Origin of the sequence: Mycobacterium sp. (genome assembly GCF_035633495.1) — a bacterium.
In the GTDB taxonomy this organism is placed as follows: Bacteria; Actinomycetota; Actinomycetes; order Mycobacteriales; family Mycobacteriaceae; genus Mycobacterium.
On sequence record NZ_DASQEU010000150.1, the window covers coordinates 1 to 96,243 of the forward strand.

The 96,243-nt window shown below is 67.0% G+C and carries 83 protein-coding genes, 3 tRNA genes and 4 pseudogenes; 48 read left to right on the plus strand and 42 right to left on the minus strand.

The annotated features are described in order from the left end of the window. The 5 genes and pseudogenes from VET27_RS22255 to VET27_RS22275 all read left to right on the plus strand — a co-directional run. Positions 1-112, plus strand: a pseudogene (locus tag VET27_RS22255) (integrase core domain-containing protein); the annotation flags it as partial. A gap of 121 nt (positions 113-233) precedes the next feature. After that, on the plus strand, positions 234-1,316 hold the full coding sequence (locus tag VET27_RS22260; RefSeq protein WP_526521782.1) for a DUF1214 domain-containing protein: 1,083 nt from the start codon (positions 234-236) through the stop codon (positions 1,314-1,316). 283 nt (positions 1,317-1,599) lie between these two features. Then, positions 1,600-3,159 (plus strand): DUF1254 domain-containing protein, encoded by a 1,560-nt coding sequence (locus tag VET27_RS22265; protein ID WP_526521783.1) that lies wholly within the window; start codon positions 1,600-1,602, stop codon positions 3,157-3,159. Between the two features lie 279 nt (positions 3,160-3,438). Beyond that, positions 3,439-3,825 (plus strand): annotated as a pseudogene (locus VET27_RS22270) (DUF1254 domain-containing protein); the annotation flags it as partial. 783 nt (positions 3,826-4,608) lie between these two features. Then, complete coding sequence (locus tag VET27_RS22275; protein WP_526521853.1) at positions 4,609-5,352, plus strand: helix-turn-helix domain-containing protein; 744 nt, start codon at positions 4,609-4,611, stop codon at positions 5,350-5,352. Here VET27_RS22275 and VET27_RS22280 read toward each other — a convergent pair. The 3 genes from VET27_RS22280 to VET27_RS22290 are packed head-to-tail and all read right to left on the minus strand — an operon-like array spanning position 5,349 to position 10,121. Beyond that, positions 5,349-6,725: an MFS transporter gene (locus VET27_RS22280; RefSeq protein WP_526521784.1), complete on the minus strand. Its 1,377-nt coding sequence runs from the start codon at positions 6,723-6,725 to the stop codon at positions 5,349-5,351. The genes VET27_RS22275 and VET27_RS22280 overlap by 4 nt on opposite strands. After that, positions 6,722-7,831: an FAD-dependent oxidoreductase gene (locus tag VET27_RS22285; RefSeq protein WP_526521785.1), complete on the minus strand. Its 1,110-nt coding sequence runs from the start codon at positions 7,829-7,831 to the stop codon at positions 6,722-6,724. The genes VET27_RS22280 and VET27_RS22285 overlap by 4 nt, the downstream gene beginning before the upstream one ends. Before the next feature lie 58 nt (positions 7,832-7,889). Then, on the minus strand, positions 7,890-10,121 hold the full coding sequence (locus tag VET27_RS22290) for a S9 family peptidase (protein ID WP_526521854.1): 2,232 nt from the start codon (positions 10,119-10,121) through the stop codon (positions 7,890-7,892). A 147-nt stretch (positions 10,122-10,268) separates the two neighbouring features. On the opposite strand from VET27_RS22290, the gene VET27_RS22295 reads away from it, so the two are divergent. Next, positions 10,269-11,510 carry an MFS transporter gene (locus VET27_RS22295; protein ID WP_526521786.1) on the plus strand — a complete coding sequence of 414 codons (1,242 nt, stop codon included), beginning with the start codon at positions 10,269-10,271 and terminating at the stop codon, positions 11,508-11,510. 241 nt (positions 11,511-11,751) lie between these two features. Here the strand turns inward: VET27_RS22295 and VET27_RS22300 are convergent, their stop codons facing one another. Then, positions 11,752-13,047 carry a cytochrome P450 gene (locus tag VET27_RS22300; RefSeq protein ID WP_526521855.1) on the minus strand — a complete coding sequence of 432 codons (1,296 nt, stop codon included), beginning with the start codon at positions 13,045-13,047 and terminating at the stop codon, positions 11,752-11,754. Here VET27_RS22300 and VET27_RS22305 point away from each other — a divergent pair. Then, on the plus strand, positions 12,953-13,183 hold the full coding sequence (locus tag VET27_RS22305) for a hypothetical protein (protein WP_526521859.1): 231 nt from the start codon (positions 12,953-12,955) through the stop codon (positions 13,181-13,183). The two genes, VET27_RS22300 and VET27_RS22305, sit on opposite strands and share 95 nt — an antisense overlap. Positions 13,184-13,839: 656 nt before the next feature. Here the strand turns inward: VET27_RS22305 and VET27_RS22310 are convergent. Further along, positions 13,840-14,934: a helix-turn-helix transcriptional regulator gene (locus VET27_RS22310; RefSeq protein ID WP_526521787.1), complete on the minus strand. Its 1,095-nt coding sequence runs from the start codon at positions 14,932-14,934 to the stop codon at positions 13,840-13,842. A gap of 222 nt (positions 14,935-15,156) precedes the next feature. Here VET27_RS22310 and VET27_RS22315 point away from each other — a divergent pair, with 222 nt between their 5' ends. Together VET27_RS22315 and VET27_RS22320 are read left to right on the plus strand one after the other, a co-directional pair. After that, positions 15,157-16,593: an FAD-dependent oxidoreductase gene (locus VET27_RS22315; RefSeq protein ID WP_526521788.1), complete on the plus strand. Its 1,437-nt coding sequence runs from the start codon at positions 15,157-15,159 to the stop codon at positions 16,591-16,593. A 105-nt stretch (positions 16,594-16,698) separates the two neighbouring features. Continuing rightward, positions 16,699-17,082 (plus strand): annotated as a pseudogene (locus VET27_RS22320) (alpha/beta fold hydrolase); the annotation flags it as partial. Positions 17,083-17,174: 92 nt separating this feature from the next. Here VET27_RS22320 and dnaB read toward each other — a convergent pair. From dnaB to VET27_RS22365, 9 genes are all read right to left on the minus strand, one after another. Next, positions 17,175-18,572 carry a replicative DNA helicase gene (dnaB, locus tag VET27_RS22325; protein ID WP_526521789.1) on the minus strand — a complete coding sequence of 466 codons (1,398 nt, stop codon included), beginning with the start codon at positions 18,570-18,572 and terminating at the stop codon, positions 17,175-17,177. A gap of 495 nt (positions 18,573-19,067) precedes the next feature. Then, on the minus strand, positions 19,068-19,520 hold the full coding sequence (gene rplI / locus VET27_RS22330) for a 50S ribosomal protein L9 (RefSeq protein ID WP_526521790.1): 453 nt from the start codon (positions 19,518-19,520) through the stop codon (positions 19,068-19,070). Between the two features lie 22 nt (positions 19,521-19,542). Beyond that, the gene (gene rpsR, locus VET27_RS22335; RefSeq protein WP_140689895.1) at positions 19,543-19,809 is read right to left on the minus strand and encodes a 30S ribosomal protein S18; all 267 of its coding nucleotides are present in this window, start codon (positions 19,807-19,809) and stop codon (positions 19,543-19,545) included. Between the two features lie 36 nt (positions 19,810-19,845). Next, on the minus strand, positions 19,846-20,358 hold the full coding sequence (gene ssb / locus VET27_RS22340; protein ID WP_526521791.1) for a single-stranded DNA-binding protein: 513 nt from the start codon (positions 20,356-20,358) through the stop codon (positions 19,846-19,848). A gap of 76 nt (positions 20,359-20,434) precedes the next feature. Continuing rightward, the gene (gene rpsF, locus VET27_RS22345; protein WP_140689897.1) at positions 20,435-20,725 is read right to left on the minus strand and encodes a 30S ribosomal protein S6; all 291 of its coding nucleotides are present in this window, start codon (positions 20,723-20,725) and stop codon (positions 20,435-20,437) included. 144 nt (positions 20,726-20,869) lie between these two features. Continuing rightward, positions 20,870-21,343: an SRPBCC family protein gene (locus VET27_RS22350; protein WP_526521792.1), complete on the minus strand. Its 474-nt coding sequence runs from the start codon at positions 21,341-21,343 to the stop codon at positions 20,870-20,872. Continuing rightward, positions 21,340-22,968 carry a glycosyltransferase family 87 protein gene (locus VET27_RS22355; RefSeq protein ID WP_526521793.1) on the minus strand — a complete coding sequence of 543 codons (1,629 nt, stop codon included), beginning with the start codon at positions 22,966-22,968 and terminating at the stop codon, positions 21,340-21,342. The genes VET27_RS22350 and VET27_RS22355 overlap by 4 nt, the downstream gene beginning before the upstream one ends. Continuing rightward, positions 22,965-25,316, minus strand: a complete 2,352-nt coding sequence (locus VET27_RS22360) for a transglycosylase domain-containing protein (protein WP_526521856.1) — start codon at positions 25,314-25,316, stop codon at positions 22,965-22,967. Before VET27_RS22360 ends, VET27_RS22355 begins: the two co-directional genes overlap by 4 nt. Before the next feature lie 115 nt (positions 25,317-25,431). After that, positions 25,432-25,854: a DUF5318 domain-containing protein gene (locus tag VET27_RS22365; protein WP_140689900.1), complete on the minus strand. Its 423-nt coding sequence runs from the start codon at positions 25,852-25,854 to the stop codon at positions 25,432-25,434. Between the two features lie 123 nt (positions 25,855-25,977). Here VET27_RS22365 and VET27_RS22370 point away from each other — a divergent pair, with 123 nt between their 5' ends. The 10 genes from VET27_RS22370 to VET27_RS22415 all read left to right on the plus strand — a co-directional run bounded on the left by VET27_RS22370 (position 25,978) and on the right by VET27_RS22415 (position 36,557). Then, positions 25,978-26,862 carry a DUF1707 domain-containing protein gene (locus VET27_RS22370; protein ID WP_526521794.1) on the plus strand — a complete coding sequence of 295 codons (885 nt, stop codon included), beginning with the start codon at positions 25,978-25,980 and terminating at the stop codon, positions 26,860-26,862. Between the two features lie 121 nt (positions 26,863-26,983). After that, positions 26,984-27,547, plus strand: coding sequence for a PadR family transcriptional regulator (locus VET27_RS22375; protein WP_526521795.1), 564 nt, complete (start codon positions 26,984-26,986; stop codon positions 27,545-27,547). 54 nt (positions 27,548-27,601) lie between these two features. After that, positions 27,602-28,684 carry an inositol-3-phosphate synthase gene (locus VET27_RS22380; RefSeq protein ID WP_526521796.1) on the plus strand — a complete coding sequence of 361 codons (1,083 nt, stop codon included), beginning with the start codon at positions 27,602-27,604 and terminating at the stop codon, positions 28,682-28,684. Positions 28,685-28,765: 81 nt separating this feature from the next. Beyond that, positions 28,766-29,659 carry an Rv0045c family esterase gene (locus tag VET27_RS22385; RefSeq protein ID WP_526521797.1) on the plus strand — a complete coding sequence of 298 codons (894 nt, stop codon included), beginning with the start codon at positions 28,766-28,768 and terminating at the stop codon, positions 29,657-29,659. A gap of 112 nt (positions 29,660-29,771) precedes the next feature. Beyond that, positions 29,772-31,844, plus strand: a complete 2,073-nt coding sequence (locus tag VET27_RS22390) for a PhoX family protein (protein WP_526521798.1) — start codon at positions 29,772-29,774, stop codon at positions 31,842-31,844. A gap of 21 nt (positions 31,845-31,865) precedes the next feature. Further along, positions 31,866-32,675, plus strand: coding sequence for an LLM class F420-dependent oxidoreductase (locus tag VET27_RS22395; protein WP_526521799.1), 810 nt, complete (start codon positions 31,866-31,868; stop codon positions 32,673-32,675). 56 nt (positions 32,676-32,731) lie between these two features. Continuing rightward, the gene (locus tag VET27_RS22400) at positions 32,732-33,406 is read left to right on the plus strand and encodes a GntR family transcriptional regulator (protein WP_526521800.1); all 675 of its coding nucleotides are present in this window, start codon (positions 32,732-32,734) and stop codon (positions 33,404-33,406) included. 63 nt (positions 33,407-33,469) lie between these two features. Beyond that, complete coding sequence (locus tag VET27_RS22405) at positions 33,470-35,236, plus strand: ABC transporter substrate-binding protein/permease (protein ID WP_526521857.1); 1,767 nt, start codon at positions 33,470-33,472, stop codon at positions 35,234-35,236. Continuing rightward, complete coding sequence (locus tag VET27_RS22410) at positions 35,233-35,979, plus strand: amino acid ABC transporter ATP-binding protein (RefSeq protein WP_526521801.1); 747 nt, start codon at positions 35,233-35,235, stop codon at positions 35,977-35,979. The genes VET27_RS22405 and VET27_RS22410 overlap by 4 nt, the downstream gene beginning before the upstream one ends. Before the next feature lie 116 nt (positions 35,980-36,095). Next, positions 36,096-36,557 (plus strand): MarR family winged helix-turn-helix transcriptional regulator, encoded by a 462-nt coding sequence (locus VET27_RS22415; RefSeq protein WP_526521802.1) that lies wholly within the window; start codon positions 36,096-36,098, stop codon positions 36,555-36,557. 11 nt (positions 36,558-36,568) lie between these two features. On the opposite strand, the gene ggh is transcribed toward VET27_RS22415, so the two are convergent. Then, positions 36,569-37,909, minus strand: a complete 1,341-nt coding sequence (gene ggh, locus VET27_RS22420) for a glucosylglycerate hydrolase (RefSeq protein WP_526521803.1) — start codon at positions 37,907-37,909, stop codon at positions 36,569-36,571. Between the two features lie 54 nt (positions 37,910-37,963). Here ggh and VET27_RS22425 point away from each other — a divergent pair, with 54 nt between their 5' ends. Both VET27_RS22425 and VET27_RS22430 read left to right on the plus strand, forming a co-directional pair. Next, a complete protein-coding gene (locus tag VET27_RS22425; RefSeq protein WP_526521804.1) occupies positions 37,964-38,629 on the plus strand; it encodes an SDR family oxidoreductase in 666 nt (221 codons plus the stop codon). A gap of 2 nt (positions 38,630-38,631) precedes the next feature. Next, positions 38,632-40,383, plus strand: a complete 1,752-nt coding sequence (locus VET27_RS22430; protein ID WP_526521805.1) for an amidase — start codon at positions 38,632-38,634, stop codon at positions 40,381-40,383. On the opposite strand, the gene leuS is transcribed toward VET27_RS22430, so the two are convergent. Then, the gene (gene leuS, locus VET27_RS22435) at positions 40,380-43,235 is read right to left on the minus strand and encodes a leucine--tRNA ligase (protein WP_526521806.1); all 2,856 of its coding nucleotides are present in this window, start codon (positions 43,233-43,235) and stop codon (positions 40,380-40,382) included. The genes VET27_RS22430 and leuS overlap by 4 nt on opposite strands. A 221-nt stretch (positions 43,236-43,456) precedes the next feature. Here leuS and VET27_RS22440 point away from each other — a divergent pair, with 221 nt between their 5' ends. Further along, positions 43,457-44,401, plus strand: a complete 945-nt coding sequence (locus VET27_RS22440) for an LpqN/LpqT family lipoprotein (protein WP_526521807.1) — start codon at positions 43,457-43,459, stop codon at positions 44,399-44,401. A gap of 42 nt (positions 44,402-44,443) precedes the next feature. Then, on the plus strand, positions 44,444-44,791 hold the full coding sequence (locus VET27_RS22445; protein ID WP_526521808.1) for a hypothetical protein: 348 nt from the start codon (positions 44,444-44,446) through the stop codon (positions 44,789-44,791). 45 nt (positions 44,792-44,836) lie between these two features. Here the strand turns inward: VET27_RS22445 and VET27_RS22450 are convergent, their stop codons facing one another. Further along, a complete protein-coding gene (locus VET27_RS22450) occupies positions 44,837-45,442 on the minus strand; it encodes a YqgE/AlgH family protein (protein WP_526521809.1) in 606 nt (201 codons plus the stop codon). Positions 45,443-45,576: 134 nt separating this feature from the next. On the opposite strand from VET27_RS22450, the gene VET27_RS22455 reads away from it, so the two are divergent. Then, a complete protein-coding gene (locus VET27_RS22455) occupies positions 45,577-46,860 on the plus strand; it encodes an MFS transporter (protein ID WP_526521810.1) in 1,284 nt (427 codons plus the stop codon). A gap of 9 nt (positions 46,861-46,869) precedes the next feature. Continuing rightward, positions 46,870-47,643 carry a TIGR03084 family metal-binding protein gene (locus VET27_RS22460; protein ID WP_526521811.1) on the plus strand — a complete coding sequence of 258 codons (774 nt, stop codon included), beginning with the start codon at positions 46,870-46,872 and terminating at the stop codon, positions 47,641-47,643. A gap of 40 nt (positions 47,644-47,683) precedes the next feature. Here VET27_RS22460 and VET27_RS22465 read toward each other — a convergent pair whose 3' ends face one another. After that, positions 47,684-48,190: a pullulanase gene (locus VET27_RS22465; protein ID WP_526521812.1), complete on the minus strand. Its 507-nt coding sequence runs from the start codon at positions 48,188-48,190 to the stop codon at positions 47,684-47,686. Positions 48,191-48,207: 17 nt separating this feature from the next. Further along, on the minus strand, positions 48,208-49,662 hold the full coding sequence (locus tag VET27_RS22470) for a CCA tRNA nucleotidyltransferase (RefSeq protein WP_526521813.1): 1,455 nt from the start codon (positions 49,660-49,662) through the stop codon (positions 48,208-48,210). A 110-nt stretch (positions 49,663-49,772) separates the two neighbouring features. On the opposite strand from VET27_RS22470, the gene VET27_RS22475 reads away from it, so the two are divergent. The 4 genes from VET27_RS22475 to sigM all read left to right on the plus strand — a co-directional run bounded on the left by VET27_RS22475 (position 49,773) and on the right by sigM (position 57,294). Then, entirely contained in the window at positions 49,773-50,564 is a 792-nt protein-coding gene (locus VET27_RS22475) for an NUDIX hydrolase (protein ID WP_526521814.1), read from the plus strand. Next, on the plus strand, positions 50,561-52,951 hold the full coding sequence (locus VET27_RS22480; protein WP_526521815.1) for a DUF6049 family protein: 2,391 nt from the start codon (positions 50,561-50,563) through the stop codon (positions 52,949-52,951). The genes VET27_RS22475 and VET27_RS22480 overlap by 4 nt, the downstream gene beginning before the upstream one ends. Before the next feature lie 5 nt (positions 52,952-52,956). Further along, positions 52,957-56,568 carry a murein biosynthesis integral membrane protein MurJ gene (murJ, locus tag VET27_RS22485; RefSeq protein ID WP_526521858.1) on the plus strand — a complete coding sequence of 1,204 codons (3,612 nt, stop codon included), beginning with the start codon at positions 52,957-52,959 and terminating at the stop codon, positions 56,566-56,568. 141 nt (positions 56,569-56,709) lie between these two features. After that, positions 56,710-57,294 carry an RNA polymerase sigma factor SigM gene (gene sigM / locus VET27_RS22490; protein WP_526521816.1) on the plus strand — a complete coding sequence of 195 codons (585 nt, stop codon included), beginning with the start codon at positions 56,710-56,712 and terminating at the stop codon, positions 57,292-57,294. A 3-nt stretch (positions 57,295-57,297) separates the two neighbouring features. Here the strand turns inward: sigM and VET27_RS22495 are convergent, their stop codons facing one another. Continuing rightward, a complete protein-coding gene (locus VET27_RS22495) occupies positions 57,298-57,609 on the minus strand; it encodes a hypothetical protein (RefSeq protein ID WP_526521817.1) in 312 nt (103 codons plus the stop codon). A gap of 130 nt (positions 57,610-57,739) precedes the next feature. On the opposite strand from VET27_RS22495, the gene VET27_RS22500 reads away from it, so the two are divergent. Further along, complete coding sequence (locus tag VET27_RS22500) at positions 57,740-58,144, plus strand: RsmA family anti-sigma factor (protein ID WP_526521818.1); 405 nt, start codon at positions 57,740-57,742, stop codon at positions 58,142-58,144. Here VET27_RS22500 and VET27_RS22505 read toward each other — a convergent pair. The 3 genes and pseudogenes from VET27_RS22505 to VET27_RS22515 form a co-directional block, all read right to left on the minus strand. After that, positions 58,139-59,470 carry a nuclease/transposase family protein gene (locus tag VET27_RS22505; RefSeq protein WP_526521819.1) on the minus strand — a complete coding sequence of 444 codons (1,332 nt, stop codon included), beginning with the start codon at positions 59,468-59,470 and terminating at the stop codon, positions 58,139-58,141. The genes VET27_RS22500 and VET27_RS22505 overlap by 6 nt on opposite strands. Beyond that, the gene (locus VET27_RS22510) at positions 59,458-59,772 is read right to left on the minus strand and encodes a hypothetical protein (RefSeq protein ID WP_526521820.1); all 315 of its coding nucleotides are present in this window, start codon (positions 59,770-59,772) and stop codon (positions 59,458-59,460) included. Before VET27_RS22510 ends, VET27_RS22505 begins: the two co-directional genes overlap by 13 nt. Beyond that, positions 59,765-60,363: pseudogene (locus tag VET27_RS22515) on the minus strand (IS607 family transposase). The gene VET27_RS22510 and the pseudogene VET27_RS22515 overlap by 8 nt, the downstream one beginning before the upstream one ends. Positions 60,364-60,428: 65 nt before the next feature. Between VET27_RS22515 and VET27_RS22520 the strand changes: the two are divergent. From VET27_RS22520 to VET27_RS22535, 4 genes are all read left to right on the plus strand, one after another. Further along, on the plus strand, positions 60,429-60,665 hold the full coding sequence (locus VET27_RS22520) for an RsmA family anti-sigma factor (protein WP_526521821.1): 237 nt from the start codon (positions 60,429-60,431) through the stop codon (positions 60,663-60,665). A 70-nt stretch (positions 60,666-60,735) separates the two neighbouring features. Then, positions 60,736-61,707, plus strand: coding sequence for a thioredoxin-disulfide reductase (trxB, locus tag VET27_RS22525; RefSeq protein ID WP_526521822.1), 972 nt, complete (start codon positions 60,736-60,738; stop codon positions 61,705-61,707). A gap of 15 nt (positions 61,708-61,722) precedes the next feature. Next, positions 61,723-62,058: a thioredoxin gene (gene trxA / locus VET27_RS22530; protein ID WP_526521823.1), complete on the plus strand. Its 336-nt coding sequence runs from the start codon at positions 61,723-61,725 to the stop codon at positions 62,056-62,058. A gap of 85 nt (positions 62,059-62,143) precedes the next feature. Next, positions 62,144-63,343 (plus strand): N-acetylmuramoyl-L-alanine amidase, encoded by a 1,200-nt coding sequence (locus tag VET27_RS22535; protein WP_526521824.1) that lies wholly within the window; start codon positions 62,144-62,146, stop codon positions 63,341-63,343. A gap of 5 nt (positions 63,344-63,348) precedes the next feature. Here the strand turns inward: VET27_RS22535 and VET27_RS22540 are convergent, their stop codons facing one another. The 9 genes from VET27_RS22540 to rpmH all read right to left on the minus strand — a co-directional run bounded on the left by VET27_RS22540 (position 63,349) and on the right by rpmH (position 69,657). Further along, a complete protein-coding gene (locus VET27_RS22540; protein ID WP_526521825.1) occupies positions 63,349-64,098 on the minus strand; it encodes an acetyltransferase in 750 nt (249 codons plus the stop codon). Positions 64,099-64,316: 218 nt separating this feature from the next. After that, entirely contained in the window at positions 64,317-65,303 is a 987-nt protein-coding gene (locus VET27_RS22545) for a ParB/RepB/Spo0J family partition protein (RefSeq protein ID WP_526521826.1), read from the minus strand. Beyond that, on the minus strand, positions 65,300-66,295 hold the full coding sequence (locus VET27_RS22550) for a ParA family protein (RefSeq protein WP_526521827.1): 996 nt from the start codon (positions 66,293-66,295) through the stop codon (positions 65,300-65,302). The genes VET27_RS22545 and VET27_RS22550 overlap by 4 nt, the downstream gene beginning before the upstream one ends. Then, complete coding sequence (gene rsmG / locus VET27_RS22555) at positions 66,292-67,050, minus strand: 16S rRNA (guanine(527)-N(7))-methyltransferase RsmG (protein ID WP_526521828.1); 759 nt, start codon at positions 67,048-67,050, stop codon at positions 66,292-66,294. Before rsmG ends, VET27_RS22550 begins: the two co-directional genes overlap by 4 nt. A 54-nt stretch (positions 67,051-67,104) precedes the next feature. Continuing rightward, positions 67,105-67,632, minus strand: coding sequence for a Jag family protein (locus tag VET27_RS22560; protein WP_526521829.1), 528 nt, complete (start codon positions 67,630-67,632; stop codon positions 67,105-67,107). A gap of 69 nt (positions 67,633-67,701) precedes the next feature. Continuing rightward, positions 67,702-68,853 carry a membrane protein insertase YidC gene (gene yidC, locus VET27_RS22565; RefSeq protein ID WP_526521830.1) on the minus strand — a complete coding sequence of 384 codons (1,152 nt, stop codon included), beginning with the start codon at positions 68,851-68,853 and terminating at the stop codon, positions 67,702-67,704. Beyond that, complete coding sequence (gene yidD / locus VET27_RS22570) at positions 68,846-69,136, minus strand: membrane protein insertion efficiency factor YidD (protein ID WP_526521831.1); 291 nt, start codon at positions 69,134-69,136, stop codon at positions 68,846-68,848. The genes yidC and yidD overlap by 8 nt, the downstream gene beginning before the upstream one ends. Further along, on the minus strand, positions 69,133-69,492 hold the full coding sequence (rnpA, locus tag VET27_RS22575) for a ribonuclease P protein component (protein ID WP_526521832.1): 360 nt from the start codon (positions 69,490-69,492) through the stop codon (positions 69,133-69,135). Before rnpA ends, yidD begins: the two co-directional genes overlap by 4 nt. 21 nt (positions 69,493-69,513) lie before the next feature. Continuing rightward, the gene (gene rpmH / locus VET27_RS22580; RefSeq protein WP_149479713.1) at positions 69,514-69,657 is read right to left on the minus strand and encodes a 50S ribosomal protein L34; all 144 of its coding nucleotides are present in this window, start codon (positions 69,655-69,657) and stop codon (positions 69,514-69,516) included. A gap of 559 nt (positions 69,658-70,216) precedes the next feature. On the opposite strand from rpmH, the gene dnaA reads away from it, so the two are divergent. The 10 genes from dnaA to VET27_RS22630 all read left to right on the plus strand — a co-directional run bounded on the left by dnaA (position 70,217) and on the right by VET27_RS22630 (position 82,738). Then, positions 70,217-71,695, plus strand: a complete 1,479-nt coding sequence (gene dnaA / locus VET27_RS22585; protein ID WP_526521833.1) for a chromosomal replication initiator protein DnaA — start codon at positions 70,217-70,219, stop codon at positions 71,693-71,695. Between the two features lie 547 nt (positions 71,696-72,242). Then, complete coding sequence (dnaN, locus tag VET27_RS22590; RefSeq protein ID WP_526521834.1) at positions 72,243-73,445, plus strand: DNA polymerase III subunit beta; 1,203 nt, start codon at positions 72,243-72,245, stop codon at positions 73,443-73,445. A gap of 29 nt (positions 73,446-73,474) precedes the next feature. Beyond that, positions 73,475-74,368, plus strand: coding sequence for a phosphogluconate dehydrogenase (NAD(+)-dependent, decarboxylating) (gene gnd / locus VET27_RS22595; RefSeq protein ID WP_526521835.1), 894 nt, complete (start codon positions 73,475-73,477; stop codon positions 74,366-74,368). After that, complete coding sequence (gene recF / locus VET27_RS22600; protein WP_526521836.1) at positions 74,369-75,529, plus strand: DNA replication/repair protein RecF; 1,161 nt, start codon at positions 74,369-74,371, stop codon at positions 75,527-75,529. It begins immediately after the preceding gene. Then, positions 75,526-76,092 carry a DUF721 family protein gene (locus VET27_RS22605; protein WP_526521837.1) on the plus strand — a complete coding sequence of 189 codons (567 nt, stop codon included), beginning with the start codon at positions 75,526-75,528 and terminating at the stop codon, positions 76,090-76,092. Before recF ends, VET27_RS22605 begins: the two co-directional genes overlap by 4 nt. A gap of 229 nt (positions 76,093-76,321) precedes the next feature. After that, positions 76,322-78,355, plus strand: a complete 2,034-nt coding sequence (gyrB, locus tag VET27_RS22610; RefSeq protein ID WP_526521838.1) for a DNA topoisomerase (ATP-hydrolyzing) subunit B — start codon at positions 76,322-76,324, stop codon at positions 78,353-78,355. Between the two features lie 45 nt (positions 78,356-78,400). Next, the gene (gyrA, locus tag VET27_RS22615) at positions 78,401-81,487 is read left to right on the plus strand and encodes an intein-containing DNA gyrase subunit A (protein ID WP_526521839.1); all 3,087 of its coding nucleotides are present in this window, start codon (positions 78,401-78,403) and stop codon (positions 81,485-81,487) included. A 10-nt stretch (positions 81,488-81,497) separates the two neighbouring features. Further along, positions 81,498-82,385: a DUF3566 domain-containing protein gene (locus VET27_RS22620; RefSeq protein ID WP_526521840.1), complete on the plus strand. Its 888-nt coding sequence runs from the start codon at positions 81,498-81,500 to the stop codon at positions 82,383-82,385. Between the two features lie 64 nt (positions 82,386-82,449). Then, positions 82,450-82,523, plus strand: a tRNA-Ile gene (locus VET27_RS22625). Between the two features lie 142 nt (positions 82,524-82,665). Beyond that, a tRNA-Ala gene (locus VET27_RS22630) sits at positions 82,666-82,738 on the plus strand. Positions 82,739-82,765: 27 nt separating this feature from the next. Here the strand turns inward: VET27_RS22630 and cwsA are convergent. Further along, complete coding sequence (gene cwsA, locus VET27_RS22635) at positions 82,766-83,203, minus strand: cell wall synthesis protein CwsA (RefSeq protein ID WP_526521841.1); 438 nt, start codon at positions 83,201-83,203, stop codon at positions 82,766-82,768. Between the two features lie 88 nt (positions 83,204-83,291). On the opposite strand from cwsA, the gene VET27_RS22640 reads away from it, so the two are divergent. After that, the gene (locus VET27_RS22640) at positions 83,292-83,837 is read left to right on the plus strand and encodes a peptidylprolyl isomerase (RefSeq protein WP_526521842.1); all 546 of its coding nucleotides are present in this window, start codon (positions 83,292-83,294) and stop codon (positions 83,835-83,837) included. 58 nt (positions 83,838-83,895) lie between these two features. On the opposite strand, the gene VET27_RS22645 is transcribed toward VET27_RS22640, so the two are convergent. Further along, positions 83,896-84,315, minus strand: coding sequence for a PH domain-containing protein (locus VET27_RS22645; protein WP_526521843.1), 420 nt, complete (start codon positions 84,313-84,315; stop codon positions 83,896-83,898). Between the two features lie 155 nt (positions 84,316-84,470). Beyond that, on the minus strand, positions 84,471-84,755 hold the full coding sequence (crgA, locus tag VET27_RS22650) for a cell division protein CrgA (RefSeq protein WP_526521844.1): 285 nt from the start codon (positions 84,753-84,755) through the stop codon (positions 84,471-84,473). 101 nt (positions 84,756-84,856) lie between these two features. Here crgA and VET27_RS22655 point away from each other — a divergent pair, with 101 nt between their 5' ends. Together VET27_RS22655 and VET27_RS22660 are read left to right on the plus strand one after the other, a co-directional pair. Further along, a complete protein-coding gene (locus VET27_RS22655) occupies positions 84,857-85,606 on the plus strand; it encodes a DUF881 domain-containing protein (protein ID WP_526521845.1) in 750 nt (249 codons plus the stop codon). Between the two features lie 38 nt (positions 85,607-85,644). After that, entirely contained in the window at positions 85,645-86,319 is a 675-nt protein-coding gene (locus tag VET27_RS22660) for an aminodeoxychorismate/anthranilate synthase component II (RefSeq protein WP_526521846.1), read from the plus strand. On the opposite strand, the gene pknB is transcribed toward VET27_RS22660, so the two are convergent. From pknB to VET27_RS22695, 7 genes are all read right to left on the minus strand, one after another. Further along, the gene (gene pknB, locus VET27_RS22665) at positions 86,297-88,198 is read right to left on the minus strand and encodes a Stk1 family PASTA domain-containing Ser/Thr kinase (protein WP_526521847.1); all 1,902 of its coding nucleotides are present in this window, start codon (positions 88,196-88,198) and stop codon (positions 86,297-86,299) included. The two genes, VET27_RS22660 and pknB, sit on opposite strands and share 23 nt — an antisense overlap. After that, a complete protein-coding gene (locus tag VET27_RS22670) occupies positions 88,195-89,439 on the minus strand; it encodes a protein kinase domain-containing protein (RefSeq protein ID WP_526521848.1) in 1,245 nt (414 codons plus the stop codon). The genes pknB and VET27_RS22670 overlap by 4 nt, the downstream gene beginning before the upstream one ends. Next, positions 89,436-90,914 carry a D,D-transpeptidase PbpA gene (pbpA, locus tag VET27_RS22675; protein ID WP_526521849.1) on the minus strand — a complete coding sequence of 493 codons (1,479 nt, stop codon included), beginning with the start codon at positions 90,912-90,914 and terminating at the stop codon, positions 89,436-89,438. Before pbpA ends, VET27_RS22670 begins: the two co-directional genes overlap by 4 nt. Then, positions 90,911-92,326, minus strand: a complete 1,416-nt coding sequence (gene rodA / locus VET27_RS22680; RefSeq protein WP_526521850.1) for a peptidoglycan glycosyltransferase RodA — start codon at positions 92,324-92,326, stop codon at positions 90,911-90,913. The genes pbpA and rodA overlap by 4 nt, the downstream gene beginning before the upstream one ends. Next, the gene (locus VET27_RS22685; protein WP_526521851.1) at positions 92,323-93,801 is read right to left on the minus strand and encodes a PP2C family protein-serine/threonine phosphatase; all 1,479 of its coding nucleotides are present in this window, start codon (positions 93,799-93,801) and stop codon (positions 92,323-92,325) included. Before VET27_RS22685 ends, rodA begins: the two co-directional genes overlap by 4 nt. Then, positions 93,798-94,268: an FHA domain-containing protein FhaB/FipA gene (locus tag VET27_RS22690; protein ID WP_293244553.1), complete on the minus strand. Its 471-nt coding sequence runs from the start codon at positions 94,266-94,268 to the stop codon at positions 93,798-93,800. The genes VET27_RS22685 and VET27_RS22690 overlap by 4 nt, the downstream gene beginning before the upstream one ends. Positions 94,269-94,449: 181 nt before the next feature. After that, positions 94,450-95,919, minus strand: a complete 1,470-nt coding sequence (locus tag VET27_RS22695) for an FHA domain-containing protein (RefSeq protein WP_526521852.1) — start codon at positions 95,917-95,919, stop codon at positions 94,450-94,452. A 237-nt stretch (positions 95,920-96,156) separates the two neighbouring features. Here VET27_RS22695 and VET27_RS22700 point away from each other — a divergent pair. Continuing rightward, positions 96,157-96,239: transfer RNA gene (locus VET27_RS22700), tRNA-Leu, on the plus strand. Positions 96,240-96,243 lie beyond the last annotated feature (4 nt).

Consider the following 96,243-nt stretch of genomic DNA (forward strand, 5'->3'; position numbering starts at 1 on the left):
CGTCGAATCGTTTAACTCCCGCATCCGCGACGAGTGTCTGAACATCAACAGCTTCTGGTCACTGGCGCACGCCCGGGTGGTCATCGGCGACTGGAAGCACGACTACAACCACCTCTGCTAGACAATTGGAGACGAACGATGGTGTGGACGGCGCAGGGCCGGGCGGACGAACGTGCCTGCGTCCGACTCGCGGTGACACCATGCGTGGGACGCCACCAAGGGAAGGTCGAGCAGTGACACATGAAGCGAAGGATCGCGATCGGGCTATCGGAGCACATGACGGACGAACCGCCGAGGAGGTGATCGCGTCGATCGACTCGTCGGGGTGGGCCGTCGACCCTGTCGTACACGGGATGACCGCGATGGACTACGAACGCGGTGAGGCCGAGCTGCTGATGTCAGCGTTCCAGCAGCGGGCAGGCGGCGTCAACCAGTTGTTCCATTTTCCGGGACTGACCCGGTTCGGTGACAACTGGGTCGTCTCGGTGAACAACGACACCGTGTACTCGGTCGCGGTCGTCGACGCACGAGCCGGCTTCAGTGTCGAGGTACCGGACATGGGTGAGCGGTTCGTCTCGCTGCACATCCAGGACTTCAACCACACATTCGTCGACTACTCGTGGACGTCCGGGACCCACCGCTACGACGCGGGCGACGTCGACACCGACTATGTGCTGGCCGGGCTTCGCATCGCGACGAACGGCACCGATGAGGACGAAGCGTTCATCCGAGAGTACCTGCAACCGCAGGCGGCGATCCTGGCCGCATCGGCGATCCCGTTCGAGTCGCACCTCGACCCCGCCGCGACGCACCGTGTACGCGAGGCGCTCGTGCCGCAGTACGAGCGCCTGACCGACACGTTCGACACGGTCAAGTACGACATCCGAGCGGTGAGCGACTGGGAGAAGTGGACGTACGCGGTGGCCGGTACGTTCGGGCTCAGCCCCGAGGACACCGCGATGTATCCGACGTTCGCGCCGCCTGGGACCCGCGGCGAGGTCACCTACCGTGCCTCGTTCGACGCGGTTCCGGCACAGGCGTTCTTCTCGCTGACCGTGTATGGCGCCGACCGCTTCCTCATGTCTGCCGACCACAACATCGTCTCGTCGAATCGCCCCGACTTTCTCACCCGGCCTGACGGCGGCTTCGACGTTGTCTTTGGTGGTGCGCACGCTCGCGAGCTCGCGGCGAGCGAGGGAGCGAACTACCTGTACACCCCGCAGGACGGCTGGAACGGCATCTTGCGGGCCTACCGACCCGACGTCGACAGGATGCGAGACTACCGGGTGCCCGAGCTCGAACCCGTCGACCAGTGAACATCCACTGCGCGGGTCGCTCCGATGGAGTGGACACGGTGTGGCTTGACGGTCCGCGGCCGAAGGCTGCGGGCCAGGAATGCTCGTGCACCTGAGCACATCGAAGAAGAGTAGGACCTCGGTTGTCATGCGGTCTGGCCGTCGCCTCACGCCTCGGTGGCGGTGGTGAGCGCGTGTCGCGGATCGTCGGGAACCCTGCCCTGCCCTCATGCCTTTTGTAGGTGCGTCAGGTGAACCCCTGACTCGGACCCGGGTGGTGCCTCTCCCCACTAGTCTCTCGATCATGGGTAGTCACGATCACGGGCAGATTCCGAGCAGCATCACCACACCCGATGTGGTCGAGTCCAAGATCGGTCGCCTCGACTTCACGGACGGGTACCCCACCGACGAGACGGCCACGAGGCTGCGGGACGAGTTGAATTACCTGCACGGTGTGCAGGCGTTCATGAGCTCGATCCAGGGCGTGTCGCTGTGGGCGCTCCGCAAGGGCTTCGCCGACGTGGGCGTCGCGGACAACGACTTCATCCTGTTCTCCGAGTTGATGGATTCGGAGTCGTTGTTCCTCACCGCGAACGCTGACACGGTGTACTTCTGGGGCAACGTGAACCTGGCCGACGGCCCGATGGTGCTGGACATCCCGCCGAGTGTCCTCGGCGTGATCGACGACTTCTGGTTCCGGTGGGTCGGCGACTTCGGTGCGCCCGGCCCCGACCGCGGCCAGGGAGGTCGCTACCTCCTCGTGCCACAGGCGTACGACGGCCCGCTGCCCGAGGGTGGGTACTTCGTGTACCGGTCGCGCACCGACCTCGTGACCGTGGCGGGGCGAGCGTTCCTCGTCGATGGCGACCCTGCTCCGGCCGTCGCGAACATCCGCGAGCACCTCAAGCTGTACCCGTACGCACCGGGCGGCTTCGGGAGCAGCATCGGCCAGTACCTCCAGGGCAACGGTCCCCTCGGACCGCACGCCACACCACAGACGCCCCGGTTCGTCGAAGGAACCGGCCTGCGCATGAACACCATCGCGCCGAACGACTTCGGCCACTTCGAGATGCTCGACGATCTCGTCCAGCACGAGCCGGCCGAGGCGCTGGAGCCAGAGCTCGCCGGGCTGTTCGCCGCGATCGGCATCCGCAAGGGCGAGCCATTCGCTCCCGATGCACGCCTGCGCGCCATCCTCGAGGAGGCCGTCGCCACGGGCAACGCGGCGTCTCGCACGGTGGGCGTGGGTGCACATCCTGACGACCGGTGGCGGTACTACGACGAACCGAGCGCCTGGTGGAACATGCTGTTCGAAGGCGGCTTCGAGTTCCTCGACCCGCCACCGAACATCACCGCCGACGGCACCGTCGAGCCGTATCCCAGCCTGCACACCCGCCGGCTGAACGCCCGTACGTCCATGCACTACGTGGCCACCCTCATCACGCCGGCCATGTGCATGCGCCTGGCGAACATCGGCTCGCAGTACCTCGCGGCCAACGTCGACTGCGACGGCGAGCCGCTCGACGGCGCCGAGGCCTACCGGATGGTCCTGCCCGCCGGCATCCCCGCCGCGGCGTTCTGGTCGACCACCGTCTACGACAACCAGACCCGGTCGATGCTGCGCACCCCACAGCGCTTTCCCCGCGCCGGCAGCCAGGACTACCCGACACCCGCGGCCACCGCCGACCCGGACGGCTCGACGACCATCTACTTCGGTCCGCGGCGACCCGACGGCGTCGCCGAGGGCAACTGGGTGCAGACCGACCCCGACAAGGGTTGGTTCCAGCTCCTGCGGCTGTACTCGCCGTTGCCGTCGTTCTTCGACAAGACCTGGCGACCCGGCGAGATCGAGCCCCTCAACTGAACAGAACACTCGAACGCGAGCAAGGACCAACGACGTCCAGACCAACGAAAGCAGGCGACTCCTTCGATGGCAGCGAACCCGAACGACTACGAGAACACCACGAGGACTGTCCGGACCGGGATCGGTGAGCTGGATTACGTCGGCGGGTACCCGACCGAGGACACAGTCCGCCGGGCCTATGACCAGCTCGATCTGCAGCGGGCCACGCAGGTGTACCTGGAGTTCATGCCGTTCATGTCGCAGCAGGCGATCTTCGACAGCCACGAGCGCGAGAGCGGGATGCGCGACAACCGCGATGTCGGCGTGTTCGACTACCAGGCGCAGGGCAAGGTCAACTCGGTCGGGCTCACCTACAACACCGAGAGCATCTACTGCTCGGCGTGCGTGAACGTCGAGGACGGCCCGGTCGTGGTCGAAACGCCCCCCAGCATCCTGGGCGTGATCGACGACGGGTGGATGCGCTACGTCACCGACGTCGGCAACGTCGGGCCCGACCAGGGCCAGGGCGGGTCGTTCCTGCTGGTGCATGACGACTACCGGGGTGAGCTCCCGGGGGGCCACTTCGTGTTCCGAACCGCGACCTACAAGAACTGGGTCATGGCCCGCGCCTTCGTCGCCGACACGGGCGAGGGTGAGAGCGCACTGAACTGGTACCGCGAGCACTTCCGCGTCTACCCGTTGGCCGCCGGCCCCGACCCCGACGCCACCTACGTGCCGTTCTCCCAGCAGCACCTGCGCACGACCCATGTTCGTGATGTCGGCTTCTACGAGCGACTCGCCGAGATCGTCCAGTACGAGCCCGCTGGTGCGTTCACCCCGTACCAGCTCGGCGTGCTGAAGGCGATCGGCATCGAGCAGGGACGACCGTTCGAGCCGGACGAGCGGATGCGAGCCCTGCTGGACGAGGGCATCGAGATCGGCGACGCGATCGCGAAGGCGAACGCCTACGCCTGTCGGCTCGAAGGGGTCCGTGCCTACCCGGACCGCACCTACGAGCACCTGTTCCTCGGAGGCCGCCACGACTTCATGTCCGGCGATGCCCTGACCCGCCAAGCTCGCCGCCCGAGTACGAATGCTCTCGACCGGCCACGGACGCAAGAACGACGATGCCGACGCCGTCAGCGTGGCGATCGCCGCGCGCACAGCACCCAGGTTGAACTCCGCGGCCGCCGACGGGACCATCACTGCGCTCCGCGCGATCGTCGAGCACCGCGACGACCTGGTCAAGACCCGCACCCAAACCGTCAACCGCCTCCACGTCGTGCTCACCCACCTCACCCCAGCCGTCTAGGCGGTCGACGGCGGCGAGAAGCTCGGTGCGAAGTAGGTTGCCCTGGCCGCGCAGATTCCGCTCGCGCCCGGGCATGCTCACCAGCTTCGCAGACGGCGTTCTCGGCGCTCGACGGCGTATCGACAACCCCGTCCGTCCCGCACGGTCACGTCCGCCCGATGTGGGCCACACTGGAACACGTGGCATGGAGTACCCGTGAGATCGCCGAGCTTGCAGGCACCAGCCTGCGGGCGGTGCGGCACTATCACCAGGTCGGCCTGCTGGCCGAGCCTGAACGTCGCAGCAACAACTACAAGCAGTACGGCGTCGCCCACCTCGTTCGGCTGGTGCGGATCAAACGACTCACCGATCTTGGCTTCACACTCCCCCAGATCACCGCCATGGGCGACACCGACGATCATCCGGAAGAGGCGCTCAAGGCCCTGGACATCGAGCTCGCGGCCACCATCGAACGGTTACAGCGTGCGCGTGTCGAATTGGCGATGATTTTGGAGACCTCGGCGCGGACCGACCTCCCGCCGGAGTTCGTCGCTCCGGACGCAGTGGCCAACTTGTCCGACGCCGACCGATCCCTGGTCGTCGTGCTCACCCGCGTACTGGGACCGCAGGGCCTGCAGACCTATGCCGAGCTTCTGGAGAACAGTCCCGTCGAGCCCGCGGTGGCCATCTTCGACGACCTACCGGCCGACACCGATGAGACGACTCGGCAGGACATCGCCGAACGACTTGTCCCCTACATCCGGGCGATCAACGCGGCACACCCCGGTCTGGCCGAATCGCGAACGGATGCCCCTGGCGGGGCCCGCTTCGCCGAAGCGACCATCGCAGAAGCGATGTCGGAGCTATACAACTCGGCGCAACTCGACATCCTTCGCCGGGCGCAGAAGATCGTGCACGGTTAGCCAGGCGTGGCGGGTCGGCGTGTCAGCAGGATCGCAGGCACCGCAGCGAGGACGAAGAGCACTCCCGCCATCGCGACGTAGAGGTACACGCCGGTCGCGGTGCTGACCGGGGCACCGCCGGCAGAGGTGCCGGGAATCTGGGTCGCCTTGAGCACCTCGCCCCCGGCGAAGCTGAAGACGACCGAGCCGAGGGCCATCATGACCGACACCAGACCGGCGATCGTGCCCTGCCGCTCGGGCGCTTCGATGCTGGTCGCCAGGTTGTAGCCGGAGGCCCCGATCGCGCCGGCCAGCATCGCGAAGGTCGCCACTATCCCGACAGTGATGCCGCCGAGGAGGGGCAACGCGAAACCGAACCGGCCCGCGATCCAGCCGGCGCACACGCCGCCGATGACGATGCCGACGTTGGGCGCGGCGAGCAGCACCGCGACCGCCTCGCCCTTGCCCAGCCCGTAACCGAGCCCTAGCTCGGGGGGCACCTGCGCGACGATGCTCGTCAGTTGCAGCATGCTCCGGAAGGAGCCGGCTGCCAGGACCAAAGCCAGCAGCGTCAGCAGGATCGGACGGCGCAACGCCCGGATGTCGATGATGGGTTCGTCGACCCGCAGCGCGAGGTACGCCCACCCGGCCAGTGCGGAGGCACCGGTGAACAGCAGCGTGATGCCGCAGGACAGCCATCCGAGGTCTCTCCCGAGGCTGACGTAGGCGAGCACCGCGCCCAGGCCGCCGCCGAGCAGAAACGCCCCGCCCACGTCGATCCTCCCCGTGCTGCGGATCGGCGACTCCGGGATGACGGCACGCACGCAGAGCGCGGCCACCGCGGCGAGCAGCGCCGCTGCGACGAACACGCTTCGGTAGCCGAACGCGTCGATGACCGGTTTCAGCAGGAACGGCTCGACGATTCCGACGATCGACGAGCCGGAGGTTACGAGCCCGACCATGGCCATCGCCACGACGGGGGTGCAGATCTGGAGGACGAGGGCCACGGTGAGGAAGACCGCGGCGAAGGCGGCGCCCTGCAGGAAGCGGCCCACCAGGAAGATCCAGAGGTTGGGGGCGGCTAGGCAGACCAGCGCTCCGGTGCATGCGAGGAGCAGCGTGACGACGAGGATCCGGCGCTTGCCGAAGACGTCGGAACTCTTCGCGAGCAGCGGCGACCAGATGGCCCCGGCGAGCATCGCGCTGGTACTCAGCCACGCGGCCTGGTCGGTGTCGAAATGCTCCAGCAATTGGGGTAGGACCATCATGGGCGAGCCGATGGTCAAGTCGGCCAGGACGTTGGCGAGGATGAGGACGGCCGTCCAGAGGATGAGCCGCGCACTCCAGCGGTGCTCGCGGGCGACGGCGGCCGGCGTTTCCAGCGTGTCGGTCATGCGCGCAGCGCCTCGTTGCGGGCGGCGATGGCGGCCCAGGTGGCCGGCAGCATGCGGTCGCGACCGTTCTCGACACGCCCCTGGGCGAAGGTGACGTAGGGGCGCTGTCGGGCCTCGTATCGGGCGAACGCAGCGGTGTGGGCGGCCGCGTCGTGAGAGCCGCACCGTTCGAGTTCCTCGGCGAGGAAGCGGGCGCCGGTGAGCGCGAGTGAGGTGCCCCGGCCCGACAGGAAGGCAGGGCTGTACCCGGCATCCCCGACGAGGACGACGCGACCGCGGTGCCAGGAGGGCAGGTGGATCTGGCTTGCGGAGGTGAAGTAGAAACGCGGATCGGCGCGGGCCGCATCGAGCAGTTCCGGGATCCGCCACGATTGGTAGCTTGCGAAGGCGTCGATCAGGATCTTCTTCTGGGCGTCCAGGTCGTGATGGTCGTAATCGATTGGTTCCGAGCGGAACTCGAAGACCGCAACGGCCTTGCCGCCGTACCGGAAGACCCCTGCCATCCGCCCGGGCACGTTGTAGATCGAGTTGAAGCCCTCGAATCGAGCCTCACCGGGGTGCTCGGCCAGGGCGAAGTAGACACCGAGGTGCCGGAGGAACTTCCGCTCGGGTCCGAACACCAGTGTGCGGACCGCGGAGTGCAGGCCGTCGGCGCCGACCACCAGGTGGTAACGCCCGGTGCGGCCCGATGCGAAACGTACGTCGGCGCCAGCGCCGACGTCGGTCAGCGTCTCGATCGAGTCGCCGAAGCGGATCAACGCGGTGTCCGGGAGCGCGTCGGCGAGGATTCCGACGAGGTCCTCGCGGAGGAGCTCGACGTCGTCGTCGGAGTCGTTGATCTCCGCCATCGGGATCCGGGCCACCGGCTCGCCTCGGCCATCGACGAACTGGGTGAGCTCGGACATCCGGACCCGTTGCTGCTGGATCTTCGCCAGCAGTCCCATCCTGTCCACGGCCTCGATCGCATCACCGCGGACGTCGATGGGTGTGCCGGTGAACCGGAGGTGGCCGGCGTACTCGACGACGGTGACGTCGTGGCCTCGAGTGCCGAGCTCGAGTGCGCAGGCGAGCCCGGCGATGCCGGCCCCCGAGACGAGGATGTTCATGTGTGCGCTCCTGGTGTCGCTGAGGTGGGTGTGCGATGGGAGCGGCCGCTTCCGCGGGTCAACCCCCGAGCGCGGGCATTGGCAACGGTGCAAGCCGGTAGCTGGGCGGTTCGGTGCCGTGCAGGTGCCGGACGAAGTAGCTCCAGGTACGACGGAGGAAGTAATGCTGGCGGCCGACCAGGGCGTGTTCGGCTCCCGGGATGATGACCATGTCGAAGTCTTTGTCCGCCTTGATGAGTGCATCGACGAGGCGCATCGTCTGATGGGTATGCGCGTTGTCGTCCAGCTCCCCATGGATGAGCAGTAACTTCCCCTCCAGATTCGCGGCCAGGGGCACGTTCGAGATCGCTCGCTTCCCCTCCTCGCTGACGTCACCGTGGTAGTGCTCGGCCCACATGGTCAGGTTCACCCCGTTGTCGTGGTTGCCCGACACCGCCACGGCGACCCGGTAGAACTCGGGATACATCAGCACGGCGCGGGCGGCGGCGAACCCGCCGGCGGATTGACCGGTGATCCCGACCCGCCCGGTATCGAGCCAGGGATACCGGTAGCCCAGTTCGCGGATCGCGGCGATGTGGTCGTCCAGTGCCCCGGCGTTGCCCAGGTCACCGTAGGAGTGGTCGTGAAAGGCCTTGCTACGCCCGGCGGTACCGCGCCCGTCGACGGCCACCACGGCGAAGCCAAGCGCCGCATACGCTTCCGGCTCGCCGTAGTGCATCTCGTCGAACGACGGACCGGCCCGGTAGTTCTGCGGCCCGGGATAGATGTGTTCTATCACCGGATAACGCCGCTGCGGATCGAAACCGTGCGGTCGCCACAGCAGACCGTAGATCGGAGTCTTGCCGTCGGCGGCGGTCGCACGGAACCGCTCGGGTGGACTCCAGCCCAACTCCTCCAGCGCGGCGACGCCGGGAGATTCCAGCTCGACCAGAACCTGCCCGTCGCGATCGAGCACCTTGGATTGAGACGGTTGGCTCGACGTCGATGCCCGGTCGACGAGGTAGCCGCCCTCGGGTGGACTCACCGCGTCGTGGTCGAGGCCGTCGTCGGTCAGTCGGGTGAACCCGGAGCCGTCGAGACCGATCCGGCAGATCTGGCGGACGTACGGGTCGCGCTCCACGAGCCCACCGGCGACGAACCACACCTGCCGACGGTCTTCATCGACCCACAGCACGTTGCGTACCAGCCACTGCCCCATGGTGACCTGCGTGACCTGCTGTCCGTCCGCCGAGTAGAGGTAGAGGTGTCCCCACCCGTCGCGCTGCGACCACCAAAGGATCTCGCCGGAGTCCAGCACCCGCACCATCGGCGGGTCACCCAGTTGCGGAGTGGGGTCGACGCGGGTCTCGCCGGTCTCGCTGAGCAACGTGGTGGTCGCGCCGGTGGCCGGATCGAGGCGCCTCAGCTCCAGCGTTCGAGCATCGCGGGACTGGTGCAGGAAGTGAACGGCCTCACCGGACTTGCCCGACCACCACGCGTACACGATGGCGGTCGGGTGCGTGATCGTCGTCGGCTCATCCTGCTGGCGGACTATCGCGCGGTCACGGACATCCAGGATGGTCCAAGACATCGTCGCCTGCGCTTCTTCGCCGGGCATCGGGTAGCGAGTGCGGTGCTCCACCGGGCGGCCGCCATCGCGGGGAGAGGATTCGACGAGAACCAGTTCGGGGAGGTCACGTTGGTCGATGCGCTGCACCAGGAGTCGGGTCGAGTCCGGTGACCATGAGACGTGGAACAGCGGTGGCAGACCGAGCAGTCGCATCAGGGCCCGCATACCGCTGGCATCGGGCAGTCCGCCGTAGTCGAAATCCGGCTCGGCGTCGTCGGTGAGCGCGAACTCCTCTCCACAGTCACGCCCCTCGACCCATTCCCCGAGTCGCTTCGCTCCTGCCCTCCGAACCCAGATGTTGCCGTTCCGGCGGAACGCCACCCACGACTTGTCCGGGGACACCACCTCGCCGAACCGGTCCGGTTCGTCGTCGTCGACCCGGACGCACGTGCCTGCGCCATCCGACCACTCCCACCGCGACTTGAATGCGCTGAATCGCAGGGTATCTCCGATATCAAGGGCGCTGATCGGCAAATCTGCGGCACTCACGGCATGGCCTGATGCGACGGACAGCGCGGCGGCCAAACGGTCGTGGTCGAACGCGTCGCGGCGGCTACCGTCGTCAGGATTCGCGACGACGAAGCGACTCCCCGCCTGGTACCAAAACCGGCGACCCTCCGAAAGCCATTTTGGTTGTAACGAACCCCCGGGCACCCGTTGCGCACGGTACGGGGCGAGCATTTGCTCGGCACGCGCATAGTCGGCGTCCGTCAGGTGAAATTCGGTCTGAGTCGTGTCATTGAGCGTCACCACTTGATGGAACACCGTGACCCAGCGGCATAGTCAAGTGCTTGACTGCGCCGCAGCGTCACGGTTTCTGCTGGTGACATGCCGCCCGTTGCCCTCGCCTACCTGGGCTCCCACTTCTTGAGCCTGCTCGGGAACGGACTCGCCGCCGTTGCCCTGCCGCTGATCGTGTTGCAGAACACGGGCAGTCCGTTGAGTGTCGGAGCGGTCTCGGCTGCGACCGCCGTTCCGGCGCTCGTCGTCGGGCTGTGCGCCGGCATCGTGCTCGACCGGGTCAATCGCCGCACCTGCTCCATGCTTGCCGATGTCGTGTCGGCTGGCGCGATCGCCGCCATCCCGCTGGTCGACCTGATCGTGGGTTTGAACATGTGGTGGTTCATCGCGCTCGCGATCTTCGGCGCGTTCGGTGACGTACCGGGGATGACCGCGCGCCAGGTACTACTCCCGGCGGTGGCCCGGCATACCGGCATGCCGCTGGAGCGGCTGGTGAACCTGCGTCAGTCGACGACGTCGATGGCGCTCGTGATCGGCCCCGCGGCCGCGGGCACGTTGCTCTCGATGTTCGACGGCAGCACCGTCCTGTTCGCCACCGCGGCGACCTCGGCTGCCGCCTCGTTGCTCACCGTCGGGCTGCCGCGTCGTCTCGGTGGCGTCGACCCCGACTCCGCGCAACGCGACTCGCTGTGGACGCAGCTGACGGCCGGAGCAACGGTGCTACGCCACAGCCGGGTCCTCACGGGCACGATGGCTCTGACGGTGGGCGTGGTAGTCGTGCTCGGCGGCCTGCAGGGCCTGGTGTTTCCACTGTACTTCAGTACGATGTCGCGACCAGACTTGCTCGGATTCGTCTTGACCGCGTTGGCTGTCGGAATGCTCTGCGGGACAGGCATCTTCGCCGCCATCTCCGCGCAGCTCTCGCGACGGATCTGGATGACCTCCGCCCTAATCGGGACGACGGTGGGCTTCTCGTTGATCGCATCGCTGGCCTCGCCGGCGGTGGTGTTCGCAGGCGCGGCCCTCTGCGGCGGGGCCAACGCCGTGCTGGGAGCGGTACTGGGCGTGTTGCAGGCCGAACGGGTACCGGATGAGGTCCGCGGTCGCGTCCTGAGCATGCAGAACGCCTGCCTGCAGGTCGCCGCCCCCGCCGGTATCGGCCTCACGGGAGTCGTCGCCGAGTACGGATCGCCTATCGCAGCGGGACTGGCCGTCGTGGCGATCTGGCTCGCGGTGGCGACCGTCCTCGTGCTGTCGCGGGCATTGACCGACCTCGAGCCCACGGGCGAAACCGCGGGGCAGCCTCTCGAGGCAACAGGTCACCACTAGCTAGAACGGCCCCGACACAGGATCAGGGTGAGCACCTCGGCCGCTCCAGCGGGGTTCGTTTGGAGCACCCCAGAACGGCGCCCATCGCCCGGCCATCGAGACGTGGTGCCATTTGTGCATGCCGGCATTTGTAACGACAAATGGGTCTAGTCGGACAACACAGCCCGCTTTGTCAATCTTCGTTGCATTTCGACAGTGTCGACGCATAATCGGCACGTTCGATTGCTCGGCCAAACCGACCTTAGACATAGGTGCGGGCCTGCACTCGCGCGCGGATCGGTGCGGCGGCGACGGTCGTGAACGGCGTGGCGATCGGGAAGTCGTCGTCCAGGGAGTGTATTTCGATCCGCCGGATGACGGTGGCCAACGCCAGGGTGGCTTCCAGCATGGCGAAGTGATCGCCGATGCACGATCGCGGGCCGCCGCCGAACGGTAGGTATTGCCAGCGGTCGCGGTCTTTGGAGTTCTCGGGACTGAACCGGTCGGGATCGAACGTCAGCGGGCTGTCCCATAAAGCGGGATCCCTTTGTACCGCCATGATCCCGAACAGAAGCATCGTGCCGGCTTCGACTCGGTAACCGTCGATCTCGACGTCCCGCATCGCCATCCGAGCCCCGGTGGCGCCGGGTGGACACAGCCGCAGAGTTTCGTGCAGAACCTGGACCGTGTAGCTCAGGTGTGGGATGTCATCGGGCGTGAGTTCGTGATCACCCAGTGCAGCGATTTCGGCGACGACCCGGTCCTGCAACTGAGGATGGCGGCCCAGTGCCCACAACGCGTAGGACAGCGTGGTCGCGGTGGTGTCGTGGCCCGCGATCAAGAAGACAATCAGTTCGTCGCAGATCTCGCTGTCCGACAGCGACTGTCCTGTTTCGGGATCGGTGGCGGCCATCAGTGCCCTCACCAACGGAGCGTCGCGGGCAGGATCATCGCGGCAGGCGCGCAGAATCTCTGCCGCGAGCTGACGCAGGGTGCGGCTAGCTGCACGGGCGCGGCGACGCGCGGGCGTCGGCAACCAGGTCGGGGCGCGCACTGGTCGCAATGCGCGGTCGGCGATGTATTTCAGCGCGACCTGAATCGGCTCGGCCACCGCATCGGCGCGCTCATCGAGGTCCAGTCCAAGCACTGATCGGCCCAACGCGCGCAGGGTCAGCCGCCGGCACTCCGCGTCGACGTCGATTTGGATTCCATCGGGCCAGCTGGCGGCAACCATCTTCGCGGCTTGGGACATGTGGCCACCGAACTGGCGCACATGCTGTTTGGTGAAGACTGGCTGCAGCGCGCGGCGGCGGGGTAGCCACTCGTCATGTGTGAGGTCAAACAGGTTGCCCCCGAGCAGGTGGCGCATCTCATGATGAACGATGGTCTTCTCCACGAAGTTGTCCTTGCGGCCCAATACGTCGCGGATGCCCTGAGGCGAGGCCGCCAGCACGATTGGTGGCATGAGCCACCTGGGGCCGAAACTGAATCGTGTTACCGGCCCGCCCGCATCACGCAACTTATCGATGCCCGTGTGTAAAGACCTGACAGCGCGCACCCTCTGCCAATACGGCAGCGGATTCTTCGGCGCCAGCGGCAGTACCGCAACGCCGGATCTCTCGACCATCTCGACCATGTCAACTCCTAAGCAGCAAGCCTTGACGACGAATTTACCTACAGGCCTTGTTATTTGACTCTTGGATTTCAGTTATCGACTTCGCGGACAGCTGTTGTCGTTGGCGGGGCTAGCTGGTGTCCCCCGACGGAACCGTTGACCTTCCAACAATCCCCATCCCAAACGGACACACCACCGGCGACAGCCTTATCGAGAAGCCCAGGGAACAACTCGCCCAAGATCTGCCAACACCGGGCCAGTAGGACATGGGCCTTCCTGCCCTGGGGAACACCCCGCCGGTTCAACGGATCAGCGGGCACCACATTCCGTTCGGCTACAGTCACAGCTCCGTAGAGGTCGGCCAACACTCTGGCAGCCAACACCCCGCCCATGTTTGGGCCTACAACGACAGCATGTTCACCGAGTTTCGGCGTCGCTGAGTTCACCATGTCGTAAATAGACCAGTACAGAGCGGTCAGAAGCCTCATCCGAACGGTTGATCTTGCACTGAAACTGGAGTCGGCAACAATCTCACACGGTTGCTTTAGCAGAGTGGTGTACGCAACCCCAACCCGCGCGTCGAACGGGTGACGTACCGCTCGCGGGACGAGTCCGGTCACTGCCACTCGATCCAGGATGGCTGCAGGGCAAATGGGAGATCGGGCGAGGGCCTCTGGTCGGTGGCGTGCGGGACAGTGAACCGCCATGGCAATTGGCGCGCCTCGGGGTGGCGTACTACGGGATAATTCCCAGCAGCAAACGCACCAGTTCGGCTTGCCGGTGCGTGTCGGTCTTGTTGAAGATGTGGTGGAGGTGAGTCTTGATCGTGGCCATCGATAAGGCGAGATCTGCAGCGATTGGTTTCAGACCGTCACCGCGCAGCATGCGTAGCGCTACGTCGGCTTCTCCGCTGGTTAAGCCAAAGAGCCGGTTTAGCAACACCTTTGGTGGCTCGGTTTCCTGTTCGGGGTCGATGATCATCACCAGAGCCCTCCCTGCAGAGGGGTCTTCGGTTGTTGCGACCGGCAATACGTGAATGACGTAGGGACGTTTCCCCGACGCGCGGCTACACGCGAACGAGTCACCACTGCGAGAACCGTTTCGCTGTTCCACACAAGCGCGAGTGATACTGCCCTGCAACTCTTCGTTGGTGGATGTGCGGGTGGCCTCCACGCGGTCGGAGCGCATACACAGCCCATCACCGGCAGTCAGAATCTTCTCGGCCGCGGAGTTCAACTGCACAACAGTTCGTGCCGTCCCGACGATGACGATGCCGTGTCGGATGGCGTCGACTACCGCCGTGATATCACCAGCGCTTTTGCGTGACTCGACGAGATGGCGTTGGGTGCGAAGCGCTTGTTCCAGATGGGGAATCAGCGCGCCCATAAACTTCACGCGCTCGGCGGTATCGAAGGGTGCGCGGCCTTTCGGCGCCGGGGCGATAAAGCTCGTGGGTGTCGAACCCACTGTCAGTCGCATGAACAATCCGTCGGTCAGCTCGAACGGACGCATGAAATCAGTCTCGAACTCTGAATGGGTTTTGAGCGCAATGAGTGCCTGGCCGCCGTGGATCAGACCGCCAGGGCTCTTCTCGACGGCATCGATTACGTAGTCGATCGTGTGGAAGTGCTCAATGTAAGACTTGCTCACCTCCGAAGGGACGGTGGCGCTCATCATGGAGCGGTTTGTTCCGGCACCGATATACATTGCGCAGCCGGTTGCGCCGAGGATGCGACTGATGTCGGCCAGAGCCGTCGCCCAATTCTCTGGACTGAGCGACGACGCGTAGATCTCAGAAACGACACGCGAAAACTCATCGATCGTGACCATTACCGGCTCTTGTCGTCCGCTGCCTCCACCATGACACCCACCCGCCCCTGTGAGGTTGTTAGAGGACATTAGTCCAATACCATCCGTTTGGTTGATGCTCCGACCCGTCTAGTATTGGATTTTTGACGGCATGGTCGACGCAATGACGTGCAGCCTCAATGCCGCGGGCAGATCGGGCGCTGGCGGCTTCTCCTCAGATACAGATGCCGAGCGAGCGCCGCGATGGTGACCATCGCCGAGCACGCGGTGGTACTCGGCGGAAGCATGGGCGGGCTGCTGGCCGCCAGAGTGCTTGCCGACTTCTACCGAACGGTGACAGTCGTCGAACGAGACACATTGACTGACGAACCCGCCAACCGGCGCGGCGTACCGCAAGGCCGGCATGTCCATGCGCTGCTGCCGCGCGGTGCTCAGATCGTGGACGAGTTCTTTCCCGGAATCCTCAATGAGTTGGTCGCCGACGGCGCCCCGGTTTGGGATGACGGGGAATTCTCAAAGTTCTACTTGTCCTATGGCGGCCACGAAGTGGTCCGGTCCGGCAAGTTCCCCGGCGATCACAAAGCAGTAGCGATGTACATGGCGAGCAGGCCGTTCCTGGAATGCCATGTCCGACGGCGCCTGCAAGCGGTTGACAACGTCACGATCCTCGGCGGAAAGGACGTGGCCGAGTTGACATCGACGGCGGATCGCACTCGCGTTACCGGGGTGCGGGTGGTCGGCCGCGACGGCGGCCCCGAGCAGGAGTTGACGGCCGATCTGGTCGTGGACGCCATGGGTCGGGCCGCGCACACCCCGGCGTTTCTGGAGAGCCTCGGGTATGGGCGACCCTTTGAGGACCACATCGTCATGCACACCACCTACGTCAGCCAACTGCTGCGGATCCCGCCGGGCACCCTGAAGGAAATGCTGACTCTCATCAGCCCTGCCCCCGGCCGACCAACCGGGATGTTTCTCACTGGCTATGAGAACGACGGGTGGATCTTCACGGTCTTCGGGATGGTGGGGCACGAACCGCCCCGCGATTTGGCGGGAATGTTGGCGTTCGCCCAGGAGTACACCCCAGCGCACCTGCTTGCGGCAGTGCGGGCCGGCGAACCAATCGGACCGTCGGTGCAACACCGAATGCCGTCCAGCCAGTGGCGCCGCTACGACAAGATGCGGCGATTCCCGGACGGCCTGCTGGTTTGCGGCGATGCGATATGCAGCTTCAACCCCATCTACGGGCAAGGAATGTCGGTCGCCGCATTGGACGCGGTGGCCCTGCGGGACTGTTTGCGTCGTGGCGTGACCGACCTGCCGCGGCGATACTTTCGCGCCGCGGCGAAAGCGATTCGTGTGGCGTGGCAGATGGGGGCGGGTTCTGACCTGGCTTTCCCGGACGCCGAAGGGCGCCGGAGGGCGTCGATGCGCGTCACCAACCGGCTTGCGGACTGGGTACTGACCGCTGCTGAGTCCGATGCGGTGGTCGCTGGCCAGTTCTTCAAGGTCACCGGCCTCGTCGACCCCCCTGCCCGCCTGCTCAACCCCTTGTTTACTTACCGGGTCGCGACCGTCAACCGGCGTCGCCGGCAACGTGATTCGCGACCTTGTCAACGTCAGTCTGAAGCGGCTGGGCGAGCTGACAATCGGATTCCGCTACCAGACGGATTGCCGAAATGATGCACACGAGTCGGGGCCACGCGCCCGCCGCTCCCGCAGTAGCGATCGCCCGATGACCCGCCAAACGACTCTGTCTCACCGATGCGCCGTGCCGGGATGTCGGCCATGACTGTGGTTCTGGTGCACGGCAATCCGGAGACTGAAGCAATTTGGCGCCCGCTCGTCGAGGCGCTGGGGCGCGACGACGTCGTATGTGTGTCGCCGCCGGGATTCGGTGCCCCGCTGCCCGACGGCTTCCGGGCGACCTACCTGGGCTACCGCGACTGGCTTGAGGGCGAGCTGGAGGGTTTCGACGAACCGGTCGACGTAATCCGGGCACGACTGGGGCGGCGGCCACGTGGTGAACGTGGTGATGCATCGGCTTTAGCTGGTGCGCAGCTGGGTCAGTGACGTCGTCGGATTGTTCGACCCGATTACGTCTGGCATGACCTGGCCCAGGTGTGGCAGACGCCGGACGACGGCGAGAAACTGGTGGACGAATTGCTTGGGCGGCACGAAGATCTGCAGATCTGCAGTTCATCTGCAGTCGGTCGTGAGATTCTGCAGCGAGTCGTGAGAACCTACAAGCAGCAGCAGCTGACTCAGTGCGCCATGTTCGTGAATCGCGACAAATGCAGTTGGTGCGCAACGGTAATGGTCTTGGTCGGTCCCGCACGGTGCTTAGCGATGATCAGGTCGGCTTCACCGCCCCGCGGGTCGTCACGCTCGAAGGCATCGGGCCGGTGCAAAAGGATGACCATATCCGCATCTTGCTCTATCGAACCCGACTCGCGAAGGTCGGACAGCATCGGCTTCTTGTCGGTGCGCTGTTCCGGACCGCGATTCAGCTGGCTCATCGCCACGACGGGAACCTCGAGCTCTTTGGCCAAGAGCTTGATCTGCCTCGAGAACTCGGACACTTCCTGCTGGCGGGACTCGACCTTCTTGCCCGAGGTCATTAGCTGCAGGTAGTCGACGACGATCAGCCGAACGTCGGCCTTCTGGTGCAGACGTCGAGCCTTCGCGCGAATCTCCATCATCGTCAGGTTCGGCGAATCGTCGATGTAGAGCGGCGCCTCGCTGATCTCACTCATCCGCCGCGCCAGACGCGTCCAGTCGTCGTCGCTCATCCGCCCGGACCGCATGTCGGCGAGCTTGATTTTCGCCTCGGCCGACAGCAGACGCATGACGATCTCGGACTTGCTCATCTCCAGCGAGAAGATCACGCTCGACATCCGGTGCTTGATTGAGCACGACCGCAAAAAATCCAAACCTAGGGTCGATTTCCCGACGCCAGGCCTGGCCGCCACGACGATCATCTGGCCCGGATGCAGACCGTTGGTCACCTCGTCGAGCTCGACGAAGCCCGTCGGTACGCCACGTGCGATGCCACCCTGCGACGCGATCGCATCGATCTCGTCCATCGTCGGCTGCAGCAGCTGCTCGAGAACGACGAAGTCCTCGGTGGTCCGCCTCTCGGTGACGTCGTAGATCTCGGCCTGGGCGCGGTCCACGACCTCGGCGACGTCCGCGCCGTCGGCGCCCGCGTACCCGTACTGCACGACGCGCGTGCCGGCCTCCACGAGGCGACGCAGGAGCGACTTCTCGGCGACGATGCCCGCGTAGTAGCCGGCGTTTGCCGCCGTCGGCACGGTCGAGATCAGGGTGTGCAGATACGGCGCCCCGCCGATGCGCTTGAGCAGACCGCGGCGGTCGAGCTCGGCGGAGACGGTGATGGCGTCCGCGGGCTCGCCGCGCCCGTACAGGTCGAGGATCGCGTCGTAGACGCTCTGGTGCGCCGGCCGGTAGAAGTCGCCGGGCCGCAACCGCTCGAGCACGTCGGCGATGGCGTCCTTCGAGAGCAGCATCCCGCCGAGCACGGACTGTTCGGCGGCCATGTCCTGCGGAGGCTGGCGGCCGTACTCCTCGGCTGGCGGACCGTCCTGGTCGGAACGACCTCCGGAATGACCCGGCCTGCCCAGGTCATCGACGACAGCCACGAAGCGTCCCACCTCCCCTTCACATCTCTCGACCAAAGTCGAACATGCGTTCGGCGTCTACTCCGCGACTGTAAATCAGCCCCCCGACGACCCGCGGCCTCGATGGCGCCGGATACATCTGCGACGGCTCACGCTAGACGTTGCTGGGAGGAGCGCAAGCGCGCCCTGTTAGTGAACTCGTGGATGGCGTGTGGATAGGCGGGGTCGGCCATGTTGAACCGTTGGGGACAACCTGTGCACAACTGCGCGACTATTTTGCATCTACGCAGATAAGAGCATCACAAAGGAGGTGGGGATCTGTGGATGCGAATTCGTTCGGCGTGTCGCCCGGGGTTGCCGTCTCGGGCGTGTTGTGTTGCGCCTGCGGGCCAGTCAGGTTAACAGCTGGTTAGCTTCGCTGTGTCGCGATCATCAATCAATGTTCGCCAGGAAACACAGCAACGCCCGGGTGAAGATCGATCATGGCTTCACCCGGGCGTATTGACGCTGTCGTTATTACTCGGCGACTACATTCAGCGACATCGCGACGCTCACGTCGGGGTGCAGGTGCACCGCCACGGCGTACGTCCCGGTCGCCTTGATGTGGGCCTTGGGCAGGTAGACGGTCCTCTTGTCGAGGTTCGGTCCGCCGGCCTTCTTGATGGCCGCCACGACGTCGGCGGGCGACACCGAGCCGAACAGCTTGCCGGCTCCAGCGGTGCGCACCGGCAATGCCACCGGGCCCAGCGTCTCGAGGGCGGACTTCAGTTCCTTGGCGTGGTCCAGGTCGCGGACGGTCTTGGTCTCGCGGGCCCGGCGGATCTCCTCGGCCTGGCGCTCGGCGCCACGCGACGCCACGATCGCCATGCCGCGGGGCAGCAGGAAGTTACGGCCGTAGCCGTCCTTCACCTCGACGGTGTCGCCGGCCGAACCCAGGTGGTCGACCTCAGCGGTCAGAATCAGTTTCATGTGAGTGTCTTTCCGTTCCGGTCTAGCGCGTCGCCGCGCTGAACGGCAGCAGAGCCACCTCGCGAGCGTTCTTGACCGCGATCGCGATGTCGCGCTGGTGCTGCACGCAGTTGCCGGTCACCCGGCGGGCACGGATCTTGCCGCGCTCGCTGATGTAGGTCCGCAGCAACGCGGTGTCCTTGTAGTCGATGATCTGGTTCTTGCCCTTCTTCGAGCAGAACGAACACTTGCGGGTCTTGATCGGCTTCTCAGGAGCCGGACGCCTCTTCGTGGAGGAGGACTTGGCCATGTCTGTCTCTTTCTCAGTGCTTGGAAATCAGTTGAATCAGAAGGGAGGTTCTTCGTCGGCGCCGCTGAACGAGCCCGATGCCGGGGCACTGCCCCACGGGTCGTCCTTCGGGCCGTCATTGGCGGGGGGACGGGAACCGCCGCCACCGCCTCCGCCGAACCCACCTCCGCCGCCGCCACTGCGGCTGGCCTTGTTGACCTTGGCCGTCGCGTACTTCAACGACGGGCCGATCTCGTCGACCTCGAGCTCGAAGACGGTGCGCTTCTCGCCCTCACGGGTTTCGTAGGACCGCTGCTTGAGGCGACCGGTCACGATCACCCGCGAACCGCGGGTGAGGCTCTCGGCCACGTTCTCGGCAGCCTCACGCCAGATGCTGCACCGCATGAAGAGCGGGTCGCCGTCCTTCCACTCATTGGTCTGACGGTCCATCATCCGAGGCGTGGACGCCACCGTGAAGTTGGCGACGGCGGCCCCGGACGGCGTGAAGCGCAGTTCGGGGTCGGCGGTCAGGTTTCCGACGATGGTGAGGTTGGTGTCACCAGCAGCCACGGGTCCTCCTGTAGTGGACGGTGTAGGTCGCAAGCGAGCCTACGGAAGCGCTCCGACGTGCACGGCCTGTTGGGGCCTAGTGCTTGTCGGTCCGCATCACCTTGGTCCGCAGGACGGACTCGTTGAGGCTGAGCTGGCGATCCAGCTCGGACACCGTGGCCGGTTCGGCCTTCACGTCGATGACGGCGTAGATGCCCTCGGGGTGCTTGAGGATCTCGTACGCCAACCGGCGACGGCCCCAGATGTCGATCTTCTCGACCGTGCCACCGTCCTTGCGGATGACGTTAAGGAACGTCTCCAGCGACGGAGCTACTGTCCGCTCATCGAGCGTGGGGTCGAGGATGACCATGATTTCGTATGGACGCATGTGGAACCCATCACCTCCTATGGTCGTGTGCGGCCACGGCGAGTCCGTGGCAGGAGGGTCGCCTGCGTCGGCAACCCGGCAAGGTTACAGCAGGACCGCCTGAGCAGCGAAATCGTGGGGCGGCCGGCAACCGACGCGCGTCGGTCAGCCGCCCTCCGCGGTGCGCTTGATGGCCGCCAGGGTCACCGGGATGCCTTCCTTGGCCGCCCGCGTCCGGATGACGATCTGCTCGTCCGCGTGCTCGCCGAACCGTCCGTGAAAGCCGCGAATGCCGTCGGGCAGGAAGGCCCACGATTCGGTGAGCCGCGTGGCACCTTCTGGGTCCTCGAGGGGCTGAAGGGTGAATCCCCAACGCACCCAACCTTCGTTGACCACCCATGAGAACTCGCGACCGGGTTTGGCGGCCACGACGCGGCTTCGCGTCTCCCACGTCCGTTGCCCGTCGTCGTTGCGACCGGTGAAGTACGCACCTACCGTCGGTCCGTCGCCCTCGTCCCACCAACACGCGCGGCACTGCGGGCTCCACTCACCCATCCGGGTGACGTCGGCGACCAGCGCATAGAGCCGGTCGGCGTCGAGGTCCACCACGACGGAGTCGCTGAACTCGGGATCGGTCATGTCCGCATCAGCTCCTGCTCGGGTTCTACGGTTGGCTCCGGCAATGGTGGCCGCAAACGAGTGGGCAGCCACCTCGGCTGCGCGTCGGGCGCGTGCTCGAACACCCCACCCGATGGATCGTCAACGCGTCCGCCATGGCGGACCAGGTCCAGCTCGGGACGGTAGATCTGGCGAATCACCAAGGCGCACAACGTCATCACCGCGATGTCACGCAGCAGCACCATCGCGGTGAACCACTCCTGCGGCAGGCCCATCTTCTGCTCACCAAACAGGTACAGCATCCGAGGCACCCATACGAGTGCGTCAATCGTCATCCATGCCAACAAGATTCGACGTTGCGGCAATGCGAGCACCGCCAGCGGCACCAGCCACAGCGAATACTGCGGACTCCACACCTTGTTGGTCAGCAGGAAGGCCGCGACGACGAGGAACGCCAGCTGCGCCAGCCGCGGACGCTGCTTGGCCGTCAGCCCGACATAGGCGATGCCGCAGAGGCACGCCGCGAACAGCACCGCCGTCACCGCATTCGTCACCGACGGCGGCTCCCAGAAGCCCAGGTTCGGGTCGAAGCCCCGCCAGCCGGTGAACGACTTCACGACGTTGTAGATCGAGTCCATGTCATCGCCACGCCGGGTGTTGAGCCGGAAGAACTCCGACCACCCCCGCGGGAACAGCACCATGATCGGCAGGTTGACCACCAACCACGTCACCACCGCGGTGGCGGCCGTCTTACCCACCTCACGCATCCGGCCGGTGCGCAGCCCGAGGATGACCATCGGCACGAGCAACAGCAGCGGATAGAGCTTGAGCGCCACCCCGATGCCGATCAGGGCACCGGCCAACGCTGGTCTTCGGTGGGCCCACGCCAGCATCGCGCCCGCCGCGCACGCCGTCGCCAGCGCGTCGAAGTTGGTGAAGATCTGGAAGATCACCAACGGTGAGGCCGCGACGAGTGCCGCGTCCCACACCCGTCGGCCCGCCAAGCGCACCGTCGCCCACACGGTCGCCAGCCACGCCAGCGCCAAGCCGAACGCGGCGATGTTGAAGAACATCACGACTTCGGCCACGACCGGCATCGAGACCAGCTTCGTCAACGCCGTGTACGTCTTCGCCAACGCCATCGACACGTACTGGTAGAGCCCCGTCAGAACCGGATACTCCATGTACCGAACGGCCGGGGTGCCGTCGTACTGCTTTGCCGGTGCACCCGTGGCGTCCTTCTCGATCCAGTACGACTTGTACGGAAACTTGCCCTGGCTCAGCAGTTCTGCGGTGTACAGCGGAACGGTGTCCGAGTAGCAGAGCTCGTAGTACGCACGCTGGTTCTCCCACACCGCGACCCGCTGATCGGCGGTGCCGGTACCCGTCGACTGAAGGCACGCCGCCTTCGTCGAATACCCCAGCGCGAGAAAGACGAGCGCGATCATGAGCATCACGCGCAGCGGCGTCATGAAGCGTGCCCTACCGATCAGCGCATGCCTGCCGACCGGGCCGCCGATCGCACCCGCCAGCGCCGCGCCGATGGTGTCCGTCCGGCTGGGCAGGTCGCGGTCGTCGTCGCTGCGCAGATCATCGGCCAGCGGCTCGGGGGACACCGTCGACGGACTCGGCTCCTGGCCGGTCACGGCGGAGGCGGCGGCGCAGTGATCGTCGGGGTTGGGGATGCCGCCGGATCACCGGGTGGTGGTGGCGGACCCGGAGGCGGCGCGGTGATCGTGGTGGGCGGGCCGAACGGGATCGTGATGCCCGGGCCCAACTCGATCGTCGGCTGAATCACCGTCTCGGAGGGCGGCGGCGGCGGAGGCGGCGGTGGGGGCGGCGGAGGTGCGACGGGCGGGCCCGCATAACCGCCGATTTCCGTCGGCTTCGGGAACGACTCGTTGTCGGTGCCCTCGAGTGCGCCGTCCATCGTGGCCTTCCAGATGTCCGACGGGATGCCCGACCCGTAGACCGATCCGCCCGACTTGTTCTCCAGCGGCTTGGTGCCTTCGGTGGTGCCGACCCAGACCGCCGTCGACAGCGACGGCGTGTAGCCGACCATCCAGGCGTCCCGGTTGGCGTCGGTGTCACCGAGCTGGTTGGTCCCGGTCTTGGCCGCGGACTGTCGGCCGCCGGCAAGGTTGTGGCCCCTGGAATAGCCGGCGATGGGCCGCATCGCGGAGGTGACGTTGTCGGCGACGGCCTTGTCGATCTTCTGCTCGCCGGGGTCGTCCTGCTGGGACGCATCGAAGAGCACCTGACCGTCGGAACGCACGACCTTCTGGATGAAGTGCGGCCGGTGGTAGACGCCCGAGTTCGCGAGCGTGGCGTAGGCCGAGGCCATGTCGATCACGCGAGACTGGTACTGGCCCAACACGATGCCGTTGTTCGGCGGTCCGCCCTGGCCGTCCTCGGACAGGGTGTGCTCGACGCCGGGGAAGCTCTCGGCAACGCCTGCCGTGTGCGCGGCGTCGGCGACGTCCTGCGGGCCGTTCTTCAGCTTCAGCATCAGCCGGTAGTAGCTGGTGTTCAGCGACTGTTTGAGCGCCTCGGCGATGTTGCACGTGCCGCAACCCTCACCCTCGACGTTGGTGATCTTGACGCCGTTCACCTCGACCGGCGAACTGTCCAGCTGATAGCCGAGCCCTATGCCCTGCTGCAGCGCGGCGAGGAGGGCAAAGACCTTGAACGACGATCCCGTCGGCAGGCCGGCCTGCGCGAAGTCGAAGCCGTTGGCGTCCGAACCGCCGTAGTACGCCCTCACCCCGCCGGTCTTCGGATCGATGGAGGCGACCGCGGTCCGCATGTCCGGGTCCTGGCCCTCCATGTACTCGGCCACCGCGTCCTGGGCGGCCTTCTGCGCCTTCGGGTCGATCGTCGTGGTGACCTGCAGGCCCTCGGTGTTCAACGTCTGTTCGTCGATGTTGAACAGGTCCATCAGTTCCTTGGTGACCCGCCGTTCGATCAGCCCGTTGGGTCCGGTGGTCTGATTCTGCGCACTGGCCTGGTCGGGTGAAACCGTCGGGGGAAACACCTGCGCGGCGCGGTCGCTGGGTGACAGAGCGCCCATCGTCACCATGCCGTCGAGCACCCAGTTCCACCGCTCCGCCGAGCCCTCGGGGTCGACGGCCGGATCCAGCGCGGACGGCTGCTGGATCAACGCCGCGAGCAGCGCGCCCTCGGCGACGTTGAGCTGCTCCACGGGCTTGCCGAAGTACGCCTGGGACGCCGCGGCGATGCCGTACGCGCCGCGACCGAAGTAGATGATGTTGAGGTACGACTCCAACACCTGGTCCTTGGACCACTCGCCGGACATCTTGGTCGAGATGACGAGCTCCTTGGCTTTTCGGACCAGACCACCCACGCCCGAGCGCGCGTCGCCGACGAGCGCGTTCTTGACGTACTGCTGCGTGATCGTCGATCCGCCCTGCAGATCGCCGCCGAAGATGTTGTTCTTGAACGCGCGCAGGAAGCCGGTGAAGGAGAACCCGGGGTTGGTGTAGAAGTCACGGTCTTCGGCCGCCATCACCGCGTTGCGCACCTGCACCGGAATCTGTTCGATGTCGACGTCGACCCGGTTGCCCTCTGGCGGCACGATCTTTGCGATTTCGCTGCCGTCGCTGGCGAGGATCGTCGACACCTGGTTGGTTCGGATGTCTCCGGGCTTCGGGATGTCGACGATCACGTAGGCCATCGCGAAGGTCACGATCGGCAGCAGGATGGCGAGCGCTAGCGCGACGAGCGATCCCCGGCGCACCCACTTCCAGTTGACGTGGAACTGGCGGCCCGGTCCCTTGCCCCCGGGTGGCCCGCCACCAGTGGGAGGTCCCGGCGGCGGCGGCTTCGGCGGTGGGGTGCCGTCCAGTGCAGCCTTGACGACGTCGATCGGGTCGCGGTACTGCGGCGGCGGTGCGCCGGTAACCGGCGGCAGGATCGTCGTCCTGCGGTCGTCGGCCGGAAAGGCCTCGCGCGACGCGCCGCGGGTCTGCGGGATCGCCCGCGTCGGGCCGTCCGACGGCGAGGGAGCCGAATGTCTCGGGGGCACGCCCGTACCGCCGGCCGAGGACCCCTTGCGGACGTCGTCGGCCGACTGTTCGTGTCGCCCTTCGCTATTCACTGGCCGTGCGCGCTCCAGAGCGCGCTGTCCGGGTGCCGCGCGCCTTCGGGGGACGTGGTGCGCCGAGCACGTATGACTTGACCAGGTGATTCCAACTGCACGTTCGGCATACCTCCACCACGTGCACCGCGAATTCGTCGAACTTGGCCGCCAGCATCACCAACTCCTCCGTGGTGCGGGCTGATCCGGACACGGCGCCGAGGTGATCGCCGAACACCCACGACACCAGCGTCAGCTGTTCCTTGCGACATATCGGACACATCACCTGACTGGTCTTGCCGTGAAATTTGGCGGCGCGCAGCAGATACGGATTGGCGTCACAGACCTCGGTGACACCGGTGCGTCCCGAGTACACCTCGGCCAGCAGGGACCGTCGCTTGAGCGCGTAGTCCACCACCTGTCGCTGCAATCGCACGGTGACCAGAGTACGTCGGCCCTGCCTCGGCGCAGCTTCGACTGTGCCCCTCTCCGGTCACGACCCGGCCCGGTTTGGCATCTGGTCTGCACCGATGGCACGCCAACTCCTACGATCTTGTCCGTGGCAGGAAGCTCTGGGCGACAGACGGCAAGTACACGGGCCAAGGACAGCGACCGCAACAACACGTGCCAGGTACTCGACAGCGCGCTCAGCGACGGACAACTGTCGATGGAGGAGCACCGCTCACGGGTGGCCGCGGCGACGACGGCATCCACCCTGGGCGACCTGCAACACCTGGTGGACGACCTTCAGACCGAGAACGCCCCGGTCCAGATGCCCGACCTGAGGAAGCCCTCGCGCCTGGCCAACGCCTCGGGGACCGTGGGCGGTGGGTGGGGCATGCGCGCCGCGGTCGCCGGCGTGCTGGTGGTGCTCGGCATCGCCATCGGCTGGGGGCTGTACGGCAACACGAGTTCGCCGCTGAGCTTCACCTCCGATCCCGGCGCCAAGTCCGACGGCATCCCCGCGAAGGTGCTGACCCCACCGAAGCAGCTGCAGTCACTGGGCGGGCTGAACGGCCTGCTCGAGCAAATGCGCCAGCGCTTCGGCGACACCATGGGATACCGCCTCACCATCTACCCGGAGTACGCCGTGCTGACCCGACCCGATCCCTCCGACGACCGGCGCACGCTGAGCTACACCTACCGCGGCGGATTCGACGACCCGTCGACGTCGACCAAGGGCAACGACGACGTGGTGGTCGACTTGGCCGCGTTCAACGTCGAGACCGCCGTCGGCATTCTGCGGGGCGCCGCCGAAACGGTCGGTCTTCAACAAAAGGACGTCGGCGCCGACAGCACCTACCTGAATATCGACCCGAGCCGTGATCCGCTGACCCCCGGCGCACTCGTGCTGCGAGCCAGCGTGTCCAGCGACTTCGGAAGCGGTGCGGTGACGTTCGCGGGCGACGGCACCATCAAGCGCATCGACAGCGCCGTCAGCTGACCTGCGGAGATCCTCCTGATTGGAGCGTTCTGCGCCACCGATGTAGCGTTGCATATATCGGTGCGATACAATACTGCGAGGTGTCGAAGCGTCGTAGCGACTGCGCAAAGGAGGTGATTCGGTGTTGGAGCTCGCCATTCTGGGACTTCTCCTCGAATCGCCCATGCACGGTTACGAGCTACGCAAGAGACTGACGGGCCTACTGGGAGCCTTTCGCGCGTTCTCATACGGTTCGCTGTATCCGGCGCTGCGCCGGATGCAGGCCGACGGACTCATCGTCGAGGAAGCCGCACCGGTGGGAACCGTCAAGGTTCGCCGGGCGCGACGCGTCTACGTGCTCACCGTCGCAGGCAAGAAGCGCTTCACGGAGCTCGTCGCCGACACCGGACCGCAGAACTACACCGACGACGGATTCGGCGTGCACCTGGCGTTCTTCAACCGCACCCCGGCCGAGGCCAGGATGCGCATTCTGGAAGGTCGCCGTCGTCAGGTGGAGGAACGCCGAGAGGGCCTGCGTGAAGCCATCGCGCGCGCCACCAACTCGCTCGACCGCTACACCCGCCAGCTACACCAACTCGGTCTCGAGTCCAGCGAGCGCGAAGTCAAGTGGCTCAACGATCTGATCGCGGCTGAACGCGTGGCCGCTCCAGGGCGCTCTGAACAGAACCCAGAGCAGCAGCCCTAAACCGTCCGCAGTGCAGTTACCAAAGTTTTTGGTAGGAGAAGGAGAACACGTCCCATGTCCGAAAACCCGTCGAATGAAGTCCGGGTCGCGATCGTCGGCGTCGGCAACTGCGCCTCCTCCTTGGTGCAGGGTGTGCAGTACTACCTCGACGCCGACGAGAACTCGACCGTCCCCGGCCTGATGCACGTCAAGTTCGGCAAGTATCACGTGCGCGACGTGAAGTTCGTCGCCGCGTTCGACGTGGACGCCAAGAAGGTCGGCTTCGACCTGTCCGAAGCGATCTTCGCGTCGGAGAACAACACCATCAAGATCGCCGACGTGCCGCCGGTGAACGTCACCGTGCAGCGCGGACCGACGCTGGACGGCATCGGCAAGTACTACTCCGAGACCATCGAGGTGTCCGACACCGAAGCCGTCGACGTCGTCAAGACGCTCAAGGACGCCAAGGTCGACGTGATGGTGTCCTACCTGCCCGTCGGTTCCGAAGAGGCCGACAAGTTCTACGCGCAGTGCGCCATCGATGCGGGTGTGGCGTTCGTCAACGCGCTGCCCGTCTTCATCGCCAGCGACCCGTTGTGGGCCAAGAAGTTCGAAGACGCCGGCGTGCCGATCGTCGGCGACGACATCAAGAGCCAGGTCGGCGCCACCATCACCCACCGCGTGATGGCCAAGCTGTTCGAGGACCGCGGCGTGCAGCTCGACCGCACCATGCAGCTCAACGTCGGCGGCAACATGGACTTTCTCAACATGCTCGAGCGTTCGCGCCTGGAGTCCAAGAAGATCTCCAAGACCCAAGCCGTCACCTCCAACCTGCAGCGTGAGTTCAACGCCAAGGACGTCCACATCGGCCCGTCCGATCACGTTGGCTGGCTCGACGACCGCAAGTGGGCCTACGTCCGCCTCGAGGGCCGCGCCTTCGGCGACGTGCCGCTGAACCTCGAGTACAAGCTCGAGGTGTGGGATTCGCCGAACTCCGCTGGCGTCATCATCGACGCGGTGCGTGCCGCGAAGATCGCCCTGGACCGTGGCATCGGCGGCCCGGTCGAGGCCGCGTCGGCGTACCTGATGAAGAGCCCGCCCAAGCAGATGGCCGACGACATCGCGCGCGCCGAGCTGGAAACCTTCATCGAGGGTTAACCCCGTCTCGGGATTTGTGCACCCGCGACCGCGGTGAGCGCGGGTACGGGTGCACGAATCGCGGTGGGTAAGGTCCGATTCGTGGTCAACGACGACGCACTGCCAGGCCTGGACGAGTTCGCCCTGCTGCCCGAGAACGCCGAACAGATCGGCGCGACGGGTCCGCTACCGCCCGTCGAGCGCGTCGAGTCCGGCCCCATCAGCGCCCTGCGATGGGGATCCGAGCCGCCCCAGCTCGTCTTCCTGCACGGCGGTGGCCAGAACGCCCACACCTGGGACACCGTCATCCTCGGACTCGGCCTGCCCGCACTGGCGATCGACCTGCCGGGTCACGGTCGCAGCGCGTGGCGCGAGGACGGTGACTACGGGCCCAAGCTCAACGCCGAGACTCTGCGGCCGATCCTGCGCGACTGGGCGCCCACGCCACGCCTGGTGATCGGCATGTCACTCGGCGGGCTGACCGCACTGCGCATCGCCGCCACCGAGCCGGCACTCGTTCCCGAGCTGGTGCTCGTCGACGTCACGCCATCGGCACCCGAGCGGCACGAGCAGATGACGCAGGCGCAGATGGGCACCGTCGCCCTGGTCCGCGGTGACCGCACCTTCCCCGGCTTCGCGGCCATGCTCGACGTGACCGTGGCTGCTGCGCCGCACCGCGACCGGAACTCGTTGCGCCGCGGCGTCTTCCACAACAGCAAGCAGCTCGACGACGGCACCTGGACGTGGCGCTACGACTCGTTCCGCAAGGGCGAGGGCTTCGAGGGACTGTGGGACGACGTGCCCTCGATCGCGATGCCGACCACGCTGGTGCGCGGGGCCAACTCCCACTTCGTCAACGACGAGGACGCCGAGGCGTTCGCCACGGGCGCCCCCGGCTTTCAGCGCACCCACGTAGTCGCCGACGCCGGCCACTCCGTGCAGGGCGATCAGCCCGCTGCGTTGGTCGCCCTGCTGCGAGGAGTCCTGGCGGGTTGACTGCGTAAGACTCCGTTCACCTCGTGCTTGACAGCTGATCACCAGGATTCCGTAGGTTTGCCACGATCTGGCCACAGCCCGGCCGGATAGTCGCTGGAAGGATCCACCCTGCATGGCTCTTCTGCCATTGAACCTGTTCGTGTCCCATGACGGCCGGTCGTCGCGGCAGCGCGTGACATGCCGCTACAAGTGCGCCGGCGCGTGCTCACATCCCGCCCCGAACACCAGCGGCAACGAGTACTTCGGCGACGTGGTCCGACAGGCGATGTCCCGACGCGCGGCCCTACGCGCTGGCGCCGTGACCGTACTGGCGGTAGGTGCAGGATCCGCCCTCGCCGCCTGCTCCCGTAACGAATCATCCAATGCCGCAACGACCTCCGCGGATGCCAAGCCGGTCACCGCGCCTGGGATGAACTTCGCCGCGATCGCGCCGAACACCGAGGACGTCGTTGTCATCCCCGACGGATACCAGCAGTCGGTGGTCATCAGCTGGGGTGACCCCGTGCTTCCCGGCGCGCCGGCATTCGACGTGAAGAATCAGACCGCCGAGGCGCAACGCGGACAGTTCGGGTTCAACAACGACTTCGCCGGACTGCTGCCGATCGAGGGCACCCCCGGTCACTTCCTGCTGGTCGTCAATCACGAGTACACGACCGAACAGTTCATGCACCCCGGTTACGACGCCGACCAACCGACCCGGCAGCAGTTCGACATCGCCGTCGCCGCGCACGGATTGACCGTCGTCGAGGTCGAACGCACGCCAGACGGGCTCAAGCCGGTGATGGGTCGCTACAACCGCCGGATCACCGCCGACACACCGTTCGCCCTCACCGGCCCCGGCGCAGGCACCGACTTCGTCAAGACGGCTGCCGACCCCACCGGTCGCACGGTGGCAGGGACGTTCGCCAACTGTGCGGGCGGAGTCACGCCGTGGGGCACGGTGCTCTCCGGCGAGGAGAACTTCAACGGCTACTTCGGCGCCACCGAGGGTGCCCCCGGCCCCAGCCCGGTCATCAGCGATCAGTTCAAGCGCTACGGCATCAAACCCGAAGCCTCGGAACGCAAGTGGGAGACCTTCGACCTGCGCTTCGACGTAGCCAAGACACCCAACGAGGTCAACCGATTCGGCTACGTCGTGGAGCTCAACCCGTGGGACCCCGCATCGACGCCGGTGAAGCACACGGCGATGGGCCGGCTCAAGCACGAGGGCGCCACCATCTTCGTCACCGACGACGGCACGGTGGTCTCGTACACCGGTGACGACGAACGCTTCGACTACATGTACAAGTTCTTGTCCAGCAGGAAGATTCAACCGGGTCGCGACGCGGCGGCGATGGCGAACAACCTCACCGTGCTCGACGAGGGCACGCTCTACGTCGCCAAGCTCACCAGCGACATCCCGGCAGGCGAGATCGACGGCTCGGGCAAGCTGCCCGCCGCTGGGGCGTTCGCGGGCAGCGGCACATGGCTTCCGCTGCTGCGATCGGGCCCCAACGGCACGGGTGAGTCCCTCGTCGCGGGCATGACCCCGCAGGAGGTGGCCGTGTTCACGCGATTCGCCGCGGACAAGGCCGGCGCCACCAAGATGGACCGGCCGGAGGACTTCGAGGCCAACCCGAAGACCGGCAAGGTGTACGTCGCGCTGACCAACAACGACGAGCGCGGCGTCCCCGGCGAGGCGCGACCGGACGCGGCCAACCCCCGCAACGACAACAAGAGCGGGCAGATCCTGGAACTCACCGACGAGCACGCGGGCACCACGTTCACATGGAATCTCCTTCTCGTGTGCGGAGATCCGGCGGCGGCGGACACGTACTACGGCGGCTTCGACAAGACCAAGGTCAGTCCCATCTCCTGCCCGGACAATCTCGCGTTCGACAGCCACGGCAACCTGTGGATCTCGACGGACGGCAACGCGCTCGACTCCAACGACGGGCTGTTCGCCGTCGCGCTCGACGGACCCAACCGCGGCGAGACCAAGCAGTTCCTGACCGTGCCGCTCGGCGCGGAGACCTGCGGCCCGGTCGTCACCGACGATCTGGTGACGGTCTGCGTACAACATCCCGGCGAGAGTGACGACAACAGCCTCGACGACCCGTTGTCCCGGTGGCCGGAGGGCGACAACGGCACCGCGCGGCCGTCGGTGGTCGCGGTGTGGCGGGACTCCGGGAAGATCGGCGTGTAGGACGGGCCTAACGTGGAAGCCATGAGCTTCCCCACCCGCATCGGCGTCCAACTTCAACCACAGCACTCCCCCAACTACGGCCATCTGCGCAACGCGGTCATGCGCTGCGAGGACATGGGCGTGGACGTCGCCTTCAACTGGGACCACTTCTACCCGCTGTACGGCGATCCCGACGGTGCGCACTACGAATGCTGGACCATGCTCGGCGCGTGGGCCGAGCAGACGTCGCGCATCGAGATCGGCGCACTGGTGACCTGCAACTCCTACCGCAACCCGGAACTCCTGGCCGACATGGCGCGAACCGTCGACAACATCTCCGACGGCCGGCTGATCCTCGGCATCGGTTCGGGCTGGAAGCGACGAGACTACGACGAGTACGGCTACGACTTCGGCACCGTGGGTAGCCGGCTCGACGACCTCGCGTCCGCCCTCCCGCGCATCACGTCACGGCTCGGCAGGCTCAATCCCGCACCCCTGCGCGACATCCCGATCCTCATCGGCGGGCAGGGCGAGAAGAAGACCCTGCGTCTGGTCGCCGAGTACGCCCACATGTGGCACGGGTTCACCACTGCCGAGACCTACCCCGGCAAGGCCGCGGTCCTCGATCGGCACTGCGCCGAACTCGGTCGTGACGCTTCGAGCATCGAGCGCTCGGCGGGCGTGGAGAACACCAGCGGCGTCGCGCGCGGCGAGCGCCTCGACGCCCTGCTCGCCAACGCCGACGCACTCGTCGGCCTCGGGGTCAGCCTGCTGACCGTCGGCGTCAACGGCCCCGACTACGACCTCGGCACCGCGGAGGCGCTATGCCGGTGGCGGGATGGACGCGCCTGACCCTAAGCGGCCGAACACGTCCCGCACCAGCGGCGACGTGAGAAACTGACCGCGCCATGCCCAAGAAGTACGGGGTCAAAGAGAAGGACCTGGTCGTCTCCCATGTCGTGAACCAGGTCCTCACTGGCAAGCTGCGCACCGGAGATCGCTTGGACCGCAACGAGATCGCCGAACAGCTCGGGCTGAGCCGGGTTCCCGTGCAAGAAGCGGTGGCCGAACTGGAGCAGATCGGCCTGGTGTCCACGCGGTACCACCGCGGTGCCTTCGTCGAACGTTTCGACGAAGGCGTGATCCGCGAGCACCACGAGATCTACGGCGTGCTCAACGGCGTCTCCTCCGCCCGGGCCGCCCGCGATCACCGGCCGAAGATCGTCGACGAGCTTCGGGCCACGCTCGACGCGTTGCGCACCAGCAGGGAGTCTCGCGCGTTTCACGAACATACGTGGCGGTACCGCGAGACCGTCAACGCCGAGTACGCCGGGCCCCGCCTCAAGGCCGCCATCCGCGCCTCCACCACGTTCATGCCGCGGACGTTCTGGACCGCGTACCTGGGCAGTCACGACGAACTGCTCCCGTTCTACGTCACGGAGACCGCCGCGATCGGCGACGGAGACCCCGACGCGGCGCGGGCGGCCTGCGCCGGCCGGGCCGAGGTGATGGGTCGGATCATGCTCGCGGAGTTGATCCGGCGCAGGGTGTTGCGACCCTCGCAGCCGCCGGTTGCGTTCTGAAAGAGTCCAACTGCCCGCATCCGGAGTCGCGAACGTTAAGTTTCGATGATGACCGGCGAGCGAATGTACAAGGGTGTCGTCGTCGCACTGGTAGCTCTCTTCATGGCGACGATGGGGCTGGCCCCCACGGCAGGCGCGGACGTCGACCAGTGCGCACCACCCGGGGTCGAGAGCGCCAGCGCGCTGCCCACCAATCTGGCCTCGGCAGCGAAGGGTCCCGACGCGGACAAGTACACGACGCCGAACGTCGAGCCCCTGCCGGTGGACGTCAACGCCCTGCGGCTCGGCACTCCTGGCGTGCTGACCGTCGGCACCCTCTCGGACGCACCCCCGAGCATCTGCATCGACACCCAAGGCCAGTTCACCGGCTTCGACAACGAGCTGCTGCGCGCCGTCGCCGACAAGCTCGGGCTGAAGGTGAACTTCGTCGGCACCGACTTCTCCGGCCTGCTCGCGCAGGTGGCGTCGCGGCGCTTCGACGTCGGCTCGTCGTCGATCACCACCACCGACGCCCGGCGGCAGACCGTCGGGTTCACCAACGGCTACGACTTCGGCTACTTCTCGCTCGTCGTTCCGCCGGGGTCGCCGATCACGGGCTTCTCGCAGCTGGCCGCCGGGCAGCGCATCGGCGTGGTGCAGGGCACCGTCCAGGAGGCGTACGTCGTCGACACCCTGGGCCTGGACCCGGTGAAGTTCCCCGACTACAACACCGTTTACGCCAGTCTGAAGACCCGTCAGATCGACGCCTGGGTGGCGCCCTCGCAACAGGCGGTCGGCACGGTGCAAGCGGGTGATCCCGCGCAGATCGTCGAGAACACCTTCAGCTTGGACAACTTCGTGGCCTACGCGGTGGCCAAGGAGAACGAGCCGTTGATCGACGCCCTCAACGCCGGGCTCGACGCCGTGATCGCCGACGCCACGTGGGCGAAGCTGTACTCCGACTGGGTGCCACGCGCCCTGCCGCCCGGCTGGAAGCCCGGCTCGAAGGCGGCGCCCACACCCCAGTTGCCCGACTTCGCCGCGATCGCGGCGAGCAGGGAACCGGCCGCCGACAATTCCGGCGTCGCTCCGAAATCGGTTCTGCGACAGCTGAAGGACTCCTTCCTCGACTGGGAGTTGTACAAGAAGGCGATACCCGACCTGTTCAAGACGGGATTGCCGAACACCCTGATCCTGACGGTGTGCGCCAGCGTCATCGGGCTGGTGCTCGGAATGGGCCTCGCGATCGCGGGCATCTCCCGCGCACGGTGGCTGCGGTGGCCGGCGCGGGTGTACACCGACGTGTTCCGCGGACTGCCCGAGGTGGTGATCATCCTGATCATCGGATTGGGCGTCGGACCCATCGTGGGCGGGCTGACCGGCAACAACCCCTACCCGCTGGGCATCGCGGCGCTCGGGTTGATGGCGGCGGCCTACATCGGCGAGATCCTCCGCTCGGGCATTCAGAGCGTGGAGGCGGGACAGTTGGAGGCCTCGCGTGCACTGGGTTTCAGCTACTCGCTGTCGATGCGCCTGGTCGTCGTGCCGCAGGGCATTCGCCGCGTGCTGCCTGCCCTGGTCAACCAGTTCATCTCGCTGCTGAAGGCCTCGTCGCTGGTGTACTTCCTCGGCTTGATCGCCAGCCAGCGCGAGCTGTTTCAGGTGGGCCGCGACCTCAACGCGCAGACCGGCAACCTGTCACCCCTGGTCGCGGCCGGACTGTTCTACCTCGCGCTGACGATCCCGCTGACGCACCTGGTCAACTACATCGACAACCGCCTGCGACGCGGCCGACCCGCGGCCGATTCCGCGGATCCGGCCAGCCCAGCCGCAGCCCAGGAGATGGTGTGAGCTCCCCCGCCAAGTTCGAGCCAGTCTCACTGGCGGCCAACGACATTCACCTGGCGTTCGGCCCAAACGCCGTGCTGCGCGGCATCGACCTCGACGTACCGGCCGGCACCACTACAGCCGTGATCGGCCCGTCGGGATCCGGCAAGTCCACCCTGTTGCGGGCGCTGAACAGGTTGTACGAGCCCGATCGGGGCGACATCCTGCTCGACGGCCGATCGGTGTTGAAGGACAACCCCGACGAGTTGCGTCAGCGCATCGGGATGGTGTTCCAGCAATTCAACCTGTTCCCCCACCGGACCGTGCTGGACAACGTCACACTGGCGCCCCGCAGACTCAAACGCCTCGACGCGGACGCGGCGCGCGAACTCGGCCTCGCCCAACTGGAGCGAGTGGGGTTGCGGCACAAGGCCGATGTCCGACCAGCCACCCTGTCCGGTGGACAGCAGCAGCGGGTCGCGATCGCGCGCGCCCTGGCGATGAAACCTCAGGTGATGTTCTTCGACGAGGCCACCTCGGCGCTCGATCCCGAACTGGTCAAGGGGATCCTGGCGCTGATCGCCGAGCTCGGTGACGACGGAATGACAATGGTGGTGGTAACCCACGAGATGGGGTTCGCACGGTCCGCCGCGGACGCGGTCGTTTTCATGGATCACGGCAAGGTTGTCGAAAGCGGGACGCCCGAGCGGCTTTTCGACGACGCCGAGACCGACCGGCTCCGCCAGTTTCTGTCGCAGGTGCTCTAGCGGCCCGGCGCGGGCAATGACGTGGCGCTGACCGACAGGTGTCCATCCGCGACAGTTCAGTTAAATCACCGCATGTCGAGGTTGTGACAGACCGTGACAGGTTAGACTAGCGAATTATGGTAGAGACCGAACCGCAGGTCACTGAGCTGGCCGGAGAGCTGCAGCAGGTGCTCTCCAAGCTCTTCTCCGTCCTGCGTCGGGGCGATTCCAATCGCAACACCCCGGAGGGCGGTGCCGACCTGACCCTGGCGCAGCTGTCGATCCTCTTGACGCTGCTCGACCTCGGTCCGATCCGGATGACGGAACTCGCAGCACACGAGCGCGTGCGCACGCCGACGACCACGGTCGCGATCCGTCGGCTCGAGAAGCTGGGCCTGGTCAAGCGGTCTCGCGATCCCTCCGATCTGCGCGCCGTCCTGGTCGACGTCACCCCCCGCGGGCTCGTTCAGCACCGCGAGGCACTGGCCACCCGGCGCGCCCAGATCGCAGCGATGCTGAGCAAGCTCAGCCCGGAGGAACGCGAGACGTTGGCCAATGCCCTTGCGCCGCTGGCGCGGTTGGCCGAACAGGGCGGCTAGCTCTTCGGGATTTAGCCCAGCCAGTCCAGCACCGCCGCGGCGGTCCACGACTGCTGCATGCTGCCCAGCGGCTCCCCGGTGAACGGTTCGTAGTACTCGGCGAACGTGCCGTCGCTGGCCTGCCGGAGTCCTTCCCGTCGCAGGTTCGACGAGCGTTCCGCCCAGCCGCGGCGCGCGAAGCACCACGAGAACAACCACGTCACCACCGGCCAGACCGGGCCGCGCCAGTACTCACGCGCCCGGAAGTCGCGCGACACCGGGGACGTCGAGGGGATCAGGCAGTACTTGAGATCGGGGTGTCCGCAGAACCGCGGACCCTCGAGCAGTCGCAACAGCGCGCGTTCCCTGTCGTGCGGCAGGCCGCCACACAGCAGCGGAGAGAACTGCGCAACCGTCTCGGTGGAGATCCGCCTCTTGGCGCGAAGGTCGTAATCCCTTGCCGCACCGCTGCGTTCGTCCGACGTCTCGACGACGCCCTTGCGGAACCGCTCGGCCCAGGCGTAGAGGTCGCGGACGTCGGCGTGCGGGCGCTTGTAGTCCTCGCCGATCTCTGCCAGCACCGTGCAGGCAACCGACAGGATCGCCGAGACGAAGACGTCCTCGACGGCGAAGCTCATCACCTTGGGCAGCAGCTGGTCGTCGTAATTGACCGACTTCATCTCCTCGACGAGCCACATGTACCGGTCGTACTCCACGTCCGATGGGCGCTGAGACGCGTCGGTGACGATGGTGTTGTCCTCGCGCTGATATTCGGGCACGACGCCGGGAACCACGTTCTCGTACGCCGCATCCCACCGAGGCGAGTTGTCCATGCCGGACTCCCAGCCGTGATAAATCGTGACGCGGCCGCGCGAATCGGGATCACGCGCTTCGGCCAACCAGCGATGCCAGCGGACCAGGTCGCCCCAGCGGCGGTCGAGGAACGCCTCTGCCACCGCCCGCGTGGAGCGGCCCCGCGTACGGGCGCGGTCCAGGATGCGTTGGACCGCGATCGCGTGCACCGGCGGCTGCGTGATCCCCGACGTGTGCCGACTGCGCGGCGCGTTGACCGCCAGCGCCGACGTCGCCCACCGTGCGGGGCCTGGGAAGTATCCGTCGACGCCGTTGGCGAACACGATGTGCGGGATCATCCCGTTGCTCCACTGCGCAGACAGCAGGGTGTCCAGCTCGACGACCGCCCGCTCGACGCTCAGCGGGGCGAGCCCGATCGACACGAATGCCGCGTCCCAACTCCACATGTGCGGGTACAGCAGCGGTGCGGCGGTGGTCATCACGCCGAGGTCATTGCCACGCAGCAGATACGCGGCGCGGGCCGCTAGCTGAGTGGGCGCGAAGCTCGAATCGGGAGGCATCGGATCAATCATGCGACGTCGGCGGCAAGCGCGCAGGTCGGTAGGGTTGCCCGGGTGCCGTCTGCGATGATCACGGGCGCCGCCGGCGGGCTTGGCTCAGCCATCGCCGACGCGCTGGCGCCCACCCACACACTGCTCCTGGCGGGCCGCCCGTCCGACCGACTCGATGCCCTCGCCGCGCGTCTGGGCGCTCCGACCTGGCCACTCGACCTCGCCGACGCCGATTCCCTCGAATCCGCGGCGGAAGTGTTGACCGACCTCGACGTGCTGATCCACAACGCCGGGGTCGCCTACCCCGGCCGGGTGGCCGAGTCCAGCGCCGACGAGTGGCGGGCGACCTTCGAGGTGAACGTCGTCGGTGCGGTCGCGCTGACCCTGGCACTGCTTCCCGCCCTGCGCAGCGCGCGCGGGCAGGTGATCTTCATCAACTCGGGCGCGGGGATCAACGCGTCACCGGGGCTGGCCTCCTACTCGGCGAGCAAGTTCGCCCTGCGGTCGTTCGCGGACTCGCTGCGCACCGACGAGCCCACGCTCCGCGTCACCTCGGTACACCCGGGCCGGATCGACACCGAGATGCAGCGCGACCTGATCGCCTACGAGGAGCGTGACTACGTGCCCGAGCAGTTCCTGTCGCCGCAGACGGTGGCAGCCGTGGTGGCGCAGGCGGTCGCCACGCCGCCCGATGCCCACGTGCACGAGATCGTCGTCCGGCCCCGGTAGCGATGGCGCAGGACTTCGAGGTTCACGAGGCGTCGATCGCCGAGGTGCGCGCCGCCTTGGAGGGCGGACGCGTGACCGCGCTGGGACTGCTCGAGTGCTATCTGGCCCGCATCGGCGCCTTCGACGGCGCGCTGAACGCCATCGTGGTGCCCAACCCCGAAGCCCGTGCCGAGGCAGAGGCCTCCGACGCGCGCCGGGCGTCGGGCCGCACGTACGGTCCGCTGGACGGCATCCCGTACACGGCCAAGGACAGTTATCAGGCGCGTGGACTCACCGTGGCCGCGGGCAGCCCGGCGTTCGCAGAGTTGGTGGCTCGGCGCGACTCGTTCGTCGTCGAGCGCCTGCGTGCGGCGGGAGCGATCCTGATCGGGTTGACCAACATGCCGCCGATGGCCAACGGCGGCATGCAGCGAGGGCTCTACGGCCGGGCCGAAAGCCCCTACAGCGCAGACTATCTCACTGCCCCGTTCGCCTCCGGCTCGTCCAACGGCTCCGGCACGGCGACGGCAGCATCGTTCTGCGCCTTCGGGATCGGCGAGGAAACCTGGTCGTCGGGCCGTGGCCCGGCGTCCAACAATGCGCTGTGCGCCTACACCCCGTCGCGCGGCGTCATCTCGACGCGTGGGGGCTGGCCTCTGGTGCCGACGATGGACGTCGTCGTGCCGCACACCCGCTCGGTGGCCGACCTGCTGGAGGTGCTCGACGTCGTCGTCGCCGAGGACCCCGACGCCCGCGGTGACTTCTGGCGGCTGCAGCCGTGGGTGCGCGTGCCACGCGTCGAGGAGGTGCGGCCGGTCTCCTACCCGGCTTTGCTGGGGTCCCCAGACACGCTGGCCGGCAAGCGGTTCGGCGTGCCCCGGATGTACGTCAACGCCGATCCCGAGGCGGGCGTCGGGGCGACGGGCATCGGCGGGCCCACCGGCCGGCGCATCGAGACCCGCCCTTCGGTCGTGGACCTGTTCGACGCCGTGCGAGGCGGCCTGCTCGGCGCGGGAGCCGAGGTGGTCGACGTCGACTTCCCCGTCGTCAGCAACTACGAAGGCGACCGGGCCGGTGCCCCGACCATCGCCACCCGAGGGTTGGTCAGCCCCGAGTACCTGCGGCGCGAAATCGTCGACCTGTCGGCGTGGGCGTGGGACGACTTCCTAGCCGCCAACGGAGATCCCGTACTCAATCGGCTCGCCGACGTTGACGACAGCCGGATCTTCCCGCCGCCGCACGGTGCCCTGCCCGACCGGTACGACGGCTTCGACGACATCGCGGAGTATCCCGCGTTCATCCGGGACAACCCGATCGACTCCTTCCTCGCCATCCCGAGCATCCCCGAGGGCGTGCACGCCCTGGAGCGCACGCGGCAACTCGACCTCGAGGAGTGGATGGACGGGTTGCGGTTGGACGCCGTGATCTTCCCCGCGGTCGCGGACGTCGGGCCCGCCGACATGGACGTCAATCCCTCGTCGGCCGATCTCGGCTGGCGCAACGGTGTGTGGGTGGCCAACGGCAACTTGGCAATTCGCCATCTCGGCATCCCGACGGTCACAGTGCCGATGGGCATGATGGCAGACATCGGCATGCCGGTGGGCCTGACGTTCGCGGGCCGGGCCTACGACGACGTAGCACTGCTTCGTTACGCCGCCGCGGTGGAGAAGCTGACCCCACGCCGCACGTCGCCGCCCCGCTCACCGCGTGATTTCGGCGTGCTGAGTCGCGGTGGCCGCGACTGTGCACGCCAAAATCGCGGAGGGGGCGTCTAGATGACGACGTTGACCAGCTTGCCCGCGACCACGATGACCTTCTTCGGCGTCGCGCCCGCCATGAACGCCACCACCTTCTCGTCGGCCAACGCGGCGGACTCCATGGCGTCGGCGGTCGCATCCGCCGCCACCGTGATCCGTCCGCGGACCTTGCCGTTGACCTGAACCGGGTACTCGACGGTGTCCTCCACCAGGTACGCCGGATCGGCCTTCGGGAAGGGGCCGTGTGCGAGCGACGAGTCATGGCCGAGGCGGCGCCACAACTCCTCGGCCAGGTGCGGCGCCAGCGGCGCGACCATCAGCACTAGGGGCTCCACCGCGGCGCGTGCCGTGACGTCCTCCTTGGTCAGGTGGTTCGTGTACTCGATCAGTTTGGCGGCCGCGGTGTTGTTGCGAAGTCCCGCATAGTCTTCCGCGACACCGGCGATCGTCTTGTGCAGCAGGCGCAGCGTCGCCTCGGTCAGTTGCTCGTGCTCGGCGACCCGCTCGGTGCCGGTGGTCTCGTCGACGACGGTGCGCCACACCCGTTGCAGGAACCGGTAGGCGCCGACGACGTCCTTGGTGGCCCACGGCCGGGACGCCTCGAGCGGCCCCATCGACATCTCGTAGACGCGCAAGGTGTCGGCCCCGTACTCCTCGCAGATCTCGTCGGGTGACACCGAGTTCTTCAGACTCTTGCCGATCTTGCCGAACTCGCGGTTGACCTCGATCTCGCCGTCGGGGCCCGGCCAGTAGAACTTCCCCTCGCGCTCGACGACTTCCGCCGCTGGGACGTAGGAACCGCGTGCGTCCGTGTAGGCGAACGCCTGGATGTAGCCCTGGTTGACCAGTCGCCGGTAGGGCTCGCGGGAGGTCACGTGGCCCAGGTCGTAGAGCACCTTGTGCCAGAACCTGGAATACAGCAGGTGCAGCACCGCGTGCTCGACACCGCCGACGTAGAGATCGACACCGCCGGGGTCCGCGGGACCGTGCTCTGCTGGCCGCGGCCCCATCCAGTACGCCTCGTTCTCCTTGGCGCAGAACGTCTCCGAATTGTGCGGGTCGGCGTAACGCAGCTCGTACCACGAACTGCCCGCCCACTGCGGCATGACGTTGGTGTCGCGGCTGTACGGCTGGAGCCCATCGCCGAGGTCGAGGTCGACGTGCACCCACTCGGTCGCCTTCCCCAGCGGGGGTGACGGTTCGCTGTCGGCGTCCTCGGGATCGAACTGGACCGGCGCGTAGTTCGGGATGTCGGGCAGCTCGACCGGCAGCGCCGATTCCGGCAGACCATGGGCCCGACCGTCGACGTCGTAGACGATCGGGAACGGCTCGCCCCAGTACCGCTGGCGGGCGAAGAGCCAGTCCCGCAGTTTGTACTCGACCCGTGCTCGGCCGCGTCCGTCGGCGACCAGGTGCGCCGTCACGGCCTCCTTGGCCGACTCGACGCCCAACCCGTCGAGGTAGCCGGAGTTCACCAGTTCGCCGTCCCCGGTGTAGGCGCCCGTCGAGACGTCACCGCCGCCGATGACCTCCGGGATGGGCAGCCCGAACGCCGTGGCGAACTCCCAGTCGCGCTGATCGTGCCCCGGCACCGCCATGATGGCACCCGTGCCGTAACCGGCCAAGACGTAGTCCGCAATGAAGATCGGAACCCGTTTCCCGTCAACCGGATTCGTGGCGTACGCGCCGGTGAACACACCGGTCTTCGACTTGCTCTCCTGGCGCTCCAGGTCGGACTTGGCCGCGATGGTCGCACGGTAGGACGCCACGGCTTCAGGCGGCGTGGCAGCGCCGAACGTCCACCGCTCGTCGGTTCCCTCTGGCCACGCCGAGGCGACCAGGGCATCGACCAAACCGTGCTCGGGCGCCAACACGATGTAGGTCGCGCCGAACAGGGTGTCCGGCCGGGTGGTGAAGACCTCGATGTCGCCCACGTCCGTGACAAACCGCACCTCGGCACCGGTCGACCGGCCGATCCAGTTGCGCTGCATGGCCTTGACCTTGTCCGGCCAATCCAGCACGTCGAGATCGTCGAGCAGCCGGTCGGAATACGCGGTGATGCGCATCATCCACTGCCGCAACCGCTTCCGGAACACCGGGAAGTTGCCGCGATCGCTGCGGCCGTCGGAGGTCACCTCTTCGTTGGCCAGCACCGTGCCCAACCCGGGGCACCAGTTCACGACCGAGTCGGCCCGGTACACCAACCGGTAGGAGTCGACGACGTCCGCGCGCTCCCCTGGCGACAGGGCCGCCCACTGACCACCGGAATCCGGGGTCCGGGCACCCGATTCGAACTCGTCGACCAGTTCGCTGATCGGCCGTGCCCGGTTGGCTGCCACGTCGAACCACGAGTCGAAGATCTGCAGGAAGATCCACTGCGTCCACTTGTAGAAGTCGGTGTCGGTGGTGGAGAAGCTGCGCCGGGCGTCGTGGCCCAGCCCCAACCGGCCGAGCTGACGACGGAAGTTGACGATATTTGCCTCGGTGCGGGTCCGCGGGTGCGTGCCCGTCTGGACGGCGTACTGCTCGGCGGGGAGGCCGAACGCATCGAAGCCCAACGCGTGCAGGACATTACGGCCAGTCATGCGGAAGTAGCGCGCGTAGACGTCGGTGGCTATGTAGCCGAGCGGGTGACCGACGTGCAGGCCGTCGCCTGACGGGTAGGGGAACATGTCCTGGACGAACATCTTGTCCGCGGGAACGGGCGCGCCATCGGCAGGCGCGAGCGATCCGACCGGGTTGGGCACATGGAACGTACCCAACCGAGCCCACGTCTCCTGCCAGGCACGTTCGATCTCCCCAGCGAGCGCCGCGTCGTAGCGGTGCTGCGGGGTACCCGAGGCGTCCGCGCCGCCTTCCCCTTCAATCACGTGAACAGGGTAGTCAACGCCACGCTTCGGGACCGCACGGCAGGTCCTGGTGCGGACCTCGGGCAACGGCTTGGTATCGGTTCCGTTGCGGAGGGGTCAGGGCATGGTTGCAGGTCGGTTCCGGACCTAGTGGCAATTGCTGCCACGTGGATACAGTCGGCGCCTGGCCACGGGCACCCGTCTGATGCCAGACCCGCACGATCCGGAAGGACGGACGTTAGATGTTCGAGAATGCCCGTCGTTGGGGACTTCTGGCAGGAGGACTCGCCGCCGGAACGGCCTGCGTCCTCGGCCTGGCCGGCACCACCGCGTCTGCCGAGCCCACCCTCCCGCTGCCTGCCGTGCCCGCGACGGTGACGCAGACCGTGACCGTGCAGGCCGGAGTGCCCGCCGCGGCCGCGATCGGCCCCAACCAGCTGATCGCCACGCCCGTCGCCGGTAGCCCGCAGGCCTCCGGCCTCAGTCCCGCCGTTCCTGCCGCGCCCGCCGTACCCGCCGTTCCCGCCACGCCCGTATCGACGATCGTCCCCGCCGCCTCGGGGACCCTCGCCGACTTCTTCAGCGAGAAGAACGTCGCGATGGAGCCGCAGAGGGCCGCCGACTTCAAGGCGCTCACCGTCGTGTTGCCGATGCCCACCGGCTGGAGCCAGGTGCCCGACCCCAACGTTCCCGACGCATTCGCGGTGATCGCCGACCGCGTCGGCGGCGACGGGCTCTACACCTCGAACGCCGCAGTTCAGGTCTACAAGCTGGTCGGCGACTTCGACTCGAAGGAAGCCATCAGCCACGGCCTCATCGACACCCAGCAACTACCCGCCTGGCGGGCCACCAATGGGTCGCTCGCCGACTTCGGCGGCATGCCGTCGGCGCTCATCGAGGGCACGTACCGACAGAACAACATGACGCTGAACACCACGCGCCGCCACACCATCGCGCCGTCGGGCCCGGACAGGTACCTGGTGTCGCTGTCGGTCACCACCAGCGCCCAGGTGTCCGTCGCCGCAGGGTCGGCGACCGACGCCATCATCAATGGCTTCAAGGTCGGCTCACCCGACGCGCCTCCGCCGGTGCCCGCCGCCGTCGTTCCCGGGGTTCCCGCAGCACCGGCCACTGCCGGACCTGCCACGCTCCCCGCGGTCGCTCAACCCCTCAGCCTGCCTAGGTAGCCCCAGGCCACGTACGAGCGGCGGGCCTCGTATTGTGAGGTCATGCTGATCGCCGCAGTGCTGTGCCTGTGCGCTGCCGTGGCGACCGCCGCCATGGGTTTGTGGTCGATGGCCCGGCCGCATTCGTCCGACGCCGTCCAGCAGGTCCTGCGGGCCGTCGTGCCCACCCAACTGGCGGCCGCGGTGATGCTGGGCGCAGGCGGTGTGGTCGCACTCGCGGCGCCACGACAGGCCGGCGTGCTGGCACTGGTGGTCTGCGTCGTCGGAGCGGTGGGCACCGTGGCAGCGGGCTGCTATCAGAGCGCCAAGGCGGTGGCCCGGCGGGAAGCAAACACGGCCGACGCGGGCTGCGCCGGATCGTGCGCGTCATGCACGCTGTCATGCCACTGACGATCGCCGGACCCCGTTGCGGTCGAACGCCTTTCGTGAAGGCGGCTAGTTGCGGCTGACGTCGATGGGGTGAGTTGCCAACAGCGACAACGGCATCGGTTGACGTCGCAGCACCCGCCCCCACAGATCGACCCGCGGCTCGACCAGCACGTCGGACGGCAATGCCGACAACACGATCCAGTCGTGTCGCTCGATCTCGCCCTCGAGCTGGCCGATTGTCCACCCGGAGTACCCAGCGTAGATCCGGACGCCTTCGACCGCAGGCGCAATCGTGTCCGGATCGGCGTCGAGATCCACCATCACGATGCGCCCCTGCACGTGCCGCAACCCCGGCACGTCGGCGGGCTGCAGCCCGGCGCGCAACGTCGCGAGGCACAGTGCTGCATCCCGCTTCACGGGGCCACCGACGAACATCGTCTTGGGCTTCGTGGCGAGCTTGGTCCATTGCGGCAGCACGTTGAACACCGCGGTTTCACTGGGCCGGTTCAGCACCACACCGAGGGTGCCGCCGTCGTTGTGCTCGACCACGTAGATCACGCTGCGACGGAACGTGGGCTCCATGAGATCGGTGTTGGCGAGCAGCAGCGTTCCGGCTCGTACCCGGTGCGTCGCAGGAGCGAAGCGGTCCTCCGGGTCCTCTGACTGCGCCACCCATCCATCATGTCACCAGCGTGGGGATACGGTGGCGATCGGGCGCGGCCACGCCGATTGGATTTGCGAATCTTTGTAGGGTGGCTTGGTCGCCCGAAAACCACCGAACACCCAGCAACCAGATCGGAATATACGTGGCTGGCCCGCGCGCACACGTCGCCCTGTGGCGGTCGATCCGTGCGCTTCCCGAGTTTCGCAGACTCCTGGAACTTCGCGCCGTGAGTTCGCTTGGCGACGGACTGTTCCAGGGCGGCCTGGTGGGCGCACTGCTCTTCAATCCCGAGCGTGCAACCAGTCCATGGGAGATCGCGGGCGACTTCGCCGTGCTCTTCCTGCCGTACTCGCTTCTCGGTCCGTTCGCCGGAGCACTCCTTGACAGGTGGGACCGCCGTGGCGTGCTGATCGGCGCCAACCTGGGCAGGCTGATGTTGATGGTGGCGGTGGCAATGGTGCTGCGATTGGGCGCGGGCCACGGGTGGATCCTGCTCGGAGCATTGGTAGTCAACGGCTTTACCCGATTCGTGTCGTCCGGACTCTCGGCGGCACTGCCGCACGTCGTGCCCCGCGATCAAGTGGTCGCGATGAACTCGGTACAGAACGCCACAGGGGCGGCGGCACTGTTCCTCGGGGCCATCTTCATGCTGGTGCCGCGCTGGCTGTTCGGAGCGGGCGACAGCGGTTCTGCGGCAGTCATCTTCCTCGCCGCGGCGGCGGTGGCGGTGGCGTTGTTCCTGTCGGTGCGGTTCGCACCTCGGGTGCTCGGGCCCGAAGACACGGCGAGGGCCGTCCACGGGTCGGTGGCCTACGCGGTGGCCACCGGTTGGGGCTACGGACTCCGCACGGTGCTCGGCGTGCGGAGCGTGGCCGCGACGTTGTCCGGCGTCGTCGCGCACCGCGTCGTGTTCGGCATCAACACGCTGGTGATTCTGGTGCTCGTCCGGCACACCGGCTCCGCCAGCGTCGCAGGCCTCGGCGTCGTTGCGCTCTTCGCCTCCAGCGCCGGGGTCGGCGCGTTTCTGGCGAACTTCCTCACCCCCGCCGCGGTGCGTCGTTGGGGTCGGTACGCGACCGCGAACGTCGCGCTCGCGCTGGCCGCAGTCATCCAACTCGGGGCGGCTGGACTCCAGCTTCCCGTTATGGTCACCTGCGGGTTCCTCGTCGGCGCCGCCGGTCAGATGGTGAAGCTGTGTGCCGACTCGGCCATGCAGCTCGACGTCGACGACGCGCTGCGCGGTCACGTGTTCACGCTTCAGGATTCGATGTTCTGGGTATCGTTCGTCGCCGCGGTCACGGTAAGTGCAGCCGTCATTCCCGCCGACGGGGACGCGCCGGGGCTGGTGATCGCCGGGTCCGTGGTCTATCTGCTCGGGTTGGCCGCGCACGCCGCGATCGGCAGGGGCGCAACGCCATCGGACTAGGGTGACGCCATGGCCGGAGCCGATGCAGTGATCGCGGACCTGCGAACCGAGAGCGATGCGCTCGACGAACTCGTCGCCGGCCTCGACGATGCGGGTTGGCGGCTCGCGACACCTGCGCCCGGTTGGACCATCGCCCATCAGATCGCCCATCTGTGGTGGACCGACCGCGTGTCCGTCGTCGCCGTCACCGACGAAGCCGGTTTCGCCGAGATCCTGAAGGAGGCGTCGACCAACCCCACGGGTTTCGTCGACGAGGGCGCCGAACAGCTCGCGACGACGCCGCCCGCCGAGATGCTCGCCGACTGGCGGCACACGCGGTCACGCCTGCACGACGAACTACTCGAGGTGGCCGACGGCAGGAAGCTGCCATGGTTCGGGCCTGCGATGAGTGCCGCCTCGATGGCTACCGCGCGGCTCATGGAGACCTGGGCGCACGGGCTGGACGTCGCCGACACGCTGGGGGTCAAGCGACCCGCGACGACGCGGCTGCGCTCGATCGCCCACATCGGCGTTCGCACCAGGGACTTCGCGTTCACGGTGCACGGGTTGCCCGTGCCGACCGAGCCCTTCCTGGTCGAGCTGCGCGCCCCCGACGGCTCGACGTGGTCATGGGGGCCGACTGACGCCGGCCAGCGGGTGACGGGCTCGGCGGAGGACTTCTGCATGCTGGTGACGCAACGCCGCCCGCCCGCGGAACTCGACGTGACGGCCGTCGGCGACGACGCGGCGGCGTGGCTGACGATCGCGCAGGCGTTCGCGGGCCCGCCGGGGCCCGGGCGATGAACGAAGAGAAGAGCCCCATCAAACCCGGGCGATGGCTCGACTACAGCTGGGTCGCCGCGTCCGCGGCGCCGTCACCGTCGGCATCGGACAGCTTCACGTCCCATCGCCCATCGGCATCGGCGTCGACATACGCCTCGTCCCCGGCGAGCACGCGATCCGCGAGGCCGTCCCGGTCGACGTCGAGCAGGCGATCGTCGACCTGACCGTCGCCGTCGAAGTCCACTAGCGGTCCGCCCGTCAGCTCGACCCCGTCGAGGCCCAGCCAGCGCAGCTGACCAGCCCGGCCATTGGCGTCGACGCCGATCGCCCAGGTGCCGGAACCGTCGTCGGTGAACGACGCCTCGGCCCGGCCGTCGTCGTCCAGATCGAGCAGAAGGTGGTCGGCGGTCCCGTCACCGTCGAGGTCGGCGAGCGCGTCGTCGAACCTGCCGTCGGCGTCGAAGTCCAGACCGAGCGCGTCGAACACGCCGTCCGCGTCGGTGTCGACGTTCATCTCGGCCGACCAGATCGTCGCCGACCCGTCACCGTCACCCAGGCAGTAGTCCATGACGATAGGACGCGGACCTACTCCCTGGCGTTCCACCACTTGTGAAGTTCCTCGACCGCCTCGTCGTGCTCGAGCGGCCCACGGTCCAGCCGCAACTCCTTGAGGTACTTCCACGCCTGGCCCACCTGCGGACCCGCCGGGATGTCGAGGATCCTCATGATCTCGTTGCCGTCGAGATCGGGGCGGACCCGCTGCAGGTCCTCCTTGGCCGCCAGTTCGACGATGCGGTTCTCGAGATCGTCGTAGTTGGCCTGCAGGCGGGCGGCGCGGCGCTTGTTGCGGGTCGTGCTGTCCGCGCGCACCAGCTTGTGCAGTCTGTCGAGCAGTGGCCCGGCGTCGGTGACGTAGCGCCGGACCGCGGAGTCGGTCCACTTGCCGTCACCGTAACCGTGGAACCGCAGGTGCAGGTACACCAGCTGCGACACGTCGTCGACCATCTGCTTGGAGTACTTCAGCGCCCGCATGCGCTTGCGGGTCATCTTCGCGCCGACGACCTCGTGGTGGTGAAAGCTGACGCCGCCGTCGCTCTCCTGCTTGCGGGTCGACGGCTTGCCGATGTCGTGCAACAGCGCAGCCCACCGCAGCACCGCGTCGGGAGGACTCGCGGGCTTCTCCAGATCGATCGCCTGCCGCAGTACCGTCAGCGAATGTTGGTACACGTCCTTGTGCTGGTGGTGTTCGTCGATGGCCATCCGCATGCCGCCCACCTCGGGCAGCACCACGTCACCAAGGCCGGTCTGCACCATCAAGTCGATGCCGGCGACCGGGTCGGCGCCCAGCATCGTCTTGTCCAGCTCGGCCGCCACCCGCTCGACGGTGATGCGCCCGAGTTCGTGTGCCATCCGCGTCATCGCCTCGCGAACGCGCGGCGCGACGCCGAAGCCCAGCTGCGACACGAACCTCGCGGCCCGCAGCATCCGCAGCGGATCGTCGCCGAAGGACAACTCCGGCGTCGACGGAGTGTCGAGCACGCGGTCGCGGATTGCGGCCAATCCGCCTAGGGGATCGTGGAATTCGCCGAGTCCCGCCGGGGTGATGCGCACCGCCATCGAATTGACGGTGAAGTCCCGTCGCAACAGGTCGTCCTCGAGCCGGTCGCCGAAGCGAACCTCCGGGTTCCGTGTCACGCGGTCATAGGCGTCCGCCCTGAAGGTGGTGATCTCGAGACGCACCATCTCCTTGCCGACGCCCTTTGCGACGCCGACGGTGCCGAACTCGATGCCGGTGTCCCACAACCCGTCGGCCCAACGCCGGACCACCTGCTGCACGTCTTCCGGGCGGGCGTCGGTGGTCAAGTCCAGATCGGTCACCGGGCGGTCGAGGAGCGCATCGCGCACACTGCCGCCGACGAGATACAGCTCGTGGCCGGCGTCAGCGAACATCTGACCCAACTCGCGCAGCACCGGCGTGTGCTGCTGCAGCGCCTTTGCGGCCGTCAACAACTCGTCGGTGGCAGAGGGATCGTTCGGCACGTTCGATGAGCCTAGCGGGCGCTCACGGGTCCGTAACGACCCGGCGACAAGCCGACCACGACGGTGAGTGCGTAGGAGCCGGAAACCAAGTGGCAGCTACTATCGCTTGGGTGTCGGAGGGCGAACGTGCCAAACCACGACGGCGCCGAGGACGGCGCCGCGGCCGACGCTCTGCGGGTCCGCCGGAAGCCGGCACTCCGAGCACCACGAGCCCCGTCGCCGCACCCCTTCCCGGTCCCTCGCCCGGTCACCACGTCGACGCCTCCGCACAGACCCCTCAGAACCGTCCGGGCCGACGCTCTCCCGACCGACTGCGCACCGTCCACGAGATCTCCGCGGGCGGTCTGGTCATCGACGGCATCGACGGTCCGAAGGACGGCCAGGTCGCCGCACTCATCGGCCGCGTCGACCGGCGCGGGCGGATGCTCTGGTCCCTGCCCAAGGGGCACATCGAACAGGGCGAGACCGCAGAGCAGACCGCCATCCGCGAGGTCGCCGAGGAGACCGGCATCCAGGGCAGCGTGCTTGCCGCGCTGGGCAGCATCGACTACTGGTTCGTGACCGAGGGCCGCCGGGTCCACAAGACCGTGCACCATTACCTCATGAGATTCCTCGACGGCGAGCTGTCCGACGAAGACGTCGAGGTGACCGAAGCGGCGTGGGTGCCGCTCGGAGATCTGCCGTCCCGCCTGGCCTACGCCGACGAACGCAGACTCGCCAAGGTCGCAGGCGAGCTGATCGACAAGCTCCACGCCGACGGCCCAAACTCGCTTCCACCGTTGCCGCACAACTCGCCGCGCCGCCGCCCCCAGACGCACTCGCACACTCGCAACCGTCGGGTGGACGAGTCCAAGGAACCGCAACCCGGCCGGCGGGCGAACGGCTGCGGCCAAGGCCCATGAGGCGCCCGGCGGCTTGGATCGTCGGGTCGCGCTTGCTGGCCGCCGTCGCCCTGGTGACGTTGATCGTCGTACCCGCGCTGGTGCCGCGCGCCGCTGCGGGCGAGCCAGGAGATCGGCCCTTCCTGCAGCTGCACATCGACACGATCACCCCGGACACGGTCACCACCACCAGCGAGCCCATCGTCACCGTTACGGGCACCGTGACCAACGTCGGCGACCGACCCGTGCGCGACATCGTGGTGCGCCTGGAACATGCCCCCGCCGTCACGTCGTCGACGGGTTTGCGCACCGACCTGACCGGCAGCGTCGAGCAGTATCAGCCCGTCGCCGACTTCGTCACCGTCGCACCGGAACTCGCGCAGGGCCAACAAGTGCCGTTCTCGCTCTCCTACCCGGTGCGCTCGGCGGAACTACCCTCGCTACGGATCGACGAGCCCGGCATCTATCCCGCCCTCGTCAACGTCAACGGCACCCCCGACTACGGGGCGCCCGCCCGCCTCGACGACGCGCGGTTCCTGCTGCCCGTCCTCGGCGTGCCGCCCGACCCGGCCACGCAGATCGACGACTCGGTATCCGCCGTCGTCCCCCCGGACACGTCGAGGCCCGTGCGGATCACGATGCTGTGGCCGTTGGCGGACAAGCCGCGGCTGGCGGCGGGGGTTCCTGGTGGCAGCACCCCGGTCCGGCTCGTGGACGACGAACTGGCGACGTCGCTGGCCGCCGGCGGGCGTCTCGACACACTGCTGTCGGCGGCGGACTTCGCGACCAGCCCCGCGATCGATCCCGGCGGGCAGACGCGCAGCGCGTTGTGTCTGGCCGTCGACCCCGATCTGCTGATCACCGTGAACGCCATGGCGGGCGGCTACGTCGTCAACGACGATCCCGACGGCGGGCTCAACTCGGCGACGCGCCCCGGGACCGGCCAGGACGCGGCGGTGAACTGGCTCGGCAGGCTGAGGGCGCTGGCACAGCGGTCGTGCGTCACGCCGACGGTGTACGCGCAGGCCGACCTCGATGCGCTGGCGCGGGTCGGCGACAACGGGCTGTCCACGATCGCCATCAAGGGCGCAGGCGACATCGTCGACCAGATCCTCGGCGTCGCCTCGACCCGCGGCGCCACGATCGTCGGTGACGGACCCCTGACCGGGCCCGCCGTGCGGCTGCTGTCCGCGCAAGGCCCGACGGTGGCGATCGCCGCAGGCGTCTCCGTCGCCCAGGACTCGACGGCAGGCAATTCCTCGACCGTCGACCTCACTCCCCGCCGGTCCGACGCCAACGTGGTGACCGCTCCGTTCGACCCAGCCGTGGGCGCGGCGCTCGCCGGTGCGGGCACGCTGCCCCTCACGCCGTCCTATCTGGACCCGTCCCTCGGGGTTCCCCTCGCGCACGACTCCCCCATCGCGCGCCGCGAGGACGCCCTGGCAGCCGTGTTGTGGCGTGCGCTGCGGCCGCAGAGCGAGCCCCGCACCGAACTCCTCGTCCCACCGTTGGCCTGGAACCTGCCGCCCGAAGAGGCGCAGTCGATCCTCACCACCCTCGCCTCGTCGATCCGTTCCGGTCTGGCCGTGCCGCGTCCCCTCACCGCCGTACTCGCCGAGAGCAACGCCGTCCCTCCGTCCGATGTGCAACCGCCGCCCCCGGACACCCTCGGCAACCCCCGCGCCTACATCGATGCGGGCGTCACGGCCAGCATCGCCAACGGCACCGGCAGGCTGTGGGGACTGACCGCCGCGCTGACCGTCGACCCCCGCACCGGTCTGACCGGCACTCAGTACACCGCCCCGTTGCGGGAGGACATGCTGCGGGCGCTCAGCCAGTCCGTGCCGCCGAATGCCCGCAACGGGCTCGCCGCCCAGCGGGTGGGCGTCGTCGACGACACCGTCGGAGATCTGCTGCGTGCCGTCACGATCGTCAACCCCGGCGGTTCCTACACACTGGCCACCGAACGCAGCCCGCTGCCGCTGGCACTGCGCAACGACCTCCCCGTGCCCATCCGCGTGCGGCTCGACGTCGACGCCCCGCCGGGGATGACGGTGACGGACATGGGCGAGATCGAGCTGCCCCCGGGATATCTTCCCCTGCGCGTACCGATCGAGGTCCACTTCACCCAGCGCGTCGCCGTCGACGTCGCACTGCAGACCACGGACGGACTTCCGCTCGGCGAGCCGGTGCGACTCTCGGTGCACTCCAACGCCTACGGCAAGGTGCTGTTCTTCATCACGCTGTCCGCCGGCGCGGTGCTCGTGCTCCTTGCCGGTCGACGGTTGTGGCACCGGTTCCGGGGGCAACCCGACCGTGCCGACCTCGACCGTCCCACGCGCCGGGACGGCGGGGCCCGACCGGATCCGCTCGACGTCGCGCTCGCTCATTCCCCGGACGAGACGTGAGCACCATGCGGCCGCCAGGGCCGCCGCCGACGGCGCCGCAGCCACCGCGCGCACCTCGAACACCCCGCGTGCCCCCACGCGCGCCCCAGCGGATCCCCCAGAACCCGGCTCCCCGTCGGCGCGCAGGCAAGCCCGAGCTGACCGACGCCGCGGTGGTCTCGCGTTCGTGGGGCATGGCGCAGGCCACGTTGGTCAGCCGCATCACCGGGTTCTTCCGCATCGTGCTGCTCGCCGCAATCCTCGGCGCGGCGCTGTCCAGTTCCTTCTCGGTGGCCAACCAGCTGCCCAACATGATCGCCGCGCTGGTGCTAGAGGCGACGTTCACCGCGATCTTCGTGCCGGTGCTGGCCCGCGCCGAGCGTGACGACGCCGACGGCGGCACCGCGTTCGTGCGACGGCTCCTGACCTTGGCGACCACCCTGCTGCTCGTCGCCACCGTGATCTCGGTGGTGGCCGCACCCCTTCTGGTCCACCTGATGCTCGGCGACGACCCGCAGGTCGACCGGTCGCTCACCACCGCCTTCGCCTATCTGCTGCTGCCGCAGATCATCTTCTACGGCCTGTCGTCGGTCTTCATGGCAATCCTCAACACCCGCAACGTGTTTGGGCCGCCCGCGTGGGCGCCGGTTGTCAACAACATCGTCGCGATCGGCACCCTGGGTTTGTATCTTCTTGTGCCGGGCGAACTTTCGTTTGATCCAGTCGAGATGGGCAACGGCAAGCTGCTCGTCCTCGGCATCGGCACCACGCTCGGCGTCGTCGCCCAGACCGCCGTGCTCTTCGTCGCCATCCGGCGGGAGCGGGTCAGTCTGCGCCCGCTGTGGGGCCTCGACGCCAGGATCAAGAGGTTCGGGACGATGGCGGGCGCCATGGTGCTCTACGTCCTGATCAGTCAGGCCGGTCTCGTCGTCGGCAACCAGATCGCCAGCACCGCAGCCGCTTCCGGACCCGCGATCTACAACTACACGTGGCTCGTGTTGATGCTGCCGTTCGGCATGATCGGCGTGGCGGTGTTGACGGTGGTGATGCCGCGACTGTCGCGCAACGCCGCCGCCGACGATCAGCCGGCAGTGCTCGCCGACCTCTCCTTCGCGACGCGGCTGACCATGGTGACGCTCATTCCCGTCGTCGCATTCATGACCGTCGCGGGCCCCGCCATCGGCAGCGCGCTGTTCGCGTACGGCAACTTCGGCGACGTGGACGCCGGGTATCTGGGCATGGCGATCACGTTGTCCGCCTTCACGCTGATCCCCTATTCGATGGTGCTGCTGCAGTTGCGCGTGTTCTACGCGCGCGAGCAACCGTGGACCCCGCTCCTGTTGATCGTCGTGATCACGGCGGTCAAGATCATCGCCTCTCTGGCGACGCCGTTCGTGACCGACGACCCCGAACTCATCGCCGGCTACCTCGGCCTCGCCAACGGTCTGGGGTTCCTCGCCGGTGCCATCGTCGGCCACCTCGTGCTGCGCGCCAACCTGAAACCGCCCGGCGGCAGGCTGATCGGGCTTGAGGTATTGCGGACGATCCTCGTCACGATCGCCGCGTCGTTGTCGGCCGCGTTGGTCGCGCACACCGCCGATCGGCTGCTGGGTCTGGAGTCCCTGACCGAGAAGGCCGGCGGCGGCGGTTCGATACTCCGTCTGCTGATCCTTGGGCTCATCATGTTGCCGATCATCGCGACGGTGTTGCTGATGGCCCGCGTTCCCGACGCGCAGGCCGCGGCACGGGCGATCCGGCGGCGGCTCGGTCGTGGCCCGGTAGCGCCGCCGACGGCGCCGCCGGTGAGGGTTCCCGACCCACCACGTCGGGGTATGCCGCTCACGTACGCTGATCGGAGCGATTCGCCTCCGTTTCGGCCGCGTCAATACGACCCGGCCCTCAGCGGTAGACCTCCGGCAGTAGTTGCCGGAGTCGGGCTTCGGAAAGGACCAGCGGTGACCGACGACCCCGCAGGCAGTTCCGCGCCCGACGCGGGCGCCACCACCCGCATCCCGCGGCAGAACGTCGACGACTTTCAGCCCGACGTGCCCGGCGAGTCGCATCTGCCGCCCTCGGGCCGACCACCCGCCGATTACGGTGGCGACCCCACCCGGGAAGCCCTGTCCTCCGGCATGCCGAACGAACCGGCCATCGAAGCCGCCACCGCGGACGACGACGTCCACCTCATTCCCGGCGCGACGATCGCCGGTGGCCGCTACCGCCTGTTGGTATTCCACGGCGGCCCCCCGCATCTGCAGTTCTGGCATGCCATGGACACCGTCCTCGACCGCCAGGTGGCCCTGACCTTCATCGACCCCGACGCCGTGCTGCCGGACAGCGAGCTGGCGGAGATCCTGTCGCGCACGATGCGTTTGAGCTCCCTCGACGTACCGGGCATCGCCCGCGTGCTCGACGTCGCGCAAACCGGCTCGGGCGGGTTGGTCGTGTCGGAGTGGATCCGCGGCGGTTCGCTGGCAGAGGTCGCCGAGACGGCCCCGTCGGCCATCGGCGGCGCGCGTGCCGTCCAGTCACTGGCCGCAGCGGCCGAGGCTGCGCACCGCGCGGGGGTGGCGCTGTCGATCGACCACCCGGGTCGGGTACGCGTCAGCATCGAGGGCGACGTCGCCCTGGCCTTCCCCGCCACGTTGCCCTCGGCGACACCCGAGGACGACATTCGCGGCATCGGTGCAACGCTGTACGCGCTGCTGGTCAATCGCTGGCCGCTACCGGAGCCCGGTGTGCGCAGCGGCCTGGAGCCCGCCGACGTCGACGCCGCAGGCGAACCGGTGGAGCCTCGCGCGATGGACCGCGCCATCCCCTTCCAGATCTCTGCGGCCGCCGTCCGCGCAGTACAGGAGAACGGCGGGATCAGGTCGGCACCGACGTTGCTCAATCTGCTGCAACAGGCGACCGCCGTGGCCGACCGCACCGAGCTGATCGCACCGATCCACGAGCGCGACTCTCCGCGCGAACGCGACCGCTCGGATGACGACGATCCCGAGGCCAAGGCCCCCCGCAAGAGGGGTGTGCTGATCGGTGCCGCCGTCGCCGGCTCCATCCTCGTCGTCGCCCTCATCGTGCTGGCGACCGTCTTGCGCGGCGTGTTCAGCGACGTCGGCGGTCCGTTGGACAAGGACGAACTGGGCCTCAACGCACCGTCCAGCAGCACCAGCGGCAACCCGAACGCGAGCAACGTGAAACCCGTTCGGGCGACGGTGTTCTCACCGGGCGGAGAAGCCGACAACCCTGCTGATGCTCAGAACGCGATCGACGGAAACCCTGCGACGGCGTGGCAGACCGACACCTACAGTGATGCGGTTCCGTTCCCCAACTTCAAGAACGGCGTCGGGTTGATCCTGCAGTTGCCGCAGCCCACCGCGATCGGTTCGGTGTCGCTCGACCTCAACAGCACGGGCACGTCCATCCAGATCCGCTCCGCGCAGTCGGCGACTCCCACGACGCTCGACGACACCACCGAGCTGAGCCCGCCGACACCGATGAAGACCGGGTCGAACACCATCAACATCAACAACCCACAGCCGGTGTCGAACGTGCTGGTGTGGATCACCACGCTCGGCAGCGTCGACGGCAAGAGCGAGACGGCCATCTCGGACATCACGCTCAAGCCCGCCTCCTGACGGCGCCCCTCAGTTCATCCCCAGGCCGTGCGCACGGCTTCAGGGCCCGTTCGTGCATCTCGGTGGCGTGATTCCACCGGCGGTGCGGGGGCCGGAGAACAAGTGTCGGGACCGGTGTCCTGGGTTGATTAGTGTTCGTTTATGGGGAGCTTCGGGGGAATCGCTGATCCAGAGCGGACGGACGCAGAGTTGCTCGTCGCGCACGTCGCCGGCGATCGGTACGCCTTCGAAGAGCTCTTCTACCGCCATCACCGACAGCTCTACCGGCTCGCTCAGATCACCAGCCGCAATCCCGACGACGCGGCGGATGCGCTGCAGGACGCGATGTTGTCCGCGCACCGCAGCGCACCGGCCTTCCGTCACGACGCGTCGGTCAGCAGTTGGCTATATCGCATCGTGGTCAATGCGTGCCTTGATCGCCTGCGCCGCAACAAGTCTCACGCCTCGACGCCACTCGAGGAAGGTGCCTGCCATCTCGGCGACCCGATGCCACGCGTCGATACGACGCTCGTCGTCGAGCGGGCTCTGTTGCGGCTCCCCCTCGAACAGCGGGCCGTCGTGGTGGCGGTCGACATGCAGGGCTACTCGGTCGCCGAGACCGCGCGCCTGCTCGGCGTTCCGGAGGGCACCGTCAAGAGTCGCTGTTCGCGCGCGCGAGCCAAACTGGCCAAGACGTTGGAGTACTTCGAGGACGACGTCCCGATCGTCCGGGGTGAGGCCCGCTGACGGCTACGGGCTCTGGCGCACCCTGGTGTCGGGGCGAGGCACCGCTACCAGTTGAGGACCGTTGACCGCCTGCGACAGGCATCCCGGGATGTTGCGGCACGCGATGATGGCCCCCGCCCCCGGTGCCTGGCCGGGCGCCGTCGGAATCCGGTTCGGGATGCCGCAGGTCTGGTGGTACGGGTCGAACGGCACCACGTTCATGTCGCAGGCCAGGACGTCGGTCTGAGGTGTGGTGACGGTGTCCAAGGCCACCAGCCCGGAAGCCGAGGCGATCCCGAAGGCACCGGTGACGAGCAGTCGATGCAGGTGGCGCATGGCGTGGGCCTCGTTCACGAGTTGGGCTGGGCACAATGGTGGGCCGCGTAGCCCAAGCGTCCTCTTCTGGCGGCACAACGAAAGGGGATTCCCAGGAATTCCCGACGGGGCCCGGTGCGACACTGGCCCCGTGGACAGCGACGAAGGCGATTCCGACGACCGCCTCGACGGCCCCGTGACGGTCGAGCTGCTCGCCGAGCTCCAGGCCGGTCTGCTCGATGATCAGATCGCGGCCCACCTTCGCCGGAGGGCACGCACCGAACCAGGCATCGCGCGTCAGCTCGCTGCGTTGGACCGCGTCCGCCAAGGCTTATCCGATCTCGGCACCGATGCGACGTCGGCTCCCGACATCCCGGCCGCCGTCACGGCACGCATCGGCACCGCGCTCCGCTCACAGCCTCCGCCCGGGGCCAGCCACTCGACACGCGCATCGCCGTGCCGATTTCGCCGTATCGCCGCTGCGGTGGGGGTCACGGCGATGGTCGCCGCGGGTGCCGTGGGCACGATCATCGTGCTTCGAAACCGTTCCTTATGAGTGAGCAGCAGTGAGTGCTGTTCGGTTGCGGCCCGAACGGTGTTGGCCGCTGGCGGCGGGTGTTGTCCGGGAGACCGGTGTGCATCGTGTGCGTCGCGGTGGGCCGGGACTGCCGTGCCTGCCATCGTGGTTCGGTTGCCGATCGGGCCTGGCCGGTGGTGTGCCCGCAAGGGTCCTCTGTCCGTTGCGGGGTCCTGCCGGCCGTCGCCTGATCGTCAGTCCGAGGCCACGCCTGCCGATCGCGGTCGCCGCGCCGTGATGGCGGGTGACCGGTTCGGAAGTCTGCTGTCGAAGGGGTTTGGCCCAGTGTTGAGCACCCCATTTACTGGTGTAGGCCGCGTCCACCCCGATGATCGCGATACCGCGGCGGGCGGCCATCGCCGTGAGGCGGGTACGGAATCTCGCGGCGGGGATACCAGCCACCGCGCGGCGGAACCGTTTCCCACGCTGGCCGCGGCCCATCGTGTCGCGTCCGGTAGCGCGGGCATCGGCGAAGTCGAGGTTCTCGATGATCACCGCGGTGCACCGCGCGTGGGCCGCGGTATCCAGTAGAGCGGTGATCGCCGCGCGGACCCGCCCATCGCGCCGCGATGCCGGCAGACCCGCGGTGTCGACCGGGATCGTTACCGGCTCCCCGACAGGGTTCCCCGATCCGTCCGGTACGCAGCAGGCGAGGTGATCGGCATTGAGATCGACACCGCACACCGGGCCGTTACGCAGCGCGTCGATCGAGGGCGCCGGTGTGGCCACATCCTGTCTCCAGGAGGCATCCAGGTACCAGCGGTCCCTGTCCGGGTCGAAGGTGATGTCGTAACGCACCGCGTGCCGACCTGCTACCCGGCCGGCCCACTGGCTGCCGCGGTGCGAAAACGACACCGGCGCCGCAACATCGAGATGCGCCCCAAACTGGACCGCCAGGGCGGCGGGCACCTTGATGCGTAGCCGGCCCGCCTCGTCGACGCGGATGGTTTCGTTCCCACCGGCCTTGCCTGATTCTCCATCGGCGGTCAGGAACGTCCGCGCGGCATCCCAGCCTGCCCGCCACTGTTCCTCGTTCATTCCCGCCTCGTCGAGATGGCCGCGGTTGCGCCACAGCCGTTTCCCGCCCACGGTGATCGACGGCCGCCCAGAGGCCAAGGCGTCCTCGGCGCCGATGAGCCGGGACCGCAGCACCGCGAGCCGGCGAGTCTTCGCGAACCTCTCATTGGCCGATCGGTTACCACGATGGCGATCGCCGCCCCGTTGACCGGGCCGCAGCGCACACCGCTGCTCGAGCACCGCCACGGCCCGCCGCAAATCGGCCACTTGGGCGCTCAGGCCGCGCACGCCCAACTGGTATTGATCTCGACGGCTCGGGTGATCGCTCCGGCCCAGCGTGACGACGCCACCGCGGTCACGGCCTGTTTACGCCGGGCCCGCCACCGCGCGTGCGATGGTCGATCCAGTCGGCCCAGTGCTACCCGGCCCGCCAGCTCGGCCCGGTACACCGACCCCAGAAACGACCCGATCGCCGCCACCGCTTCGGCCTCATCGCTGCTCAGATGAATCCGGGTCCGGATCCGCACCCCCGCAGGCCCGGCGGCCACCACCGGATCACTGATCCGGCGTAGAGGTCGACTCTCACCCATGCACGACATCCTGACCGACCCCACCGACAACAGCGGCCGGGCCGACATCACGCCGCGCGCAGCCCACCGCCTTGATCGCCCGGTTACGGGCTGAGCGACGCCCGTAGAGCCGCGCGCCCAACGAGGTCAAGACCTCCACCATGTCGCGGACCAGATCGTCGGTCACCTCAGCACCATCGAGAACCACCAGCCGGCGGCCGTGTGCCGACAGCGCCGCCTCCACCGATTCAGTGTTCATCCGCCCCAACCGATCCCGATGCTCCACCACCAGCGTTGTCACCCTGGGATCAGCCAGCAACCGGCGCACCTTACGGCGGGCTCCGTTCATCCCGGAACCGACCTCAGCCTCCACCCGCACCACCGGGGCATCCGCCTTGCCCACCTGCCGATCCACATCCGCACGCTGATCATGCGAGGAAACCCGCGCATACAAACCCACACCACCAACCGGCCCATCACCGCCTCCCGGGTTGACCAGAACAGTGCGTTGGTTCACCCGCACCGCCGGCACCGGCAACGTGCCCTCACGAAACAGCGGTACGCCGTCTGAGGATGCACACCCTCAGACCGTGCCCACTCCGCCAGATTCACACCACGAGCGTACCCACTAGCTAGAACACAGTATCGATCATTACGGCTCACTATCCGGCCAACAGTTGTCACCCCCCGACCTCGGCGACACAGGGCGGGGGGTGTCGTGTCCAAGCGGTCTGGGCCTGCCGACGTCGACGCCCCTCCTCGGTGCTCGACCCTTCGACTGGAACGGCACATCCGAGGTGCTGATCCTGCTCCCCGGCGACACGCCGAGGCGGTTCAACGTCGTCGTCGTGGCGCCGAACTGCAACTCCGTCGACACGGGATTGCGCGCCAGCGGGGTCGTCGACCATCCATGACGCGTCCCGGGAGCGTTCGTGGAACAGCCCGGCCTACCCTGGTGTTATAGGCGTACGCAGAAAGGCGGAAATGACTTCCTCGAACACCGTCCACGACTTGATCATCATCGGATCCGGCCCTGCTGGTTATACCGCGGCCGTGTACGCCGCACGTGCACAGCTCAAACCGTTGGTGTTCGAAGGGGTGCAGTTCGGCGGCGCCCTGATGACCACCACCGAGGTGGAAAACTTCCCCGGGTTCAAGGAGGGCATCACCGGACCCGAGCTGATGGAGGAGATGCGCGAGCAGGCCCTGCGGTTCGGTGCCGACCTCCGCATGGAGGACGTCGACGCGGTCTCGCTCGACGGCACGGTCAAGACGGTCACCGTCGGCGACGAGACGTTCCACGCCCGCGCCGTCATCTTGGCGATGGGCGCGGCCGCCCGGCAGCTCGGCGTGCCGGGTGAGATGGAGCGCATCGGCACCGGCGTCAGCACGTGTGCGACGTGCGACGGCTTCTTCTTCCGCGACCAGGACATCGCCGTGGTCGGCGGCGGCGACTCCGCGATGGAGGAGGCCACCTTCCTCACCCGGTTCGCGCGCAGCGTCACCCTGATCCACCGTCGCGACGAGTTCCGCGCTTCCAAGATCATGCTGGAGCGGGCCAAGGCCAATCCGAAGATCGCCTTCCTCACCCACACCGCGGTCACCGAGGTGGAGGGTGAGCCGAAGGTGACGGGGCTGCGCCTGAAGGACACCGTGACCGGTGAAGAGTCGAAGCTGGCCGTGACGGGTGTATTCGTGGCGATCGGCCACGACCCGCGCTCGTCGTTGGTGAGCGGCCAGGTCGATCTCGACGACGAGGGCTACGTCGCGGTCGAGGGACGCGCCACCAGCACCTCGATCGACGGCGTGTTCGCCGCCGGTGACCTCGTCGACCACACCTACCGGCAAGCCATCACCGCCGCGGGCAGTGGTTGCGCCGCGGCGATCGACGCCGAGCGCTGGCTCGCCGACAGCGACGACCCAGAACTCAACCCACCCGCTGCAACCGATTCCTAACCCGAGGAGCACCACATGAGCGAAACCACCAGCGCCACCGTCGCCGTCACCGACGACTCCTTCTCCAGCGACGTCCTGTCCAGCAGCACGCCCGTGCTGGTCGACTTTTGGGCGACGTGGTGCGGTCCGTGCAAGATGATCGCCCCCGTGTTGGAGGAGATCGCCACCGAGAAGGCCGGCGCGCTGACCGTGGCGAAGCTCGACGTGGACGCCAACCCCGGCACGGCCCGCGACTTCCAGGTCGTGTCGATTCCGACGTTGATCCTGTTCAAGGACGGCCAGCCGGTGAAGCGGATCGTCGGGACGAAGGGCAAGGCCGCGCTGCTGCGCGAACTGTCTGACGTCGTCTAAACGTCCTTTCCCGATCGGAACCGAACGGCTTCCGACCGGCCTGGAGGTTTCTGAATTTTCGGTTCCGTCTGCGACAATTCTGGTTATGTCTAGTGTGCGCCGCGGCGACCGGGGAGCCCCGGTGGTCGAGATTCGGTCGGCGCTGGCGGCGTTGGGCCTGCTAAACAGCCCGGACGACGATCTGACCACCGGCAAGCACGTGGCCTTCGACGCGTTCGACGACGAGCTCGATCAGGCCGTACGTGCCTTTCAGCAACATCGCGGGCTTCTCGTCGACGGCGTCGTGGGTGAGGCCACCTACCGCGCGCTCAAGGAAGCGTCCTACCGGCTGGGCGCACGCCCCTTGGCTCACCAGTTCGGTGCGCCGATGTACGGCGACGACGTCGCTACCCTTCAGGCACGACTTCAGGACCTCGGTTTCTACACCGACCTTGTCGACGGTCACTTCGGGTTACAGACGCACAATGGTCTGATGTCCTACCAGCGGGAGTACGGTCTCTATCCCGACGGCATCTGCGGCCCAGAGACGTTGCGCTCCTTGTACTTTCTCGGCTCGCGGGTAACCGGTGGCTCGCTCCACGCCATTCGCGAGGAGGAGCTGGTCCGCCGCTCCGGCCCGCGGTTGTCCGGCAAGCGCATCATCATCGATCCGGGCCGCGGTGGCGACGACCACGGGCCCATCATGAGTTCGCCGGCCGGACCCATCAGCGAGGCAGACATCCTGTGGGACTTGGCAAGTCGTCTCGAGGGACGGATGACGGCCATCGGCATGGAGACGTTCCTGTCTCGACCGGTGGGGCGTAGTCCGTCGGATGCCGAGCGCGCCGAGACGGCCAATACCGTTGGCGCCGACCTCATGATCAGCCTGAGATGTGCCGCGCTTCCCGGCTCCCCCGCCAACGGCGTCGCGTCGTTCCACTTCGGCAACTCCCACGGCTCGGTATCGACCATCGGCCGCAACCTTGCCGACTTCATTCAGCGAGAACTGGTGGCGCGAACCGGATTACGGGACTGCCGCACCCACGGCCGCACCTGGGATCTGGTGCGCCTGACACGCATGCCGACCGTCCAGGTCGACGTCGGCTACATCACCAACCCCCACGACCGCGATCTGCTGGTGTCGCCTCAGGCACGCGATTCACTCTCCGAGGGAATCCTCGCGGCCGTGAAGCGGCTCTACCTGCTCGGCAAGAACGACCGTCCGACGGGCACCTTCACCTTTGCCGAACTACTCGCCCACGAACGGTCGGTCGAGCAGGCTGGCGGACGCGCTGCCCAGGGCTGACCGCCTCACGAACACGGGTTCGCGCCGGCTCCCACTGGCTGCTGGAGTTGGGCACTCACCAGTAGCCGCTCCAATGCCGCCTCGACGTCGGCCTTCCAGCCGAGTCCCTGCTCGAGTTCGAGTCGCATGCGTGGGAAGTACCGATGCGGCGCGACGATCTGAAATCCGACGTCTCCGAGGAAGTCCGCGTCGATGACGCACTGTTCGACCGAGCAGTCGCCGAGCGTCGCGACCGCTGACCGTAGATCGGGCGAGACCAGTTGCGGGTCGGCGAGTTCGGCTACCTCAGCCGTCCTTCCGAAGGCTTCCAACGCGCGGACACCGCGCCGCACCAGGTCCCCGATGACCGCGGCCATCAGCGCGCGAGTGAGCCCGTCGCCGTCATCTCCCGATTCCACGCCGACCGTCGTCAACAACACCGCATCGGCGCTGACGGGTCCCGTCGGAAAGAGCGCGGCACGCGGCACCGCACGCGGCGGCGCGTAGAACGCGAACCCGAGACAGGGTTCGTCACCGCTGGTTGCCGATGCGGCGAAGCCGGCTTGATCCGGTTCGCACGCGACCGCCATCTGTCCGCACGAGCCCCACTCGAGCATGACCATGGACAGCCAGGCTTCCTTCTCGAATTCCGGGTCGGCCAGGTGATCGTCGCCCGGCAAGGTCGACGGATCCACCTCCCAGAACACACATCGCCGCGCGTGCTTGGGCAGTTGCTCGAAGCCTTCGAGCCGCAGCGGCGTGATTCGTGCTGACACTAGACTCCCCGCGTTTCTGATGGACCTGACGGCCGTGGCCGCCACTCCAGGATAGGAGGGCGCGACGAGTGCGGCTCGACTTCGCATCGGAACGTCACGCTGAGATGAACCTCTGCCGTAACACGTTGCTGCACAAGGGCTTAGCTCCTCTGGATGACGACAACACCGGGCTGGGGGCATCGATGTGTCACAGTGACGTAATTACGCCTATGGGTAGGTCATGCCTTCGACGCGTTCATCAGGTCCACTATGCGTTGAAGGTCATCGACGGACCCGAACTCGACGACGATCTTGCCCTTGCGTTTGCCGAGGCTGACCGTCACCCGGGTATCGAACGCCGAAGACAGTCGCTCAGCAACGTCCTGGAGACCTGGCATCTGAATCGGCTTCCGCCGTTGGGCCGGCGACGGGTCGTGAACGCCGTCCCGGTTGGCCAAGGTGACGGCCTCTTCCGTCGCACGGACCGACAGGCCCTCTGCGACGATCCGCGCCGCCAGCTCCTCTTGCTTGTCGGGTCCGCTCTCGAGTGCCAGTAGGGCGCGCGCGTGACCGGCGGACAGCACTCCCGCCGCGACGCGGCGTTGCACTGCGATCGGCAGCCGCATCAATCGGATCATGTTGGTGATCACCGGACGCGACCGCCCGATGCGCGCGGCGAGCTCCTCGTGCGTCACCCCGAACTCGTCGAGGAGCTGCTGGTACGCCGCCGCCTCTTCCAACGGGTTCAGCTGGGCGCGGTGGATGTTCTCGAGCAGGGCGTCGCGGAGCATGCTTTCGTCAGCGGTCTCGCGCACGATCGCGGGGATCGCGGTCAGACCGGCCTCCTGGGCGGCCCGCCACCGCCTCTCCCCCATGACGAGTTGGTAGCGCAGCTTCCCGCCGACCGGTTCGAGCGCGCGCACGACGATGGGCTGCATGAGACCGAACTCGCGGATCGAGTGCACCAGTTCGGCGAGCGCGTCCCCGTCGAAGGCCTGCCGCGGTTGCTTCGGGTTCGGCTCGATGGTCGAGGGTTCGATCTCCCGGTACACGGCGCCGACGTCGTCGGCCGCTGGGGCGGAGGTCGTCGGCGCGCCGCCGTACATGACGTCCGCCGCGGCGTCGCCCATCGCCGGGCTCATGTTCCCGGGGCCGTCACTCGGGCCGGTCGGGATCAACGAGGCGAGCCCGCGGCCGAGACCGGATCGCTTGGGTGGCGGGGTCATGCTTGTTCCTTCCCTCTCTTGGCGCGTTCCGCGATTTCACGGCTGGCGTCGAGATAGCTCATCGCTCCCCGCGATCCGGGGTCGTACTCCAGGATCGTCATGCCGTACCCCGGCGCCTCGGACACCTTGACGCTTCGGGGGATCACCGTCCGCAGCACCTTCGCGCCGAAGTGGGAGCGGACGTCGTCGGCGACTTGATCGGCGAGCTTCGTTCGGCCGTCGTACATCGTGAGGATGACGGTCGTGACGTCGAGGTGTGGATTGAGGTGTGACTTCACCATCTCGATGTTGCGAAGTAGCTGCCCCACGCCCTCGAGGGCGTAGTACTCGCACTGGATCGGGATGAGCACCTCGGGGGCAGCGACCAGGGCGTTGATCGTCAGCAGGCCGAGCGACGGCGGACAGTCGATGAAGACGTAGTCGAAGTCGTGCTCCTGCAGAGTTGCAAGAGCATTCCGCAGTCGACCTTCCCTCGCCACCATGCTGACGAGTTCGATCTCGGCGCCGGCGAGGTCGATCGTCGCGGGCACGCAATACAGCCGTTCGTTGTACGAGCTCTGCTGCAGCGCCTCCCCGAGGGTGATCTCCCCGATCAGCACCTCATACGACGACGGTGTGCCGGGACGATGCTCGATGCCGAGCGCCGTGCTGGCGTTGCCCTGCGGGTCGAGATCGATGACGAGAGTCCGCAGACCTTGCAGCGCCAGCGCCGCCGCTACGTTGACGGCGGTGGTCGTCTTACCGACGCCGCCCTTCTGATTGGCGATCGTGAACACTCGTTGGCGGGGCGGCCTCGGAAGCTGTTGGCCCTTCGCGCCGTGCAGAACACGGACCGCGCGTTCGGCTTCGGCGCCAATGGGGGTGTCGGCGACTGCCGGGTTCTTCCACGCTTCGTCGGCGGGCGGCTGCCATGTTTCACGTGAAACATTGGGGGGCGGGGTTGGCGACGTGGCTCCGGGAGCGTTCCCCTCGCCGGTCGGCGGTGGCGTCACTTGCTCCTCCTCGTCGGCCCGTTGGGCCGTGATGATCGTCGATCCTGGGTGCGGGCCGGCTTCCGGTGCGCTGACCCGGACGGCCGGCGCACTCCCCCCGGCTGGCTCCCCCGGACCGCTACGACCACGGTTACGGGCGGAGTCAAATAGTTCACGCCACATTCCATCACCTTCACGTCGACAGCACCCAGCGAGCTCATCACCCGGCGGTGTTCCTCAATCTCCGCGCCTGCTCGCTCGCCCTTCATGGCGAGCATCCGGCCGCCCGGTCGGAGCAATGGCAGACACCACCGCGTCAACTTATCGAGTGATGCGACGGCGCGGGACGTAACCACGTCGATCTCCCCCGCCGCGTCGCGTACTGAGCGCTCTTCGGCGCGACCCCGAATGACCGTGATCGGGAGGTCGAGGAGCTCGACGGCTTCGGCGAGGAAGTCGGCCCGACGGAGAAGGGGCTCAATGAGTGTGATGCTCACGTCCGTGCGCGCGATGGCCAGCGGGATGCCGGGCAGCCCGGCGCCGCTACCGACGTCGGCGACACGATCCCCTGCCGCGAGAAGCTCACCGACCGCACCGCTGTTCAGAATGTGGCGGTCCCACAGCCTCGCCACCTCTCCAGGGCCGATGAGGCCGCGCTCGATGCCAGCGCCGGAAAGCAGCGCGGCATACCGTGCAGCAGTCTCCAGTCGGTCACCGAAGACGCCGGCGGCGGCGGCAGGCGCTGGGGGCGCTTCACCATGTTTCACGTGAAACATCCTCCGAATCCGAGGCCACGATGGGCTGGAACTACATCGATGTAACTCGGGGCGTCAGACCGGCAGGACGACAACGCGCCGCGACGGCTCAGCGCCCTCGCTCTCACTACGCACACCGTCGATCGCCGACACCGCATCGTGAACGATCTTCCGCTCGAAGGGCGTCATCGGCTCGAGCTCTTCACGCTCACCGCTGGCCAGCACGCGACGAGCGATCTTGTCGCCCAGAGCCGCCAGTTCGTCACGGCGGCCGCGTCGCCAGTGAGCGACGTCCAGCATCAGGCGGCTGCGCTCCCCCGTCTTCTGGTGCACAGCGAGCCGGGTCAGCTCCTGGAGCGCGTCGAGCACCTCACCCTTGCGACCGACGAGCTTCGCGAGGTCGCTTCCTCCGTCGATGCTCACCACCGCGCGGTCACCTTCGACATCCAGGTCGATGTCCCCGTCGAAGTCCAAGAGGTCGAGGAGTTCCTCGAGGTAGTCGCCAGCGATCTCACCTTCGGCGACCAAGCGATCTTCAAGGTCCACCGACTTGGGCGCTTCGCCCTCGATCTCGGTCCGTTCGGTCGTATCGGCGTCAGTCATTTTCGTCCTTACTTCCTTGCCTTCTCATCCATCAGCGGCCACCCAGGGCCGACCTGAATCGGGGACTTGTCAGGGCCTTCGCTTCTTGGGGCGATTATTGGTGCGGCGGGGCCCACGGTTCGCTCCGCCGCCGGTTTTGGATGCAGTGGGCTTTCCGTTCGAGCTTGGTGTGGAAGTCGAACCGAGGGCGGGTTTCGACGCGGGTTCGGTACTGGCGTCGTCCACGGTTTCCTGTCCGCCGTGTTCCGTGAGCTCGGCGGGCGGCGTGGACTTCTCCCCACCTCCGGCGCCGTTCGTCGGTGGCCGCTTGCGCTTCACCTTGGGCTTGGAACCGGGGACCGGAGCGTTGGACGCCCGGCGCGCGAGCTCCTCCTCCTTCTTGAGCTCCTCTTCCTTCTCTATGCGGCCGAACACGTAGTGCTGCTGGCCGTAGGTCCAGATGTTGTTGGCCACCCAGTACAAGATGACCGCAAGGGGAAGGAAGGGCCCGCCGACGACGACGCCCAGCGGGAAGACGTACAGCGCAAGCTTGTTCATCATCGCGGTCTGAGGATTGGCGGCGGCCGCGACGCTCTGGCGGGCCACCGACGCGCGGCTGTTGAAGTAGGTCGCGATGCCGGCCAGGATCATCAGCGGCACACCGACGGCGATGACCGCGATCCGGTTGAACTCCTCGAATGCGCCCAGACCGACGGTCTGGATCATCGACGCGCCCAGTGGTGCGCCGAACAGATGGGCATCCAGGAAGTGCCCGACGTCGGTGGCGCTGAAAACGTAGTTCCCGAGCGATCGATTCTCCTCGACCGTCAGCCCGAGGCGCCCGAACCCGGTCTGTGTCCGGTTGAAGGAGTTCAGCACGTGATAGAGACCGATGAACACCGGAATCTGCGCGAGCATGGGCAGGCAGCCGAGGATCGGGTTGAACCCGTGTTCCTTCTGCAGCTTCTGCATCTCGAGCGCCATGCGCTGACGGTCCTTACCGTACTTCTTCTGCAGTGCCTTGATCTGTGGCTGCAGTTCCTGCATCTGCCGGGTCGTCCGGATCTGACGGACGAACGGCTTGTACAGAATTGCTCGCAGGGTGAAGACGAGGAACATCACCGTCAGGCCCCACGCGAAGAAGTTGTCCGGGCCCAGGATGAAGGCGAATACCTTGTACCAAACCCACATGATCGCCGAGACCGGGTAGTAGATGACGTCGAGACTGAACCAGTTAAACAAACGAATCGCTCCTCAGCGTCGCGGCATCCACAGCCACGTCACGTCGCTCCGGAATTGGGTCCCATCCACCTTGGTGCCACGGGCCACACTTGGCCAGGCGTACCAAGGACAACCAACTCCCCCGCACGAATCCGAACTCCCGGAGCGCGTCGACGGCGTACTGGCTGCACGTCGGCGTGAACCGGCAAGATGGTGGTCGTAGCGGAGAGATCATCGTGCGGTAGAGCTCGATGACGTAGATGACGCTGCGCGCGAGAACGCCGGCGATACCACCGCGGCTCATCGTCGGACTTCAGAATTCGCATTGATTCGCCGAAGCGCGGTGCGCACTTCCTGTTCGAGCCGGGCCGATATCGTGTGACGGCTGCTGGGCAGAGCCCGGATCACTACTTTGTCGCCTGGCCCCAGATCTTCGATCACCTCACGCGCCACGTGACGCAGCATCCGCGAGACACGATGCCGCTGCACCGCCGTGCCGACCGATTTGGACACCACGAGGCCGATCTTCGGGACGCCAGACCCGCCGTCGGATGCCTTCAACGCGTGCACGACCAGGTCGGGTTGCGCTGCCCGCACACCACGACTGACGGCGAGGCCGAAGTCCGTTGACCGCGTCATCCGGTACTGAGCCGGAAGCACCGCGCTAAATCCTGCGTCGAATCACGCAGTGAGAGAGCGGCGGCCCTTGCTACGCCGGCCCGACACGATGGCGCGGCCAGCGCGCGTGCGCATCCGCAGCCGGAAACCGTGCACCTTGGCACGGCGCCGGTTGTTGGGCTGAAAGGTCCGCTTGCCCTTGGCCACGGCTGTTTCTCCTCAATGAAGGTTGCGCCCACCCCCATCGCGCACATGAAACTCATGTCCGTCTGGAAGCAGCCGCGGTACGTACGCTTCGTTCGTCTCGCTTGCTAGCCCCGGCGCGTGAACCCGATGATCCGAGTCGCAGCCGTGCCGCCACGTTCGGGCGACTATTTGAGGGTACTGACGAGATTTCCCTAGGTCAAACCTGCTTCTCCCGGTGACGAATCCACCTCATTCTTCACACCAGTCACCATTCAACACGGGAGCCCGCGGCAGCCCCGCTCAATGTTGCAGAACTGTTGGCACCCGGCAATAAAACTGTTAGCTTCTGCCAAGGCCATCTCAGAAGAGACGGCGCTGGACGAAGAAGTGAGGACGGCCGCGCGACCGCCAGCCCACGGTGCATCGAGCAGTGTGACGAGCTCCGGGACCGCTGCCTCCACACGTGTACGCAACGACACAACGACCGGTGTCGGTTATCCACAGTCTGTGGATAACCATGTGGACATCCGGTCATTGCCATTCGGCCAACCCTGCCTGGCCCAGAGGGGGAACGTCTCCGTTGACCGCAGACCCCGACCCGCCGTTCGTCGCAATCTGGAACGACGTCGTTGCGGAACTCAACGGTGACATGGCGCCCGACGCAGCGCCCGGCTTCGCGGCACCAATTCTCACCCCCCAGCAACGAGCATGGCTGAAGCTGGTCAAGCCCCTCGTCATCGCCGAGGGGTTTGCCCTCCTGTCTGTTCCCACCCCGTTCGTCCAGAACGAGATCGAACGACACCTTCGCGAGCCGATCATCTCCAGTCTCAGCCGGCGGCTCGGCCAGCGCGTCGAGCTGGGCGTCCGCATTGCGACTCCCGACCCCGACTCCGCTCGCGACGACGAACTTCGAGCCGAGTCACTGCCGGACCCCGACGAAGTCGATGACGACAAGGAAGCACTCGCGAGTGCCGAGGAGAGTTGGCCGACCTACTTCACGAACCGGGCGCAGAACTCCGCCACCAGTGACGTCAGCCTGAACCGCCGGTACACGTTCGACACGTTCGTCATCGGCGCCTCCAACCGATTCGCCCATGCCGCCACCCTGGCCATCGCCGAGGCACCGGCGCGCGCGTACAACCCTCTCTTCATCTGGGGCGAATCCGGTCTCGGCAAGACTCACCTTCTCCACGCGGCCGGGAACTACGCGCAGCGACTCTTTCCTGGCATGCGGGTCAAGTACGTTTCGACCGAAGAATTCACCAACGACTTCATCAACTCGCTGCGCGACGACCGCAAGGCTTCTTTCAAGCGCAGCTACCGGGACATCGACGTACTCTTGGTCGACGACATCCAGTTCATAGAAGGCAAGGAAGGCATCCAGGAGGAGTTCTTCCACACCTTCAACACGCTGCACAATGCGAACAAGCAGATCGTCATCTCCTCCGACCGGCCCCCGAAGCAGCTCGCCACCCTGGAGGACCGGCTGCGAACCAGATTCGAATGGGGTCTGATCACCGACGTTCAGCCACCGGAACTCGAGACCCGCATCGCGATCCTGCGCAAGAAGGCGCAGATGGACCGGCTGGACGTCCCCGACGACGTCCTGGAACTCATCGCCAGCAGCATCGAGCGCAACATCCGCGAGCTCGAAGGCGCTCTCATCCGCGTAACGGCGTTTGCTTCGCTCAACAAGGCTGCGATCGACAAGTCGCTCGCCGAAATCGTTTTGCGCGACCTCATTTCAGACGCCAGCACGATGCAGATCAGCATCGCGACGATCATGGCCGCCACGGCCGAGTACTTCGAGACCACGATCGACGATCTCCGCGGCCCCGGCAAGACCCGGGCGCTGGCTCAGTCCCGCCAGATCGCGATGTACCTGTGCCGTGAGCTCACGGACCTCTCTCTTCCCAAGATCGGCCATTCGTTCGGCCGCGATCACACCACCGTGATGTACGCCGAGCGGAAGATCCGTGGCGAGATGGCGCAGCGGCGCGAAGTCTTCGATCACGTCAAGGAACTCACCACGCGGATCCGTCAGCGCTCCAAGCGCTGACCGTCTCTCACCGCACCACTGCCTTCCAGCCCACGCCGGCGTCTTAGTGCTCACATTCTTCGAGAATCTTCTGACCCTGCCGCATCACCAGTCACACCAAGACCTCGTGGACTACTCGTGCACAGTTCGTGGACGAACCGATCGCCGCCACCGCGCCCGTGCACACGACAGCCGGCCGTCCCCAGCTCGCCGAAGTACACGCATCGGTTGTGCACGAGTAACCCACGAGTTCGCACCGCACCCGACCAGCGAAAGTGCCCTGCGATCCACAGCTTCCACAGCACCTAATACTGTTACTCATCTATTCATCAAGGATCTCTACTAAAAGAAGCACCTGGGGAACGTGCCCTGTTGGGCGTCCCAACTGCCGGCCTCACGGGACGTTTGTCACTCCGATCGATTAGCTTTCAAGTTGACGCCGAAGGCTCTACGGTGGGTCTTCGACAACCGGAACGGTCGTCGAACCGCAGCGTGGTGACACGTCCGTGAGGCACCCGTAGATCCGCTGCTAGTGCTGATAGCTGGGGTTTCACCGAAGGGGACGCTTGTGGACGTAGCGACGACGACGCTTGGTACCGACCTGAAGTTTCGCCTGGTGCGCGAAGACTTCGCCGACGCCGTGGCGTGGGTCGCCCGTATTCTGCCGACCCGGCCCACCGTGCCGGTCCTCTCCGGCGTGCTCCTGACCGGCTCAGACGAGGGTTTGACGATCTCCGGTTACGACTACGAGGTTTCTGCCGAGGTCCGAGTAGCAGCTGAAATTGCCTCGCCGGGAAGCGTTCTGGTATCCGGTCGCCTGTTGTCCGACATCACCAAGTCGCTGCCCGCCAAGCCCGTGGACGTCAGCGTCGAGGGCACCCGGGTGTTGCTGAGCTGTGGCAGCGCCCGGTTCTCGCTACCGACGATGGCCGTCGAGGATTACCCGACGCTGCCGTTGCTGCCCGATGAAACCGGCGTCGTGGCCTCCGACCTGTTCGCGCAAGCCATCGGCCAGGTGGCCGTCGCCGCTGGACGCGACGACACGTTGCCGATGCTGACCGGGATTCGCGTCGAGATTTCCGGTGAGAAGGTGGTCTTGGCGGCTACCGACAGGTTCCGTCTCGCCGTGCGTGAACTGACCTGGTCCACGGACTCCGCAGACGTCGAAGCCGCCGTCCTCGTTCCGGCGAAGACGCTTGCCGAGGCGGCGAGGGCAGGTAGCGATGGAGCCGACGTGCACTTGTCTCTCGGCGCCGGAGCATCCGTCGGCAAGGATGGGCTGTTGGGTATTCGCAGCAACGGCAAGCGCACGACGAGCCGGTTGCTGGATGCCGAGTTCCCCAAGTTTCGTCAACTCCTGCCGGCCGAGCACACCGCGGTGGCCACCGTCGGCGTCGCCGAGCTGACCGAGGCCATCAAGCGCGTGGCCCTGGTCGCGGACCGAGGTGCGCAGGTGCGAATGGAGTTCTCCGAGGATTCGCTGCGTCTCTCGGCGGGCGGTGAGGACGCCGTCGGGCGGGCCGAGGAAGACCTGCCGGTGGAGTTCTCGGGTGACCCCCTCACCATTGCCTTCAACCCCACGTATCTGACCGACGGTCTTGGTTCCTTGCACTCGTCGAAGGTGACGTTCGGTTTCACGACATCCAGCCGTCCCGCAGTGTTGCGGCCAGCGGGTGAAGATGATGATGCGTATGTCGGTGCCAGCGGTCCCTTTCCGGCCGCCGAGACCGATTACGTCTACCTGTTGATGCCGGTGCGGCTCCCGGGCTGACCGGCCTTATCGCCATGAAAGAGGCGCACATGCAACTCGGGCTGGTCGGTCTCGGCAAAATGGGCTTCAACATGCGTGAACGCCTTCGCAAGGGTGGACACGAAGTCATCGGATACGACCCTCGACCCGAGGTGACGGATGTCCGCGACCTCGCTGGTCTGGCGGCGGCTCTCACAGCGCCCCGGGTGGTCTGGGTGATGGTCCCCTCTGGAGTGGTCACCGACAGCACCGTCGTCGGTCTGTCGAAAGTCCTCAGTTCGGGTGACCTGCTCATCGACGGTGGCAACTCCCGCTACACCGAGGACGCGCCCCACGCAGCGCTGTTGGGGGAGAAGGGAATCGGTTTCATCGACGCTGGCGTCTCCGGTGGCATCTGGGGTCTCACCGAGGGTTACGGCCTCATGGTCGGTGGCAGTGACTCCGACGTGGCCAAGGTGATGCCGATCTTCGACACCCTCCGCCCGCCGGGACCCCAGGAGGACGGGTTCGTTCATGCCGGACCGGTCGGCGCGGGTCACTTCGCCAAGATGGTGCACAACGGTGTCGAGTACGCCATGATGACCGCCTACGGCGAGGGCTACGAGATGTTGGCCGCCGAGGACCTCATCAAGAGCCCGCAGGCGGTGTACCAAGCGTGGAGCAACGGCACCGTCGTTCGGTCGTGGCTGCAGCAGCTCCTGGCCAAGGCGCTCAGGGAGGATCCCGAGCTCGCCGAGATCCGGGGCTACACCGATGATTCGGGTGAAGGACGTTGGACGGTGGAGGAAGCCATTCGCCTACGGGTTCCCGTGCCGGCCATCGCAGCCTCGCTGTTTGCCAGATTCCTTTCTCGACAAGAAGACTCGCCGACTATGAAGGCGGTGGCCGCACTCCGCAACCAGTTCGGTGGCCATGCGGTTCAAAGGATCAGTGAATCCGGATAGGTGTACATACGGCAACTGGGCCTGACAGACTTCCGTTCCTGGTCGCGACTCGAGCTGGAGCTGGAGCCAGGGCGCACGGTGTTCGTCGGGCCCAACGGATTCGGTAAGACGAATATCGTTGAGGCGCTGTGGTATTCGTCCACCCTCGGTTCTCATCGGGTGGGGACGGATGCTCCGCTGATTCGTACCGGGGCTGAACGGGCGATCGTATCGACGATCGTCGTCAACGAAGGACGCGAGCTGGCGGTGGACCTGGAGATCACCGCGGGCCGCGCCAACAAGGCGAGGTTGAACCGGTCCCCCGTGCGCAGTGCGCGCGAGATCCTCGGCGCGTTGCGCACGGTGCTGTTCGCGCCGGAGGATCTCGCGCTGGTCAGGGGTGAGCCGGGCGAGCGTCGCCGCTATCTCGACGAGCTCGCCACCACTCGACGTCCAGTGGTGGCTGGTCTACGCGCGGACTACGACAAGGTGCTTAGGCAGCGCTCGGCCCTACTGAAAACCGCTGCGGGATCACGCTTTCGCGGTGACTCAGGAGCGCTGGACACACTGGACGTGTGGGATGGTCACCTGGCGAGCCACGGTGCCAAACTCATCGCCGCCCGGGTCGACCTGCTCAACCTGCTGGCCCCGGAGATCCAGAAGGCGTACCAGCTGTTGGCGCCCGCGTCCCGTCCGGCGTCGGTTAGGTACCGCAGTTCGGTGGAGGCCGTCGAAGTGGAAACGGCCAGTGCGGCGGCCAACACCGAGATCTTCGAAGCCGGACTCCTCGATGAGCTCGCGCGCAAGCGGTCGGCCGAACTGGAGCGCGGGGTGTGTCTCGTCGGGCCGCATCGCGACGACGTCGAACTCCGGCTCGGTGATCAGCCCGCCAAGGGTTTCGCAAGCCACGGTGAGTCGTGGTCCATGGCCTTGTCACTGAGACTTGCTGCCTACGAACTGCTTCGGTCCGAGGGGACCGACCCCGTGCTGCTTCTCGACGACGTCTTCGCCGAACTCGACAACGCGCGGCGGCGTGCGCTGGTCGAGGTGGCGGCATCCGCCGAGCAGGTTCTGGTGACGGCGGCGGTCGCGGAGGACATCCCCCAGGACTGGGATGCGCGCAGAATGGTGATCGGCATGCGCGATGACGACTCGGGTCGACTGTCGGAGGTGATCGAGTGACGGATTCGACTGATGACGACACACCAGTGGAGCCGCCGGCCGCGCTGGCCCACCTGAGGGGCATGGACCTGGTCCGGCGCACCCTGGAGGAGGCGCGGGGTGCCGCGCGAAGTCAGGGCAAGGACGTGGGGCGCGGCCGAACGTCGTCCACGAAGGACGTCCCGGCACGGGGTGCGCGCAGACGGTGGTCCGGGCCCGGACCCGACTCACGTGATCCGCAGACGCTGGGAAAGGCGACCTCCGAACTCGCCAAGAGCCGCGGGTGGTCACCGCGTGTGGCAGAAGGATCGGTCTTCGGACAGTGGGCGACGGTCGTCGGCGACCAGATCGCCGAACACGCGAACCCGGCCGCGTTGCGCGACGGGGTATTGACCGTGGAGGCCGAGTCGACGGCGTGGGCGACGCAGTTGCGGCTCGTTCAGGCTCAACTGTTGGCCAAGATCGCGGCCGCCGTCGGCGACGGTGTGGTCACCAGCCTGAAGATCATCGGTCCGGCCGCTCCGACGTGGCGCAAGGGTAGATACAACGTGCCGGGCAGAGGTCCGCGGGACACCTACGGATGACGGTCGCGGCGTTGGTTCTGAGAGCGCCGACAACGGTTGGTGGCGGCTGATCGGTCCTCGGGACGCATCGGTGAGCGAGAAATTCCGCGCACGGGTCATTTAGGTGCGTAGAAACGCCGCCTCAGAGTCAGTCCTGACAGCGGGTGACGGTAGGCTGATCAGAGACTCGCGGGGCGCTCTATCGCCCTAGCTGGCTTCCCAGCCTCAAGAACAAGGAGACGCGTTCAACGTGCCTGCCCAGAAGAAGAGTGCTCCCAAGGAGTACGGCGCCGAATCCATCACCATTCTCGAGGGTCTCGAGGCAGTCCGCAAACGTCCGGGCATGTACATCGGATCCACCGGTGAGCGGGGCCTGCACCACCTCGTCTGGGAGGTCGTGGACAACGCTATAGACGAAGCCATGGCCGGTTACGCCACCAGGGTCGACGTCAAGATTCTTGGCGACGGCAGCGTCCAGGTCACCGACGACGGCCGCGGCATCCCCGTCGCCATGCACTCCACGGGTGTTCCGACGATCGACGTCGTGATGACGCAGCTGCACGCCGGCGGCAAGTTCGGTGGCGAGAACAGCGGCTACAACGTCAGCGGTGGTCTGCACGGCGTGGGAGTGTCCGTGGTCAACGCTTTGTCGACCAGGCTCGAGGCCACAGTTCTCCGTGACGGCCACGAGTGGTTCCAGTACTACGACCGATCGATCCCCGGCACCTTGAAGCAGGGTGGGACGTCCAAGAAGACGGGCACCACGATCCGGTTCTGGGCTGATACCGACATCTTCGAGACCACTGTCTACGACTTCGAGACCGTGGCACGGCGCCTCCAGGAGATGGCCTTCTTGAACAAGGGGCTGACCATCGACCTGATCGACGAGCGGGTCACCGCCGAGGACGTCGTCGACGAGGTGGTCAGCGATACTGCGGAAGCACCGAAGTCGGCCGACGAGAAGGAGGCGGAGGCCAAGGCCCCGCACAAGGTCAAGCACCGCACGTTCCACTATCCGGGCGGCCTGGTCGACTACGTCAAGCACATCAACCGCACCAAGACGCCGATCCAGCAGAGCATCATCGACTTCGACGGCAAGGGTCCGGGCCACGAGGTCGAGATCGCGATGCAATGGAACGCGGGCTACTCGGAGTCGGTGCACACCTTTGCGAACACCATCAACACCCACGAGGGCGGCACGCACGAAGAGGGTTTTCGCAGCGCCTTGACGACGGTGGTCAACAAGTACGCCAAGGACAAGAAGATTCTCAAGGAGAAGGACCCCAACCTCACCGGTGACGACATCCGCGAAGGCCTCGCGGCGGTGATCTCGGTGAAGGTCAGCGACCCCCAGTTCGAGGGACAGACCAAGACCAAGCTCGGCAACACCGAGGTGAAGTCGTTCGTTCAGAAGATCTGCAACGAGCAGCTCAGTCACTGGTTCGAAGCGAATCCCGCCGAGGCGAAGACCGTTGTGAACAAGGCGGTTTCATCGGCGCAGGCACGGATGGCGGCCCGCAAGGCGCGAGAGTTGGTACGCCGCAAGAGCGCGACGGACATCGGCGGCCTTCCCGGCAAGCTGGCCGACTGCCGCTCGACGGACCCTCGGCTGTCGGAAGTCTATGTGGTGGAGGGCGACTCGGCCGGTGGTTCGGCCAAGAGCGGCCGCGACTCCATGTTCCAGGCGATCCTCCCCCTGCGTGGCAAGATCATCAACGTCGAGAAGGCCCGCATCGACCGCGTGCTGAAGAACACCGAAGTCCAGGCGATCATCACGGCCCTCGGCACGGGCATCCACGACGAGTTCGACATCACCAAGCTGCGCTACCACAAGATCGTGCTGATGGCCGACGCCGACGTCGACGGCCAGCACATCTCGACGCTGCTGCTGACGCTGTTGTTCCGATTCATGAAGCCGCTCATCGAGAATGGGCACGTCTTCCTGGCGCAGCCTCCGCTGTACAAGTTGAAGTGGCAGCGCAGCGAACCCGAGTTCGCGTACTCCGACCGCGAGCGCGACGGACTGTTGGAGGCCGGTCGGGCCGCCGGCCGAAGAATCAACACCGAGGACGGCATTCAGCGCTACAAGGGCCTCGGTGAGATGGACGCCAAGGAACTGTGGGAGACCACCATGGATCCCAGCGCCCGGGTTCTTCGTCGGATCACCCTGGACGACGCCGCCGCGGCCGACGAACTGTTCTCCATCCTGATGGGTGAGGACGTCGAAGCCCGTCGCAGCTTCATCACTCGCAACGCGAGAGACGTCCGCTTCCTTGACGTTTGATCCTTCGAACCAATCCCGAGTTGCTCATAGACGAGCGAGGAGCACATGACAGACACCACCCTTCCTCCCGGCGACGACGGCGCCATCACCGACCGCATCGAACCGGTCGACATCCAGCAGGAGATGCAGCGCAGCTACATCGACTACGCGATGAGCGTCATCGTCGGGCGTGCGCTTCCCGAGGTGCGTGACGGCCTCAAGCCCGTGCACCGTCGCGTGCTCTACGCGATGTACGACTCCGGGTTCCGACCCGACCGCGGTCACGCGAAATCGGCTCGCTCCGTTGCCGAGACGATGGGTAACTACCACCCCCACGGCGACTCGTCGATCTACGACACGCTGGTCCGGATGGCGCAGCCGTGGTCGCTGCGCTACCCCCTAGTCGACGGGCAGGGCAACTTCGGTTCGCCGGGCAACGACCCACCGGCGGCGATGAGGTATTGCGTCACCGGTGATGCGTTGGTGAGCCTGCCCGAAGGTCAGTCGATCCGGATCGGTGATGTCGTACCTGGCGCGAAGCCCAACAGTGACAACGTCATTGATCTGAAAGTGCTTGACCGACACGGAAACCCGGTCGTCGCAAACCGGCTCTTCCACTCAGGCCAACATCGGACCCATACGGTCACGATTGCGGGCGGCGAGACGGTCACGGGTACGGCGAACCATCCGCTGCTGTGTCTCGTGGACGTCGCAGGCGTCCCGACACTGCTGTGGAAGCTGATTGAAGAGCTGCGCCAGGGCGACGTCGTGACTGTGCGCGCCGAGTGTGTGGATTCCCGACGTAGTTCAGCCAAGAACTCGACGACAAGCCCCACAGTCGACGTCCCCGGACTGGCAAGCTTCCTCGAGCGTCACGGCGATGATCCCGACGCCCAGACAATCGCGAGCGAGCTGACGGACGGCCGGTTCTACTACGCCCGCGTCGCGAACGTCACGGATGCCGGCGTGCAACCGGTCTACAGCTTGCGCGTCGATACCGACGACCACAGCTTCATCACCAATGGTTTCGTAAGTCACAACACCGAGGCACGTCTCACGCCGCTGGCGATGGAGATGCTGCGTGAAATCGACGAGGAGACAGTCGATTTCATCCCGAACTATGACGGCCGGGTGCAAGAACCCACCGTCCTGCCCAGCCGCTTCCCCAACCTGTTGGCCAACGGTTCGGGCGGCATCGCCGTCGGCATGGCCACCAACATGCCGCCGCACAACCTCCGCGAACTGTCGGAAGCGGTGTTCTGGTGCCTGGACAACTTCGAGGCCGACGAAGAGGCTACGTTGGCCGCGGTCACGGAGCGGGTCAAGGGGCCCGACTTCCCGACCTACGGGCTGATCGTCGGATCCCAGGGCATCCACGACGCGTACACCACCGGCCGCGGTTCGATCCGCATGCGGGGCGTCGTCGAGGTCGAGGAGGACTCCAAGGGGCGGACTCTTCTGGTCATCACCGAACTCCCCTATCAGGTCAACCACGACAACTTCATCACCTCGATAGCCGACCAGGTTCGCGACGGCAAGCTCGCGGGGATCTCCAACATCGAGGACCAAAGCAGCGACCGCGTGGGGCTGCGAATCGTCGTCGAGGTCAAGCGTGACGCAGTGGCGAAGGTCGTGCTGAACAATCTCTACAAGCACACCCAGCTGCAGACCAGCTTCGGCGCGAACATGCTGTCGATCGTCGACGGTGTCCCGCGCACGTTGCGGATCGACCAGCTGATCCGCTTGTACGTCGTGCATCAGTTGGACGTCATCGTCCGGCGGACCACCTACCGGTTGCGCAAGGCCAACGAGCGCGCCCACATCCTGCGCGGCCTGGTCAAGGCGCTCGACGCACTCGACGAGGTCATCGCCCTGATCCGCGCCTCGCAGACCGTCGACGTCGCGCGTTCGGGCCTGATCGACCTGCTCGACATCGACGACATCCAGGCCCAGGCGATCCTCGACATGCAGTTGCGGCGCCTGGCCGCCCTGGAACGTCAGCGCATCGTCGACGATCTGGCCAAGATCGAGGCGGAGATCGCCGACCTCGAGGACATCCTGGCCAAACCGGAGCGCCAGCGTGCGATCGTCCACGACGAGCTCGCGGAGCTCGTCGAGAAGTACGGCGACGACCGGCGCACCCGAATCATCCCGGCCGACGGCGACGTCGCCGACGAGGACCTCATCGCCCGCGAAGAGGTGGTCGTCACGATCACCGAGACCGGCTACGCCAAGCGGACCAAGTCCGACCTCTACCGCAGTCAGAGGCGCGGCGGCAAGGGGGTCCAGGGCGCAGGCCTCAAGCAGGACGACATAGTTCGGCACTTCTTCGTCGGTTCCACCCACGACTGGATCCTGTTCTTCACCACCCAGGGCCGGGTCTACCGGGCGAAGGCCTACGAACTGCCGGAGGCGTCGAGGACGGCCCGCGGTCAACACGTCGCGAACCTGCTGGCCTTCCAGCCCGAGGAACGCATCGCCCAGGTGATTCAGATCAAGAGCTACGAGGACGCTCCGTACCTGGTGCTCGCCACCCGTAACGGCCTGGTAAAGAAGTCCAAGTTGACGGACTTCGACTCCAACCGCTCGGGCGGCATCGTCGCGGTCAACCTTCGTGACGGAGACGAACTGGTCGGCGCCGTGCTGTGCTCGGCCGACGAGGACCTTCTGCTCGTGTCGGCAAAGGGCCAGTCGATTCGCTTTTCGGCGACCGACGAGGCCCTACGTCCGATGGGCCGCGCAACGTCCGGCGTGCAGGGCATGCGATTCAACGAAGAGGACCGACTGCTGTCGCTCAACGTGGTGCGGGAAGGCACATACCTGCTGGTAGCGACGTCGGGTGGATACTCGAAGCGCACCGCCATCGAGGAGTACACCCCGCAGGGGCGTGGCGGCAAGGGCATCCTGACGATCCAGTACGACCGCCGACGTGGCACTCTGGTCGGAGCCTTGATCGTCGACGAGGACACTGAGCTGTACGCCATCACCTCGGGTGGGGGTGTCATCCGGACCGTGGCACGTCAAGTGCGCAAGGCCGGGCGGCAAACCAAGGGCGTGCGCTTGATGAACCTCGGTGATGGCGACACACTGATTGCCGTCGCCCGCAACGCCGACGAGGATGCCGACGACGACGCAGAGACTGACCCGAGCTAAGGAGCCGTAGGTGGGTTCACCGAACGAACCTGGACCACCGCGAACCGGCGATGGGACAGGCACCGCCAATGGCTCGAACGGTGCCCACGACAGTGGCCCCGTGAGCGGAGGCCCGCCGTCCGGCGACGAGCCTCCGTGGCAGCGGGGTACGGCGGCGCGGCCCAGGCCGCAGGACGGGCCACGCGCAGGCGCTGCGGCCGGTCACTCCCCCGGCACCGACGCCCGGCTCAACCGCTTCATCGCGGGTGGACCCCTGTCGGGTCCCGCGTCGGCCCCTGCGCGTGAAACCGCCCCCGTACGCGAACCGGCCCCTGCGCGTGAAACCGCGCCCGCCAGGGAACCGGACGCGGCCCCGGCCAATCGCACGGAGCGCGTGGAGGGCGGACGTTCCGAGACCTATGCCAGTGAGCTACCCGATCTGTCGGGACCCGCACCGCGCGGACCCCGCAAGCCGGGGGGCGAGCGGACCGCCGTGGAACCGTCGGCCCGCCCGTCGGCGCCCGCCACCCGTGCCCAGGCCGCGAGTCGGTCGCAGGGACCGGTACGCGCGAGCATGCAGATCCGGCGCTTCGATCCGTGGAGCGTGTTGAAGGTGTCGCTGGTGCTCAGCGTGGCGCTGTTCTTCGTGTGGATGATCGCCGTTGCCTTCCTCTATCTGGTGCTGGGCGGCATGGGCGTGTGGAGCAAGTTGAACAGCAACGTCGGCGACCTGCTCACCAGCGCCAGCGGTAGCGGCGGTGAACTCGTCTCGAGCGGCACGATCTTCGGCGGCGCCGCGTTGATCGGCTTGGTCAACATCGTGCTGCTGACGGCCATGGCGACGTGCGGGGCATTCATCTACAACTTGACCACCGACCTCGTCGGCGGCATCGAGGTGACCCTCTCGGACCGCGACTGATCGGCGCGGTTTGGGACGAAAGCAGTCGTTACGGTAATCTCGTCCCTCGGCCGTATGTGATTACGGGCCTGTAGCTCAGGTGGTTAGAGCGCTTCGCTGATAACGAAGAGGTCGGAGGTTCGAGTCCTCCCAGGCCCACGGTTTGCCTTGACGAGAAGGGTGCACTGTGAGGGTTTTCGTGGTGCTCGCCGTTCTCGTCGCGGGGGCGCTGATCGTCAGGTCGCGCAACCGCGTCGAGGTTTGGCACGTGGCCGCCGATCAGCCGAGCTGATCACCGAGCGGGGCCTTAGCTCAGTTGGTAGAGCGCTGCCTTTGCAAGGCAGATGTCAGGGGTTCGAATCCCCTAGGCTCCACGATCAAAGAATTCGCGAACGCCCAATTCACGGCTTGGGGGCGACGTCCACGCTCGGCGGCAGCGGCGACGGCTCGGGTTGCGTCGACCGCCTGATGATCGAGAAGGACACGGCGCCGACGGCGAGCACGGCCACCCCCGCGCCGATCAGCACCAGCGGCTTGGGACGGCGCCTGGTCTTCCGCGCCTCCTGCAGCGCCTGCGGGATGTTGGTGACGACTTCCTGGGCGGCAGCGAGCTCGTTGGCGATGGCCTCCTGCGCGGCGGCCAGGTCCTTGGTCAGCTGGCTCTTGATGCGGCCGCGCCGGTAGCGATTGGCCACCCACGCCACCGATGCCCGCGTGGAGTCGAATCCGACGCCGAGCGCACCCCTGGTCACGTCGACGGGTCCCACCGTCGAGTACTTCAGACCGCGGGCAATGCGTTCCGCCGGGGTCAGTCGGGCGGTGCTCGTCGTGGAGCTCATGGCTCAGCCTCTCTGCGTGGGGACTTCCGGCGACCACCCTATTCGGTGCCTTTTAGGAGGGGGCCGGAACTCGCTCGTGAAACACGAAATGGCACACTGGTTTCCCGTGACGAGTCCCATACAGACAGCGACCGCGACCCTGCACACCAACCGTGGTGACATCAAGATCGCGCTCTTCGGAAACCACGCCCCCAAGACCGTCGCGAACTTCGTCGGATTGGCTCAGGGCACCAAGGACTACAGCACCGAGAACGCGTCGGGCGGCACCGAGGGTCCGTTCTACGACGGAGCGGTGTTCCACCGTGTCATCGCCGGGTTCATGCTCCAGGGCGGCGACCCGACCGGCACCGGTCGCGGCGGCCCCGGATACCAGTTCGCCGACGAGTTCCATCCCGAGCTCGTCTTCGACAAGCCGTACCTGCTGGCCATGGCCAACGCCGGACCCGGCAGCAATGGCTCGCAGTTCTTCATCACCGTCGGCAAGACGCCGCACCTGAACCGCAAGCACACCATCTTCGGCGAGGTCGTGGACCCGGAGTCGCAGAAGGTCGTCGACGCCATCGGGAGCACCCCGACGGGCCCCGGCGATCGTCCGACCGAGCCGGTCGTCATCGACTCGATCACCATTTCCTAGCTTCTCCACCTCGATGCGCCCCGCGGGCCAGTCTCGCGGGGCGTCTTCGTGGGGAACGCTAGGTGCCTGCGTAGCCCGCGTCGGTCAACGCATCGAGGACGTGGAGCGGATCGGTGCCGAGATCCCATCGGGTGAACACCAGCAGACGGTCGTCGGCGACGGTGTCGATCTCGAGCAGACGCACCTTCCGCCCGATGCGGCGGAATTCGGTGATGCGGATCTTCGCGACGTCCTGACGGCCGAGTACGTGCGTGCCGAACCAGCCGCGAACGACGAGTCCGTCGCCGGTGATTGCCAGTTTCGGCCGTGACCGCCACGACATGCTTGCAAACGCCAGTAAACCCAACGCGGCAATCCCTGCGAGGGCGCGGCCGGGGGCGTCTGTGACCACGGTCACAGCGGCGATTGCCATTGCGAGGCCGAAGACGCCGCACGCCGCGATTCCCCCGGTCGGGGGACCCCACTTAGTTTGCTGCACAGGGTTTGAACACCCTCTATGCGTGCGAGATCGAGTTATCCACAGGTGCTATCCCCAATGGGGATGAATCACAACCGTGTGATTGGGTATCGACGAGGTTGCCGACTTGCGAACGCGTGGGAACGAATTTGTATTCATCCCGGTCCTCAGATGGCTCATCGCCACCGCATCGTGAGCAACAGTCCGGTGATCATGAAGGCAAACGCAATCGCGTAGTTCCACTGCGCCAGGTTCGCCATCCAGGTGAGGAAGCCGGGAGCGTCCACGGGATTCGTCGCGGCGAGTTGGAACACCAACAACCACAGCAGGCCGAGCAGCATCAGGCCGACGAACAACACCACGAACCACATGCTCGACGGGCCGGCCTTGACCTTGACCGGGGTCCGGCTGACCGGGCTGATCGTGAAGTCGTTCTTCTTGCGAACCTTGGACTTGGGCATGGGTACCTTCGGACAGTCGGCGCCATACCGACGAAGCGGTGCGACGATGGAGCGGATGCAACATAGAGCCTAACGCAGCATGCGGCGGGGAGGAGAAAACCATGGCTCGTGCGGGCCGGTCCCCCTGGCGCCTCGGCGTGCCCATCGTCTGCTTGTGCGCCGGTCTGCTGCTGGCCACCACCCACACCGTCTCCGGCGGCAACGAGATCCGTCGTAGTGATGCTCCCCGACTGGTCGACCTGGTGCGTGAGGCACAGGCCTCGGTGGACCGGTTGTCCACGCAGCGCGAGACGCTCGTGGACCAGGTCGACAACCACCACGGCGGCACCCCGTCCGCCGCGGCCGCGCTGGCGGCGATCACCCACCGCGCCGACGTGCTCGCGGCCGACGCCGGGCTCGAGGCGATGCGCGGGCCCGGCCTCGTCGTCACGCTCGACGATGCTCAGCGCGATGCCGAGGGTCGGTTTCCCGGAGACGCGTCCGCCGACGATCTGGTGGTTCACCAGCAGGACATCGAGGCGGTCCTGAACGCGATGTGGAGCGCAGGGGCGGAAGCCATCCAGATGCAGGATCAGCGGATCATCGCCACCTCCGCACCCCTTTGCGTCGGCAACACGCTATTGCTCAACGGCCGCACCTACAGCCCGCCCTACGCGATCACCGCGATCGGCGACGTGCCCGCCATGCAGTCGGCGTTGGCGGCCTCCCCCATGGTCGGGTTGTACAAGCGCTACGTGTTGCGGTTCGGGCTCGGCTACGTCGAGGAGCCCAAGGCCGAGGTGGAGGTCGTCGCCCATCCCCCCGCGGTGCGAATGCGCTACGCCAAGCCCGCCGGTCCATTGGGCTACTGACCGCCGGACGCCTCGTGCGCACCCAGTAACCTGGCCTGATGCGTGTCCTCGTCGTCGACAACTACGACAGCTTCGTCTTCAACCTCGTCCAGTACCTCGGACAGCTGGGCGTGCACGCCGACGTATGGCGCAACGACGACTCCCGGCTGAGCACCGACGCCGACGTCGCGAAGGCCGCTGGGGAGTTCGGCGGCATTCTGCTGAGCCCGGGACCGGGTACGCCCGAGCGGGCCGGGGCGTCCATTCCGCTCGTCCGTGCCTGCGCCGAGGTGGCGACGCCGCTGCTGGGCGTCTGCCTCGGGCACCAGGCCATCGGCGTGGCGTTCGGCGGCACGGTCGACCGCGCACCGGAGCTTCTGCACGGCAAGACCAGCAGCGTGAACCACGCGAATGTCGGTGTGCTGCAAGGACTTCCGGATCCCTTTACCGCAACCCGGTATCACTCGCTGACGATCCTGCCCGACACGATGCCCTCCGAGCTCGAGGTCACCGCGCAGACGTCGGGCGGCGTGGTGATGGGCGTGCAGCACGTCGAGTTGCCGATCCACGGCGTGCAGTTCCACCCGGAGTCGATCCTGACCGAAGGTGGTCACCGAATGCTTGCCAACTGGCTCGCGGTCTGCGGCCGGCCCCTCGAGGAGGATCTGGTCGGCCGCCTCGAACGTGAGGTCTCCGATACGGTGCGCGCCGCTACTGCGCGAAGCTCAGCGTGATCGTGTCGGTGGGCTTCATGGGGGTGCCTGCCGGCGGGTCTTGAGTGACGACCCCGTTGGAGGGCACGCCGCTGTTCTGGGCGTTGGGAAGCTTCACGAAGTTGCTGCCGAACTGCCAACCCAGCGATTGAAGCAGCGGAAGGGCGTCGTCCCAGAACTTGGTTCTCAGTTCCGGCATCGTGAACTGATTTCCCTGCGACACCTGCACCTGGATCGGCGTGTCCACCGGGACGACGTCTCCTGCGGGGGGAACCGTGCCCTGCACCTGTCCCTGCGTGGACCTGAGACCGTCGACCCGGATCGGGATCGGGGAAGCGGTGAACTCGCTCGCCGCGATGATCGCGGTCGCCTCGTCGAGGGTGCGCCCCCTGACGTCGGGGATCTGCTTGGTGTTCGGGCCGGTGCCTACGACGATCGTGATGACGTTGGTGATGGCCGACGTGGAGTTGGCCATGGGGTTGGTCGCGAGCACGCGGTCCTTCTGCTCTGGTGTCGATGCCGACGCCGAAAGCTGAAACTTCTCGAAACCGGCGTTCTTGAGCTTGTCCACGCATTCGGCATAGGTGAGGTTCGTCGCGCAGTCCGGCACTTCAGCCTGCTGGGGACCGGTCGACACGTTGATGGTGACCTGGTCGTCCCGGGCTGCCGCGGTGTTGGCGGGCGGGTCGGTGCCGATGACCTGGCCGACTTGGACTTCGGGATCCGGCCGCTGGTTGCGGACGGTCTTGAAGCCAAGGTTCTGCAACACGACGACGGCCTCGTCGTACGCCTGACCGCGAAGGTTGGGTACCTGCACGTCGCGCGGATTGGGATTGCTGTTCACGAAGTTCAGCAGAACGGTCACGACGACGGTCAGCACGGCAAGTACCGCGACGGCGGCGAACCAGCGGCCGATGGCCGGATTGCGCTCCTTCGGCGGTACGTATGTCGCCTGATGTGCCGGAATCCGGTCGGTGAGCTGCGCCCGGGCGTTGGACGGCGCCGCCGACAGCAGCGACGTCCGCTCGGCGTCGGTGAACACCTTCGGGGCCTCCGGCGCCTCGCCGCTGTGCACCCGGATCAGGTCGGTGCGCATGTCGGCGGCCGTCTGGTACCGGTTGTCGGGATTCTTCGCCAGCGCCTTGAGCACCACGGCGTCGAGTTCGGGGGAGAGTGCCGGGTTGCGCCCCGACGGCGGCATCGGGTCCTCGCGCACGTGCTGATAGGCCACGGCGACGGCGGAGTCGCCGACGAACGGTGGCTCACCGGTGAGCACCTCGTAGAGGACGCAACCCAGCGAGTACACGTCGGACCGGGCGTCCACCGTTTCGCCGCGCGCCTGCTCCGGCGAGAGGTACTGCGCGGTGCCGATGACCGCGGAGGTCTGCGTCACGGGGTTGCCGGCGTCGGCGAGCGCCTTGGCGATGCCGAAGTCCATCACCTTCACCGCGCCGCCCTTGCTGATCATGATGTTGGCGGGCTTGACGTCGCGGTGGATGGTCCCGTGCTGATGGCTGAAGTTCAGCGCCTGGCAGGCGTCGGCGATGATCTCGATCGCCCGGCGCGGTTCGATCGGGCCGTCGTTGTGCACGATGTCGCGCAGCGTGACGCCGTCGACGTACTCCATCACGATGTACGGCAGCGGCCCGTTGGCGGTCTCCGCCTCCCCGGTGTCGTACACCGCGACGATCGCCGGGTGGTTCAGTGCGGCGGCGTTCTGCGCCTCCCGGCGGAAGCGAAGATAGAAGCTGGGGTCGCGCGCCAGATCCGCACGCAGCACCTTGACCGCGACGTCGCGGTGCAGCCGCACGTCACGTGCCATGTGGACCTCCGACATGCCGCCGAAGCCGAGGATCTCCCCGAGTTCGTAGCGGTCGGACAGGTGCTGGGGCGTGGTCATCGGAATGTCTGCTCTGCGGTTGGTAGCGGGAGTGTTCCGGCGTGACCACTGGGCGCGGGCATGGCGCCGGGCGTCCCGGGAGGTGCCGGCACCACCGTCGTGCTGGTTTCGGTGGACGGAGTCGTCTTCTGATCCCGACGGTCCTGCACGTTGAGGACCATCAGGATCGCAATGATGATGGCGAGCGCGCCGAGCACGCCGGCCGCCCAGAGCAGGGCCCGTTGACCGGGGGAGAAGGTCCGCTTCGGGGGCGGGGTGCGGTGACTGCCCGTCGGTGGGCGCGTGCGGACGCTCGCGGTCGACGGGCGGCCGTAGTCCGGAACGGCGCGGGTGGTCTGGGCCGTCGACGGGATGGCGGCAGGGGTGGCTCGGCCGATGGTCGGCGCGTGGTTGGGTCGCGGCGGTCGGCGGCCTGCGCGGACCGCCGCGACGGCGTCGGCGAACGCGCCGCCCGTCCGGTAGCGGTGGCCGGGCTCCTTGAGGAGGCTGATCTCGATGAGCTCGCGCACGTTGGGCGGGATGTCGGCGGGCAGGGGAGCGGGCTGCTCCTTGATGTGCTTCATCGCGACCGTCAGTGCGCCGTCACCGGTGAAGGGGCGTCGACCCGCCACCGATTCGTAGCCGACGACGCCCAGTGAGTAGACGTCGCTGGCGGCGGTGGCGTCGCGACCGAGGGCCTGCTCGGGCGCGATGTACTGCGCGGTACCCATGACCATGCCGGTCTGCGTCACCGGCGCGGCGTCGACGGCCTTGGCGATGCCGAAGTCGGTGAGCTTCACCTGGCCGGTAGGGGTGATCAGGATGTTGCCCGGCTTCACGTCGCGGTGCACGAGCCCGGCGGTGTGCGCGACCTGCAGCGCCCGCCCCGTCTGCTCCAGCATGTCCAGCGCGTGGCGCAACGACAGCCGCCCGGTGCGCTTGAGCACGGAGTTCAGCGGCTCACCGGTGACCATCTCCATCACCAGGTAGGCGGTGCGGCCCGCGTCGTCGAGCTCGGTCTCGCCGTAGTCGTACACGCTGGCGATGCCGGGATGGTTCAGCATGGCCACGATGCGAGCCTCGGCGCGGAACCGTTCCACGAACTCGGGGTCCGACGAGAACTCGGCCTTGAGCACCTTGATGGCGACCTGGCGTCCTAGGCGGGTGTCCAGGCCTTCCCAGACCTGCCCCATACCGCCCGTTGCGATGAGTCGCTGAAGACGGTAGCGGTCGGACAGCGTCACTCCGACGCGCGCGGTCATGATCCCTCCCGCAAGGCCGCGGCGATGGTTGCCCGCCCGATCGGCGCAGCCAGTGCGCCACCGGTCGCGGACAATCGGTCACCGCCATTCTCCACTAAGACCGCGATGGCGACCTTTGGTGCCTTGGCAGGCGCGAATGCGATGTACCAGGCGTGGGGGGGCGTGTTGCGCGGGTCGGAGCCGTGTTCGGCCGTTCCCGTCTTGGAGGCGATCTGTACGCCGGCGATGGCTCCCGTCTGCTGGGTCACCTGCTCGGCGTCGATCATCAAGTCCGTAAGCGTAGTGGCGACCTGCGAGGACACTGCACGACGAAGCTGGCGAGGGCTGGTCGAACTGATGTTGCCGAGGTCGGGGCCCTTGAGGTCCTCCACCAGATAGGGCTGCATCGTGACGCCGCCGTTCGCGACGGTCGCGGCGATCATCGCGTTCTGCAACGGGGTGAGGGCGACGTCCTTCTGACCGATGCTCGACATCCCCAGCGCCGCCTTGTCGTCGATGGGGCCGACCGTCGACTCCGCCACCTGAAGGGGAATCGGCGGGGGAGCGCTGTCGAGACCGAACGCCTGAGCGGTATTTCTCAGGGCGTCCGCGCCGGTACGGATCCCGAGGTCGACGAACGCGGTGTTGCACGACTTCGCGAACGCGGTGCGCAACGTCGTGGTGGGGTCGTTCCCGCACGTCGACCCGCCGTAGTTCTCCAACGTTGCGGTGCTGTCCGGCAACGGGATTCGGGCAGCGGCGGTCACCTTGCTGTCCGCCGTGGCGCCATTCGCGAGCGCCGCTGCGGTGGTGATGACCTTGAACGTCGAGCCGGGGGGGTAGGTCTCCGAGATCGCCCGGTTCACCAGCGGGCTCTCCGGGTCGTCGCGCAACTGCTGCCAGGCGTCGGACTGCACGTTGCCGTCGTGCGATGCCAGAAGGTTGGGGTCGTACGACGGCGACGACACCATCCCGAGGATCTTCCCGGTGGACGGTTCGAGTGCCACCACCGAGCCCTTGCACGGGCCGCCGTTGCAGCCCTTCTGCATGGCATCCCAGGCGGCCTGCTGCACCTGCGTGTTGATGGTCGTGGCGACGTTCCCGCCGCGAGGGTCCCGGCCGGTGAAGAAGTCGGCCAGCCGACGGCCGAACAGCCGCTCGTCGGAGCCGTTCAGGATGGTGTCCTCGGCACGCTCGAGGCCGGTGCTCGAGTACAGCAGCGAGTAGAAGCCGGTGACCGGGGCGTACGCCTGGGGGTTCGGGTAGACCCGCAGGAAACGGAAGTGCCCGTCGGTCGACGTGGAGTAGGCGAGTAGTTGGCCGCCCGCCGAGATCTGGCCACGCTGGCGGGAGTACTCGTCGAGAAGCACGCGCTGGTTGCGCGGATCGGAGCGCAGGCCGTCGGCCCGAAACACCTGCGTCAGCGTGGCATTGGCGAGGAGCAGCACGATCAGGCCCATGATCGCGATGGAGATGCGTCGCAGTGAGGTGTTCATACGCGCCCGATCACCTCCGTGTGCGCCGAGGCGATCGGGGTTGCGTTCGAGGCCTTCGTGTCCAGCGGTCGGCGTGCCGAGTGCGAGATGCGGATCAGGATGGCCAGCAGCACGTAGTTGGCGATCAGCGACGAACCGCCGTACGACAGCCACGGCGTGGTGAGGCCCGTGAGAGGAATCAGCTTGGTGACCCCGCCGACGACGATGAACAGCTGGATTGCCAGCGTGGAGGCCAGCCCAGCCGCCAACAGCTTGCCGAAGCTGTCGCGCACGGCGACCGCAGTCCTCAGACCGCGGATGATGAGGATCGTGTAGAGCATGAGGACGCCGGCGAATCCGACGAGGCCCAGCTCCTCGCCGATCGCCGCGATGATGAAGTCCGTCGAGGCCGCGGGGACGGTGCCCGGCTGGCCGTTGCCGAGCCCGGTGCCGAAGATGCCACCGGTGGCGAAGCTGAACAACGACTGCACCATCTGATAACCCGCGCCGTCGGGGTCGGCAAACGGATCGAGCCAGTTCTGCACGCGGGTCTGGACGTGTGCGAACGTGTGGTACGCGACGACGCTGCCCACCGCAAACAGGGTGAGGCCCAACAGAACCCAGCTCAGCCGGTCGGTGGCGATGTAGACGAGCACCAGGAACGACGCGTACAGCAGCAGCGAGGTGCCGAGGTCCTTCTCGAACACCATGACGCCGATGGAGGCGATCCAGGCGGCGAGCAGCGGCGCCAGGTCGCGCGGGCGGGGGAGGTTCATCCCAAGGAAGTGCTTGCCCGCGCTGGTGAACAGGCTGCGCTTGGACACCAGGACCGCGGCGAAGAAGATCAGCAGCAGGATCTTGGAGATTTCGGCCGGCTGAATCGAGAAGCCCTGGAAGCGAATCCAGATCTTCGCGCCGTTCTCCTCGGAGATCGAGCTGGGAAGGATGGCGGGGATCAGCAGGAAGACGAGCCCGACGAGTCCGCAGACATAGCCGTAGCGGGCCAACATGCGGTGGTCGGTGAGGAAGGCGACGACGAGGCAGAACGCCACCACGCCGACGAGGGTCCACAACATCTGCTGGTTGGCACTCGGACCCCGCGCACCACCGGTACCGAGAGCGCCCTCGGCCAGGTCGAGACGGTGAATCATCACCAGCCCCAAGCCATTCAGCAAGGCCACGACCGGGAGCAGCAGCGGATCGGCGTAGGGCGCGAAGCGGCGGACAGCCAGATGAGCGGCACCGAACAACGCCAGGAACCCCAGGGTGTACTGCGCAAGGTCCCAGGTGAGGCCCTGCTCCTGGTTGGCCTCGACGATGAGCAGTGCGACGGTGGTGATGAACGCGGCGAACCCGAGCAGAAAAAGCTCGGCGTTGCGCCGGTTCGGCAAGGGCGGGACCACGGTCACGGGCGCTTGAGGCTGCGTGCTCATGACGCCGTCCGGCAGTCGGTGCCCGGCTTCTGCGGCGGAGGCGGGAGTGCCGTGCCGGTGGGGGTCGGTGAGGGGGAGGGGGGCGGTGCCGTCACCGTGGTCGGCACCTCTGGCGCAGTCGCACCCTCGCTGGTGGTCGGCGCCGGTGGGGTGCTCGACGGCGACGGCGACGGTGGCGGGGTGGGTGTCTGCGTCGTCTTGGTCGCCGCAGGCAGGCAGATCGGCAGCACCGACGACGGAGCCAGCTCCCTGAGCTGTCGAATGGCCTCGTCGAGTGTGCCGCCCGGGAGCCCGGCCGTCACCTGTGCGCGCTCGGACTCGCGCAGATCGGCCACCTTGAGCGGCTTGCAGCCGGCGCGACTGTCGTCGACGCCGATGTTCGTGATCGAGTTGCGGGCGTCGAGGCAAGCGACCTGAAAGGGTTGCTGCAGAGGCATTCCCAGAAAGCTGCCCTGCACGCCACGCATGATGTGAACGGAACCGTCGCGGTCGGCGACGTAGTAGTTGTTCTTGATCACCATGCGGCCGACCGCGAGTCCCGCCAGCACCAGCACCAGCAGGAGCAACGCGACGAAGATCATTCGGCGGCGTGAGCGGGGTTTGCGCGGTGGCGGTTCCAGCTCGGCGGCGGGGCGTTTGGCGGCCTCGGCACGCTTCGGGTTGAACGCGGATGCCCGGCCGGCAGCGGTGTTGGGCGGTGCGCCGTGGTCGTCGATGCCCGACACCGCGCCCGCGAGGATCGGCTGGGTCTGGCCGTACTCGTAGTCCACGACGTCGGCGACCACCACGGTCACGTTGTCGGGGCCGCCGCCGCGCAGCGCCATTTCGATGAGCCGGTCGGCGCTCTCGGTGACGTCGGGGAGCTGAAGCGCGTCGAGGATGGTGTCGTGGCTGACCGGATCGGACAACCCGTCGGAGCACAGGAGGTAGCGGTCGCCGGAGTGGGCTTCGCGCACCGTCAGCGTGGGCTCCACTTCGTGGCCGGTCAACGCCCGCATGATCAGCGACCGTTGCGGGTGGCTGTGTGCCTCCTCGGCGGTGATGCGACCCTCGTCGACCAGCGTCTGGACGAAGGTGTCGTCCTTGGTGATCTGGGCGAGCTCGCCGTCACGAAGGAGATAGCCGCGCGAGTCGCCGACGTGGACCAGCCCAAGCGTGTTGCCCGCGAACAGGATTGCGGTGAGGGTGGTGCCCATGCCCTCGAGTTCGGGATCGGCTTCGACGTGCGCGGCGATCGCCGTATTGCCCTCGTGGACCGCGGAGTTCAGTTGGCTGAGGAGGTCCCCGCCCGGTTCGTCGTCGTCGAGGTGCGCCAAGGCCGCGATCACCAGTTGGGAGGCAATCTCGCCTGCGGCGTGGCCGCCCATGCCGTCGGCGAGCGCCAGCAACCGCGCACCGGCGTACACCGAGTCTTCGTTGTTGGCGCGAACGAGTCCGCGGTCGCTGCGTGCGGCGTATCGAAGGACGAGAGTCACGGACGCAGCTCGATCACCGTCTTGCCGATTCGCACCGGCGTCCCCATCGGAACCCTTACCGCCGTCGTCACCTTCGCCCTGTCAAGGTATGTACCGTTGGTCGATCCTAGGTCTTCGACGTACCACTCGGATCCCCGCGGCGAGAGCCTCGCGTGCCGTGTCGACGAGTAGTCGTCGGTCAACACCAGCGTCGAGTCGTCGGCCCGCCCGATGAGCACGGGCTGGCTGCCCAGTTGAATCCGGGTGCCGGTCAGCGCTCCCTCGGTCACCACCAGCTGGCGCGGGGTGTTGCGACGCTGCCCGCGGCTGGGCAGCAGGGTGCCGCGGATTGCGAGTCCGCGCTTGACCATCACGGCGCCGGTCGGGGCGTAGATGTCGGTGCGCAGGATGCGCAGCACCGACCAGATGAACAGCCACAGCAGCAGAAGGAATCCGACGCGCGTCAGCTGCAGCACTATCCCCTGCATCTGACGTCCTCTCCGTCACCGTCCCGTCGCCGCGGCAGCGCCACCGCACCGCTTTCCGGGCCGCGTCGCGACCGACCACCGGCTGGTTCGGCCGCCGTCGGCACCGTCACGATACTTGGGCCGTTGACGGACGTGAGGCCGAAGCATCGGCTTGGCCTCCAGCCGTCACCAGCCTGAGTCCTCAGTGAACGCGGACGATGATCTCGGAGTGGCCCAGGCGGATGGTGTCGCCGTCGGCCAGCTGCCATTCCTGAACCGGCGCGTTGTTGACCGTCGTCCCGTTCGTGGAGTTCAGGTCGGACAACAGGGCAACCTGGCCGTCCCAGCGGATCTCCAGGTGACGACGTGAGACGCCGGTGTCCGGGAGACGGAACTGAGCGTCCTGGCCGCGTCCGATGACGTTGGCGCCCTCGCGCAGCTGGTAGGTGCGGCCGCTGCCGTCGTCCAGCTGCAGGGTCACGTTGGCACCGCTGGCGCCGTAGCCGGACCCGGCACCGTAGCCGGCGGCGGGCGCCGCAGCGGGCGGCTGACCGTAGTCGTATCCGGCAGGCTGGCCGTAGCCCCCGTCGGCCGGCTGCCCGTAACCCGGTTCGGCGTACCCCTGAGGCGCCGCCGGGTCGCCGTAGCGGCCGTAGTCGGGCTGCTGCCCGTAGTCCGGCCTGCCGTAAGCCTGGCCGCCGTAGCCGCCCTGGTCCGGATAGCCGCCTTGATCGGGGTAACCGCCCTGGTCGGGATAGCCACCCTGGTCGGGATACGCCGGTCGCGGCGGCTCGGGGCGGGACTCCGGGCGGCCATAGTCCTCACCGCGTGGCGGTGCCGCCGGACGGCCGTAGTCGTAGCCGCCGGGCTCGCCATAGCCTCCCGGGGCGCCCGCAGGCGGGCCGTATCCGGGCGGTGGCTGGCGGTAGCCCTGGTCGGGGTATCCGGCGCCCGCGGGTGGGCCGTATCCGGCGGACGGCCGCTGGTCGTACGTGGGCGGCGGGTAGCCCTGATCGGGGTAGCCGCCACGGTCGGGGTAGCCACCACCGTGCTCGGGGTAGCCGCCGCCTTGCTGAGGAGGCTGACCCGGGGCCGGCGGGGGCGGATAACCGCCCTCGGGCGCCGGCGGATGCGGGGCGCGGGGCTCCTCGCCCTGGCGGCCGTGCTCGTAGTAGTCGTCGCCTGGCTGCGCTGGTCCCTGGCCGCCGCCGCGGTAGCTCGGATTGTCGGTCATCGGTGGAACTCCTGGTTCTGCGGGGTGAGCACGGTCTGGTGCAGGGGCGCTTCCGCCGCTGGTCGAGTCTGGGTTGACCGTTCCACGGGTGCGAAACTGGCCGGTGTGCAAATGCGGTGACGCCTCGAATCCAACGACCACATCACCATACGTTTGCCACCCTTGGTCACGGATGTATCCTTCCAGGTATCGGGCAAAAGTCGTCGGTGTGAGGTCGGGGTCCGCGCGGACCTTGTGAAAGTCGGATGCACTGAGGGTAATGACGTAGTCGTTTGGGGCCAAAATTCGGCCGCCGCCAACTTCGCGTGCACCCGCTTCGGCTTCGCGCTGGAGGATCCCCTCGACTTCCTGCGGAACGATGGACCCGCCGAAGACGCGCGCGAAGGTGTCACCGACAGTCGACTCGAGCTTGCGCTCGAAGCGGTCGAGGGGTCCCATATCACCGCCTGCCTCGCTGTTCGTCGTAGTGCGTCGCGCTCGACACAGTCGTGGAGCCTGCGTGTCGCGGGCCCCGATGCCTGTACGCATGGTATCGGCCATCTACGTCCGAACGTCACCAACAGTTCTCTGAGAATCGGATCACGGCAGGTCAGGGTGGGTCGACGGCGTCGCGTATGGGCCCAACTGCGCGGTTGGGGAGTGGGCAGAGTGCGTGATAGTCTCTCCCGGTTGTTGGGGCGAGTGGCGGAATGGCAGACGCGCTGGCTTCAGGTGCCAGTGTCCTTCGGGACGTGGGGGTTCAAGTCCCCCTTCGCCCACAAT

Coding starts and splice junctions, on each gene's coding strand:
- VET27_RS22655 (WP_526521845.1), top strand. CDS start 84,857: ATGGCTCGTGCGGGCCGGTCCCCCTGGCGCCTCGGCGTGCCCATCGTC.
- crgA (WP_526521844.1), bottom strand. CDS start 84,755: ATGCCCAAGTCCAAGGTTCGCAAGAAGAACGACTTCACGATCAGCCCG.
- VET27_RS22295 (WP_526521786.1), top strand. CDS start 10,269: ATGCCGCCCGTTGCCCTCGCCTACCTGGGCTCCCACTTCTTGAGCCTG.
- VET27_RS22495 (WP_526521817.1), bottom strand. CDS start 57,609: ATGCGCCACCTGCATCGACTGCTCGTCACCGGTGCCTTCGGGATCGCC.
- VET27_RS22405 (WP_526521857.1), top strand. CDS start 33,470: ATGTACAAGGGTGTCGTCGTCGCACTGGTAGCTCTCTTCATGGCGACG.
- VET27_RS22445 (WP_526521808.1), top strand. CDS start 44,444: ATGCTGATCGCCGCAGTGCTGTGCCTGTGCGCTGCCGTGGCGACCGCC.
- pbpA (WP_526521849.1), bottom strand. CDS start 90,914: ATGAACACCTCACTGCGACGCATCTCCATCGCGATCATGGGCCTGATC.
- VET27_RS22460 (WP_526521811.1), top strand. CDS start 46,870: ATGGCCGGAGCCGATGCAGTGATCGCGGACCTGCGAACCGAGAGCGAT.
- VET27_RS22400 (WP_526521800.1), top strand. CDS start 32,732: ATGCCCAAGAAGTACGGGGTCAAAGAGAAGGACCTGGTCGTCTCCCAT.
- VET27_RS22660 (WP_526521846.1), top strand. CDS start 85,645: ATGCGTGTCCTCGTCGTCGACAACTACGACAGCTTCGTCTTCAACCTC.
- VET27_RS22510 (WP_526521820.1), bottom strand. CDS start 59,772: ATGGGTGAGAGTCGACCTCTACGCCGGATCAGTGATCCGGTGGTGGCC.
- VET27_RS22285 (WP_526521785.1), bottom strand. CDS start 7,831: ATGAACATCCTCGTCTCGGGGGCCGGCATCGCCGGGCTCGCCTGCGCA.
- VET27_RS22315 (WP_526521788.1), top strand. CDS start 15,157: ATGGTGACCATCGCCGAGCACGCGGTGGTACTCGGCGGAAGCATGGGC.
- VET27_RS22560 (WP_526521829.1), bottom strand. CDS start 67,632: ATGACTGACGCCGATACGACCGAACGGACCGAGATCGAGGGCGAAGCG.
- gyrA (WP_526521839.1), top strand. CDS start 78,401: ATGACAGACACCACCCTTCCTCCCGGCGACGACGGCGCCATCACCGAC.
- VET27_RS22310 (WP_526521787.1), bottom strand. CDS start 14,934: ATGGTCACGATCGATGAGTTTTCGCGTGTCGTTTCTGAGATCTACGCG.
- rodA (WP_526521850.1), bottom strand. CDS start 92,326: ATGAGCACGCAGCCTCAAGCGCCCGTGACCGTGGTCCCGCCCTTGCCG.
- ggh (WP_526521803.1), bottom strand. CDS start 37,909: ATGCCTCCCGATTCGAGCTTCGCGCCCACTCAGCTAGCGGCCCGCGCC.
- VET27_RS22380 (WP_526521796.1), top strand. CDS start 27,602: ATGTCCGAAAACCCGTCGAATGAAGTCCGGGTCGCGATCGTCGGCGTC.
- VET27_RS22465 (WP_526521812.1), bottom strand. CDS start 48,190: ATGGACTACTGCCTGGGTGACGGTGACGGGTCGGCGACGATCTGGTCG.
- VET27_RS22440 (WP_526521807.1), top strand. CDS start 43,457: ATGTTCGAGAATGCCCGTCGTTGGGGACTTCTGGCAGGAGGACTCGCC.
- VET27_RS22480 (WP_526521815.1), top strand. CDS start 50,561: ATGAGGCGCCCGGCGGCTTGGATCGTCGGGTCGCGCTTGCTGGCCGCC.
- VET27_RS22390 (WP_526521798.1), top strand. CDS start 29,772: ATGGCTCTTCTGCCATTGAACCTGTTCGTGTCCCATGACGGCCGGTCG.
- VET27_RS22275 (WP_526521853.1), top strand. CDS start 4,609: ATGTGGGCCACACTGGAACACGTGGCATGGAGTACCCGTGAGATCGCC.
- yidD (WP_526521831.1), bottom strand. CDS start 69,136: ATGAGCCGCGGTGGTATCGCCGGCGTTCTCGCGCGCAGCGTCATCTAC.
- cwsA (WP_526521841.1), bottom strand. CDS start 83,203: ATGAGCTCCACGACGAGCACCGCCCGACTGACCCCGGCGGAACGCATT.
- rpsF (WP_140689897.1), bottom strand. CDS start 20,725: ATGCGTCCATACGAAATCATGGTCATCCTCGACCCCACGCTCGATGAG.
- pknB (WP_526521847.1), bottom strand. CDS start 88,198: ATGACCACGCCCCAGCACCTGTCCGACCGCTACGAACTCGGGGAGATC.
- rplI (WP_526521790.1), bottom strand. CDS start 19,520: ATGAAACTGATTCTGACCGCTGAGGTCGACCACCTGGGTTCGGCCGGC.
- rpsR (WP_140689895.1), bottom strand. CDS start 19,809: ATGGCCAAGTCCTCCTCCACGAAGAGGCGTCCGGCTCCTGAGAAGCCG.
- VET27_RS22265 (WP_526521783.1), top strand. CDS start 1,600: ATGGGTAGTCACGATCACGGGCAGATTCCGAGCAGCATCACCACACCC.
- VET27_RS22545 (WP_526521826.1), bottom strand. CDS start 65,303: ATGACCCCGCCACCCAAGCGATCCGGTCTCGGCCGCGGGCTCGCCTCG.
- VET27_RS22280 (WP_526521784.1), bottom strand. CDS start 6,725: ATGACCGACACGCTGGAAACGCCGGCCGCCGTCGCCCGCGAGCACCGC.
- VET27_RS22395 (WP_526521799.1), top strand. CDS start 31,866: ATGAGCTTCCCCACCCGCATCGGCGTCCAACTTCAACCACAGCACTCC.
- VET27_RS22290 (WP_526521854.1), bottom strand. CDS start 10,121: ATGCTCGCCCCGTACCGTGCGCAACGGGTGCCCGGGGGTTCGTTACAA.
- VET27_RS22640 (WP_526521842.1), top strand. CDS start 83,292: ATGGCACACTGGTTTCCCGTGACGAGTCCCATACAGACAGCGACCGCG.
- gnd (WP_526521835.1), top strand. CDS start 73,475: ATGCAACTCGGGCTGGTCGGTCTCGGCAAAATGGGCTTCAACATGCGT.
- rsmG (WP_526521828.1), bottom strand. CDS start 67,050: ATGTTTCACGTGAAACATGGTGAAGCGCCCCCAGCGCCTGCCGCCGCC.
- sigM (WP_526521816.1), top strand. CDS start 56,710: ATGGGGAGCTTCGGGGGAATCGCTGATCCAGAGCGGACGGACGCAGAG.
- VET27_RS22415 (WP_526521802.1), top strand. CDS start 36,096: ATGGTAGAGACCGAACCGCAGGTCACTGAGCTGGCCGGAGAGCTGCAG.
- trxB (WP_526521822.1), top strand. CDS start 60,736: ATGACTTCCTCGAACACCGTCCACGACTTGATCATCATCGGATCCGGC.
- VET27_RS22670 (WP_526521848.1), bottom strand. CDS start 89,439: ATGACCGCGCGCGTCGGAGTGACGCTGTCCGACCGCTACCGTCTTCAG.
- VET27_RS22690 (WP_293244553.1), bottom strand. CDS start 94,268: ATGCAGGGGATAGTGCTGCAGCTGACGCGCGTCGGATTCCTTCTGCTG.
- VET27_RS22535 (WP_526521824.1), top strand. CDS start 62,144: ATGTCTAGTGTGCGCCGCGGCGACCGGGGAGCCCCGGTGGTCGAGATT.
- VET27_RS22305 (WP_526521859.1), top strand. CDS start 12,953: ATGAGCCACCTGGGGCCGAAACTGAATCGTGTTACCGGCCCGCCCGCA.
- VET27_RS22350 (WP_526521792.1), bottom strand. CDS start 21,343: ATGACCGATCCCGAGTTCAGCGACTCCGTCGTGGTGGACCTCGACGCC.
- VET27_RS22695 (WP_526521852.1), bottom strand. CDS start 95,919: ATGGGACCCCTCGACCGCTTCGAGCGCAAGCTCGAGTCGACTGTCGGT.
- murJ (WP_526521858.1), top strand. CDS start 52,957: ATGCGGCCGCCAGGGCCGCCGCCGACGGCGCCGCAGCCACCGCGCGCA.
- trxA (WP_526521823.1), top strand. CDS start 61,723: ATGAGCGAAACCACCAGCGCCACCGTCGCCGTCACCGACGACTCCTTC.
- VET27_RS22430 (WP_526521805.1), top strand. CDS start 38,632: ATGGCGCAGGACTTCGAGGTTCACGAGGCGTCGATCGCCGAGGTGCGC.